General features: G+C 58.2%; 86 protein-coding genes and 1 tRNA gene (1 of these 87 cut by a window edge). 30 read left to right on the top strand and 57 right to left on the bottom strand.

Going from position 1 to position 99220, the window contains the following annotated elements; all coding sequences use genetic code 11:
• The 4 genes in view from purQ to NMA52_RS13830 are tightly spaced (at most 41 nt apart) and all read right to left on the bottom strand, a layout consistent with a single transcriptional unit that may run on beyond the window.
• Window positions 1-698: the 5' portion of a phosphoribosylformylglycinamidine synthase subunit PurQ gene (gene purQ, locus NMA52_RS13815; protein WP_254828281.1), read on the bottom strand. 10 nt of this gene lie to the left of the window's left edge; only the first 698 of its 708 coding nucleotides appear in the window; its start codon is at window positions 696-698; its stop codon lies off the left edge, out of view.
• Window positions 699-726: 28 nt separating this feature from the next.
• Window positions 727-1428, bottom strand: coding sequence for a Sir2 family NAD-dependent protein deacetylase (locus tag NMA52_RS13820; protein ID WP_371930973.1), 702 nt, complete (start codon window positions 1426-1428; stop codon window positions 727-729).
• 8 nt (window positions 1429-1436) lie between these two features.
• Window positions 1437-2195, bottom strand: a complete 759-nt coding sequence (locus NMA52_RS13825) for an enoyl-CoA hydratase/isomerase family protein (RefSeq protein WP_254828283.1) — start codon at window positions 2193-2195, stop codon at window positions 1437-1439.
• A 41-nt stretch (window positions 2196-2236) separates the two neighbouring features.
• On the bottom strand, window positions 2237-3322 hold the full coding sequence (locus tag NMA52_RS13830; protein ID WP_254828284.1) for a major royal jelly family protein: 1086 nt from the start codon (window positions 3320-3322) through the stop codon (window positions 2237-2239).
• 121 nt (window positions 3323-3443) lie between these two features.
• On the opposite strand from NMA52_RS13830, the gene dusB reads away from it, so the two are divergent.
• Complete coding sequence (gene dusB, locus NMA52_RS13835; RefSeq protein WP_254828285.1) at window positions 3444-4436, top strand: tRNA dihydrouridine synthase DusB; 993 nt, start codon at window positions 3444-3446, stop codon at window positions 4434-4436.
• Window positions 4437-4607: 171 nt separating this feature from the next.
• On the opposite strand, the gene NMA52_RS13840 is transcribed toward dusB, so the two are convergent.
• From NMA52_RS13840 to NMA52_RS13860, 5 genes are read right to left on the bottom strand one after another with little or no spacing between them, the layout of a single operon-like run.
• Window positions 4608-5501, bottom strand: coding sequence for a neutral zinc metallopeptidase (locus NMA52_RS13840; protein ID WP_254828286.1), 894 nt, complete (start codon window positions 5499-5501; stop codon window positions 4608-4610).
• A 25-nt stretch (window positions 5502-5526) separates the two neighbouring features.
• The gene (locus NMA52_RS13845) at window positions 5527-6252 is read right to left on the bottom strand and encodes a DUF4197 domain-containing protein (RefSeq protein WP_254828287.1); all 726 of its coding nucleotides are present in this window, start codon (window positions 6250-6252) and stop codon (window positions 5527-5529) included.
• A gap of 52 nt (window positions 6253-6304) precedes the next feature.
• Window positions 6305-6784 (bottom strand): dihydroneopterin aldolase, encoded by a 480-nt coding sequence (gene folB, locus NMA52_RS13850; protein ID WP_254828288.1) that lies wholly within the window; start codon window positions 6782-6784, stop codon window positions 6305-6307.
• Window positions 6781-7539: a tol-pal system YbgF family protein gene (locus tag NMA52_RS13855; RefSeq protein WP_254828289.1), complete on the bottom strand. Its 759-nt coding sequence runs from the start codon at window positions 7537-7539 to the stop codon at window positions 6781-6783. The genes folB and NMA52_RS13855 overlap by 4 nt, the downstream gene beginning before the upstream one ends.
• Window positions 7536-8138 (bottom strand): RNA polymerase sigma factor, encoded by a 603-nt coding sequence (locus NMA52_RS13860; RefSeq protein WP_254828290.1) that lies wholly within the window; start codon window positions 8136-8138, stop codon window positions 7536-7538. The genes NMA52_RS13855 and NMA52_RS13860 overlap by 4 nt, the downstream gene beginning before the upstream one ends.
• 157 nt (window positions 8139-8295) lie before the next feature.
• Between NMA52_RS13860 and NMA52_RS13865 the strand changes: the two genes are divergently transcribed.
• Entirely contained in the window at window positions 8296-9033 is a 738-nt protein-coding gene (locus tag NMA52_RS13865; RefSeq protein ID WP_254828291.1) for a septal ring lytic transglycosylase RlpA family protein, read from the top strand.
• A 12-nt stretch (window positions 9034-9045) separates the two neighbouring features.
• On the opposite strand, the gene NMA52_RS13870 is transcribed toward NMA52_RS13865, so the two are convergent.
• Complete coding sequence (locus NMA52_RS13870; RefSeq protein ID WP_254828292.1) at window positions 9046-10296, bottom strand: ABC transporter permease; 1251 nt, start codon at window positions 10294-10296, stop codon at window positions 9046-9048.
• A 224-nt stretch (window positions 10297-10520) separates the two neighbouring features.
• On the opposite strand from NMA52_RS13870, the gene queA reads away from it, so the two are divergent.
• A complete protein-coding gene (queA, locus tag NMA52_RS13875; protein ID WP_254828293.1) occupies window positions 10521-11585 on the top strand; it encodes a tRNA preQ1(34) S-adenosylmethionine ribosyltransferase-isomerase QueA in 1065 nt (354 codons plus the stop codon).
• 68 nt (window positions 11586-11653) lie between these two features.
• On the opposite strand, the gene NMA52_RS13880 is transcribed toward queA, so the two are convergent.
• From NMA52_RS13880 to NMA52_RS13890, 3 genes are all read right to left on the bottom strand, one after another.
• The gene (locus tag NMA52_RS13880; RefSeq protein WP_254828294.1) at window positions 11654-15253 is read right to left on the bottom strand and encodes a hypothetical protein; all 3600 of its coding nucleotides are present in this window, start codon (window positions 15251-15253) and stop codon (window positions 11654-11656) included.
• A 62-nt stretch (window positions 15254-15315) separates the two neighbouring features.
• The gene (locus NMA52_RS13885) at window positions 15316-15750 is read right to left on the bottom strand and encodes a hypothetical protein (protein WP_254828295.1); all 435 of its coding nucleotides are present in this window, start codon (window positions 15748-15750) and stop codon (window positions 15316-15318) included.
• Between the two features lie 52 nt (window positions 15751-15802).
• Window positions 15803-16594, bottom strand: a complete 792-nt coding sequence (locus NMA52_RS13890; protein ID WP_254828296.1) for a ParA family protein — start codon at window positions 16592-16594, stop codon at window positions 15803-15805.
• A gap of 165 nt (window positions 16595-16759) precedes the next feature.
• Here NMA52_RS13890 and NMA52_RS13895 point away from each other — a divergent pair, with 165 nt between their 5' ends.
• Together NMA52_RS13895 and NMA52_RS13900 are read left to right on the top strand one after the other, a co-directional pair.
• Entirely contained in the window at window positions 16760-19303 is a 2544-nt protein-coding gene (locus NMA52_RS13895) for a carboxypeptidase-like regulatory domain-containing protein (protein ID WP_254828297.1), read from the top strand.
• Between the two features lie 261 nt (window positions 19304-19564).
• Window positions 19565-19807: an energy transducer TonB gene (locus NMA52_RS13900; protein ID WP_254828298.1), complete on the top strand. Its 243-nt coding sequence runs from the start codon at window positions 19565-19567 to the stop codon at window positions 19805-19807.
• Between the two features lie 40 nt (window positions 19808-19847).
• Here the strand turns inward: NMA52_RS13900 and NMA52_RS13905 are convergent, their stop codons facing one another.
• Complete coding sequence (locus NMA52_RS13905) at window positions 19848-21035, bottom strand: MFS transporter (protein WP_254828299.1); 1188 nt, start codon at window positions 21033-21035, stop codon at window positions 19848-19850.
• A complete protein-coding gene (locus NMA52_RS13910) occupies window positions 21028-22713 on the bottom strand; it encodes a M3 family oligoendopeptidase (protein WP_254828300.1) in 1686 nt (561 codons plus the stop codon). The genes NMA52_RS13905 and NMA52_RS13910 overlap by 8 nt, the downstream gene beginning before the upstream one ends.
• A gap of 217 nt (window positions 22714-22930) precedes the next feature.
• On the opposite strand from NMA52_RS13910, the gene rpoN reads away from it, so the two are divergent.
• The 4 genes from rpoN to NMA52_RS13930 are packed head-to-tail and all read left to right on the top strand — an operon-like array spanning window position 22931 to window position 26417.
• Complete coding sequence (gene rpoN, locus NMA52_RS13915) at window positions 22931-24424, top strand: RNA polymerase factor sigma-54 (RefSeq protein WP_254828301.1); 1494 nt, start codon at window positions 22931-22933, stop codon at window positions 24422-24424.
• Between the two features lie 55 nt (window positions 24425-24479).
• Complete coding sequence (locus NMA52_RS13920) at window positions 24480-24773, top strand: GNAT family N-acetyltransferase (RefSeq protein WP_254828302.1); 294 nt, start codon at window positions 24480-24482, stop codon at window positions 24771-24773.
• Complete coding sequence (locus NMA52_RS13925; protein ID WP_254828303.1) at window positions 24774-25856, top strand: glycosyltransferase; 1083 nt, start codon at window positions 24774-24776, stop codon at window positions 25854-25856.
• An 18-nt stretch (window positions 25857-25874) separates the two neighbouring features.
• Complete coding sequence (locus NMA52_RS13930) at window positions 25875-26417, top strand: PepSY-associated TM helix domain-containing protein (protein WP_254828304.1); 543 nt, start codon at window positions 25875-25877, stop codon at window positions 26415-26417.
• 198 nt (window positions 26418-26615) lie between these two features.
• On the opposite strand, the gene NMA52_RS13935 is transcribed toward NMA52_RS13930, so the two are convergent.
• Window positions 26616-27173, bottom strand: a complete 558-nt coding sequence (locus NMA52_RS13935) for a thioredoxin family protein (RefSeq protein WP_254828305.1) — start codon at window positions 27171-27173, stop codon at window positions 26616-26618.
• A gap of 422 nt (window positions 27174-27595) precedes the next feature.
• On the opposite strand from NMA52_RS13935, the gene NMA52_RS13940 reads away from it, so the two are divergent.
• Together NMA52_RS13940 and NMA52_RS13945 are read left to right on the top strand one after the other, a co-directional pair.
• Complete coding sequence (locus NMA52_RS13940; RefSeq protein ID WP_254828306.1) at window positions 27596-28795, top strand: acetyl-CoA carboxylase biotin carboxylase subunit family protein; 1200 nt, start codon at window positions 27596-27598, stop codon at window positions 28793-28795.
• Window positions 28796-28869: 74 nt separating this feature from the next.
• Window positions 28870-29715 (top strand): DUF2911 domain-containing protein, encoded by an 846-nt coding sequence (locus NMA52_RS13945; RefSeq protein WP_254828307.1) that lies wholly within the window; start codon window positions 28870-28872, stop codon window positions 29713-29715.
• 77 nt (window positions 29716-29792) lie between these two features.
• Here the strand turns inward: NMA52_RS13945 and NMA52_RS13950 are convergent, their stop codons facing one another.
• Window positions 29793-30806, bottom strand: a complete 1014-nt coding sequence (locus NMA52_RS13950) for an SDR family oxidoreductase (RefSeq protein WP_254828308.1) — start codon at window positions 30804-30806, stop codon at window positions 29793-29795.
• A gap of 76 nt (window positions 30807-30882) precedes the next feature.
• Between NMA52_RS13950 and NMA52_RS13955 the strand changes: the two genes are divergently transcribed.
• Window positions 30883-31407: a GAF domain-containing protein gene (locus NMA52_RS13955; protein ID WP_254828309.1), complete on the top strand. Its 525-nt coding sequence runs from the start codon at window positions 30883-30885 to the stop codon at window positions 31405-31407.
• Window positions 31408-31440: 33 nt separating this feature from the next.
• Entirely contained in the window at window positions 31441-32208 is a 768-nt protein-coding gene (locus NMA52_RS13960) for a ScpA family protein (RefSeq protein ID WP_371930974.1), read from the top strand.
• Between the two features lie 9 nt (window positions 32209-32217).
• On the opposite strand, the gene apaG is transcribed toward NMA52_RS13960, so the two are convergent.
• The 6 genes from apaG to NMA52_RS13990 all read right to left on the bottom strand — a co-directional run bounded on the left by apaG (window position 32218) and on the right by NMA52_RS13990 (window position 37409).
• Complete coding sequence (gene apaG, locus NMA52_RS13965; protein WP_254828311.1) at window positions 32218-32613, bottom strand: Co2+/Mg2+ efflux protein ApaG; 396 nt, start codon at window positions 32611-32613, stop codon at window positions 32218-32220.
• A 12-nt stretch (window positions 32614-32625) separates the two neighbouring features.
• Window positions 32626-33003 (bottom strand): DUF3127 domain-containing protein, encoded by a 378-nt coding sequence (locus NMA52_RS13970; protein WP_254828312.1) that lies wholly within the window; start codon window positions 33001-33003, stop codon window positions 32626-32628.
• Between the two features lie 87 nt (window positions 33004-33090).
• A complete protein-coding gene (locus NMA52_RS13975; RefSeq protein WP_254828313.1) occupies window positions 33091-33552 on the bottom strand; it encodes a Fur family transcriptional regulator in 462 nt (153 codons plus the stop codon).
• A gap of 19 nt (window positions 33553-33571) precedes the next feature.
• Complete coding sequence (locus NMA52_RS13980; protein WP_254828314.1) at window positions 33572-35797, bottom strand: bifunctional (p)ppGpp synthetase/guanosine-3',5'-bis(diphosphate) 3'-pyrophosphohydrolase; 2226 nt, start codon at window positions 35795-35797, stop codon at window positions 33572-33574.
• A 37-nt stretch (window positions 35798-35834) separates the two neighbouring features.
• A complete protein-coding gene (locus tag NMA52_RS13985) occupies window positions 35835-36755 on the bottom strand; it encodes an LpxD N-terminal domain-containing protein (RefSeq protein WP_254828315.1) in 921 nt (306 codons plus the stop codon).
• A gap of 27 nt (window positions 36756-36782) precedes the next feature.
• Window positions 36783-37409: an SH3 domain-containing protein gene (locus NMA52_RS13990; protein WP_254828316.1), complete on the bottom strand. Its 627-nt coding sequence runs from the start codon at window positions 37407-37409 to the stop codon at window positions 36783-36785.
• Between the two features lie 602 nt (window positions 37410-38011).
• Between NMA52_RS13990 and NMA52_RS13995 the strand changes: the two genes are divergently transcribed.
• Both NMA52_RS13995 and NMA52_RS14000 read left to right on the top strand, forming a co-directional pair.
• Window positions 38012-38677: a hypothetical protein gene (locus tag NMA52_RS13995; protein ID WP_254828317.1), complete on the top strand. Its 666-nt coding sequence runs from the start codon at window positions 38012-38014 to the stop codon at window positions 38675-38677.
• Window positions 38678-38701: 24 nt separating this feature from the next.
• The gene (locus tag NMA52_RS14000; RefSeq protein ID WP_254828318.1) at window positions 38702-39616 is read left to right on the top strand and encodes a sugar phosphate nucleotidyltransferase; all 915 of its coding nucleotides are present in this window, start codon (window positions 38702-38704) and stop codon (window positions 39614-39616) included.
• Here NMA52_RS14000 and NMA52_RS14005 read toward each other — a convergent pair.
• Window positions 39605-40423: a sulfurtransferase gene (locus tag NMA52_RS14005; RefSeq protein ID WP_254828319.1), complete on the bottom strand. Its 819-nt coding sequence runs from the start codon at window positions 40421-40423 to the stop codon at window positions 39605-39607. The genes NMA52_RS14000 and NMA52_RS14005 overlap by 12 nt on opposite strands.
• Window positions 40424-40437: 14 nt before the next feature.
• A complete protein-coding gene (locus NMA52_RS14010; RefSeq protein ID WP_254828320.1) occupies window positions 40438-40860 on the bottom strand; it encodes a DUF2141 domain-containing protein in 423 nt (140 codons plus the stop codon).
• Window positions 40861-41007: 147 nt separating this feature from the next.
• Between NMA52_RS14010 and NMA52_RS14015 the strand changes: the two genes are divergently transcribed.
• Window positions 41008-41745: a sulfotransferase domain-containing protein gene (locus NMA52_RS14015; RefSeq protein ID WP_254828321.1), complete on the top strand. Its 738-nt coding sequence runs from the start codon at window positions 41008-41010 to the stop codon at window positions 41743-41745.
• Window positions 41746-41747: 2 nt separating this feature from the next.
• On the opposite strand, the gene NMA52_RS14020 is transcribed toward NMA52_RS14015, so the two are convergent.
• The 8 genes from NMA52_RS14020 to NMA52_RS14055 form a co-directional block, all read right to left on the bottom strand.
• Window positions 41748-42164 (bottom strand): BrxA/BrxB family bacilliredoxin, encoded by a 417-nt coding sequence (locus tag NMA52_RS14020; protein WP_254828322.1) that lies wholly within the window; start codon window positions 42162-42164, stop codon window positions 41748-41750.
• 67 nt (window positions 42165-42231) lie between these two features.
• Entirely contained in the window at window positions 42232-43650 is a 1419-nt protein-coding gene (locus tag NMA52_RS14025) for a TonB-dependent receptor (RefSeq protein ID WP_254828323.1), read from the bottom strand.
• A gap of 861 nt (window positions 43651-44511) precedes the next feature.
• Window positions 44512-45453 (bottom strand): N-acetylornithine carbamoyltransferase, encoded by a 942-nt coding sequence (locus NMA52_RS14030; protein ID WP_254828324.1) that lies wholly within the window; start codon window positions 45451-45453, stop codon window positions 44512-44514.
• A gap of 52 nt (window positions 45454-45505) precedes the next feature.
• The gene (locus NMA52_RS14035; protein ID WP_254828325.1) at window positions 45506-46654 is read right to left on the bottom strand and encodes an aspartate aminotransferase family protein; all 1149 of its coding nucleotides are present in this window, start codon (window positions 46652-46654) and stop codon (window positions 45506-45508) included.
• 32 nt (window positions 46655-46686) lie between these two features.
• Window positions 46687-47652 (bottom strand): N-acetyl-gamma-glutamyl-phosphate reductase, encoded by a 966-nt coding sequence (gene argC, locus NMA52_RS14040; RefSeq protein WP_254828326.1) that lies wholly within the window; start codon window positions 47650-47652, stop codon window positions 46687-46689.
• On the bottom strand, window positions 47649-48839 hold the full coding sequence (locus tag NMA52_RS14045; protein WP_254828327.1) for an argininosuccinate synthase: 1191 nt from the start codon (window positions 48837-48839) through the stop codon (window positions 47649-47651). The genes argC and NMA52_RS14045 overlap by 4 nt, the downstream gene beginning before the upstream one ends.
• A gap of 62 nt (window positions 48840-48901) precedes the next feature.
• On the bottom strand, window positions 48902-49480 hold the full coding sequence (locus NMA52_RS14050; protein ID WP_254828328.1) for a GNAT family N-acetyltransferase: 579 nt from the start codon (window positions 49478-49480) through the stop codon (window positions 48902-48904).
• A gap of 320 nt (window positions 49481-49800) precedes the next feature.
• Entirely contained in the window at window positions 49801-52734 is a 2934-nt protein-coding gene (locus NMA52_RS14055) for a T9SS type A sorting domain-containing protein (RefSeq protein ID WP_254828329.1), read from the bottom strand.
• A 367-nt stretch (window positions 52735-53101) separates the two neighbouring features.
• On the opposite strand from NMA52_RS14055, the gene NMA52_RS14060 reads away from it, so the two are divergent.
• The 7 genes from NMA52_RS14060 (at window position 53102) to NMA52_RS14090 (ending at window position 63717) form a co-directional block, all read left to right on the top strand.
• A complete protein-coding gene (locus tag NMA52_RS14060) occupies window positions 53102-54457 on the top strand; it encodes a phage integrase SAM-like domain-containing protein (RefSeq protein WP_254828330.1) in 1356 nt (451 codons plus the stop codon).
• Between the two features lie 207 nt (window positions 54458-54664).
• On the top strand, window positions 54665-55972 hold the full coding sequence (locus tag NMA52_RS14065) for a hypothetical protein (protein ID WP_254828331.1): 1308 nt from the start codon (window positions 54665-54667) through the stop codon (window positions 55970-55972).
• 175 nt (window positions 55973-56147) lie between these two features.
• Window positions 56148-56366 (top strand): AlpA family transcriptional regulator, encoded by a 219-nt coding sequence (locus NMA52_RS14070; protein WP_254828332.1) that lies wholly within the window; start codon window positions 56148-56150, stop codon window positions 56364-56366.
• 136 nt (window positions 56367-56502) lie between these two features.
• Window positions 56503-58203: a hypothetical protein gene (locus tag NMA52_RS14075; RefSeq protein WP_254828333.1), complete on the top strand. Its 1701-nt coding sequence runs from the start codon at window positions 56503-56505 to the stop codon at window positions 58201-58203.
• Between the two features lie 82 nt (window positions 58204-58285).
• Window positions 58286-61762 carry a DNA methyltransferase gene (locus NMA52_RS14080; RefSeq protein WP_254828334.1) on the top strand — a complete coding sequence of 1159 codons (3477 nt, stop codon included), beginning with the start codon at window positions 58286-58288 and terminating at the stop codon, window positions 61760-61762.
• A gap of 2 nt (window positions 61763-61764) precedes the next feature.
• Window positions 61765-62268: a hypothetical protein gene (locus tag NMA52_RS14085; protein WP_254828335.1), complete on the top strand. Its 504-nt coding sequence runs from the start codon at window positions 61765-61767 to the stop codon at window positions 62266-62268.
• Between the two features lie 786 nt (window positions 62269-63054).
• Entirely contained in the window at window positions 63055-63717 is a 663-nt protein-coding gene (locus NMA52_RS14090) for a hypothetical protein (protein ID WP_254828336.1), read from the top strand.
• Here NMA52_RS14090 and NMA52_RS19210 read toward each other — a convergent pair.
• The 4 genes from NMA52_RS19210 to NMA52_RS14105 all read right to left on the bottom strand — a co-directional run bounded on the left by NMA52_RS19210 (window position 63630) and on the right by NMA52_RS14105 (window position 65777).
• A complete protein-coding gene (locus NMA52_RS19210) occupies window positions 63630-64076 on the bottom strand; it encodes an HNH endonuclease (protein ID WP_371930971.1) in 447 nt (148 codons plus the stop codon). The two genes, NMA52_RS14090 and NMA52_RS19210, sit on opposite strands and share 88 nt — an antisense overlap.
• A gap of 476 nt (window positions 64077-64552) precedes the next feature.
• Window positions 64553-64624 (bottom strand) — tRNA-Gln (locus NMA52_RS14095).
• Between the two features lie 57 nt (window positions 64625-64681).
• Complete coding sequence (locus NMA52_RS14100) at window positions 64682-65440, bottom strand: metallophosphoesterase (RefSeq protein ID WP_254828337.1); 759 nt, start codon at window positions 65438-65440, stop codon at window positions 64682-64684.
• A 91-nt stretch (window positions 65441-65531) separates the two neighbouring features.
• Entirely contained in the window at window positions 65532-65777 is a 246-nt protein-coding gene (locus NMA52_RS14105) for a GlsB/YeaQ/YmgE family stress response membrane protein (protein ID WP_183495712.1), read from the bottom strand.
• A gap of 211 nt (window positions 65778-65988) precedes the next feature.
• Here NMA52_RS14105 and NMA52_RS14110 point away from each other — a divergent pair, with 211 nt between their 5' ends.
• Window positions 65989-67224, top strand: a complete 1236-nt coding sequence (locus NMA52_RS14110; protein WP_254828338.1) for a LamG-like jellyroll fold domain-containing protein — start codon at window positions 65989-65991, stop codon at window positions 67222-67224.
• A gap of 147 nt (window positions 67225-67371) precedes the next feature.
• Here NMA52_RS14110 and NMA52_RS14115 read toward each other — a convergent pair whose 3' ends face one another.
• Both NMA52_RS14115 and NMA52_RS14120 read right to left on the bottom strand, forming a co-directional pair.
• Entirely contained in the window at window positions 67372-68145 is a 774-nt protein-coding gene (locus NMA52_RS14115) for a hypothetical protein (protein WP_254828339.1), read from the bottom strand.
• Between the two features lie 17 nt (window positions 68146-68162).
• The gene (locus NMA52_RS14120; protein WP_254828340.1) at window positions 68163-69122 is read right to left on the bottom strand and encodes a hypothetical protein; all 960 of its coding nucleotides are present in this window, start codon (window positions 69120-69122) and stop codon (window positions 68163-68165) included.
• 187 nt (window positions 69123-69309) lie between these two features.
• Between NMA52_RS14120 and NMA52_RS14125 the strand changes: the two genes are divergently transcribed.
• Entirely contained in the window at window positions 69310-70671 is a 1362-nt protein-coding gene (locus tag NMA52_RS14125; protein ID WP_254828341.1) for a GntP family permease, read from the top strand.
• On the opposite strand, the gene NMA52_RS14130 is transcribed toward NMA52_RS14125, so the two are convergent.
• The 15 genes from NMA52_RS14130 to NMA52_RS14200 form a co-directional block, all read right to left on the bottom strand.
• Window positions 70668-71594: a bestrophin family protein gene (locus tag NMA52_RS14130; protein WP_254828342.1), complete on the bottom strand. Its 927-nt coding sequence runs from the start codon at window positions 71592-71594 to the stop codon at window positions 70668-70670. The genes NMA52_RS14125 and NMA52_RS14130 overlap by 4 nt on opposite strands.
• Before the next feature lie 68 nt (window positions 71595-71662).
• On the bottom strand, window positions 71663-72763 hold the full coding sequence (gcvT, locus tag NMA52_RS14135; RefSeq protein ID WP_254828343.1) for a glycine cleavage system aminomethyltransferase GcvT: 1101 nt from the start codon (window positions 72761-72763) through the stop codon (window positions 71663-71665).
• An 11-nt stretch (window positions 72764-72774) separates the two neighbouring features.
• The gene (locus NMA52_RS14140; protein ID WP_254828344.1) at window positions 72775-73767 is read right to left on the bottom strand and encodes an ATP-binding protein; all 993 of its coding nucleotides are present in this window, start codon (window positions 73765-73767) and stop codon (window positions 72775-72777) included.
• Window positions 73768-73770: 3 nt separating this feature from the next.
• Window positions 73771-74781 (bottom strand): hypothetical protein, encoded by a 1011-nt coding sequence (locus NMA52_RS14145; RefSeq protein WP_254828345.1) that lies wholly within the window; start codon window positions 74779-74781, stop codon window positions 73771-73773.
• A 228-nt stretch (window positions 74782-75009) separates the two neighbouring features.
• Window positions 75010-76407: a tol-pal system YbgF family protein gene (locus NMA52_RS14150; protein WP_254828346.1), complete on the bottom strand. Its 1398-nt coding sequence runs from the start codon at window positions 76405-76407 to the stop codon at window positions 75010-75012.
• 6 nt (window positions 76408-76413) lie between these two features.
• The gene (locus NMA52_RS14155; RefSeq protein WP_254828347.1) at window positions 76414-77799 is read right to left on the bottom strand and encodes a hypothetical protein; all 1386 of its coding nucleotides are present in this window, start codon (window positions 77797-77799) and stop codon (window positions 76414-76416) included.
• On the bottom strand, window positions 77786-78532 hold the full coding sequence (locus tag NMA52_RS14160; protein ID WP_254828348.1) for a type III pantothenate kinase: 747 nt from the start codon (window positions 78530-78532) through the stop codon (window positions 77786-77788). Before NMA52_RS14160 ends, NMA52_RS14155 begins: the two co-directional genes overlap by 14 nt.
• A gap of 80 nt (window positions 78533-78612) precedes the next feature.
• A complete protein-coding gene (gene purH, locus NMA52_RS14165) occupies window positions 78613-80139 on the bottom strand; it encodes a bifunctional phosphoribosylaminoimidazolecarboxamide formyltransferase/IMP cyclohydrolase (RefSeq protein ID WP_254828349.1) in 1527 nt (508 codons plus the stop codon).
• A 60-nt stretch (window positions 80140-80199) separates the two neighbouring features.
• Complete coding sequence (locus NMA52_RS14170) at window positions 80200-81039, bottom strand: hypothetical protein (RefSeq protein WP_254828350.1); 840 nt, start codon at window positions 81037-81039, stop codon at window positions 80200-80202.
• 755 nt (window positions 81040-81794) lie between these two features.
• Complete coding sequence (locus NMA52_RS14175; protein ID WP_254828351.1) at window positions 81795-83429, bottom strand: ABC-F family ATP-binding cassette domain-containing protein; 1635 nt, start codon at window positions 83427-83429, stop codon at window positions 81795-81797.
• Window positions 83430-83486: 57 nt separating this feature from the next.
• Window positions 83487-83969, bottom strand: a complete 483-nt coding sequence (locus NMA52_RS14180; RefSeq protein WP_254828352.1) for a GNAT family N-acetyltransferase — start codon at window positions 83967-83969, stop codon at window positions 83487-83489.
• A gap of 20 nt (window positions 83970-83989) precedes the next feature.
• Entirely contained in the window at window positions 83990-84391 is a 402-nt protein-coding gene (locus NMA52_RS14185) for an ACT domain-containing protein (RefSeq protein WP_254828353.1), read from the bottom strand.
• Window positions 84392-84465: 74 nt separating this feature from the next.
• On the bottom strand, window positions 84466-87693 hold the full coding sequence (locus NMA52_RS14190) for a VCBS repeat-containing protein (RefSeq protein ID WP_254828354.1): 3228 nt from the start codon (window positions 87691-87693) through the stop codon (window positions 84466-84468).
• Between the two features lie 86 nt (window positions 87694-87779).
• Window positions 87780-89345 carry a SusD/RagB family nutrient-binding outer membrane lipoprotein gene (locus NMA52_RS14195; protein WP_254828355.1) on the bottom strand — a complete coding sequence of 522 codons (1566 nt, stop codon included), beginning with the start codon at window positions 89343-89345 and terminating at the stop codon, window positions 87780-87782.
• A gap of 33 nt (window positions 89346-89378) precedes the next feature.
• Window positions 89379-92450: a SusC/RagA family TonB-linked outer membrane protein gene (locus tag NMA52_RS14200; RefSeq protein ID WP_254828356.1), complete on the bottom strand. Its 3072-nt coding sequence runs from the start codon at window positions 92448-92450 to the stop codon at window positions 89379-89381.
• A 201-nt stretch (window positions 92451-92651) separates the two neighbouring features.
• On the opposite strand from NMA52_RS14200, the gene NMA52_RS14205 reads away from it, so the two are divergent.
• From NMA52_RS14205 to NMA52_RS14220, 4 genes are all read left to right on the top strand, one after another.
• Window positions 92652-94229 carry a hypothetical protein gene (locus tag NMA52_RS14205; protein WP_254828357.1) on the top strand — a complete coding sequence of 526 codons (1578 nt, stop codon included), beginning with the start codon at window positions 92652-92654 and terminating at the stop codon, window positions 94227-94229.
• A gap of 217 nt (window positions 94230-94446) precedes the next feature.
• The gene (locus NMA52_RS14210; RefSeq protein ID WP_254828358.1) at window positions 94447-95397 is read left to right on the top strand and encodes an SDR family oxidoreductase; all 951 of its coding nucleotides are present in this window, start codon (window positions 94447-94449) and stop codon (window positions 95395-95397) included.
• Between the two features lie 10 nt (window positions 95398-95407).
• Complete coding sequence (locus NMA52_RS14215; RefSeq protein ID WP_254828359.1) at window positions 95408-95917, top strand: hypothetical protein; 510 nt, start codon at window positions 95408-95410, stop codon at window positions 95915-95917.
• Between the two features lie 6 nt (window positions 95918-95923).
• Window positions 95924-96835, top strand: coding sequence for an AraC family transcriptional regulator (locus tag NMA52_RS14220; protein WP_254828360.1), 912 nt, complete (start codon window positions 95924-95926; stop codon window positions 96833-96835).
• 127 nt (window positions 96836-96962) lie between these two features.
• Here the strand turns inward: NMA52_RS14220 and NMA52_RS14225 are convergent, their stop codons facing one another.
• Window positions 96963-97373, bottom strand: a complete 411-nt coding sequence (locus NMA52_RS14225) for a DoxX family protein (RefSeq protein WP_254828361.1) — start codon at window positions 97371-97373, stop codon at window positions 96963-96965.
• A gap of 98 nt (window positions 97374-97471) precedes the next feature.
• Between NMA52_RS14225 and NMA52_RS14230 the strand changes: the two genes are divergently transcribed.
• On the top strand, window positions 97472-97813 hold the full coding sequence (locus NMA52_RS14230) for a helix-turn-helix domain-containing protein (RefSeq protein ID WP_254828362.1): 342 nt from the start codon (window positions 97472-97474) through the stop codon (window positions 97811-97813).
• Window positions 97814-98034: 221 nt separating this feature from the next.
• Here the strand turns inward: NMA52_RS14230 and NMA52_RS19215 are convergent, their stop codons facing one another.
• Both NMA52_RS19215 and NMA52_RS14235 read right to left on the bottom strand, forming a co-directional pair.
• Window positions 98035-98313, bottom strand: coding sequence for a DUF3368 domain-containing protein (locus NMA52_RS19215; RefSeq protein ID WP_371930972.1), 279 nt, complete (start codon window positions 98311-98313; stop codon window positions 98035-98037).
• 161 nt (window positions 98314-98474) lie between these two features.
• Entirely contained in the window at window positions 98475-98699 is a 225-nt protein-coding gene (locus tag NMA52_RS14235; RefSeq protein WP_254828363.1) for a UPF0175 family protein, read from the bottom strand.
• Window positions 98700-99220 lie beyond the last annotated feature (521 nt).

The raw sequence follows: 99220 nt of genomic DNA on the forward strand, positions 1-99220 counted from the left end.
TCCGCTACGGCTTCCACCAGTCCGCGGAAGATCGAGTACCCGTCCTTGTTCCCCAGAATATCTTCACTGGCGCGTTCCGGGTGGGGCATCATGCCGAAAACGTTGCGGGCCTCGTTGCAGATGCCGGCGATGTTGCCGACTGATCCGTTGTGGTTGCTGGCCAGGTTCACTTCCCCGGCGCCGTCGCAGTAACGGAACAGAATCTGGTCGTTCTGATTGAGCTGAAAGATCGTTTCCTCGTCGGCGTAGTAGCGCCCCTCGGCGTGCGCCACCGGAATGCGCAGTACCTGCCCGGGCGATAGCCGGCGATTGGTGGCCGCATTGTCGGTTTCGGAGCGAATAAACACGTTCTTCGCGATGAACTTCTGGTCGCGGTTGCGCAGCAGGGCACCGGGCAGCAGGTGGGCTTCGCAGAGAATCTGGAAACCGTTACAGATGCCAAAGACGTAGCCCCCGCGATTAGCAAAGTCGATGACCGACTTCATGATCGGAGAGAAGCGGGCTACGGCACCGGCCCGCACGTAGTCTCCGTAACTGAATCCTCCGGGCACGATGATACAATCGTCGGTGGTAAACCCTTCCAGGCTCTCGTTCTTATGCCACAACTTCACGGTCTCGTGCCCCAGCACCGTACCGAGTACGTGCACCATGTCGTCGTCGCAGTTACTGCCGGGAAATACGATCACTCCGAATTTCATACGTGGGTATTTAAGCGGCAAAGATACGTTACAGCAAAGTAGATAGCAGGACACGGGCGCGCTCCATTCCCTCACTACCACCCATTTCCAGGACGTGGAGGTTCTTCCGGCCCCGCAGTTCGTAGCCGACCGCCGGGGCGGGGTCGATATACAACACGGGCGCGGACGCAGGAGCAAACGAAACCAGTCCGGCCGCCGGGTACACCTGGAGCGACGTTCCGATGATAATGACCGCATCCGCCCCCTGCACGATTTCGGCGGCCTCCCGGATCAGTGGTACGTCCTCCCCGAACCACACGATGTGGGGGCGCAGTTGCACGCCATCGTCGTCAAGATCCCCGATGGCAAGGTCTCCTTCCCAGGGTCGTTCCGGCCCATCGCCGCTCACGGGACGCACCTTGGTCAGCTCCCCGTGCAGGTGAATGACGCGGGTAGATCCTGCTCGCTCGTGTAGGTCATCGACGTTCTGAGTGACGACCGTTACCGCATACTCCGCCTCCAGGGCGGCAATCAACTTATGCCCCACGTTGGGTCGGGCCGATTTGAGTTGGGCCCGCCGCAAATTATAGAACCGCATGACCAGCTCCGGGTCCCGGGCGAAGGCTTCGGGGGTGGCTACATCCTCTACCCGATGCTCTTCCCAGAGCCCGTCGCTGTCGCGAAAGGTGCGCAGGCCCGATTCGGCACTGACGCCCGCTCCTGACAAAACAACGACGTGGGGACGATCGATCCGGTTCACTACTTTTTCTTGAACTTAGCCAGGGCATTTTTAGCTTCGTCGGTAAGGACGAGCGTTCCGGTCACGGCCGCCCGGTTGGCCAGCTCCTGGGGCCAGTGGTCGGTACCGGACCAGAGGCTTTGCTTCAGTCGGCTCGAAGCGGCGGGACTATGCTCGGCCAGGCGCTTAGCCAGTAAGCGGGCTTCCCGAAAAAGTTCTTCGGGGCCGGCATACACCCGCTGGTAGAGGCCTTTTTCCCGGGCCCAGCGGGAATCATGCCATTCGGTGTCCAGGCAGAGTTCGCTGGCGGCGGCTACTCCCATTTTCCGGATCAGGGCCGGCAGAATGACGAAGGGCCCGATCGCGATCGCGAGTTCGCTCAACTTGACCTGGGCTCCCTTGCAGCCCAGCGTGTAGTCGGCGGCGGCGGCAATGCCCACGCCCCCACCGATGGCCTTCCCCTGTACGGCCACGACGATCGGTTTCGGACAGCGCCGCATGGCCAGAATGACGTTGGCGAATCCCATAAAAAAATCCTTTCCAGTGGCTTCATCCTTGATGGCCAGTAATTCGTCGAGATTGGCGCCGGCACAGAAGGTATCGTCTCCGGCACTCCGCAGCAGCACTGCCCGGACGGCGGGATTAGCGGCAGCCTCATCAATGTGCCTCACCAAGTCGGCCAGCAGGTGCGAAGGCATGCTGTTGTGACTGGGGTGGGAAAAAACGATGCGCGCGAACCCCATACGGAGCTCGGTGGTGATGTTGCCTTGTTGAGTCATGGGGGTGAAATTAAGTAAGGAAAGGGAGAAGGGAGCGCTGATTACTCGGCAGGAAGGGTCATACGCCAGATGGGGAAGGTCATTCCGGATACCACGGAATCCGCCTCGGGCAATTTTGAATTGGTGAAGTACAGCTCTCCATCGTACTCGCTAAAGGTGTCTGCCCAACCGACCCGGGGACCCTCCACTAGGCGAATTACGGATCCGTCGTCACCGACGCTCACGACGGCCCGTGCCTCCAGATCCGCCATGATGGTGCGGCCGCCGCTGCGCCACATACCATCGGGGGCGGGCGTGGTCGCCACGGTTTGGACGGCGTCGCCCGGGTTCGGGGCATTGCGGTCCGACAGCACGGAAAGCGGGATGGCGTAGAGGGTATATCCCGAGAGCGCATGGAATAGTAGTCGGTCGTTCACCGGGTCGAGGGCAATGCCGTCGGAGGGTATCTTCCGCTTCCACGGTTTACCGTTGATGACCAAGCTGTCGAGCGTAGCCCGGACGGAGGGGTGACCATCGAGTACCCGCCAACTATTACCGGACTTCAGGTCGAGCACCATCAGAGCGCCCCGACCGGAATCGGTGAAGTAGACCTGTTGGCGAGTCCGGTCGATCCGCAGATCGTTGACGTAGGTTTGCGGCACGGTGGTACCGGCGGGTAGTTCGTAAGTACGCAGGAGCTCATTCGTTTGCAGGTTATAGAGATGTACCCTCGGTGTAGTGATCAGTCCCTGAATGAGCGGATTGCGGGTGTCGGCAACATATAGGGTATCCCCCGCCGCAACGGCACTCTGTACGTTGACCAATTTGTCGGCGGCGGGCTGCCCGATGTCCCAGGAATTTAGCTCGGCATTGGGGTAGGGGCGGACTTCGCCGTTCACGATCTCACCTAGGGTGTAGGGTACCCCCTTCCGCCACCGCGGAAAAGTGGCGAATACGCGCCCCTGGTCGGTCACCGTGATCCCGGTTACCTGCACGCCCGTTATTTCGGCGACGAGCGTCAGGCCGGTCGAATCCCGGACGGACGACGCAGCGGAAAAATTGTCGGTACTTCCCTGGTGTTGACAGGATTGACAGAGACCGGTCGTCATTAAAGATAGGACGATGGCGAAACGAATGATCGGGCGCATGGGCGGACATTTATCATGTAGGTGGGACGGGCTTCGGAATGTTCGTTGCTCCCGCGGCCCCGCCCCCTAGGCGTCGCGCAATTGAACATTGTATTTCGCAGTTTGTAAATGGTAGATCGATATGGTCAGAATAGCCGACATAGAACTCGGGGAATTTCCCCTGCTGCTCGCTCCGATGGAGGACGTCAGCGACCCCCCCTTTCGCGCACTCTGCACGGCGCAGGGCTGCGATATGATGTACACGGAATTCATCAGCGTGGAGGGCCTGATCCGCGATGCCGATAAGAGCGTCGCTAAGCTCGACATCTACGACTACGAGCGCCCGATCGGCATTCAGATCTTTGGGGCGAACCTGGATAGCATGGTACAGGCCGCAGACATCGTGACGGAAGCGAACCCCGAGGTGCTCGACATCAACTTCGGCTGTCCGGTCAAGAAGGTCGTCTGTAAGGGTGCCGGGGCCGGGATCCTGCAGGACATTCCTAAAATGGTGGAGCTGACCAAGGCCATCGTGGACCGTACCCACCTTCCCGTTACGGTCAAGACCCGATTAGGCTGGGACGATAACAGCAAGTACATCGAGGAAGTCGCCGAACGGCTACAGGACATCGGCATTAAGGCCCTGAGTATCCACGGCCGGACCCGCAAGCAGATGTACAAGGGGGAAGCCGACTGGTCGCTGATCGGCAAGATCAAGGACAATCCACGGATCCACATTCCCATTTTCGGTAACGGAGACATCGATTCCCCGGAGAAGGCCGCCGCCTACCGCGACCGTTACGGCGTCGACGGCATCATGATCGGCCGGGCATCCATCGGTTACCCGTGGATCTTCCGGGAAGTGAAGCATTATTTCGCGACGGGCGAACTGCTCGCCCCGCCGACCGTGGAGGAACGCGTCGCCGCCGCCCGGGAACACCTGCAGCGCAGCATTGACTGGAAGGGTGAAACGCTCGGCATCCTGGAAATGCGTCGCCACTATACCAATTATTTCCGCGGCCTACCCAACATCAAGCAATACCGGAAGGTGCTCGTCAGTGAGTTCGACGTGGACGCGCTCTACGGCACCCTGAGCGAGATCGAGGCGGTGTACGGGTCCGGAGTCGCGGTGTAGCGCACGAGCGGTTTACGGATTTGCGGGGGGGTTAACGGGCCGATGCCTGGGCATGGTCGGATCGCAGCTGAACCGCTAAAGCCGCCGCTACACCGGGGAGAACAGCTGAACGGCTAAAGCCGTCGCTACACGGTAACTATACGAGGGGCAGCGGGACGGCTGAAGCCGTCGCTACAGGTTGCGGGCGGAGAAGTAGCGATCCATGGCGGCCTTACTCGCATCTCCACTCCGGTAACCTTCGGTGAAGGCGCGAACGCGTTGTTCGGAGGTGCCGTGGGTAAAGCTCTCGGGGACGACGTAGCCCTGAGCCTCCATCTGTAGACGGTCGTCACCAATGGCCGTAGCGGCGGTGATGGCCTCCTGAATATCTCCCTGCTCCAGCAGTTGTCCGTCGCGGTTGGCGTAGTTGGCCCATACTCCAGCGAGGTAATCGGCCTGCAGTTCCAGACGGACGGACATTGCATTAGCCTGCTCCTTGCTGGAGCGCTGGCGGGCCTGATTGACCTGCTGGCTGTACCCGAGCAGGTTCTGGACGTGATGACCGACCTCATGAGCCACGACGTAGGCTAGCGCGAAATCGCCGGGCGAACCGAACCGCTTACGCAGCTGATCGGCGAAGGAAAGGTCGATGTACACTTTCTGATCGGCCGGACAGTAGAAGGGCCCAGTGGCCGCGCTGGCGAAACCACAGGCCGAGCGGTCCTGTCCGCTGAAGAGCACCAGGACCGGCTCCTTGTAGTTGCGGCCGTACTGCTGGGGGAAGACGTTGTTCCATACGTTCTCGGTCTCCTGCAGGGTAACGCTGACGATGTTGGCGTAGGAGCCCGTCTCGTTCAGATCCTCTCCCCGCTCGCCGGGAGTGGTCTGGGTGGCCTGATTGCCCCCACCGCCGATGCCGAGGTATTCCAGGGGGTTGCCCCCGAGAAAGAAGACGACGACCATGATTATGATGGTGCCGATTCCGAAACTGCCGGCCCGGCCGGCGCCGCCGCCAAACATACTGCCGCCGCCGCGACCACGGCGATCTTCGATATTGCTGCTACCTTTTCTTCCCTGGAGTTTCATGATGATTATACTGGTGGAGAGTGAATTAATTTACGGAATCCTGCTGGGCGAATACCCGCCGCAGCAGCTCCGTCGTACGGGCCGCTACGTTCTGGCGAATATCGATTTCCTTCAGGGCTACCTTCTTAAAGAGGCCGTTCAGGGCCTGTTCGGTAACGTAGGCACCCAGGTCGGTATTTACCTGCTGCCGGGTGAGGGGAAAGTTGTTGTAGGCCGTGGCGGCATCGAGCCAGATCTTATTGGCGTCGTACTTATCCAGACTCGTATTGATGACCGGGGCGAACTCGTTGGTCAGCGCCTGGGTGGTGGTCCGTTCCAGGTAGGCGGTGGCGGCGGTGTTGTCGCCCTTCAGTATGCCGACGGCGTCCTGAATGGTCATTTGCCGGATAGCATCCACGAATATGGGTGCCGCCTTGGTAGCCGCGTCCTCGGCCCCCTGGTTGATCTTCTTCAGAATAACTTCCTCCAGATTACTGAAGCCGGGCACCCCCTGTAGTCGGTCGGTGACCTGACGCACTTCCTCGGGCAGGAGGATGCGGTAGGCGACGTCATCGAAGTATCCTCCGGGTTTGGAAAGTTCTTCCGCGCCCTCCCGCGCGCCGATCTGCAGGGCTTCTTTCAATCCATTAGCAATATCCGTGGAGGTGAGGCCACCGTTGAGAACGGTATTCAGGGTTTGGTTGATTTGCTGGCTGGTACACCCCAGGAACAGGAGGGGCAGGAGGAGAAGTAGGAAGGCACGTACGGTCATAGCTCGGAGGTGAGTTTCTATAAGCCGATTTACCGGTCATTAGTTTGCTCGCCTAGAAGTTGAAGCCGCTGATGTCGAAGGAGCCCGGGGGCTTGAAGTCATCGGGGTAGTCCTCGTCCGGGTCCTCGAAGGTATGCTGCGCCCTGCCGGTCGGAGCGGGCATCGCCCCCCCGGCGCCCCCCAGTTCGATCTCCACGAAGGCGGCACCCACCCGACCGCCAAGCGGCGGACTGAGTTTACGCAACTTGAGGCGGACGGAGGCTACCCCGTCGAACTGGTTCATGATCCGGCTGGCCATCCGGTACGCCAGGGCTTCCAGCAGCTGCGCGGGCTTCTTCATTTCGGCCTGCAACAGGTAGTAGATGGTGGAATAATTGACCGTTCCCCCCAGATCGTCCTCCTCCGCGGCTCCGGCGACACTGGCCTCCACCTCGATGTCGATGCTGAATTCATTGCCCATCAAATGCTCTTCCTCGAAGAATCCGTGGGGAGCCTGAAAACGGACGTCTTCCAGTCCGATTTTCGCCATCATAACTTCTCCAGAAGTTGGCGAGCCTCGCGACTCATGGGATGGTCGGCGTTGTCGGCGATGCGGCGGATCTCTTCCCGGGCTTCGTCGGCCTGACCGAGCCCGAGATTCGCCAACGCGAGGTAGTAGGCGGACTCCTGGGTGAGATTGAAGTCGGTCTGCGTAGCCAGTTCCCGGTAGAGGTCACGGGCGGAAGCATACTTCTCCTGGGCCAGGAGGGTCTGGCCGAAGTAGAAGCGGTCGACCGGATCGTCGGGGCCCAGCGCGGCAAATGCTCCCTCCGCCGTCGCGTAATCGCCGGTTTCGTAGGCGGCGTAGGCGGCGGCACGGCCGTCGTCACCGTCGTTGGCACCTTTGGTGACGGTGTAGGCAATATTCGTGAAGGGCTCGAATTCGGAGAGGGCGAGTTGTTCGGGGGTCGCCGGGGCGGGCCGCAGCAGGAAGTAGCCCGCTACGAACACGACCAGAGCGGCAGCGGCGGCGTAGGCGAACCATCCTCCGCTGCGCTTGCGGCCGATAGGAATGACCTTGGCATCCGGCTGCCGGGCCGTAGTGGCCATGCCGGCTTCCAGATTGCGTAGGCGATCTTTGAGTACCTGTTCTTCCCTCAGTGTGATGGCATCCAGGGCCTGGCGGGTAGTTTCCATTTCAATTTTCAGTTGGGGATTCGCGGATAGTTCACGCTCGAATGCTTCGCGATCGGCCAGGTCGCCGCGCAGATAGTCACCGATGCGGTCCGGCTGGTCTTCAGTGTTCATGAGGTTTTTTTAACGAGCTTCTTCAACTCATTCAGACAGCGCATTTTTTTGATGCGCGTGGCGCCTTCCGACGGAAGCCCCACGGATTGCATGATGCTTTCGATCGGATAATGATGATAATAGTACAGGGTCAGGATTTCCCGGCACGGTTCGCCGAGGCTATCCATGGCATCCTTTAAACGGCTGCGGTCGTGCTCACGTTCGAAACGGTCGATCAGGCTCCAGTCGAGTTCGTCGGCCGGATTAACCCCGGCTTCGTGGTCGGTCGGCATTTCCCGCTGCCGTTGGTGGTTGCGGCGGTAGACGAGGCGTTTGCCGATGCTGAAGAGGTAGGTGCGGATGGAACAGGTGAGTACCTGTAATTTGCCACTTACCACGTTGCGGTAAAAAGCGATCACGGCGTCCTGAAAGCAGTCGGCCGCATCCTCCTCCGTCGCGTACAGTTGCCGCTTGGCGTACGTCACGAATGCGGTACGGTGGTCCAGGTAGAGCTGATCGATGAGCTCGTACCGACCGCTTTTAATGGACTCGAATAGGGTCTGATCCTCGCTCTCCGTATGCATCGCTACCGTTGCGTGAAATGATGGGTTACCAGTCAAATGTAATGTTTTAGTGCACTAATCCCCACGAACCGTGGGCTTTGTAGTTATATTCCGTCATTTTAGAAATTGTTACGCCCGACCTAAAGTATTCGCTACCGCCGAACCTTACCGTCCCGGGTCCATTCCACCGATTACACTCAACCTTACACCGATCATGACTACCTTCCTTTCATCCCGCCTACGGCCCCTGTTGCCGGTCCTTGCGCTACTCTTTTTCACCCTGCCGGCGCTGGCCCAACGCACCGAGGGCATGGCCAGCTACTACGCCGATCGCTTTCACCTGGCCTCCACCAGCACCGGAGAACAATACGACAAGCACGCGCTCACCGCCGCCAGTAAGGAGTTTGACTACGGTACGGTGCTGGAAGTCACCCACGTAGCCAGCGGCAAAAAAGTAACGGTCCGCGTAAACGACTGCGGGCCCCACCACCCCGACCGGATCATCGACCTCAGTCGGGCCGCGGCGCGCGAGATCGGTCTGTTACGGGCCGGTTCGGCGATGGTGCGCCTCCGGGTCATTGAGGCCGGCACCCAGGGGCCTACCTGCGAGCGCTCGGCCTGGGCGCAGCGGGAGGCGGCCCGGGAAGCGCAGCCTACGGCTCCGCCGCCGACGGTACAGGTCAAGGGCCCCGACGCGCCCCGCCGCCGCCGCTTCGCGCCCGACGAGATGCTCTTCGGCGTCCAGGTCGGCGCGTTCAGCAAGGAAAGCAACGCCAAAGCGCTCGTGGAAACCCTTACGGAACTCGGCTTCGGGGAAGTGTGGTCCACCAAGACGGGCCTCATCCATCGCGTGTACACGGGGAAATACTACTTTCAGGACGAAGCGCAGGAACTGCGCAATCGCGTGCGGGAGGCCGGTTACCGCGACGCTACCGTGCGCCGGGTGCAGTAGCCAGCCCGGGCCCTAGCTGCGCATGGCCTCTACCGGATCCATCCGGGCGGCAAGAAGCGCTGGAATCAGACCGGCCAGGATACCCACGACCGCAGACAGGCCCACCCCGATCAGGGCGTAGACGATACTCAGCGAGATCTGAAAGCCGGGCAGGAACTGGTTGATGACGGATGTGATGCCCACGACCATGGCCAGTCCGATGAGCCCGCCGATGATGCAGAGGATGATCGACTCGGTCAGGAATTCCAGAAGGATCACGTACTGCCGCGCCCCCAGGGCCTTCTTTACGCCGATGAGGCTGGTGCGCTCCTTCACGCTGACGAACATGATGTTCGCCACGCTGATGGCACCCACTACGATCGAAAAGCCGCCGATCAGGAAGCCGATGATGTTGAGTACTCCGAAGAACTTCCCGAGGGCGTCGGCCGTCATACTGAGTTGATTGAGGGCGAAATTATCTTCCTCGCGCGGGCGTAGCTGCCGTTCGGAGCGGACGATTCCGCGGATGTCGTCCTCCAGCCGGGCCATCTCCACGCCGGGTTTGGCCTTCACCGCTACGGTGCCGCCGTACTGGTTGCGGTTCTTCAGGTTGACGAAGCGGGCGGCGTTGTTGTAGGTTACCAGAATCGCGTCGTCGAAGTCGAGGGGATTGATCAGGTCGTCCCCCGCCGGCGCCAGCGTACCGATCACCTGGTACTTGCGCCCCTGCATCTTGACCGTCTTGTTGATGGGGTTGATGGGACCGAAAAGTTGTTCGGCCAGCTGGTTGCCGAGCAGGATCTTATCGGTTCCGTTGCGGTATTCGGAAGTAGACCAGTAGCGCCCCCGGTTTACTTCGATGTTGAACAGGCGGTCGAGCTCGTAGGTCGTCACGAAGAGATAGCCCCCCTCCACGGCCTTGCTCTCGTACTTGAGGGTCCGGTTGCCGGGGACGGTCCAGTAGCTCACGATGCTTGCGGTGGCCAGGTTTTCCTTCAGGGCCTCGTAGTCGTCGTGGTCGGGGTAGGGTCGCTGGAAGTATTCCCACCAGTCGTCGCTGTTATCCTTCCAGGGCCACTTATCGAGGTACACGACATCGTCGCCGAGTTTGGCCAGACTGCCCGAGACGTTGTCCTGGAGGGACTGAACCGCGGAGAGTACCCCGATGATACAGAAGATGCCGATCGAGATCCCCAGCAGCGATAAGAAGGTACGGAGCTTGTTGCCCAGCAATTGTTGCCCCGCCTGCCGCAAACTCTCCGCAATTACCTTGGATAAAATCATGTTCCGCCGGATTGAACGACAAAAGTAGGGGCGGCGGGCGCGCAGGAGCCATGAAATAGACGAACGGCCCGGATTTTTCCACCGGCCACCGACCCCGTGCCCACGGCATACAACTTTCTGGAAGTCCGGTGCATTACTTCACCAGTGCCGTTGCGAGCGAGTTACAAAAAACCCTTACTTTTGCCGGCTGTTTCGCATATAAGTATACAAAATATTTTCCCGGGATGAGGACGAAATTGTCGCAATTTAAATTTGAACTTAACGATAAGCTGATCGCCAGAACGCCCAGTAAGCGGCGTGACGACAGTCGGCTGATGGTCGTCAATCGTGCTACGGGAGAGATCGAGCATAAACAGTTCACCGATCTCCTCGACTACTATAGCGAAGGAGATACCCTCATCTTCAACAATACGAAGGTTTTTCCGGCCCGCCTCTACGGTCTAAAGGAGAAGACCCAGGCCCGCATCGAAGTATTCCTGCTCCGCGAACTGAACAGCCAGGCCCGGCTGTGGGACGTCCTCGTCGATCCGGCCCGTAAGATCCGCGTCGGCAACAAACTCTACTTCAACGACAAGCGCGGCAACAACCGCCTCGTAGCCGAAGTTGTCGACAACACCACGAGCCGCGGTCGTACGATCCGCTTCCTCTACGACGGCCCCAACGACGAATTCACCAAGGAACTGCACTCTCTCGGCAACACCCCGCTGCCCAAGCTGCTGGAACGCGAGGCCGACAGCCGCGATGCGGAACGCTACCAAACCGTTTTCGCCTCCGAGGTCGGAGCAGTCGCGGCCCCCACCGCCGGTCTGCACTTCAGCCGGGAAACCCTGATGCGTATGGAACTGGCCGGCGTCAAGAAGGCCGAAGTCACCCTCCACCTCGGACTGGGTACTTTCCGCGACATCGAGGTGGAAGACCTCTCCAAGCACAAAATGGATGCCGAGTACTTCCGGATCCAGCAGCCCGCCGTCGATACCGTCAACGCGACGAAGAAGGACGGCGGCCTTGTTTGCGCCGTCGGCACCACGACGCTGCGCGCCGTCGAAAACAGCGTCAGCGCCGAACGCCTGCTCGCGACCAACGAAGGATGGACCAATAAATTCATCTTCCCCCCCTACGATTTCCACATCCCCGACCACCTGCTCACCAACTTCCACCTTCCGAAGAGCAGCCTGTTCATCACCACCTGCGCCTTCGGCGGTATCGACCTTATCCTGGAAGCTTACGCCCAGGCCCAGAAGGAGAAGTACAAGTTTTTCGCCTACGGCGACGCAATGTTGGTGATATAGAAGGGTGAGTTATTGAATGAGCAGAGCGAGTGACGCTACACAACTCACCAATTCGCACTTCACCAACTCTAAAAGTCCAGACCAAGCGATACGTGCAGCTTACCCGGCTGGCGATTGCTGGTTTCCACCCCCCAACCGTAGTCGGCACGGATGAAGTACCCGAATAGGGTCGTCCGCACGCCTACGCCGTATCCGTACACGATGGGTTCGCGGAACCGGCGGACCCTCACACGGACCGGGCTGTATCCCGACGTGGTCTGATCCGGGTACTCGGTGATGTTGACCGGGTTATCCTCATCGAAAGGGCTGGAGCCCGCCCAGGCGGTGCCGATGTCGAAGAAGGAAACGACCTGGAAGTCCCGGACGAAGGCCGAGCGAATATTATTGAACAGGTAGTTGAAGACGGGCACCCGCAGTTCGGCGTTGCCCAGGGTGTAAGTGCTGCCGTTGCGGATGTTGATGTCAAAGCCCCGCAGCGGGTTCGCCAGATCCTGAAAGACGAAGTCCCCTGACTGCGGCGTGGGTATACCGTCGTTGAAGTTGTTGATCACGCTGTTATCCGCGCCGCCGAGGTAGTACAGCACTTTCTGCCGACCGAAATTGGTCGCGGCGGCCAATCGGAACGCTAGCACACTGCGCTTCAGTATCCGCTGGTAATGACGGGCATCGAAGCCTACGATGCCCAGCACGCCCGGTTCGAACTGGGAATCTACGCCCTCGTCGAACGATATATTGAAGCTCTTGAAAACGTCGCCGTAGAATTTGTAGCGGGTGCCCATCCGCAAGTTGCGGCCCAGGCCAAGGGTATTATCGAATACGTACTCCAGCCGCATACCCGCCCGCTCGGTGCTCAGGGGCTCGGTCTGCAGGGCGGCCAGTTCCGTAGGCAAGGTCTGCACCCGATCGCGGCGGATCGTGGCCGTAGCGCGCAGGCTGCGGAAGATATCGAGGGCGTAGCGGACACCGTACTGCGCCATCAGGGTATTCTCTTCGATCAGGCGGGGGCCGTTGAGGGAGGTCGAGTTGCGGAAAATTCCGTCCTGGTACCGTCGGTTGCGCCGGTATACGGAATAGATCCGATCGAGACGGCGGCGCCGGTCCGCGCCGGTAAGGAAGTATTCCGTTCCGTTGAAACTCGTAGGGATACGCACTCCGCCCTCAATGACGTAATCTTCCATGAGGTCCAGGATATTCCCCTTGAGCAGGATGCCTACCGGCTGCTGGGTATACCCGTCCGGATTAGCGGCGTAGCTGTTCAGCCCGTCGAAGAGCGGTTCGTTATCGGCCGTCGTCTTCACGTAATTCACCCGGAAGGTGGTGCGGTACGACGTTACCCGCCCGGGGCGGAAGCGATAGATCCGATTCAGTTCGGGTACGGGCCGTTCCCGACGCACGGTGGTCGCGGTCGCCTGGCCGCTGCTGCGCCGTGCCGCGTTGTTCCTGCCGTCAACTACGGTGAGGGGCGGACGGGTGCCGGTGCTGTCCGGTGCCGCTCCGGCGGGAGGCTCGCCCGTGGCGTCCCCTTGATTGTCGAGCAGCGTGTCGTCGACGGGGGCGGGATCCGTAGCGGGCACGGGAGCGGTATCCTCGAAGCGGGTCTGAAAGAGCAGCCCCTCGTCGTCGCGGCTGATGTCCGTGTTGATGCGATTCGGCTGGATGACACGATTTGCCGGTTGTCTCCCCGGATTAGTGAACTGCGGCACGACCTGGCCGGCGGCCCGGTAACTCCGGCGGCGGTAGGCGGTGGGTGACAGGTTCACGACCGCCGTCGTATCGAAGCTGAAGCGCCGGACGATCGTGGTTCCCCCGTCGATGAAACTTTCCACCCCCACGGGTAGTTTTCCGCTCGCGTCCAGAGTGAGGATATTCGTCCCGTAATTGGTAACCGGCTCCACTACGGCCCGCTCCTTAATGATGGGATAGATCACGATCGAATCGATGAGCGCCGTATCCAGCTTTTCCAGCGTAGAGTCGCCGTGAAGGGTAATCTCGGTCCCGTCGGTCAGGTGGATCGTCTGCTCGTAGTGGTGGATGAAGGTCTCCAGGTGTGCCTGGAAGCGGTTGTAGATGCCGTTGGCATCGCTGAGGTAGCTGAAGTGCTCCCCGTCGATCGGCGCCGGCTCCCGCTCGTCGGCCAGGGGGGTATCGGTGATGCGCACCAGCTCCCCGGGTTTGTTCTCCAGGTCGTAGTAGAAAAGATCGTAGTGGCCCACCGGCAGCAGGGTGTCGAGCCGCTGGGCGAGCAGGGAAGTGTCCGGCCGGTTACTGGCGAAGACCACGCCCCGCCGCCCCCGCACGTTGACGGGCACGGCATCGAGGTCGTCCCAGAAATCGTTGGTGATTTTCACGGCTTGCCGGGAGGCGGGGTAGTAGGTGTAGATGTCGCTGAACCCGTCGGCCATCGCCGAGATGAGAAAGGTATTCGGGTCGTTGTAGGCCATGGTCAGCACGCGGTCCAGGCGAATACCCAGGATATCGGTCGTCTTCTTGCCGGTGTTCAGGTCGTACAGCAACAGCTTGGGCTGGTCCCGGAATTCGTACATGATCGCGATCTCCTGATTGGTGGGGGAGAAGTCGATGATGGGATAGGAGTAGTCCGTCGCCTGTAGCAGATTGCGCTGGCCACCCTTGAGGAGCAGTTCCCGCTCGCCGGTGTTTACGTCCTGAAGGTAGACCTTGTACTTACCGATCTCGTTGAGCACGTAGGCGATCTTTTGTCCGTCGGGACTCACCTTTAGCTGCGTGATGGGCAACTGCTTCTTGTTCTTGATCGTCAGTTGATCTTCCGTCGGCGTGCCGCGTCCACGGGCATCCTCGTTGTACCGGTTACGGTAAAATTCCAGCCAGTTGAAGAGTACCGTCTCGTAATTGCTCCCCAGGACGTAGAGGAAACCGTTTTCCACCGACCGGTTGATGCGGGTCAGGTAGAGGAGGTTCGATACGGTGGGTTTTCCGAGGTTCTCGGCGATGTAGTACCAGAAAGAGTGTCCGGCCAGCCGGGGGTAGTCGGCGGCCAGGTCGTTAAAGTCCTCATACTCCCCCGTGGCCATCAGGTCGCGCAGCTGATCGTCGAGGCGGGTATTCCAGTCTTCCCCGAGGTAGGCCACGAGTCCGGGCTTGAACCAGTCCGGCAGATTGAGCAGTACGGCATTCTGCACCACTTCCTGGACCGAGGAGCCATAGAGCAACTGCTCGATGTACACGCTGGCCATGGCTTCCCGCACCTGCCGGCGTAGGTCGGTATGATCACCGGTGAAGTAGACGAACGCCTTGTTGCCCAGAAATTTGGCCTGGGTGCCGGAGACGTAGCTCGTATTGGCGCTGAGCGACTGGTTGCCGGTCAGTTCGAAGACTTCCTCGCTGCCGATGTTGCTCTGCTTCACGTCGGTGATGTCACGGTAGGTGATGAGCTGCACCTTCTCGTTCATCCGGCTCTCCAGCATCTTCTGGATGTAGGCGAAGTCGTACTCCGCGAGCTGGACCACCGCCTGCCCTACGCCCTGGTTGTTGCCGTACCAGTAGGTGATGAAGTTATCGGACTCGTACTTTTCCCACTCCTCGAAGTCGCGGTGGTACTGCACGCGGTTCTTACCGAACTCCACCCGGGAAGTCTGGGCGGCGAGCCACGTCAGCGTACAGCACGCAAGCAGGGTAAGAAAAATACGCATCGGGGGGTCCTTTTACGACGTTATCGTGGGGAAGATAACGGAAAAGGGAGGGATAGGTTAACCTACTTCTCGAGGTACTGCGCAACCATCTCCTGAACGACATCTTTCAGGTACATCTTGCGGTCCTTGGCCTGTTCCTTCAGGGTCAGCAGGTGCTCCTTGTTGAACACCAGGGTCACCCGTTTCGTATCGGGCTTGGCGGGTTCGGCGGGCTCCTGTTCGGGGTCGTCCTGTACGGTACTGCGGATGAGGTAGTCGAGGCCGGTACGGCGGCGTTTGGTGCGGGGGGCGGAGGCGGCACGGCGGGAATCGTCGCCCAGGAAGACGTCAAGGTTCTGGGTGAAATTCTTGCTGGAGATCTTCTTCTTTGCCTTCTTCGTCTTCACGGGCACGCTCACTTCCACCACTTCCTCGTTGTCGGACGCGGGGTCGTCACCGAGGAGGTAGTTGTCCTCAAAGAGTCCGGATAGGTCGTCGGTAAAGCGTTTCTTAGCCATCGTTTACGTGTAGCGCCGAAGGGGGGTCGGCAGACTGCAGATTAGTGCGGGGTTATGCAGGTACGTCTTTTTGCCGGGGACGCAGGTGCACGGGATTTTCCGTTCGGGCGATGATCTCCTTGCACACCTTGAGGTAGTCCTTGGCGCCGTGGCTCGACCGGCTGTACGTAAAGATGTCCTGCCGGTTGGCCGGGGCCTCCGCAAGGGAAACGTTATCGCGGATGTAAGTTTCGAAGAGCAGCGGTCCGAAGTATTTCTTGATCGTTTCCACCACGTCGCGGTTCAGCACCTTGCGTTGGTCGTACATGGTGGCCAGTACGCCGCTGATGTGCAGTTCCTTGTTGAGGCGCAATTTCACCTTCTGGATCACCTGCTTGATCTTAGCTAATCCCTGCATGGCGAGGAACTCGGTTTGCAGGGGAATGATCACCTGCTGGCTGCTGGTGAGCGCGTTCAGGGTCAGCAGCCCGAGGCTAGGCGGACAGTCGATGATGATGAAATCGTAGTCGTCGTCCACGCCGGCAAACAGCTCCCGCAGAATGAATTCACGGCCGGCCTCATTCACCAGTTCCATCTCCGCGCTCGACAGATCGAGGCTCGAGGTGATGACGTGGAATCCGGGCTTGACCTCGTACGGCGACAGGTCGGATTCGCCCATCATACTTTCGTAGATCGTCACCGACTGCCGGGGAATACCGAGGCTGAGGGTCAGGTTGGCCTGGGGGTCCAGATCGACGAGCAGAACGCGCTTGCCAAGTTCGACCAGCCCGGCCCCGATGTTAATGGCGCTGGTCGTTTTGCCGACGCCTCCTTTGTGGTTCAGTAAGCTTAATACAGTTGCCATGCGTGGAGCTTGGTGGAAGCGCGAAGGTAATAAAATTTTGGTGGCGGGGATTTTGCTTCACAGCGTGGCGATCGCGGTTCCCGGCCTTCACCGATCCGTCGCGGCGCCCTCCCGACGCAAGATTGCGCTTACCTTTGGCGTTGGCCCTCTGGACTCCCGGCTGACATGCGCTTACCTACCCTATTCCTTTGCTTCTTAGTCATCTTTGGCTCCCGCGTCCGCGCCCAGGTGGAAACGGCCACCATCACCGGGCGGGTCACGGACCTGGTCAGTGAGCTGCCGGTCGACTTCGTCACCATTTACGTTAAGGGAGCCACCAGCGCTACCGAGACGGGGGAGCAGGGGCGCTACGTAACTACCGTACCGGCCGGCGAATCCTTCATCCTCGTATTCAGTCGCATCGGCTACCGGGAGACGGAGGTGAACGTGCGCGAATTGCCCGCCGGCGCCCGCCAGCAGATCGACGTGGCCCTGGCACCCATCGAGAGCGACCTGGAAGTGATCGTGCGCGAGAGTAAGATCGAGGAGGGCGGCATGATCCGCGAAGACCCCGCCCAGCTGCGCCTCCTCCCCTCCGTAACCGGCAATCTGGAAAGTATCCTGCCCAGCATTGCCCTGGGCGTGAGCAGCGGATCGGGTGGAGAGCTCACGAGCCAGTACAACGTGCGCGGCGGCAACTACGACGAAAATCTCGTGTACGTCAACGACTTCGAGATCTACCGGCCGCAGCTCGTGCGCCAGGGGCAGCAGGAGGGCCTCACCTTCGCCAACCCCAACCTGATGCGGAGCCTGAGCTTCAGTTCCGGCGGGTTCGAGGCGCGCTACGGCGACAAACTTTCCTCGGTCCTCGACATCAAGTATAAACGCCCCGACAGTCTGCGCGCCTCCCTCGACGCCAGCTTCCTCGGCGGCTCGGCCCACGTGGAAGGCAGCAAACAGGTCGGTAAGACGAGTTACCAGCGCCTGCGTTTCCTCGGCGGGGCCCGCTATAAAACCACCCGCTACCTGCTGGGGTCGCTGGAAACCACGGGGGAGTACCTGCCGAATTTCTTCGATTTTCAGGCTTACGTAACCTACGATTTCAGCAAGACGTTCCAACTCGGGGTGCTCGGCAACTACAACCGCAGCATCTACAACTTCAGCCCCGTCCAGCGCTCCACCGCCTTCGGCGGCTTCTTCGAAACGCTCCAGCTGTTCACCAACTTCGAGGGCGCGGAACGCGACGACTTCCTCACCCAAATGGGCGGGGTATCGCTCACCTACATTCCGGAGCGCCGCTCCAATCCGCTCTTCTTGAAGTTTCTTACCTCCGCCTTCCGCAGCGACGAAGACGAGGGCATCTCCATCGGCGGTCGCTATACCCTGGGCACCCTCAACACCGACCTGGGTTCCGACAATTTCGGCGAGATCGGACGGGTGATCGGCGTAGGCGTGCAGCAGGACTTCGTGCGTAATTTTCTCAATATCCAGGTCTACAACGCCGAGTTGCGCGGCGGTTTGGAACTCAACGTCGGCGACGCCACCACCAACCGCTCCCACTTCCTGCAGTGGAGCGTGAAGGCCCAGCACGAACGCATCGACGACTATATCCACGAGTGGGAGCGACTGGACTCGGCCGGCTACAGTCTGCCCTTCGACGAGGATGCCGTGCGCCTCTTCAGCGTACTCAACTCCCAAAACCAGCTCGAGAGTAATCGCTTCAGCGCCTTCCTGCAGGATACCTACACCTGGCGCCGCGACGGCCGGGCCGACATCCGCCTGAGCGCCGGGGTACGGGCCGTCGCCTGGGACCTGAGCGGTGAGGTCAACGTCAGCCCCCGTGCCCAACTGCTCTATAAGCCCCTCGGCGGCAGCAAGGACATCACCTACAAACTTGCCGGCGGACTGTACCAGCAACAACCCTTCTACCGGGAGATGCGGGCCCCGGACGGCACCGTTAACACCGACCTGCGCAGCCAGAAGTCGTTCCACCTTGTCGGGGGAATTACCAGCGACTTTTACTACGGCAAGCGCAATCCGAAGAAATTCCGTCTGATCACCGAAGCCTACTACAAGTCGCTCTGGGACCTAGTCAGCTACGAGATCGAGAACGTCCGCATCCAGTATTCGGGCCTGAACGACGCCAGCGGATACGTGGCCGGACTCGACTTCCGCCTCAACGGAGAGTTCGTCCCCGGTGCCGACAGCTGGCTCAACCTCAGCCTCCTCCGTGCTCGGGAAAAACTGCGCGACGTGGAGCACCGGAAAGTGATCGGTCGCGGCCCCAACGGCGAGGTGCTCGACGAGGTCGTGGAGTACGTGCCCCGCCCCACCGACCAACTCTTTCAGCTATCCCTCTTCTTCCAGGATTACCTGCGCAACAACCCCAACTTCCGCACCCACGTCAATCTTACCGTAGGCGGCGGCCTTCCCTTCGGCATCCAGGGTAGCAACACGGTGTACCGCAATACCTTGCGCTTCGACACTTACCACCGCATCGACATCGGCTTCAGCTGGCGCCTCTACGACCGGGAGACTTCCCGCCGGCGCGACACCTCCCCCCTCCGCTTCACGCGCTCGACCTACCTCAGCCTCGAAGTCTTTAATCTCATGAACGTCGGCAACCAGGCCGGCAACACTTTTATCAAGACCATCTTTGAGCAGCAGTACGCCGTACCCAACCGCCTTACCGGCCGGCGGGTGAATCTGCGGTTGAAGACGGAATTTTAGGGTGTTTAGCAGGTAAAGGGTACTCCGGGTATGGTAAAAGCGTTTGTTGTTTCAGATATTCCCTGATCTATGCACCTTTTACTTACTGGCATTTTCACCCTGGTGCTATCCGCGGGAGCGATGGCACAAGGGGTAACCGACCATCATCCGGAAGAATATATGCCAATGTTTACGTCCGTTCGCTGCGAAGGACTTGAGGAATATGCCGAGTTGAAGCCCTGCGCCGACCAGGCAATGCTGGAATTTATCTACGCACATTTGATGTATCCCCGAAAAGCGCGTCGCCGGGAAGTGCAGGGTCTGGCAGTAGTAACCTTCGTTGTGGAGAAGGATGGTAGCCTGACGTCCGTACAACTACTGCGCGACCCGGGTGCCGGTATTGGAGAGGAGGCCCTCCGCGTCGTTAACCTCATGGTAAATGGTCCACCCTGGACCCCCGGAATACAGGAGGGTAAACCGGTACGCGTACAGTTCAATCTCCCAATTCAGTTTAGTCTCAATTAAGGTGCGGTTACTCGTTTCGTAACGAGCCCCAATCACCCATTCACAACTTCCCCTCCCGCGGAAAGGCCCACCAGAAAAACACCGCCGCCGCCACCCCCACGCAGGCCGGAACCAGCCAGATCGACCACCAATCGTGGGTGCCGTCGGCGAGTTCGTTCACGCTGACGACCTCTCCGGCGATCCAGCTGCCGAGAAAAACGCCGATGCCGAGGTCCGCGAAGGACACCAGTCCCTGGGCCGTACTGCGCAGGGAAGTGGGGACCCGGTTGTCGATGTAGATCTGGGCGGCAATGATGATCCAGGCGAAGGCCACCCCCTGCACCACGATGCCGGCGTAGAGCAGGCCCTCCCAGTCGCCCGGCCGGCCGATGCCGAAGGCGAAGTAGCGCAGGCCCCAGGCCATGAGTCCCCAGAAGATGATGTTGCGAAACCGGAACCGCCGGAAGACAAAGGGCATGGCCAGCACCACCCCGATCTCGAAAAACTGACCGATGGCCATCTTCGCCGCGGCCGCCGGCCAGCCCACTTCGTTCAGAAAGGGGTTCAGGAAGCTGTAGTAGAAGGAGGAAGGGATGCAACTCGCCAGCAGGGCTATCAGGAGCACCACCATACCCCGTTCGCTGAATATTTGGCGAAGCTCGCTCCCGCGCACCGCCGCCCAGTCAAAGCCGGACTGCGGAGGCGTGTGGGGCAAAAAGTTGGCGTACACCGCCAGCAGTAAGGAGGTAATGCCCCCCGCCAGAATGGGCAGCGCCGAGTCCTCCACCCGGAATACGCTCAGGGCCACGCCCACCAGCATGAAGGAAACCGTACCCCACACCCGCACCAGGGGGTACTGCTCCGCCGGCCGGTCGAGGTGGTGAAAACACATGGCCGCCGCCAGACTGAAGGTGGGAATGAAGCACAGGTTGAACAGCAACATCCAGGCGTAGAACCAGCCGAAGGAGGTCGTGAAGAAGCACGCGATGAGGGCCGCCCCGCCGATGGCGTTCAGCACCCCCATCAGCCGCTCCGAGGGAAAGCGCCGGTCGGCCAGGAAGCCCATAAGCGGCGGCGTGACCGTGGCGGCCAGGGCGTTGGTGCCGTAGATCATGCCCACCTGCAGGCCCGTGAAGTCAAGGCTCTGCAGCAGGTAAGTGCCCAGATTGATGAGCCAGCTCGACCACACGGCAAACTGCAGGAACAGCAGCAGCGAAAGCCGGAACGTGAGCCCCCTGCCCTCAGACATCCAGCCGCTCCCGCATCCGGTCCGCTATTTTCTTCACGACGCCGTCCTCGAAGGGGTTTTCGAGCCCGGCCAGTTCCACCAGTTCCAGGAAGGACTTCGAGCCCCCGGCCTTGCACAGGCGCACGTAAGCGGCCCAGGCGGCGTCGTGGTCCTCTTCGTCCCTGAGGAAAAACTGAAAGGCGCAGATCTGGGCCAGGCAGTAGTCGATGTAATAGAACGGCACGGAGAAGATGTGTCCCTGGCTCTGCCAGAAGGTGCCCTCGCTCAGGTGGTCGTGGTCGGAGTAGTCGAGGTGGGGCAGGTACTTCGCTTCCATCTCCTTCCAGATGGCGTTGCGGCCGGCATTGTCGAGGTCGGGATTTTCGTACACCCGGTGCTGGAATTCGTCGACCGCGCAGCCGTAGGGCAGAAAGCGGAAGCTGCCCGCTACGTGACTGAAGTAATACTTCTCGGTGTCCGGGCCGAAGAAACCCTCCATCCAGGGGTAGGTGAAAAACTCCATACTCATGGAGTGGATCTCGGCGGCGTCGTAGGTGGGCCAGTTGTACTCCAGGGGGCGCTGGTCGCGGCTGCTGTACACCTGGAAGGCGTGGCCGAATTCGTGGGTGAGCACGTCGATGTCGTGGCTCGTACCGTTGAAGTTGCTGAAAATGTAGGGCGACTGGTGGTCATTGATGAAGGTGCAGTAGCCGCCGGGGGCCTTGCCGTCCTTTGCTTCCAGGTCCATGAGTTTTTTGTCCTGGAGGTAGCGGAAAAACTCGCCGGTCTCCTGGCTCAGCTCCTGGTACATCCGGTCGGCGTGGGCCACGATCTCCGCCGGGGAGCCCTGGGGCTTGGGGTTGCCGCTCGGGAAGCGAAAGGCCAGATCGTAGTAGTGTAGCCGGTCGATGCCGAGCCGCTCGCGTTGCTTGTCGTACAGCCGCTGGGCGATGGGCACGATGTGCTCCCGGATCTGCCGGCGAAAATTGGCGACCTGCTCCGGGCCGTAGTCCGTGCGGTTCATGTTGGCGTAGCCGAGGCCGACGAAATTGTCGTAGCCCAACTTGGTGGCCATGCTGGTGCGGAGCTTTACCATTTCGGCATAGATCTCCTCGATACGGGCACGGTGATCGGCGAACCACTGCCACTTGGCGCTGCTGGCCTCCTTGCGTTTTTCCCGGTCGGCCACCTGCTCCAGGGGCGTGATGCTGGAGAGGTTGTAGGTCTGTCCGTCGACCTCGATCTCCGCGCCGCCCCGCAGCTGGGTAAACTCGCTGTTGAGCTTATTCACGGCCTGCAGTTCCTCCAGAATCTCCGGGCGGAAGGTGCGGATGCTTACCTCCGCCGAGTCAAACAGCTGGGTACCGAAGTGTTGCTGCAGGGCTTCCCGGTGGGGACTGTCGAGCAGGGCCCGGTAATAATCGACGCGCCACTGTTCGGTGCGGGGCAGGTGCTGGTCGAACCAGTCCTTTTCCTGGCGGTAGAATTCGTCCCGGGTATTGATGCTGTAGCGGATGTAGCCGATGTTGTAGGCCGTGGATACGCTGGCGCGGATGCTGTCGATCTGCTCCACGGCGGCGATGGCGTCGTGAAGGTGTTCGGCGGACCGTAATTCTTCCAGCACCGCGTTAAAGGCGGTCTCCAGTCGGTCGAGGTCCGGTCGTTCGTAGGCAAAGTCGGGAAAGGTAAGCTGAGACATAGGTGTTGGTTAGGAGTGATTCCTGAAGGAGACAAATGTAGGCACGGGGAGGTTCCGGGCGGGAACGCGGGAGCCGGCGGAATAGGAGGGAGCGGTCCTGAGAATTAAAAATTCCGGCACCCCCGGCATTCCGGGGCGGTCGGTCCTATTTTGGGTTGATGCGGATTACCCCCCACGGTGAACCTAAGGCCGCACTTGCATCGTTCCATCACCAGCCATGCTCGGACAATCACTCAAGCAATCGCAGCTCCAGAAGCTCAGCCCGCGTCAGATCCAACTGATGCAGCTCATGCAGCTGCCCCTGTACGAGCTCGAACAGCGCGTCAAGGAAGAGCTCGAACGCAACCCTACCCTCGAGGAAGCCATCCCCGAACCCGCTGACGGGCCTGCCGACCGCGACGAACAGGAGAGCGAACGCAGCGAAAGCGACCCCTTCGAAATGGAGGAACTCTTTCAGCAGTACATCGACGACGACCCTACCAACTACCAGCAGAACGGCAACGACGACGCCTACGACGCCCCCGGCAGCTACACCGCCGACGAGAACACTTTCTTCGAATACCTGGAAGGCCAGCTCGCCAACCTGGAGTTCGACACCCCCCTCGATCGCACCATCGCCCTGCAGATCATCGGCAACCTCGACGACGACGGCTACCTCCAGCGCCTGCCCAGTGCCATCGCCGACGACCTGCTGATCAATTACGACATCGAAGTCGATACCCGCCGCATCAAGGAAGTGCTCCGGGTGGTCCAGTCACTCGAGCCCCCCGGCCTGGCCGCCCGCAACCTGCGGGAATGCCTGCTGCTGCAGCTGAACGCCAAGATCGATAATGGCGACGACCTCGACGACCACACCTTCGCCGATCTGGTGCTGGCCCAGACGGTCATCCGCGATCACTTCGATCTGTTCAGCAAGAAACACTACGATAAACTCCGGGATAAACTGGAGGTCGACGAGGACGAACTCCGCGATGCCCTCGCCGAGATCCTTAAACTCAACCCCAAACCCGCCTCCGGACTCGGGGGGCGCGCCGGGGGTCGGGCGGCGCGCGTCGTAGTCCCCGATTTTTTGGTCACGGTCGTCGACGGCGAACTCCGGCTCAGCCTGACGGCCCGCAACGCCCCCGACCTCAAGATCAACGACTACTACCAGCAGCAACTCGCTGAATACCGCCGCAAACAGAAGGAATCCGGCAAGCTGACCATCGCCCAGAAACAGGCGGCCGGCTTCATCCGTCAGAATATCGATTCGGCCAGCTGGTTCATTGAAGCCATCCAGCAGCGACAGCAAACGCTCTACAGCGTCATGCATACGATCGTCCGGTACCAGGAACAGTTCTTCCGCACCGGTGATCTCAAGACCCTCCGCCCCATGATCCTGAAGGATATCGCCGGACCGACCGAACTCGACATCAGCACCGTGAGCCGGGTGGTGAATTCCAAATTCGTGCAGACCGACTTCGGTACCTTCTCCCTGCGGGAATTCTTCAGCGAGGGCATGACCAATGAGGACGGGGAGGAGGTGAGCACTACCCAGGTCAAAAAGGTGCTGGCCGAGATCATTTCCGCCGAAGACAAACGTAAACCCCTCAACGACAGTAAGCTGCAACGCGCCCTCAAGGATGCCGGCTACGACATCGCCCGCCGCACCGTAGCCAAGTACCGCGAACAACTCGGACTGCCCGTAGCCCGCCTCCGCAAGGAACTATGAGCAAACATCTTCGGTGAATGTGCGTACTATTGCCCCCGTCCAAAAGCCAACGTGAATGTCTAACTCCACCGAAACCGTCGTCCACAATCAGGAAAAGAACCGCTTCGAAGTCATCAATGGCTCCCAGGTTTCCAAACTACTGTACCAAATGAAGGGCGAGGACCAGATCGAACTGGTACACACCGAGGTGCCCGAAGATCTTGCCGGCCAGGGCATCGGCAGCGATCTGGTCACCACGGCCCTGCAGTACGCCCGCGACCACAAGCTGCAGGCCATCCCCTCCTGCCCCTTCGTGGCCTCCTACGTACAGCGTCATCCCGAATGGAACGACGTGGTAGTGGAGCTCTAAGTGCTCGCTCTGTTTTTGCTGGCCGCGGCCATTCAATTTGCCGCCTGGATCTTCGTGTTTCCCCGGGCGTTCGGGGCGGTGCACAAGTCCCCGGAATATCCCGCGCCGCCGCCGGTGTCGGTCATCGTCTGTTTTCATAACGAAGCCCCGACCCTGGAAGCCTGCCTGCGGAGCATCCTGACGCAGCGGCCCGCCCCCGCCGAAGTGATTGCCGTGGACGATCATTCGACCGATGCTTCCGCCGCTATCGTTCGTCGGCTACAGCAGGAGTTTTCCGCGCTGCGTACCGTTGACCCCGGCCCCACCCGGCCCGGAAAGAAGGACGCCCTGACGGCCGGAATCGCCGCGGCCACCCATCCTTACCTATTGTTGACCGATGCCGACTGCGTTCCCGCCACGTCCGCCTGGTTGCACCGCATGACTGCCCCCTTCACTTCGAATGCCGAGGTGGTCCTGGGTTGCTCCCCCTACCGCCGTCGCCCCGGACTGCTCAACGCCTGGCAGCGGTTCGAAACGACCTACGTCGCCCTCCAGTACCAGGGCTTTGCCGCCCACGGACTGCCGTACATGGGGGTCGGTCGCAACCTGGCGTACCAAAAAAGCTTCTTTCAACGGGCCGGTGGCCTGCGGGCGCACACCAACCTTCCGGGGGGAGATGACGATCTGTTGGTCGGCCACCACGCTACCGCCCCCGGCACCGCCCGCGTCACCGACCCGGCGGCCTGGACCTACTCCGCCCCCGCTACCCAGTGGTCGGAGTACATCCGCCAGAAAGTGCGTCATCAGTCTACCGGTCCGCGCTACCGTCCCCTGCACCGGAGTATCCTGCTCGTGCTGGCGGCTAGTCACGGATTATTTTTCTTACTCGGCCTCGGGCTCCTCTTTACCCCCTTCTGGGGCGGTGCGCTGCTGATCTATGCGGTACGGGCGGCGCTGATATTGCGGGTGTACCTGCGCGCGCCGGTGAGTGACTTTCTGGGCGGGGACGCGGGAGCGGCGTCGGTTCTGCTGGGAGATGCTCTTTTGGCTCCTTTTTCCTTGTTCCTGGCCGTGGCAACCACGCTGCCCCCGGGGCGTTGGTAAAAGCAGTAGGTTGCATCCATGGAAGAACTGACGTCGCGCCAGAAACAAGCCAGGCTTCTCCGTCGTACCCGCCGCGTCCACCGCTGGTCGGGGATTACCCTCTTCGTGTTCTTCTTCATTATCGGCGTTACGAGCGTCCTGCTCGGCTGGAAAAAGAACGTCGACTACATCATGCCTCCGACCGCCCGCGGTACCAGCACCGAACTGGCCGAGTGGCTCCCCACCGATCGCTTACTTACCCTCGCCCAATCCGCCCTCACCGACTCCCTCGGCCCCGCCTACGATCCCACCATCGATCGCATCGACTACCGCCCCGACAAGGGTTCCCTCAAGTTTCTCTTTAAAGACCACTACGGCGAAGTCCAACTCGACGGCGCTACCGGCCGCGTCCTCAGCATCGGCATCCGCCGGGCCGACTTCATCGAGCACATCCACGATGGCTCCATCATCAACGATCCCTTCAAGATCATTTATTCCACCCTCATGGGTCTCGCCACCATCCTGTTCACGGTCTCGGGCTTCTGGCTCTGGTACGGTCCCAAACGCATGCGCAACAGCTAGCCCCCCCCAGCTAAACTACTAACGACCTAACGTACTACCCGCTACCACACTACCCGACTAAACTACTAACGAACCAACGGACTACCCGCTACCACATTACCAGTCTACCACACTAAACTACTAACGTACTACCCGCTACCAGTCTACCACACTACTAAACTACCACACTACCCAACTAACAGCCTAAAAACCTCCCCCCTACTTCTTCCACTTAATCCCGCACCCCGCGCTCGGATACTGCTTTTCCGGACTGGGCCGCCCCGCCAGCAGATCGTCCATCGCGGCACGCAGATCGGCACCGGTCACCTGCTTACCCGAACCCGGACGGGCATCGTCCAGCCGACCCCGGTAGTAGAGTTTCCGGTCTCCGTCGAAGAGATAGATATCGGGCGTACAGGCCGCATCGTAGGCTTTAGCTACTTCCTGAGTGGCGTCGTACAGATAGGGAAAGGAGAACAGGTTATTGAGGGCGAAAGCCTCCATATTATCCGGACTGTCAACGGGATAGGCCTCCACGTCGTTGCTGCTGATCGCCACCGTACCGATGCCCCGGTCCTCGTAGTCGTTGGCCACGTCGATGAGTGCTTCAATCGTATGAATGACGTACGGGCAGTGATTGCAGATAAACAGTACGAGCGTCCCCTTCGGCCCCTTCACGTCGTCGTAATTCAGTTTAGCGCCCGACACGGCATCTTCCAGTTCGAAGGGAGGAGCGAGCGTGCCGATGTCGACCATGGTGGATTCCGTCAGTGCCATTGTTCAGATATTTTGCGGGTTGTTGAGTAGCTTGCTGTCAGCCCCTAGTAAAGGCCCTACCCGCCCTTCCGGTTTACCCCCGACCCAACGAACCAATAAACACCACACTAAGATCCTAACCGACTACCGACTAAAAGCCTAACCGACTAACTGACTAAATGCCTACCACACTACCACATCCCCCGACTAAAAGCCTAACCAACTAACCAACTAACCAACTAAAAGCCTACCATACTACCACACCACCCGACTAAAAGCCTAACCAACTAACCAACTAACCAACTAAAAGCCTACCATACTACCACATTACCACTCTACCACACCACCCGACTAAAAGCCTAACCGACTAACTAACTAAAAGCCTATCACACTACCACATTACCACTCTACCACACCACCCGACTAAAACACTCCCACCCCCCATGACCTTCCTCTGCATTTCCTGTTACTTCAAGGGTGTCCCCTTCCTCCGCGCGTGCAAAGCCGCCGGCAATACCGTCTATTTGCTCACCGTCAAGAAACTGGAGCACGACCCCTGGCCCCGGGAAGCCATCGATGAGTTCTTTTTCCTGGAAAGCGACAGCAACGCTCCCTCCGACCTGGCCAATATCGCCAAGGGGGTTGCCTGGATGATGCAAAGTCGCCCCATCGACCGCGTAGTGGCCCTCGACGATTTTGACGTGGAGAAAGCCGCCTACCTGCGCGAGGAATTTCGCCTGCCCGGCATGGGACAAACCACCTCCCGCTACTTCCGCGATAAACTCGCCATGCGCATCCGGGCCCGCGATCACGGCGTGCCGGTACCCGCCTTCTCCAGCCTGTTCAACGACGTGGCCCTTACCGAATTCGCTAACCGGATCGAGTATCCCTGCCTCATCAAGCCGCGGGGCGAGGCCAGCGCGACGGGCATCACCAAGGTGCATTCGGCTCAGGAACTCTGGGATACCGTGCACCAACTCGGGGAACGGCGGAAAGAGTATCTGGTGGAGCAGTTCCGCCCGGGGGATGTTTACCATGTCGACGCCATTTCGGTAGACGGAGAAGTAGCCTTCTGCCAGGTATCCCGTTATCTGAGCACACCCTTCGAAGTGGCCCACGGCGGCGGCATTTTTCGCTCGGTCAGTGTTCCTTACCACGATGAGGAAGCCGTCATTCTACGTCGCCTCACGGAAGACGTCATGCATGCGTTCGGAATGCAATTCAGCGCTTCGCACACGGAGTTCATCAAGACCCGGGAGGGCAACTTCGTCTTTCTGGAAACCGCCAGCCGGGTCGGTGGAGCTCACCTGGCCGAGATGGTCGAGGCGGCCACCGGCGTCGGCCTGTGGACGGAGTGGGCCAAACTGGAAACGGCCATGGCTACCGGACAGCCCTACACCGTACCCGAGCGCCGCTACGACCAAGCCGGCATCGTCGTCAGTCTCTGCCGCTACGAATTTCCGGATACGACCTCCTTTACCGATCCGGAGATCGTCTGGCGTATGGATAAAAAACATCACATCGGGCTTATCGTCGCGTCCGAGTCCCCCCACCGGATCCGCCAGCTGTTAGACGAATACGCCACCCGCATCGCCCAGGACTTCCACGCAGCCGCCCCGGCCCCGAAAAAGTCGACGCACTGAGTCACGGACACTGGACCTGCGCGCGCGCCCGCCGAATACGTACCTTTGGTCAGCTAACCAAACCAACTGCAATCATGCAAGCAAGAGTTCTTACCCTTCTTCTTTCCCTATTCGTCATCGGTCTGCCGGCCCAGATCGTATCCCCACCCCCTTCGCCCCTACTGAAAATGGAGACCACCGTGGGCCTCACCGACGTGTCCCTCGAATACAGCCGCCCCGGTATGCGCGACCGGAATATCTTCGGCGCCGACGGACTCGTGCCCTACGGCGAAATCTGGCGTACCGGAGCCAACCAGGCCACGAAGATCACCTTCAGCGACGCCGTCAAGGTAGCCGGCAAGGAGATACCCGCGGGCAGCTACGCCATACTCACCAAACCCATGCAGGGTCTGTGGGAGGTGATGTTCTTCCCCTACGAAAGCGGCAACTGGACCAGCTACACGGAGCAGACTCCCGACGTCACCGTCTCCGGTAAATCCGGCATGCTGAGCGAGGCCGTCGAAACTTTCACCATCAATTTCACCAATTACACTCTCGACGGAGCTGACCTGGTGATGATGTGGGACAAAACCCAGGTGACCCTGCCCGTCGAAACGAACGTGAAGGAGTCCGTCATGGCCACCATCGATCGCGTGATGGCCGGCCCCAACATGAACGACTACTTCCAGGCGGCAACCTTCCTGAATGAGTCGGGCCTCAATAACGAAAAGGCGCTCGAATACATCCGCAAGGCGCACGAAATGGCCGGCGAAAATGCCCGCTTCTGGATGGTGCGCCGGGAAGCCATTATCCTAAGCGACCTCGGCAAAAAGAAGGAAGCCATCGAGGCGGCCAAACGTTCCAAGATGCTTGCCGAAGAGGCCGGTAATATGGACTACGTACGCATGAACGAAAAGTCGATCGAAGAGTGGTCGATGTAGGCTTCCCACCGTACTAGCCGAAAAAGAAAGGCCCGGAAGAACGTGTTCTTCCGGGCCTTTTTACTTTCGCTCCCTTGCTACCGACGGGTAAGGGAACTGGTGATGAGGCTCGTCGCAGCGATCACGGTACCGAATACGATGGCGGAGGTCAGTGCCCGCACGGTCGACCCCTTGAGGACGATGCCGCTGTTCTTGGCCTTGTCGTCGAAGTCGCCGTGACTGCCGTGATCACCGGGTACGGACTCGAACAGGTAGTCCTTGTCGTGACGGGCCGGCTTATCGGTTTTCTGACCGCTTACGGCGGACTTTCCGAGGAAGAGGTCCATCAGTCCGGGAAATAATTTACTGCTGAGGATCGTCTGCACGGCCGGAAATCCGACGTAGTACTCCCGATCGTTGGTGCCGGCGGCCGCCACCACGGCCCGGGCGGCTACCTCCGGTTGGTAAATGGTGCCCATGGGTCGGGGCTGCTTGTCGAGTTTATTACGCACGAGACTGAACTGCGTGGTATTCACGCCGGGTAGTTGCACCATGGTGGTCTTCACCTGGCTTTTCTCGTGTACCAGTTCCGAGCGCAGGCTGTCGTAGAAGCCCTCGATGGCGTGCTTGGCACCGCAGTAGGCGGTCTGGAGGGGGATGCCCCGGTAAGCTAATGCGGATCCTACGAACACGATGCTCCCGCGGTTACGCGGTTGCATACGCTTAAGGGCGCATTTCGCCCCGTATACGGAGCCCAGATAGGTCACTTCCGTAACGCGCTTGAACTCGTCCATGTCCACGTCCTTGAACAGGCCGAGGACGCTGGTCATGGCATTATTGATCCACACATCGATGGGACCGAAGGTTTCTTCCACCTTGGCGGCGGCTTCGTCGAGGGCGCGAAAATCGGCTACGTCGGCCGGAAGCACGAGGGCTTCGCCGCCCAGGGCTTCGATCTCCTTACGGGCGCCTTCCAGACCCTCCTGGTTGCGGGCGATCAGTCCGATGCGGGCGTGCTCCTTGGCAAATTCGCGGGCGATGGCCCGGCCGATGCCGGCGGAAGCACCGGTGATGACGACGGTTCGGGGGCGTTCAAAATTATTGCTACTCATTGTCTTGATGTTTACTTGTTGCGGAAGTTCCGCACTCTCTACAACCCGGACCGTGGGGGACGTTGTTCGTATCACCATGTCCGCTACCGCTGAAATGCCCTACTTCGTCCGGCCCTCCGTAAATCTGAATACGGAAGAGAAAGAAGTCGCCTATTCCCTGGCCCACGCCGCCATCGCGGCCACCGTGGGTGGTGAGGATAACGAGGTGATGAAAATGGCCACCGTCAACAGTCTGCTTAAAACCTACTTACCGTACTACTACTGGGTCGGCTTCTACCTGGTACACGGGCAGCGTCAACTCATCGTCGGTCCGTACCAGGGCACGCTGGGTTGCCTGTACATCGACTTCGGGCGGGGAGTATGCGGAGCCGTGGCCGCGAGTGAGCGTACGAAGATCGTCGCCGACACTCATGTGCTGGAGGAGGGCAAGGAGCACATCGCCTGCGACCCCAACAGTCGCTCGGAGATCGTCCTGCCCGTTCACCGCGCCGACGGTAGTTTGCTGGGGGTGTTCGACGTGGACAGTACCGAGGAAGCCTCCTTCGACGCGGTGGACCAACGGTGGCTCGAACAGATTTTACGGGATACCTTTGCCGTATAAATTTTAAATGGCCAATTTTCAATTCCAAATTTTCTGAGCTACCAGATCCGACTCCCGCAGTTCGAAGGCCCCTTCGACCTCCTGCTGTTCTTCATCGAGCGGGACGAGCTGGACATCTACGATATTCCGATCGCCACGGTGACCGACGACTTCCTGGAGTACATGCGGGCGGCGGAGCGGATGGACATCGACCTGGCCAGCGAGTTCGTGCTGGTAGCGGCGACCCTCTGTCGGATTAAGGCCAAAATGCTTATCCCCCGCAAGCCGGTGGACGAGGAAGGAAACGAGATCGACCCGCGGGAGGAATTGGTGAACCGGCTCCTGGAATATAAACGCTACAAGAGCGTACTGAAGGAACTCCGGACCCTGGAAACGCAGCGGGGCATGCGCAGCTACCGCGGCAACATCACCGAAGAACTCGATCAGTTGGCGACGAAGGCCCTCGTCGACGTGGAACTGGAGAGCGTCACCCTCTTCAAATTGTTACGTGCGTACGAACGAATGCTCGGCCGCCTGGAGGAAGCTAACCGCAAGCCGGTCGTCCACGAGATCGCACAGTTTACCCACACCATCGAGGAGCAACAAATCCGGATCATGGAACTGGTGGAAGGGATCCGTTTCGGGAAGCCCCGGCCGGGGTTCGTGGACATCTTTGGGGTATGCCACACGCGCATTCACGCCATCGTGACCTTTCTGGGCCTGCTGGAACTCCTCAACCTGCGACAAGTGCGCCTTATCCCCGGCGATGCCGTCAATGAATTCTGGCTCGAAGCGGGCTCCGGTGACGGGGAAGAAGAATAGGCGGGGAAACTAGTTCAGTACGGCGGGGGCGATGTGGAGAAAACGGGGGACCTCTACTTCAAAGTAGTTTTCCACGCCGTCGCCATCGCGGCGGTACATCACGTAACTTCCCTGCATGGCACCGATCGGGGTCGCGAACTGCACCCAACTGTTGTACTCGTAGAAGTCGCCGGGCTGAATGACGGGCTGCTTGCCCACGACGCCCTCCCCCTCAACGTGGCGGCGGTCTCCCGTGGCTTCGATGACCTGCCAGACCCGGCTCAGGAGCTGTACCGGAAAATCTCCGTGGTTTTCGATCCTGATCCGGTAGGCGTGCACGTACTGCAGCTCTTCGGGTTGGGAATACCGCTCCTGGTAGAAACTTTCGGCGCTTACACGGACGCGCTGGGTGGTCTGGCTGGTCATGACGGGGGGAATTTAGAACGGCAGATCGTCGTCCGCCTCCACCATCGGTTCGTCGCTGGCGGAGGGGAAGTTGCCGGGGGTATCGCTGTTGGCGGCCGAAGGGGTAGGGGCACTACCGGCGGCCATGGCCTCTACGCGCCAGGCGTTGAGGTTGGTGAAGTACTTATCCTGCCACTGACGACCACGCAGGTCGAAGTGCACTTTAATCTCGTCGCCCTCGTTGAGGTCGTCGATGATGGAGGTACGATCCTGGGTGGTCTGAAACTTGACGAAATTGTCGTACTGTCCGCCGTCGTTGGCCTTAATAACGAAGTCGCGCACGCGGAAGCTCTCTCCCTTGGTTTCCGTTTCGTATTTCTTGACGAGCGTTCCGGTAATTTCGAATGACATAGGTTCGTGATTTATCTTATTTATCAAGCAAAAATGTGGGCGCCCCGGTTCGGGGGTCACTGATTAATTTCGTCGAAAGGGTAGTCGTTACCGCGTCCGCTCACAAGCACCGGCACACTCTCCGTAGAGGTTCAGGCTGTGGCCGGTGACCCGGAAGTTAAGGATATCCCCCATCATGTTCTTGATTTGCTGTACGCGGGGGTCGCAGAATTCCAGCACCTTGCCGCAGGTATTGCAGATCAGGTGGTCGTGCTGCTTGTAGCCGTAGCTCTTCTCGTACTGGGCCAGATTCTTCCCGAACTGGTGCTTCTTGACCAGATCGCAACTCACCAGCAGTTCCAGGGTATTGTAGACCGTAGCCCGGCTCACCCGGTAGTTGTTGGTCTTCATGTGGATGTACAGCGACTCGGCATCGAAGTGATCGTCGCGACCGTAGATCTCTTCCAGTATCGCGAACCGCTCCGGGGTCCGGCGGGCCTTGCGCTCGCGGAGGTGCTCGGAAAATATATCCTTGACCTGCTGTATGTCGGTAGTGGGGTTGGTTCGCATGAGCGGGGGGGAAAGAAGCTTATTCTACCCGGGAAACGGTTGAGACGTTCTCTAAGTTTTGCAAAGCCCTGGTAGCCAGCCGTAGCTGGTCGGTATTGCGTACCAGCAGACTAATCTGGGCGGTAAAGGTACCGCTCTGGGCCGCGATCTGAAAACTGCGGATGTCGAGGTCCATCTGGGTGATCTCGTGGCTGATGGTTTCGATCACTCCCTTCCCGCTGTCGAGACCGGTGAGCTTCAGTTCGGCCACGAAACTGTGCTGACTGGTGCTCACCCACTCCGCCTTCATGATGCGGTAGTCGTAGTTCGCCATCAGGTTTTCGGCGTTGGGACAGATGACGCGGTGGATCTTCAGGCCGGCGTTGGACGTGAGGTAGGCGAACACCTGATCCCCCTGCACCGGATTACAACAACTGGCCATGGTGTATTCCAGTTGATCGCCGGGCTCCCCGTTAATGAGCAGTTTCGTGGTGCCCTTCACTTTGGCGGGAGCCCCGCGCCGGGTCCGGCTTTCGGGATCTTTCTCCTGGATGGTCGGGGTCGCGGGAGCCACCGGTACCAACTTGCCGTGCTCTACGGTGAAGGGTTTAAGCACCTGCGCGATGCTGATCTCCTCCCGGCCGATGTCGTAGAACAGATCGACGTGACTGCCGTCGGTGTGGTGACGGGCCAGGGTCTCGATGGCGACCTTCTCGTCCTCGACGTGTAGTTTCTTGAGCTTCCGCAGCAGCGCCTCCCGGGCCAGTTCGCCCTGCTTGCGCTTTTCTTCCTTCAGCGATTGCCGGATCTTGGCCTTGGCCTTGCCGGTCTTCACCATGTCCAGCCAGTTGGGGTTGGGTTTCTGGCTGGGACTGGTATTCACCTGCAGGCGGTCCCCGTTGCGCAGCACGTACGACATGGGTACGATGCGCTCGTCGCACAGAATGCTCTGACAGTGATAGCCCACCATGCTGTGGACGCTGAAGGCAAAGTCTAGGGCGGTCGACCCCTTCGGCAGGGCCTTCATATCCCCGTCCGGCGTATACACGTACACCTCTTCGTTAAAGAAGCTGTTGGCCCGGAAATCTCCCAGGAACTGTACCGTATCGCTGTTCGGGTTTTCCAGGATATCGCGGACGCTTTCGAACCACTGCTCGTACACGTCGCGCTGGTTACTGATACCCTTGTACTTCCAGTGGGCGGCAAACCCCCGCTCGGCGATCTCGTTCATGCGCTCGCTGCGGATTTGGACCTCCACGAAGCGGGCGCCCGGACCCACGACGGTGGTGTGCAGGCTCTCGTAGCCGTTGGATTTAGGGATGGTGATCCAGTCCTTCAGGCGGCTCGGTACGGCCTGGTACTCATCGGTGATCGTGCTGTAAGTGGCCCAGGCGGCGAGTTTCTCCTTATCACGGGGTACGTCGAGAATGATGCGCACGGCGAACAGATCGTAGATCTGCTCGAAGGGTACCTGTTTTTTCTTGATCTTATTGGAGATGCTGTAGATCGACTTCGGCCGTCCGAAGATGCGGTAGGGGTAGCCCAAGCCGTCGAGTTTTTCCCGGAGGGGTCCGATGAAGCTTTCGATGTACTTCTCCCGGGCGGCCTTGGTTTCCTGCAGCTTGCGGGCGATGGCATCGTAGTCGTCGCGCTCCAGCACCTTCATGCAGAGGTCGAGAAACTCCGACCGGAAATTATACAGTCCGAGACGGTGGGCCAGCGGCGCGTAGATGTAGCTGGTCTCGGCGGCAATCTTCAGCTGCTTGTGCTCCGGCATGCTGCGGATGGTCCGCATGTTGTGCAGGCGGTCGGCCATCTTGATGAGCACGATACGCACGTCGACGATGAGCGTGCTGAGCACCTTCTTGAAGTTTTCGGCCTGCTGACTCTCCGACTGGTAGGCGCTGTCGAGTTTGGTCAGTCCGTTGACCATCTGGGCGATACGGTCGCCAAACTGCTCGTGCAGTTCCTCGATCGTGACCGGCGTATCCTCCACTACGTCGTGCAGCAGGGCGGCGCAGATGGCCGTTGCCCCTAGGCCGATCTCCTCGGCGCAGATGCGGGCTACCGCGATGGGGTGAAAGATGTAGGGTTCCTTCGATTTACGCCGCTGGTGGCGGTGGCTGTAGTTCGCGAGGCGAAACGCACGATCCATCTGTTCCCGGTCCTCCTGGGAGTAAGGGGTGCGCATGCTGCCGATCATCGCCTCGTAGGCTTCGCGTATCTGCGTTTGTTCGGCTACCGTAATGTCAAGTACTTCTGCCATACCTGTTTAATAACAATTTCGGAGCACCTTTAGGTTGCTACCGTTTAGGCTTCTCCCCCAGCTTACGCAGCTCTATCAAGTCGCGGAACGCCTTACGCGCCTCCTGTACCGGGGAGCCGAACCACGACTTTCCGGGTTCCGTATCCTGGCCCACGCCGCTCTGCGCCATGATGACCGTGCGCTCCCCCAGGTGAACGTTCTGGGCAACGCCCGCCTGCCCCTGAAGGATAGACCAGTCATCGATCGTGCAGTTGCCCGCGACCCCGACCTGGGCGGCCATTTGTACGTGAGCCCCGATCTTGCAGTCGTGTCCGATCTGTACCTGCGCGTCCAGCTTACTGCCCCGGCCGATCACCGTCGTGGACGAAACGCCGCGGGCGATAGTGCAGCAGGGTCCGACCATAACGTCGTCGTCCAGCAGAACGCTGCCCCCGCTGCGCCACGGAATCAGGCCGTCCGGTGTCCGCTTGAAGTAGAAGGCCTCTTCGCCGATCACGGCACCCGCCCCGACGGTCACCCGGTCTCCCAACGTGCATCCGTCTCCGATTACGCAGTTCGGTCCGAGGTAGCAGTCCTTACCGATGGTTACACCCCGACCGATGACCACGCCGGGAGCGACGATCGTTCCGGCACCTACCGTGTACGCTTGCTCTTGGTGGTCCCACTGCTCCCGCGGCCGCGCCTCCTGTACCAACCGATTGTACACGTCGAAGGGCTGCGGATGAATGAGCAGTGCCTTGCCCGGGGGACAGTCCGCTTCCCGGTCGATGAGGATGACGGACGCGGCCGACGCCAGGGTGGGCGCGTAGTAGCGGGGGTGATCCACGAAGCAAAGGTCGCCCGGCTCCACGTGATGAATTTCGTTGAGCCCGGTAATCCGGAGGGTGCCGTCGCCCAGAAGCCGGGCACCGGTACGCTGGGCCATTTCCGCCGCCGTAGTGGCCGTTGGGAGTCGCATGTCGAGTAGTTATTGGCGGTGGGGATCTTAGTTCACGACGCCCTCCAGCCGGTGTTTGTAGTAGCGCACGCCGGCCCCGTACACCCAGCCGAGTTTGCCGTCCTGCAACCGCACCTTTACCCACGGCTCGGTCGGCGTCACCTCCCCCAGATCGATGGTGTATAGGGAGTCCGTCACCTCGTTCATGAAGGAGACCGGTTCGTAGAGTTTCAGGCGGGCCACGATGGGTGCTCCCAGACCGGGCTGTACCCGTACGTTGAGTCCGTCGATCGTGCTGTAGAGAGTGGTTTCCTTTTTCACGACGACCGCCGCCGAATTGCCGGGCCCGTAGAACGTGCTGTCGCCGGGTAGGGGTTGGGTCCGTGCCCGCAGCAGGGCCGCCTCCCGGGCCAGTACCTCCTGTTCGGCTTCCGACAGCAAACTGGCCTCCGGACTCGCCAGCAGTGCCTGTTCCTGGAGCTTCCGGATGCTGTCGCGCAATAGGCTGTCGCGTCGTTCCAGGTAGTCCTCCCGGGTATTGCGCTCCTCGATCATGGCGTAGTCGCTGTCGTTCTCACTACACCGCCGCATCGCCCAGATCATGAAGAACAGGGTCACGACCGATACGATAATGAAGGGAACGAGCTGGGGAGTGCCGCGTTGTTGCGTAGCCATGGTGCGAAGGTAGGAGGAATTATAATTTACCATTTACCATTTGGAGACGTACCATTTGGAATTGGGCGGCCGCACGGCTCCGGCTGAGGGCTTGGTTCTCGCCGGCGGGAGAGGGGAGGTAGAATTTACCAATTACCATTTACGGATGTACCATTTGAAATTGGGCTGCCGCACGGCTTCGGCTGAGGGCTTGGTTCTCGCCGGCGGGAGGGGGGAGGTAGAATTTACCAAGTACCATTTACGGATGTCCCATTTGGAATTGGGCTGCCGCACGGCAAAATGATCCGGAACCGAATGGGTAATGTCCTGTTTCCTTAATCAGCGGACATTGATCGCGAGGAGAGTCGCAAATGATCCACGATAGATCCTTACATCAGTTTCCGAATGACTCGACCCCGGTTAGCCAGAGCTGACGAGCGCAGCGAGCAGAGCCGCAAATTGTAAATTGTAAATCTCAAATTGTAAATCCTACTCCATCCGAGCGCAGCGAGCAGAGCCGCAAACTGTAAATTGTAAATCTCAAATTGTAAATCCTACTCCAATCCGAGCGCAGCGAGCAGAGCCGCAAATTGTAAATCTCAAATTGTAAATTGTAAACCCCAATGCCCCGCCACTACTCCCAACTCTACCGCGAGCTGCGCGCCGTCGACCCGGGCGACTACCACCGCATCATCCGGATGTACGAGGAGCGGGAGCAGGCCATCGGCCGGTTGGACGTGCTGGAAAACTTCGAGCTTACCGTACGCTACGTCGATGCCCTGTTCGAAACCGGAGCGTACCGGGAGCATCAGCTGATGGTGGACCTCGTGATCCACGCCAGCATCCGTCACGATATTCGCTACGTGCCCGGCCGGGAGGAGGAGATCTTCGAATACCAGCTCTTTCGCAAGGCCGCCAGTGCATTCCGGATTGGAGAATACGCGACGGCGGAGCACGTCCTGCGCGAACTGATCCGGATGCGCCCCGCTCACCCGGTCTACTACCGCATCCTGCGGACGACGCTGTTCCGGCAACGAACCGGTATGCTACAGTTCGGGCGGGCGGCCTGTATCCTTTGCATGTTGCTGACCGCCCTGATCGTGACGTTCAATTTGCTGCTGGTGAGCAACTTTTACCCAAGTTTCGCGCCCCTGATGACCTGGTTTGCTATCGGGGTATTTCTTCTGGGAATGCTTACGTTGTTTGGTGCCTACGGCTATGGCTACTACCTTACGCACCGCGAAGCCACTCAATTTCGGGCCGCGCAAATAAACAAACGGCGTAAATAGTCGCTCTTACAGAAAAGCACTTACATGGCAGTTACCAAACCCACTCTCGTCATCCTCGCCGCCGGTATGGGCAGCCGCTACGGAGGCCTCAAGCAAATCGACGGCGTCGGCCCCAGTGAAGAAGGCATCATCGAATACTCGATCTACGATGCTATCCGTGCCGGCTTCGGTAAGGTCGTTTTCGTGATCCGCAAGGATATCGAAGCGCCCTTCCGGGAGAAGTTCGACGGCAAATTCGGCGATAAGATCGAAGTTGCCTACGCCTTCCAGGGCATGGACAGCTACGTACCCTCCGACGTGGATCACACCAAGCGCGAAAAGCCCTGGGGTACCACCCACGCCATGCTGGTCGCTAAGGAAGTGACGCACGAACCCTTTGCGGTCATTAACGCCGACGACTACTACGGCATCGAGGCCTTCCAGAAAATGGCGTCTTTCCTGGTCGCCGAGGCCGATGAAGAAACCTTCTCGATGGTGGGCTATGTACTCCACCGCACCCTCTCCGATCACGGCACCGTTAATCGCGGCGTCACCGTCGTAGCCGAAGATTACCTCCTGCAGGACGTCAACGAGCGCCTTAAGATCCAGCGCGGCGACGATAACAAAGTCCGCTACCTCGGCGAAGACGGTCACCAGTACGAACTGGCGGACGATAGCGTCGTGTCCATGAATTTCTGGGGCTTCCACCCCTCCGTCTTCGACCGTATCGAGAAAGGCTTCCAGCAGTTCGCCCGCGACAATAAGGACAACCCCCGCGCCGAATACCTCATTCCCGAACTCGTGGACGGGATGATCAAGGACGGCAGTGCCAAGGTCAAGGTGCTCGTCAGCGAAGACAAGTGGTACGGCGTCACCTACCAGGAAGACAAACCGAAGGTACAGGAAGCCTTCGCCATGCTCGTCGCCGAAAACACCTACCCCACCCCCCTATTCTCCTAGTAAGTATTCACTCCAGCTACCCGGATACAGCGCCGGGAGCTCCCCGAAGGCGTAGTAGTACGCCAAAATATTGTGACAGGCCGTCACGCCGGAGCCGCAGTAGAACACGTTCTGCTGCGGCTCTTTTTTGAGTCCGGAAAAGCGCTCGCGCAGGGCCTCCCGCGATTTAAACTTACCCCCCTCCAGATTATCCGGCCACGGCAAGTTGATCGCCCCCTCGATGTGCCCGGCCACGGGATCGATGTTTTCGTTTTCCCCACGGTAGCGATCGGCCGTACGGGAATCGACAAGCACGAAGGCGGGGTCCGTCCGGACTTCATCTACGCGGGCGCGGTCGCAGGAGCGGGGTATTTCCGGTGAAGCGATGGGGTACGGTGGAGCGGGTAATGCTTCTTCCCGCCCCGAAGCTACTTCACCACCGCCGGCTAACCAGGCCGGAAGCCCGCCGTCCAGGACGGCTACCCGCTCGTGGCCGATCCACTTCAGCAGCCACCAGGCCCGGGCGGCAATGCCGCCGCCCTTATCGTCGTAAGCCACTACGGGCCGGTCGGGAGTCAGCCCCAGGGCGGCCATGCGCTCGGCGAATGCCGTACGATCGGGCAGGGGATGCCGACCGGTCGTGCCCGGTATGACCTCTCCGGACAGGTCCTCGTTCAGGTGCAGGTAGTGCGCTCCGGGAATGTGGCCCGACAGATAATCCCGGTACCCCCGATCGGGGTCGAACAGGTCGAAGCGGCAGTCGAGGAGCAGGGGGCGTTCGGACAGTAGCTCCCCGAGCGCGGCGGTCGATATGATGGGCGTCGTCATACCTCCGAAGGTAACTAGTATTCCCGCCAGTGCCGCACCGCGATGGTTACCCGATTCGTGTCGCCGATGGTGGTGGCCACCTCACTAAACTCCGGAGCTCGCCACTTGCTCGGGGGCAACTTGCCGAATCCGTAGGGCTCGGTGGGCACCCCGAAGAAGTTACGGTCGAGGGTACCGTTTTCGTTCAGATCCTGAAATACGGCAATAACGTAGTCTCCTTCCGTGGGTAGGCGCAGGTCCACTTCGGTCCGAATGTCGGTGGCGGCGAGCGTTCGACTGGCCGTAGAAATAAATCGCTCGTTCGCGAAGCCCTCCGGACTATCGTATACGGCCACGTACACTTTACCCCCCTCTACGGAGCTTACGATCTCTACATTCAGGTGCTGGGGGGCCCCGGAGAAGTAAGCGAGCATAAGAAGGGTGAAGAGATGGTGCAAGGGAAAGAAATTAAGTACACGACAAAGATCGTAGTATCAACGCGTACCGCCTGTTTATCCCTATCGATTGCACGTTAAGGATATCGGAAGATTACGATGGCGGGGATTCCGTTCGTCTGACTCGGCGGAAGTGATAATTTTACCCTGGTGACATCCATCCGCTCGAAACTCCACCGCTTTCTTTTCGACACCTACGTTCAGGACCCTTCCCGGTTTCCCGTACCCACATCCCTGGTGCTCGGTTGGAATACCCTGAAGCGACGAGCAATCCGGAGATTTCGGGTGCGGCATACTCTCCAGGTGAGCTCTTTCGGGGGAGCGGGTACGACCTTACTGACCAATTTCCTGCAGCGGCACGGAGCGGACTTGCCGGACCAGCGCGGGGCGCGGTGGGCACCCTGGAAGCACATGAGCGCTCCACCGGAAAATCGGGTAGTCCCCTCCGGATTCCGGGCCATTTACGTCATCGGCGATCCGCGGGACGCGCTGCTGTCCGTGTTCCGGCGGGGTTACCAGCACGCCCACGTTCAGTTGATGGAAGGTCGCGTCCACGAGTGGGACTTTACCTGGAAGCTCACCGAATACCTGGCCGAAGGCCGGGAATTGTTCGGTTTCGGAGAGCACTTCGACCGTTGGGTCCGGAGCGACCGCAATTACCCGATCCTCGTCGTTAAGTACGACGCGCTCTGGGACAACCTTCCGGAGATTATCCGCTTTGCCGGCCTGCCGGAATCTGTTTTACAGGACTTCCCCGAACGAAAGCCGCGCGCAACCGATCGGCAGCATTATCCGCCCGAGATCACGGCCCGGGTCGACCGAATGCTCGGGGAGCTGGCCGAACGGATCGACCGGTATCCTGACTTTTCGATTATTGGAACCCCGTAATCCTAGGCGCAGTACTTATCGAAGGCCATCTTGAGGTTCTGGGCGATCACCTCGGCCGGGCGCCCCTCGATGTGGTGACGCTCCAGGAAGTGTACGAGCTTACCGTCCTTGAAGAGGGCAATGCTGGGGCTGCTTGGCGGGTAGGGCAGCAGGTGTTCGCGGGCCTGGGCCGTAGCCGCCTGATCGACGCCGGCGAAAACGGTGTACAGCCGGTCGGGCTTGTGCTCGTTGCGGGCGGCCATCTTTGCACCGGGTCGGGCGTTGGCGGCCGCGCAGCCACAGACGGAGTTGACGACCAGCAGGGCGGTGCCTTCCGTTTGTCCCAGGGCGGCGTCGACCGCTTCCGGGGTGGTCAGGGATTCAAAGCCGAAATTGGTCAGATCCTTGGACATGGGGATCGTAAGCTCGACGGGGTACATACAGAATTATTTTCTTGGTGATGATTACAGCTTCTGTATTTACACCTGGGTCTGTCCTTTGGTTGTTCTAGTACTCGAATTCCAGCTTCTCGCTGGGGTAGCCGAACAGGCAGTCTTTCTTTACGAGTTGGGCGACCCGGTCAGGAACCATTTTCTCCCAACCGTCCTCCCCGGCGCGAATCATCTCCAGCACCTTCCGGGAATAAATGTGGAGGTTCTCCGCCTTATAGCTCTCGATGTCGACGATCTGTCCGCTGTCCAGCAGGTGGCGGTACAGGAACTTGACGCCCTCGGGAATCGGCACGTTTTCGGCGGTCATCAGGTCGGCGCTTCCCTCCTGCTGGGCGGGGTATACATAGAGTTTCACGTTGCGCGTAAAGATCTCGCCGAAGGCGGCGAGCAGGCGCCCGTCCTGGTTAGCGTAGTACTTATCGCTGATGAGCTGCAGCAGGTCGTTCACGCCGACCACGATGCCGAGGGGCGAGACTTTGTACAGCGACAGATACTCGATCAGGTCGCCGTAGCGGTGGTAGTTGCTGATGACGACGGTTTGCCCCAAGGCGTTCAGCAGGGTGGCCCGGTGCAGGTAGTCGCGCTCGTTGAGTTCCGAGCTGCCCTGGAGGTTGTCCATCGTCAACTCCGTGAGCAGGAAGCTGGTGGAGGGGTCGATGTGTTCCTCGGCCCGAAATTGCTTGTACCCGGCTTCGAGCATGTCCGCGTTCACCAGGGTGGTGGGACGGTAGCTTCCCCGTACGACCATGACGGCCTTCTTGTAAAGAAATTCGCTGGGGTGGATACTGCGGCCCCGGGGGTCGAACATCGTAATGTCGGTCAGGGCGTGCTTCACCATCCAGAGGCTCAGCAGACGGTTATCCACCGAAAAGTCCGGGCCGCTGAGCACCATCATATCGATGGCAATGCGCCCCTTAAGGCCATCGAGCAGGCTCTCGACCAGGGTTTCCGGGTCGTCGTGCAGGTGGTAGGCCCCGTAGATCATATTTACCCCCAGGATGCCGATGGCCTGCTGCTGCAGTTGGTTGTCGTTGTCCAGCATGCGGGCGTGGAGCAGCATATCGTTGGCCCCGCCGTTGGGGGTCAGCTGGAAGCGTAGCCCCAGCCAGCCATTGCCCCGAATGGTCCGGGTATAGTTGATGGCAGCCACGGTGTCGGCGAACACGAAGAAGTTCGTCTCCGGCCGGTCATGACGCAGGCGATTGATCATCAGATCGTACTCGTGATCCACCATCTTGTGAATACGGCTCTCACAGACATAGCGTCCGCTCGGCTCCGTCCCGTAGATCTGATCGGAGTACACCTTATCGTAAGCACTCATCGTCTTGGCGATGGTTCCCGCCGCCGCGCCCACCTGAAAAAAGTGCCGCGCCACTTCCTGACCGGCGCCGATCTCCGCAAAGGTGCCGTAGATCCGGGGATCGAGGTTGATTTCCAGGGCTTTCTGTTCCGTTTCAAGTAGTTGGCGGGGCATGAGATTTACCATTTACAATTTGAAACGTACAATGTACAATTTACGGGGCAGCTCACTCCGTTCGTGAGGCCGTCAACCGAGGCTAGAGGAATTTTCAATTTAATATTTCAAATTGAAAATTTTGCTGCCGCACCCGGAGGGGACTACCGTTACCAGTCGGCTGCAAGGCACGAGCAGAGCCGTAAATTTGAAATGTCAAATTTTCAATGGTAAATTTTCCTACCACACCCGGAATTACCTATTGTTTACTATGTGACTGCTACAAAACGAGCGCAGCGAGCAGAGTCGCAAATTGCAGATGTGAAATATCCAATTGTAAATTTTCCTACCATACCCGGAAGGACCTATTGTTTACCATCCAGCTGCAACAAAACGAGCGCAGCGAGCATCCACGCAAATTTAAAATGTCAAATTTCCAATTGTAAATTTTCCCACCATACCCGGAAGGACCTATTGTTTACCATCCAGCTGCAACAAAACGAGCGCAGCGAGCATCCACGCAAATTTAAAATGTCAAATTTTCAATTGTAAATTTTCCCACCATACCCGGAATCACCTGCCATTTCCAACTCAGCTGCTACAAAATCCGAGCGCAGCGAGCAGAGCCGAAATTTAAAATGTCAAATTTTCAATTGTAAATTTTCCCACCATACCCGGAATCACCTGCCGTTTCCAACTCAGCTGCTACAAAACGAGCGCAGCGAGCAGAGCCACAAATTTAAAATGTCAAATTTTCAATTGTAAATTTTCCTACCATACTCGGAATCACCTGCCGTTTCCAACTCGGCTGCTACAAAACGAGCGCAGCGAGCAGAGCCGCAAATTTGAAATTAGATATGGTAAATTGTAAATGGTAAATTTTCACCCTCCCAAAAGCGCCGCCAGCACCGCCGTCGCCGCCCACGTGCGGTTATCAGCCTGCTGCAGGACCAGGGAACGGTCGCCGTCGAGTACGCCGTCGGTAACGATCACGTTGCGGCGTACCGGCAGGCAGTGCATAAAGTAGGCATCGTTCGTCAGGGCCATTTTTTGCTCGCTCACCGTCCAGTTTGGCAAATCGGCGGTGGCTCCGTAGTCCGCGTAGCTCGACCAGTTTTTGGCGTATACGAAGTCGGCGCCGTGCAGGGCTGCTTCCTGATCGTGCAGCACCCGCGCGCCCGCCGTAAACTCCGGCGCCAGGTCAAAACCCTCCGGATTGGCGATGGTAAGGTCCACCTCTCCCCACTTCACCATCCACTCGGCAAAGCTGTTGGCTACCGCCTGGGGAAGCCGACGCGGGTGGGGCGCCCAGGTCAGCACCACCTTCGGGCGCTCGCTGCGGCGGTGTTCGGCGATGGTCACGCAATCGGCCAGGCTCTGCAGCGGGTGACGGATCGCCGATTCCAGACTGACGACCGGCACTGTAGCGTACTTCACGAATGCATTGATGATCCGGTCCTCATAATCCGCTTGCCGGTCCTCCAGTCCCGGAAAGGAGCGCACGGCGAGTATGTCGCAGTACTGGCTGAGCACCCCGGCGGCCTCCTTCACGTGCTCGGCGCTGTCCAGATTCATTACCGCCCCTTCCTCGAATTCCAGTTTCCAGCCCCCGGCAGCGTCCATCGTAATCACCTGAAAGCCCAGTTCGTAACCGGCACGCTCGGTACTGATGCGGGTGCGCAGGCTGGGATTGAAGAACAGGTTGATGAGGGTCTTTCCGTCGGCCAATTCCCGGTTGTGGTTCTTCGTCTGCTTGTACTGCCGGGCCTGATTGACGAGGTCCGGAACGGTAGTGGCGTCGTGGGCGGATAAAAAATTCTTCATGGGGCGGGTGCGCGGGTGCGGTATTTTTTGGGTGGAAGCGGTCGGTTCCGGCTTAGTGCGAGCTGACCTCTTCGGGATTCAGGGCCTGTTGCAGGGCTTCGAGTATGCGTTCGCACTCCTCCCGCTTGACGTTGAGTGGGGGAAGTAAGCGGATCGTGTTCGGGTCCTTAGCCGATCCCGTAAATACGTGGTAGTCAAACAACAAGCGCTTACGTAACTCTCCAATGGGTTGCTCCATCTGCAATCCGATCATCAGACCTTCCCCGCGTACTTCCGTGAAGAGGCCCGACTCCCGGAGGGCCTGCAGCAAATAGTCGCCCTGCGTCTTGGTGTTCTCGAGCAGACCCTCCGCTTCGATCACGTCGAGGACCGCGATGCCGGCGGCACAGGCCAGGTGGCTGCCGCCGAAGGTTGTGCCGAGCATTCCGCTCTTGGGTTCCAGCTCCGGAGCGATGAGCACCCCGCCGATCGGGAATCCATTCCCCATGCCCTTAGCGACCGTTACGATGTCGGGCCGCACCTTGCTGTGCTGGAAGGCGAAGAATTTGCCGCTGCGGCCGTACCCCGACTGCACCTCGTCCAGGATGAGCAGCGCGCCGTGTTCGTGACACAAGTCCGGGAGTGCTTCCAGAAAGGCCGCGTCCGGAATATGGATGCCACCGATGCCCTGGATTCCCTCGATGATTACGGCGGCAACGTCGCCCTTCGCCAGCTCCCGGCGCACGCCCTCTAGGTCGTCCAGTTCGAGGAAAGTGATTGGGTAGTTACGGTTAATGGGAGCCTTGATCGCCTCGTTATCGGTGGCGTTGACCGCCGCGGAGGTCCGGCCGTGAAAGGCTCCCCGGAAGGCGATGACTCGGTTGCGGTTGGTACGGAAACTCGCCAGTTTGAGGGCGTTTTCGTTGGCTTCGGCACCGCTGCTGACGAGAAACAGCTGGTAGTCGTCCAGCCCCGATAGGCGCCCGAGCTTATCGGCTAATTCCTGCTGCAGGGGATTTTGGACGCTATTACTGTAGAAACCGATCTTGCCGACCTGCTCCGATATCTTCCGGACGTAATGCGGGTGAGCGTGACCGATGCTGATCACGGCGTGCCCCCCGTAAAAGTCGAGGTAGCGCTCGCCGGTAGCCGTGTACACGTAGCTGCCCTGGCCGCGTACCGGTTCGATCGGATAAAGGGAGTAAACGTCGAAGAGGGTCATCGGAAAATGTTTCGGAGTTTGGTCAACGCGGGTTAAAACATCGAGGCCTTGAGCTGAAGCCCCATCGTTTCGGGCAGGCCGAGGGCAAGATTCATATTCTGGACGGCATGGCCGCTTGCTCCCTTCAAGAGATTGTCGATGGCCGTCGTGACCAGCACCTGGTCGCCGTGCTTCTCCACGTGTACGAGCCCCTTGTTCGTATTGACCACCTGTTTGAGGTTGATCGGCTCATCCGTTACGTGGGTGAAGGCGGCATCGGCGTAGAAGTCCCCGAATAAGCGCTTCAGTTCTACCTCCGGCGCCGTGGTTTTGAGATAGGTCGTCGTGAAGATGCCCCGGGCAAAGGGACCGCGCACGGGCAGAAAGTGCAGGCCTTCGGTGGCGACCCGGCCGACCTGCGCCGCGCTCCGGCCGATCTCCGCCAGGTGCTGGTGACTGAAGGCCTTGTATACGCTCACGTTCGCGTTGCGCCAGCTGAAGTGGGTCGTGGGCGACGGACTCTGCCCCGCTCCCGTGCTGCCGGTGATGCCGTTGATGTGCACGTCACCCTCCGCCAGCCCGGCCTGCGCCAGGGGAAGGAGCGCCAGCTGTATGGCCGTCGCGAAGCAGCCGGGATTGGCGATGCGGGTGGCGCTGCGGATACGGTCGCGGTTGATCTCCGGCAGTCCGTAGACCCAGTGATCGTCCTTGCGGTAGTCCGTACTCAGGTCGACGACCAGCAGGTCTTTCTTGGGTCGGCGGGCTTCCACCCAGCCCCGGGAAACTCCGTGGCCCATGCACAGAAACACGGCATCCAGTTGGTCCAGCATGGCTCCTGCGGTCCCGACAAACGAAAGGTCCGTCTCCCCCACCAGATCGTCGTGAACTTCGCTGATCCGTTTACCGGCCTGGCTACCGCTCTCTACTACCGCGATCTCCACTTCGGGGTGGTGTACGAGTAAGCGCAGGAGTTCGCCCGCCGTGTATCCGCCGCCGCCGATGATGCCTACACGCTTCATACCTGACCGTTTTGCACGGCGTTACGGATACGGCCGGGTACGCTCAGAATCTTCGTGAACCCACGGACATCCTCACCGGTCCACCCCTTATTCATTTCCCCGTAGCTGCCGAAGCCGGCACCGAGCAAATCGTTGGGGGAGGTGATCCCGTCGAGGGTATACCGGTGAGGGTGCAGCGTCAGGTGAACGGTTCCGTTGACGGTGTCCTGGGAGCTCTCCAGAAAGGCTTCGACATCGCGCATGACCGGATCGAGAAACTGCCCCTCGTGGAGCATCATCCCGTACCAGTTGCTCAGTTGCTCCTTCCAGAAGAGCTGCCACTTGCCGAGAGTGTGTTTCTCCAGTAGGTGATGGGCCTTGATGATGAGCACGGCGGCGGCGGCGGCAAAGCCCACCCGGCCCTTGATGCCGATGATGGTATCCCCGACGTGTACGTCCCGACCGACGCCGAAGGGTGCCGCGAGCGCTTCCAGGGCCCGGATGGCCGCGACGGGATCGTCGAAGGTTTCCTCGTCGAAGCCCGTAAACTGCCCCTCCGTGAAGTGCAGTTCCAGCTTGCGGGCCTCCGTCTCGGTGACGGGCACCGGCCAGGCATCCTCGGGCAGGGGCTGGTCGCTGGTCAGGGTTTCGGCGCCGCCTACCGACGTGCCCCACAGACCGGCGTTGATGCTGTAGGTCCCTTTCTTTTCCGGCCACTGCAGGCCGTGCTTGGCCAGGTAATCCACTTCCTCCTGGCGGGAGAGCTTGAGATCGCGGATCGGGGTGATAATTTCCAGTTCGCGCCGGCTTAATTCGAAGGCCAGGTCGAAGCGTACCTGGTCGTTCCCGGCCCCGGTGCTGCCGTGCGCTACGCCGTCCGCGCCGATCTCTACGGCATAGCGGGCGGTGGTCAGGGCCTGAAACATGCGTTCCGCGCTGACTGACATGGGGTAGGTCTGGTACCGCAGGCAGTTGCCGTACACCAGGTAGCGGATACACTGCTCGTAGTAGTCGCGGGTAACGTCGATGCTGCGGTAAGATGCCGCTCCCAGTTGCAGAGCGCGTTGCTCCATTTCGGCCAGTTCCGCCGGGGAGAAGCCGCCGGTATCTACGGTGAGGGCGTGTACTTCGTGTCCCAGTTCTTCGGTGAGATACTTTACGCAATAGCTGGTGTCGAGGCCGCCGGAGTAGGCGAGTACAATCTTCAAATCAGGGCGTTTTTAATAGTGGTTGGGGATCGTAAGTGGGAGGAGATTCGGTTAGGCGGAGGTCAGCCCTCCACGATCATGTCGGACAGATCGACCGCCATCTTTTTTTCTTCTACGGCACTGGGAGCCATCATGGCCGTACACAGGCACATGCGGCGCTGGTTGCGCTCGAGGATGTCGTGATTCGGGCAGGTTTTGCAGCCGGCCCAGAAGGCGTCATCCTGCGTCAACTCGGAGAAAGTGACGGGGCGGTAACCCAGGTCGCTGTTGATTTTCATGACGGGCAGACTCGTCGTGATCCCGAACACCCGTGCTTCGGGGTACTTGGTCCGCGACAGGTTGAAGATAGCCTCCTTGATCCGGCGGGCGAGTCCGTGGCGGCGGTAGGCCGGATTCACGATGAGTCCCGAGTTGGCGACGTACTTGCCGTGTTCCCACGTCTCGATGTAGCTGAATCCACCGATCTCTCCGTCGACCAGCGCGATGACGGCCTTTCCCGTCAGCATCTTTTCGACCACGTACTCCGGCTTCCGTTTGGCAATACCCGTGCCGCGGGCCTTGGCCGATTCTTCAATGAGGTCGCATATGGCCTGCGCGAAAACGGCGTGTTCCGGTTGGGCCACCAGTATCTTGATCTGCATAACTAAGGAAAAAGACGACCTACTGCGTATGGGGGAAGGTCGGAATGGGAGAATGGGGAGGGTATCGCGGGGGAGTATCGGTACACAATGACCGATCACTTCCGGGCCGAAGCGGGAAGTGTATTAAATCCTTCGCCTGAGTAGGCGGATGCGGGAGGATACCGTTAGCATACCGCAAAGTTAGGGCTATTTTATTAAACCTTTTCAAATTCGGGCGGGGACGCGGGAGCGGTGAATTTCCGTTGGAGGCCGTAAAACACGGAAGCCGGCCCGCCGTGAGGCGACCCGGCTTCCGGAGCATTGAGTGAGTATGCGGCAGCCTATTGCTTTACGATCTGCTTACTGTAAACCTTGCCGTTGATGAGCAGGGACAGGTTGTAAGCCCCCTGCGGGAGCGCGCTTACGTTGAGCACATTTCGCACGCTTCCGAACTGACGGCCGCCCACGTACCGACCTTGCATATCGGAAACCAAGACCGTAAAGGTTTGGATGGCGGGGTCGTTGTTGATGATGTGCACCACGTCGACCGCCGGGTTGGGGAAGAACTCCAGCGACAGTCCGCTGTTGGCGATGGGCTCCGTCACGGCGACGGGACGGTCGGCGCCGAATTCAATGGCACCGATATCGGGCATATTGTCCCGTTCGGCCCGGAAGAAATCGAGTGCGGGGACCAATTCACCGGTCGTACCGTTGTCGATGAGGGGATTGTTGCCGTCGTCGAAGATCAGGTCAACTTCCGGGAAGTCGGAGAAGTCACCGAAGGGGTCGGTGAAGATGTCCTCTACGTCCACGGTGACGTCCACGACGTCAGTGCCGCTTACGGCCTCGATCGTCAACTGGGGGGTCTGATTGCTGCTGAAGAAGTTGCCGCCGAGCGAGCGCACCGTGAGGGCACCGAAACCGACCGGGTCGTTAGCGTCGCCGGTATTGAACTCGAGGCCCAGGCTTTCCTCGTCTACGCCGGACTGGAAAAAGGCGTTGTTCTGAATCGTCAGGCGCAGCGAGTTGGTTTCGGCATCGGTGTTGCCCGGCTGGTATACGGCGACGGCATTGCCCGTGGAACTCGGAATGGTATCCTTGGCGGGTCGGCCGCCGTCCGAGTTATTGAAGAAGGTGTTGTTGATCAGGTAGTTGTCCAGTTCCGCTCCGAGGACCGAACTGCCGTTGATGATGATGGCTCCACCACTGCCGCCGGTTTCGGCACTGAGGGCATTGCCGATGAAGATGGAGTTTTTGGCGGTGATGCTGGCCGAGTTGAGGTTGATGGCCCCTCCCTGATTGGCGGCACTGTTGTTGATGAACAGGCTTCGTTCCACGAGCAAGGTCGGTTCGCGGGTCACGTCGTAGGAGAACGGTTCGACCAGTTCGCCGTCGTCATCGCGGAGCAGGGTACGGGTGACGTTGATTGCCCCGCCCGATTCCTCGGTGGAGTTACTGCTGAAGTCGCTGTCCAGTATTTCGACGGTGATACCATCGACGATCTCGATCGTTCCGGCGGCGTCGTCGTTGGCTGCATTCCCCAGAAAGGAGGAATTACGGACACGGAAGGTGGGCAGGGTCGGTGTCCCGCCGGATACGTAGATCGCCGAACCACCGCTGATGAAGTCATCGTTGGTGACAACGTTGCTCTGAAACGTGCAACTATCTACGTTCAGCATGGTCGGCGAGTCTCCTCCCCCCAGAAAGGCCGCGATGCCGCCACCGCGTGCCATGATGATGTTATTATTAATGCCGTTCCCAACGAAGGTGTTGTTGACGAAATCGAACCGTTTGCCCGTTCCGGCCACGAAAGCGGTGCCGGTATTCGCCGCGTTGTTGCGGAAAGTATTGTTGCGGACTTCGGTGTCCAGGGACGTAACGCGTAGTGCGGCACCCAATTCATCGCCACCCGTGTTCCCGGTGAACTCATTGTCCATGATCACGGCCGTTTCGTCGTTGCTGGCTACCCCCTGGATGTAGAGGCCGCCTCCACCGAAATCGCCGCTGTTGTCGTTATTGATGAACTTGTTGCCGATGACGCGGTAGCTGACCTGATCCGTAACGTACAGCGCGGCGCCGCCGCCATCCAGGGCGTTGTTGGCGTTGAATTCGTTGTTCAGCAGTTCGTGTTCGTAGGAGAGTTCGTCGGCGGACGTGGTTAGCATATAAATCCCGCCCCCGTTCGGGGAAGCGGCCCGGATCACTTCGGAGTTCGCGATGCGGCTACTCGTGTTCTGTAGCCAGATTGCACCGGCCGCGGCTCCGGACGAAACGTCCGTGAAGGAGCAATTGTCGATAACGCAATCTTCGGGATCCACCTCACGGTTCGCGTCAAATTGATTACCGTTCGAGAGTCCGACCGCGCCGCCGGCAATATCGGCGTAGGAGTTGCTGAAACTGGAATTCAGTAAGCGGATCCCCTTGACGTTGAAAGTGGCTATGCAGGCACCGAAGGTGTTATCCGCCACCAGGTAGTTATCGAAGGTGCAGTCATCGACGGTGAAGCCGGTGCCGAACACGAACTCGATCGCTCCGGTGGCGGTGGTGTCATCTCCACCGACGAAGGTGCTGCTCAGATAGGACAGGGAGTCTACGTTATTACTGTAGTGCGCGCCCCCCCGGTCGAGGTAGTTTTCGGTGCTGTTGATCTCGCTCAGGGTCGATCCATCGGCGGTGGGGAAGTAGAAGGCCGTACCCGACCCGTAATTCGCTCGGTTGGCATGGAAGCGGACGCGGGAGATCATGGTCTTACCGGCGGCGAGCACGCCGCCCCCGGAGAAGGGAAAGATCGAGCCGCTTCCCGGATGATCGGCGGCAACTACACCGTCCCGAATGGTCAATCCGTCGATTGTCACCGTGAACTGACTGGTCTCGGCGGTATCGATAACGACGAGCACCCGGTTGTTATCCGCCATGAGGGTACTGTCGAAGCGGCCGACGGGATCGTTACCCAGTACGTCGCCACTCAGGATGGTTTCGTTGGCCGTGGGATCGGCCGCGTCGAGACTCGTTTCCCCACCAGCGAAGCCGCCGTACAGGGACAGGGCCCGGTCGATGAAAAATGAGCTGGAGTCAGGGGTTACGTAGCGGCCCGCGGCGATCCAGAGCGCGCTGCCGGCATCGGCGCTGTCGATGGCCGTACTCAGGTTCGTGTAGGCGTTTTCCCAGGAAGTTCCGTCGGCCGAACCGGTCGCCGCGGCATTGACGTAGACCACTTGCGCGTGAGTGGAAACGGCCACAGCGAGTAGGCTGAAGAGAAGTAAAAAATGCTTCATGAACGTGTAGTTAGCTAGTGTCGTAGGAGAGTGCGTCATAAGTTGGGCCGGGCCCAATTTTTGACCGCGAATATTTTGTTACAACGCTACGCACTAATACTTAATGCGCCCGTAACAAAGCGGACAAATATAGCCATTTGGCAAAACTAAAAAAGCCAGCCTCTCCGGGGAGAGGCTGGCTTTTGGTAGACCCACAAGGACTCGAACCTATTCAAACACATTACTTCCCAATCAACTCCAACCCCGCATAAACAAAGGAGTTTAACTCTTATCTTTCAATCCCGAGAAGTAAATTGTTTGAATAAGAAGTAATAAAACGTCCCCTAAAACGTCCCCTAGTCTATCTTTGGGGGACAAATTAGGCTCTATGACGAAAAGATCACGCAACGACGCCGCTCGCGTCCGTTTCATTCTCAAAGACAGGTCTGAGCGGGAAACCCTCATCTACCTTACCGTACGTGTTGACAAAAGCCGGGTAAAGTGGAGCACCGGTGAAAAGATTAATCCGAAAGACTGGAGTACAAAAACTCGCCGCTCCATAGTCCGATTTCGGTCCCTCGAAAATCAGCAGCTCAACGAGCGCCTGGACCATTACGCCCGCGAAGCTATGGCCCTCTACAACGATTGGCAGCTTGATACTCCGTCCGGCTTGCAGGGCTTCAGTGTCGATGGATTCAAGCAGGAATTAGAGTATCGGCTTGGCCGAAAAGCCCGCCCGGAGGCAAAGACCACTGCCAAGCTCGATACCTCCGACTTCATCCGCTTTGCCGAAAGTGTACGTGACCAGCGTAAAGGCAGCACGGAAGTAGTGCACCGTACTTGGCAGAAGCTCAACAACCACGTCAACTTATTGCGGGAATTTGCCGACCTATGGCATGGTGGCACGGTGGCCTTTACGGAAGTGGATGACCTTTTCATTGACAACCTCAAAAGGTGGTTGTTCCGCAGTAAGGGTCACAGCCGACAAACAGTGCACAAAGTCATGATTACCCTTCGCAGCATTGCCAGCCGCGCCGCTGACCGGGGATTGATGACATACGGCAAGCAATTCCGAAAGTGGGCTAAACAGGAATTCCGCAAGCTGCCACAACCCGCCCTGACGCGTGAAGAGCTGGACACGATTATCAATTTAGACCTGACCTCTAAACCGCGCCTAGAGCGTGTACGGGACTTGTTCCTCATTGGTGTAGCTACCGCGCAACGCTGGAGCGACTACAGTACATTAACCCGTAAGAACTTCCACGCCTTACCCGGCGGGGGTTACCGCTACCACATCGCAAGCCAGCGGAAGACCGCAAGCGGCGCGGGCGGGCCGGTTATGGGCTGGGCGCTTCCAACGCTCCGAAAGTATGGGTACATCGGTTCCAAACGGTTTGACAACCCCAAGATCAGCCCACAGAAGTTTAATGACTACATCAAGGAAGTAGTAAAAATCTCGTTACCCGATGCAACAGCAACGGTTTACCTTGACGGTGAAAATATCGACCACACGGGCACTGAGGTTCCTAAATGGTCCGTTGTGGGCTCACATACCGCCCGCCGTACTGCTGTCAGCCTACTGCGTTCTATGAATGCTCCTGATGAGCAGATCATGAAGATGACAGGCCATAGAAACATCGCTGAACTCACTACATATGATGTACGGGACGCAGAAGCGATTGCAATGGAGATGGGCCGTGATTTAGACGCCGCATGGAGCAGATCAAAGTTAAAGGCGATTTAGGGACGTGCTACGCCTACCTACCTGAGACGCCTCTACGCTCGACCCCGTAGACAAAGCTCTGCCCCCTATGCCTTCTTAGTAATAGGGGGGGTGGGGGGTAAGTATCCTTAGTCCCTATCTTGCCGCGATCCCGCCCCTGACTCTGCGTAAACGAACCCGCTTTTTTAAGTAAAAAAAATTAAGACCCCTCCCTAGCAAGATGAGAGCATGGAACTGACAGAAAGCGTAACTGAAATCCGAAAGCATGTACAGCACATTGACAACGTACGCACCAAGGGTGAATCAAGGCCATTAACGGAGGCTGAAATTGACAAATTAGTCACGCGTTGTCTAGAAATCGTTCTGAAAATTAGGAAAGAGCCCTCCGAGCGCTACCAACGTCTACGGTTTTACTCGGAGATCGACCAACTTATCATTACTGCTCATTACCCTACTGACCGCGCAATGGAATGGAATGGGCGAATCACGGAGGAAGATGTTCTAGAGGAGCGCTTCCAGCACACAATTCTAGGATTTCTGCAAGATCATGATCCTAACTATGGAGGTCAGGTGTGGAACCACATTGAGAATCTACAAGAACTGGAATTATTCTCCCCAGATGTTTTTTCCAGCATGCACCTGGACACTCAAACCTATGAAGATTGGGAGCTCGGCAAGTTTAAAGTTGACCCCAGCTTCATTCGTACACGTGGAAAAGTTTGGGGACTACTTGTTAAGCTAAACAGCTTTAAACGCTCGAAAGAGATCGGCAAGAAGTATTCCGTGACCTTCCTCCCCGAATCGGAATTTCAGAAAATTGAGGGGAAGCAGCAGGAACTTAGTGAGCAGTACGTGCAAGCAGTGCTGTCAGCTTATCGGGAACGGCACGCACAAAATACCGGGCACTTACCACCCGACCACCCCGAACGAAAACGACTTCTTGAGCTTTACGATCGTGTTTTCAAGGATCGGGATTTTGCTGGTTTAATGACCTTTACGCGTGGTGGTTATGCAACAACTCCCAATGAAGCAAAGGACACGTCAGGTCCTCGAAAGTGGCAAAATGAGACCTACGATTGGTGGGATTACATAGCTTCCTCTAACGGCCTAAAATTTTACCACTACGCCCCGGCGGAGCTACTTCGGACAATGAAAGTAAAGTTTGAGCCTGGAGATGCGGAAGCACTCTACCGGTTTACTAAAGAGCTAGTGCCACAAGCAACTCATGTTCATTCTAATAGCCAAAACCCAGGCGACCGATCCGCAGAATACCGATTCGTTTTAAAGTCCTTTATCAACAACGAACCCGGCACGGGATTTACAACTAAGCAGTACGAGGCTGTTGCAAAAGCTGTTGCAGCTAGATGGGGACGAAAAAAAGCAGTGAGTTCATACAGGTCCGACAGAACGAGATATACCCGAGGCAGACCCTGGATCACCAGCCCACTGATAGATGGGATTATCAAGGAGTTAGAGGACAACAACGACCATATAGATTGGGAGTTTATACGTCAGATTAGGCCTCGTAAAGTCTAGAATTGCAAAACAATTGCAAGTTGCATTGATGCAGCAAGGGTGCACGCTCCAAAATTTGGGGAACAAATAAACCCTAATGCACCACCAGACTCCCCCACTATCTACTCTCCCTGACCTAGTAGTAGTCCCCGCCGACCACCTAAGGCAGATCGTTGCTGACGCTCTCACTAGCGCTTTGCGTAACATAGAGAGGTCCACCACAATATCCGAGAAGGAAGAGGCCAGTGAGCTCCCTGCTCTTATCACCCGCCAACAGGCCGCCGACCTTCTCAGCGTCAGCCTCAGCACCGTTGACAACTACATCAAAGACGGTCTGCTTCAGAAAAAGCGGGTCGGCATGCGCAACGTTCGCCTACTACGCGTGGAAGTAGAAAAGCTCGCCCGCACCGTGTAATCATAAACAGGCCCCGCCATTCCGGACGGGGCCTTTTCTCATTTCATCGGGCCACGCAAACAGCGGGGGTCGGTCCGAGTCGCCAAACTAACAGACCAACCCCCAACAGTGCTACAGCCTAATAAACCGTAACCGTATGGCAAAGATACTGCCTGACGGTCTAGCTGACCTATGCCCCTCTGGCACAAGCTACCCCCTCCTCGCCAACTCCAACTTTGAATTAGAGGGCTTCCCCAGCTCCGTCGGTCCGTTCCACGCCTTCCTTGCTGAGCGAGACGCTTCAGAGGTTCCCGCTCTGTGTTATCCCACCCCCGCAGGAAGCGTTTCCGGGGCGATTGTCCCCCTCTACTGTAAGGAGGTTCAATCACCCCCTACCGGCACCCTTCAGCCCGCTGAACACGTCCCCGGCACCAAAAGCAATAACAGAGAAAGTAGGGGGAACATCGGGAGTAAGGAACCGTCTGGAGAGGAGCAGGACCAAAACCGCGACAGCCGTAGAATAAAGGCGCACCCAGCATTAAAAACCCTTCCTCCTTTTCCTCTCTTGGACCGGCTAAGCCTTACGGATGATCGGTTGGATGGATACGCTTGCTTGTCTACCGCCTCTGTACCTGAACAAGCTCCGAGCCTCCTCTTCACGGAAGAAGATGAGATTCTCACTTATGGCGCTTACACCCTGCAACCGCAACCGTGGGGGCGGGGAGGCTACCGACGGGTGTACCACGTTTACCACACTGACCATCTAGATACGGCGCTCACCATATATACCCACCCATTTAGAGGCAAACAGTACATCTTCAAGTTTCACGTAGAGAACCACCTTCACTATACCGGCGAAGGGTTGACGCTACTTATTGGCTTTCTGGATGCGGTTGGAGCTACCGGGGAAACCCTGACTCACTGGGAGATTCAAACTACCCACCCCGCTTACCTTGCTATTCCCGAGTACATTCTTACTCACAGTTTGAAACGGAAGGGCGGCCGGCAATGGGGGCTGACAATTGGCGACGGGGATAAAATGGAGGGGATGCGTGTGGGTCAATACGACTCTCCCCGATCCTTCAATATGTACCGCAACGGAAAAGACCTGGAACGCCGCAATCGACAGTACATAGCAGACCGTGCCGTGGCTGACGGCGTAGCAGTGCCTGGACAGTCAAAACAACTCGTTCGGCTTGAGCTTCATATAAGGGGGAAGGAATTTAAGCGGCTGGAAGTGACAGACAGCACTGGCACCCTCCGCCCCGTTACGGTTCGGGCGCTGCTTGATCCGGCAGTGAGGCTTGCCGTTTTCCGTACCCAGATAGAAGCAGCTTTCACCTTCCGGAAAAAAGTCGGGAAAGACGATTACGCCACGGCTACTTTCTTCAACTGGGATGCTATAGAGCGGCACTACCTGGACCTTCATAGTCACACCAACAGGGATAGCCAAAAAAGCCCCATAATAGCCTGTAGGCGGCCCGTAAAGACTCGAATGGCATCCTCCACCTTCGCGGCGAAGCAAACTGTGAAGTTACTGAAGCAAGATGGTGGCGCGAACTCTTATCTACGCGTTCACTTGATGACGGAACTAAGGCGGGAAATCCTATACGGATTGACTAGCCCTGAACGCCTCTCTCGATTTTCCGAAACCCTCTCCGCCAATGGATGCGATGTTGATGCGAAAGTTGTCAGTGCGCTTGTAACCGATGCGTTGACTGATGCTGGCGATAAATTAGCAACCGATCTTGGCAACCTATTACCCAAAACGCTGATGCAACTGATAGCGGAAGAGTACAATCTTCAAGAGTACGCTACTAGAGTTCAGAATACCAACACTGCACTCTATACGCCCTAGCACATCAATACGTGGCAGAACACAAGTATCAAACTACACCTGAGTTCGTAACGGATGCAGGGTTTTTATATACCTTTCCTGGATGCTTACCGTCCCCGAGTTTGTAAAAAAGTGGTCCGTTTCTGGTGCCGCAGAGTCTAGTAATGCCCAAAGCTTTACCAATGACCTTTGTGAGGTGCTGAAAGTTCAAAAGCCTGACCCAACCGTACCAGATGAAAGTCAAAACACCTACGTATTTGAAAAGTCCGTCCCAACGGCTAAGGGTAATGTCAAGAAGATCGACTGCTACAAGCGCGGTCACTTCATCCTGGAGAACAAGCAGGGTGCAACCCTAGAAAGCCAGGAGGCAATCAGTGCGGAAAGAACCCGGCACCTACGTTCTCGCAAAAAGGGTCACGGAAAGCGGGGTACGCACGGCTGGGACGTAGCAATGGAGAAGGCCAAAAAACAGGCAGAGAATTACGCCCGTCTGTTGAACGTCTCGGAGATCAAAGGTGGCCGACCACCCTTTATTATGGTGGCCGACGTGGGTCACAGCATCGCTTTGTACGCGGACTGGAGCCGCGCCGGGGGCATCTACCAACCCTTCCCCGACCCGAATAATTACCGTATTCCGATAACGGAACTTCACCGCGAGGAACTCCGCGAACGACTGCGGTTGGTCTGGGCCGATCCCCTTGCCCTAGACCCCGCCCGCCGCAGTGCGCGGGTTACTAAGCTTATTGCAGACCGGCTGGCTAAACTGGCGAAAAGCCTGGAGAACGAACACGCAACGGAAGTAGTAGCTGGTTTCCTTATGCGGTGCCTATTTACCATGTTCGCGGAGGATGCCGGACTACTACCGGAAAAAGCCTTTACGGAGCTCCTAGAGCGCACCAAAGATCAACCAGCGGGCTTCGCGCCTAACCTTGCGTCCCTGTGGCTAACGATGGACAAGGGCGGCTGGAGCGTAGCCCTCAACGCACAGGTAAAACACTTCAACGGCGGACTCTTTGCGGACCAAACCGCCCTCCCCCTCAATGAGGATGAAATTCAACTCCTAGTGGAAGCGGCGCGGGCCGATTGGCGGGAAGTAGAACCGGCCATTTTCGGCACACTGCTGGAACGCGCTCTAGACCCCCGCGAACGTCACAGCCTGGGGGCACACTACACCCCCCGCGCTTACGTGGAGCGATTGGTACAACCTACAATTTTAGAGCCGCTTCGCCACGAATGGGAAAGCGTACAAACGGCCGCCCTTGCCCTAGCCGACGACGGCAATACCGACAAGGCGATAAAGAGCGTGGAAGGCTTCTTGCAGCGCCTAGCCGATCTCCGCGTACTTGACCCCGCCTGTGGTAGTGGAAACTTCCTTTACGTTACCCTGGAGCTGCTAAAACGCCTGGAGGGAGAGGTTCGCAACACCCTCCGGGACCTGGGGCAGGGACAAATAAGCATAGGCCTCACTGGGGCCACCATTACTCCAGCAAACATGCTGGGCATCGAGATCAACCCGCGCGCCGCCGCCATTGCGGAACTGGTGCTGTGGATTGGTTACTTACAGTGGCACCTACGCAGTACAGGCGGCGTGAACGACCTGGGGGAGCCGATCATCCGCGACTACCATAACATCGAAAACCGGGACGCTGTGCTCGCTTGGGAGCGCACCGAGCCGCTACTTGACGAGCAGGGCCAGCCCGTTACTCGCTGGGACGGCATCACCTTCAAGACCCACCCCGTCACCGGCAAATCCGTACCAAATGAGGCGGCGCGGACGCAGGTGCAACGGTACATTGGGGCGAGCAAGGCAGACTGGCCTCATGCGGATTTTATCGTGGGGAACCCGCCGTTTATTGGTACGAGCCGCATGCGGGAAAGCCTGGGGGACGGGTACACCGAAGCGCTGCGCAACGCCTATAAGAACGTCCCGGATTCGGCGGACTTCGTCATGTTTTGGTGGGATACGGCGGCGGAAGCGGTGCGGACCAGCGAGACGGAACGCTTCGGCTTCATCACCACCAACAGTATCCGGCAGACCTTCAACCGGCGGGTCATTCAGCACCATATGGGGCAGAAGAAGCCACTATCACTCGTGTTTGCCGTGCCGGATCACCCCTGGGTGGATAGCGCGGATGGTGCGGCGGTGCGGATTGCTATGACGGTGGGGGTGCCAGGAGAGGAAGTCGGGAAACTACAGCGTGTAGTAGCCGAGATCGACCAAAGTGGTGATCTGGCCGCCGAGGTGACGACGACTCAAAAGAACGGAAAAATTCAGGCTGATTTAGCTGCTGGTGCCGACGTAGCAAGCGCCATACAGCTAGAAGCAAATACTGGCGTAAGCTCTCCAGGTGTCAAACTTCATGGTTCGGGGTTCATCGTAGATATAGAGAAAGCCCGAGGTCTCGGTTACCCAAATGATGTGATAAAGGAATACCGTAATGGCAGAGACCTAACAAGTACTCCGAGAGGGGTTCTTGTAATTGATTTATTTGGATTCAGTGATCGAGAAGTGCTTGAAAAATACCCGTCGGTGTATCAGCATCTTTACGAGCACGTCAAACCAGAGCGAGACCAAAATAGACGGGCTACCTATCGTGACAACTGGTGGCTATTTGGCGAAGCCCGTAGGACGTTCAGACCCTTGCTATCAGGACTTAACCGTTACATCGCAACGGTTGAGACCTCCAAGCATCGCTTTTTTGTTTTTCTCAACAAAGAAATTTTGCCAGATAATATGCTCGTTAACGTAGCTCTTGAGGATGCGTACTATCTGGGAGTGTTGTCTAGCTCTTTGCATGTGAACTGGGCATTAATGGCGGGGGGAACATTAGAAGATCGTCCACGCTACAACAAAACTCGCTGCTTCGAAACCTTCCCCTTCCCTGATTCCACCGAAGCCCAAAAGCAAACCATCCGCGACCTGGCCGAACGCCTAGACGGCCACCGCAAGCGCCAGCAGGCCCAGCAACCTAAGCTCACCATGACCGGCATGTACAACGTGCTGGTAAAGCTCCGCTCCGGCGAGCCGTTGGACGACAAGGAACGTAAGATCCACGAACAGGGGCTAGTTGGCATTCTCAAACAGCTACACGATGAGCTGGACGTAGCTGTAGCGAAGGCCTACGGCTGGGAAGACTTGATTGAGGGCAACCCAAACTCCAGCGACGCCCGGCTCCAGGACGACGTGACGCAGGAAATCCTACAACGGCTAGTTGACCTGAACGCGGAACGGGCAGCAGAGGAAGCGCGTGGGCTGGTCCGTTGGCTCCGCCCTGAGTACCAGGCCCCAAAAGAAAGCAATGGCGTTCAGTCTGAGCTGGAGTTGGATAATGACGAATTAACCCCAGTTGCCGTAGTGGCCGAAAAGCGGAAGTGGCCTGCGAAAGACCTTACCGCTCAAGTGACTACTCTCCGCGACCTGCTACGAGAGGTCGGGGACGCCCCGTTAAGCCTTGGAGCTATCGCTGACGCCTTCAAGCCTAGACTAACTAAGAAGCGCCAAGGAGTGGCAGAGAAGCTGCTGGAGATGATGGAGAGCCTCGGACAAGTGGAAAAAATTGAAAAATATTGGAAAAGCTAATTATGAATTCTACCAACATACCCGAAATTCGAAAAATCACCGGAGAAGTTTTCTCTATACTTTCCCAAGAATACAAGGAAGTAGGTACTATAAACTTTATGCACTTCAACCTTTCTAAGTCGCTTGATTTGGAGTTTGACTCCTCTGATATAGGAATAGCAGTCAAAACGCTTATTGATGAAGGTTATATTTATTTTGAAGGGGAGGGTAAAGATTGGCTTCAACTTACTACAAAAGGCCGTGAGGCTATAGAGGATGGATATTTAGCTAGCTACTTGCGCGACAAAGCCCAACATGAAGAAAAAAGGAAACTTGAAGGGCTCCAACTTGAAAAAATAGAGAAAGAAATTGAGGATCTTACCGAAAGGTTTGAGTTGAAGCTGAATACAATACAAGCTAAACATTTAAGGTATTCTGTACTAGAAAAGCCTATTTCACTGATTTTATCTGGTCTATCATTTCTCATAAGCCTGGTAGCTCTGTTAAAGGCACTAAACTACCTCTGAAAAGATCAATATTTAAGTATTTTAGGTAGATCCTTAACTATCTAGGTTATAAATGGGAAGACCCAGCCCCGGCACCCCGGTACTAGACGACATGTTAACCCTTCGCCTTCGTTTCTTGATTGACCGGGGCTACCTGGTCAGCGAAGAGCTTATTGAAGGCACTTTACACTGGAGTAAGAAAGGACGCCCCGTAGCAAGTATGAGGCTAGAGGTAACGACGTAGGGCCAGCACGGACAGTTAACCGTCAGATACATTAATGGGGCTAACGAGCGAATACAGCAGTCGATACGCCTTGGCGCGCAACCTAGCAACTTAGGCGCGGGGCGGGGTCGGGTGCGGTACTTCCTTTGCCCCAGTACGGGCAAGCGGTGCCGAACGTTTTACTTCGCCGACGGCTATTTCTACAGCCGCCGCGCTTTTAAGAACACCATGAACCACAGCCAAACTGAAAGTAAAATTATGCGATTGGCAAAGCCCGCCCCCCCGCCCTGGCCAAAGGAGAAGCCGAAAATGTACCGGGGGCTTTACAAAACTTATGTGAGGTACAAGGTGGCGCTCTGGAAGCATGAAGATGCGTTCTTTAAGCTTGCTCGATTTAAAAGCTGGACATAGATGAAGGGTCACAGAAGAAACGCATTTTGGACGGTCTGCTTCTGCTCAACCACTTCGTAGGTCAAACCGACGAGTAGCTGCGAAAAGGAGACAAAACCCCCGTATTATCTTCGGCAGTGTCCCACTGAATAAAACTATTCAACTACATAAGCATTAATACTCAAAAAAAGATTATGCCCCGAATTTCTTTAAACAAGCTAGGTGAATACGTTGAAGCCAGTTTAGCAAGGCGCAAGGCGATTGTGAAAGACGCTAAGTACCCACCCGTAATAAAAGTTGCAAGATACAGCGAAGTTAGAACGGACATCACGGCGTATTTCACGTCCGGTTATGACGACAATGTACTGAAAGCTGCAATCAAAAAGTTTGAAGAAAAGAAGCCTGAGTCACCTTGGCATGAACAGAATCAACGGGGTTCCATTGACTTCCTAGAGCTTCTACCAGTTCTAGAACTCCCCGATCTGCATGGTTTTGATGTTTTGGCCTACAAGGGAGACAACCCAAAGATGAATATTGCTGGAGTGGATATTAGTGTCAACCCAGATGCGATCATTAAAGGCCACATAAAAGACAAGCCTGTAGTCGGCGCTATCAAATACTACACTAGCAAAGGCGTGAGGATAGGAGAAGAAGGAAGCAAAACCATAGCCACACTCCTTAGTAAGTTTGTAGAGGAAAACCTCTTACAAGGGGAAGAAAAGGTTTGTCACGATTTTTGTTTGTCAGTAGACTTTCATGGGGAGCAAGTTTATTCTGCTCCCAAGGCCTTTAAGCGGCGTTTGCAAAACGTAGAAACTGCATGTGAGGAGATTCGGCTACGGTGGGACTCGTTGTGAGCTCTAGTCTTTTCTAGGTGACAGCTTTTACATAAAGTCTGAAAATTTTCGATTGACGTTGCACCTCCACCTTGGTAGACAGGCAAGATATGATCAGCTTCCCATTGTGGGTCATGAATGCCACACCACCTACAAAATCCTTTGTCAAGATGGAACAATTCGTTTCGAATTGTTCCAGTGTCTCCCTTAACAATCAGAAAATTTTTCAGCGCATGCATTTGACATTCCTTGGTGGCCCATCTCCTCCGGTTTCGCGAAAGATGTGCGTTACAGCCACAGGCACACTTTGACTTGTCTGGTTGAGGAAACAATCTTGTAAGGGTTAGCCCTGTCTGATAGCGCTTGAATTTATCAACCATGTTGTAAAATTTGAGGTGTAAGAAAGAATGAAACGTGCTTGACTTTTCAAAATTTTCAAGGCTCTATCACTTTTTCGTACAACTAAGGTTTCTGCAAGCAACCCAACAAAGCAAGATCACTCACTAACCAAGTGGCAAAATAACCTCCCCAACTTATAAATTAAGTAGGAGACTCCCAGTGCATTTAGCGGCAGAGCAGCAAAATGAGCCTTGTAACAGACGGTGCTGCAAAAAAATTCTACTTAGAACTCATAAAGGGGAAGGGATAGCGGAGGTTGTGACATGGAAACGGACTTAACCACTTTGTAACCACCTCCGTGAGTTAGCGGAGAACGAACAGCTGTCAGCAGTCGAAAGAGGCTCCAGCCTCAGCCAGCTTCACCTGAAAGAAGCTAAAACGTCCCCTAAAACGTCCCCTCCAGAAGGAAGAAAGCCCCTAACTAATTGATAGTCAGAGGCTTTCTAAGTTGCTAGTGTAGACCCACAAGGACTCGAACCTTGAACGACAGAACCAAAATCTGTTGTGTTGCCAATTACACCATGGGTCTGAGTGCCGTTAGCGGCCGCAAATATACAGCGGGACGGAATATCTCACAAGCGCGCCGCTATTTTTGTAACTCCTCGCGTACGGTGGAAGTTGCATAGGCGGTATAGCGAAAGTCTCCCCCATAAGTCCATTCGAGGAGTTGGCAGCCGGGGGCGCGTTCGACCATGGAGAATTCATCGGCGGCGGGGTCGATGAAAAAGCTGGTCGGAGGGCAGAGGTAGACATCGAGATTGCCGTGACTTACCGTGCGCACCGAATGGTAGTGTCCGCAGAAGACCCGGCGCCGTACCCCATCTTCCGTGATGAGTCGGAGGAGTCGCTCCGTTTTGCGGAGGGGATACTTAGCGTCCATAAATTTCACCCCGAGCGCGATGGGCGGGTGGTGGATCACGATATCGGAAACCGGGTGTTCCACCAGGGCCTCGGTGAGCCAGTCCAGCTGCTGATCGTCCACGAATCCCGGGCTGGAATCCAGGAAGAGAAAACTTTGATCGTGTACGGCTACCCGTCCGCAAATTCCCTCCTGCCCGCGCCCCGGCAGATCGAAGGCCCGGCGCATCATCTCCCGGTCGTCATGGTTGCCCGCCGTGAGGTAGTAAGGGGCCGGCAGGCGGTCGAGCCGCTCCCGTAAGCGGTGGTACACCTCCTGCACGGGCTCGTGGGCGCAGAAGTCGCCCGTGAAGAAGTACGCGTCAGGGTCGAGTTCCTCGGCCAGCTGCAGCACGTCTTCCAGACGTCCGGTCACGTCAAGTCCCATCAGGGTTTCGCCCGGAGCAAGCAGGTGGGGGTCCGTGATTTGAACGATGCGTGACGACACGATCGGAGTTTTGGATTCTGGTTGGTAAAATAACAAAAGCGACCTCCCCGCTAGTGCGGAAAGGTCGCTTTAATTACGTCAGTTTGCTCGTTTAGGCCAGTTTTCGGTACAAAAACAGAAGAACGATGGCACCAAGTACGGCAATGAGGATGGAGCCGATGTTGAAACCGTCAACTCCACCGAAGCCCAGTGCGCCGCCGATGAAGCCACCGATCACCGCACCGACGATGCCGATGAGGATGGTTACGATCCACCCGCCGGGGTCCGGTCCGGGCATGATCCATTTGGCAAGAGCGCCGGCCACGAGGCCAAGTAGTATCCAGGCAAGTATACCCATAAGGCGTGTATTTTTTGTTTTGATGAATGATTACAGCTTAGAGCCAAAAAATAGGGTATTTGTTCGCTACGTGTCAAATTAACCATTTATTTCCTACCGTCCGTAGCCCGTTTCTTGCGGCTTCCCGTCTTGCCGGCCCTGGCATCGCTCCGCCGGCGCACCGTACCTTTGGGCGCCTGTCGGAAGGGCTTCCGATCAGTTAATTTGTCTCATGCGCCGTCTTCTGTTCTTATCCTTGCTGTTTCCGGTGGCCGTGGCCGCGCAGTCCACCCTCGGGCTTTCCGCTTACTACCCCTTCGAAAGCAACCTCGGCGACGCCGGCGGGGAGGCCTCCAATCTCGGGGTGCCGGTCGGGGCGGTGGATTTCGACTGCGGCGTGGTCGATCAGGCCCTGCTGCTGGGCGGCAATGAGGACTTCGTGCGTATTCCCGGGGGAGCCTCCAACAACGTCAACCGGGAGTTCGACGATGAGGACTTTACGCTCAGCCTTTACTTCAAGTCCACGGCTACCGACGGCAATCGCTACCTGATCTCCAAACGTGATACGAGCTGTGCCGACGAGCAGTACTTCCACGTGCGCTACGCACCCGCCAGCCGTACGGTGGAAGCCACCCTGCGCCAGGGTAACGAGTCCGCGACGCTGACTCACGTGATCACCAACGCATCCTGCTGGCAGCATCTGGCCCTGGTGCGGGAGAACAACCGACTACGGCTATTCCTGAATGGTACGGAAGTGGCCGACGTGCTGACCAGCAACCGGATCAACATCGACAACACCGGCGATCTGCTCATCGGAGCTTCCGCTTGTTCGGCGCCGGACGGTCAACCCTTCGCCGGGCTGATCGACGAAGTACGCATCTACGGGCGGGCGCTGCCCCCTTCCGAAGTGCAGGAATTGTACTTCGCGCCCGACCGCATCCTGACGCCCTCCACGCTCCTGTTCCTCAGCGAAAGCATCGACATCACGCTTAACAGTAACTGTGGAACTTCCTTCAGCTGGTCACCAACGGCGGGCGTAGAGACTCCTACCGAAGCGGAGCCGACCATCACCCCGGTAGTGGCGGGAAGGCAGGTCTACCGGGTCCGGATCGCGGACGAGATCAGTAGCTGCGTTGCCAGGGACAGCATCGTACTACAAGTGATCGACCCGGACTCCCTGGACTGTACCCAACTGTTTCTCCCGAAGGCCTTCACCCCCAACGGCATCGGCCCCGCGGCCAATGAGGACTTTGGCATTTCTAATCCCTTCGCCGTGCCGGAACTGGTGTCCTTCGAAATATACGACCGGTACGGAGGACAAGTGTTCCGCACTAACGATCCCTTCGCCCGCTGGGACGGCAGTTTTAAGGGTCAGCCCGTTAACCCCGGCGTAATGGTCTGGCGGGTCGTCTACCGTTGTGAAGACCAGGAAGTGGTCCGGAGCGGAAGCGTAACGATACTGCGGTAGGAAGATTCGGGTCACGGCCACGCCACGTGGCTTTCCCTGGTTTCCACCGCACCCGCGTCCCCGCCCGACGAAAAAGTATTGCCGCCCGGCGTAGCCGTAGTCTGGTTGCACGACGGAGACTAAACCGCTCTCCTGAAGTAAGTCGCTTCATTCCATTGCCCCGGCGCGGAGCAACCGCCGTCCCCAGAGCAGGACCTGGAACCCGTAAGTCGTCAGCCAGAGGAGCAGTACGGTGTAGGAGAGTGACTGCATTCCCGCGTACCACTCCCGGTTCCGGAGATCCACGAAGAAGTAGTTGTAACTGATGAAGTCGCTGAGGGCCAGGATCGCGTATGCGATGACGAAGAGCATACTGCCCTTGAGCAATTTACGCAGGTACCACAGTAAGCGAGGAAGGCTGCGCCGCCGGAGTTGGGCCCGCCTGCGGCGCAGATACTGGTAGGCGAAAATGATGTACGACGGCCAGATGATGAGGTAAAGGGCCTGCTCCAGCCCGCCGTAAAAGGGGCTGTAGAAGTAACGGCCCTCCGGGCGCCGGAAGCTGGGTACGATCCAGATCGACACGAAAAAGAGTAACTGTGCCAGTGGAAAGATGAAGTGTTTCAGATCCGTCCACCGCAGCCGATAGTGGGGGTACAGGCTGAGTTTGACGTGCAGAAAGAGCAGTACGGGCAACCAGAGCGTAAAGTAGATCGGCAGAAACTCCAGTTCCGGATGGCGGAGGGTGAGTCCCGAGAAGAGGAGCAGAAAGTGAAGTTGGGTGAGCCCTCCGGCGATAAGCAGTCCGCCGTATAACCGGTTAGCACGTACCTCGCCGCTGCGCTTAAGAAAGAACAGGCCGCCAATGCCGATGGCCGCCAGCAGGCTGGCGGCCATCAGGGCGGCGGGCAGGTAAAAACTGATGAGGCGGGCGGCGTCCATGCCGTGAAGGTAGGACGTTACGCGCCGATCTTGCCGGCCCGCAGATCGCGGAAAAAAGATTTGAGGTACTTGGTGATCTCCCGTTTGCTTTCGCCGGAGAGCAGTTCGTTGTCGGAGACCTGGGCCAGTAGCTCCTCCTTGAGCAGGAGAAATTCCGCGGTGGCGCTGTCGAGATCAGGAATGGATTCGAAATCCCAGACAAACTGCCGTTCGGTGAGGGACATCTTGGTGTACTGGGGGTTGACCAGGCCACAGAAATCAAAGTCGTAGGGTACGGCGGTAAACCGACCGTTCTCGGTGCGCATCATCTTCAGGTTGCGGATCTGCCGGGTGCTGAAGTCGGCATTGCCGATCATGTACTGGAAGAGGGTAACGCGCTCGATGTTGTCGTACGCCGCGTGGGGCGTGGCGTAGCAGTCCGAGCAATTTTCGGCGGCCAGGCGGTCCTTCAGTTCGTCGGTATCCTCGATCAGGACGGCGTATCCGGTGGAGGTGCTGCCGTCGGCGGTATTGACGTAGATGATGGTCAGCAACTGGGTGCGGAAGCTGGCGGTGGGATCCACGGTACGGTAGAGTTCGTAGGCGAGCTGCTCACGCACGATGGCGTCCTGCCCGTCCTCGTCGTCGGTACAGTGAGTGACTAATTTGTAGTCATTGTGGGTGTTCAGTCCCACGCTGCGGAGGAGGTCCTTGTCGAACTGCAGCTTGATGGGGGGCATCGAGCATGTCCGCCGGCGGTAGCGACCGCGTACGGAGATGTCTACGGCCAGGGGAATACCGTTATCGATGACGGTGCCGCGGATTTCGTTGGCGTTGAAGCGGTTGGCCTCGAGACTGTCGAAATCGAGGTGCAGTTCGATGGTTTTGTTTGCCGTGTGACTCCAGCGATCGAAGATGCTTTCGCCCTTCTTTGCCGCGAGCGGTGCCGCGGCGAAGACGACGATGAGGACGGCAAGGAGAGGAAGGAAGCGTTTCATGGTGATAATTGCTGAGCGGTTGGTGATTAAAGGACGGGGGAAATTACCGAGGGTTGCAACCCTACTATTAGGGGTATTAATCCTTTTTCCGGGTTGATGGATCTAATATCTGCCCGTTGGACCTGCCGCGCAAATTCCTTCGAGCACTCCTAGGATTGTATCGACGAATGCTTGTAGTCTGCCACGAATGGTCCGTACATTCGGCAAAACCAAGCTTTCCCCCTTGCTCACCGGTATTTCCCTGCTGTTCGCCATTTTGCTGGCCATCGTTTTCATCATCGTTGCCAGCGCACGGTGGGGATGGCATCCTTTCTTCTGTTTGCTGCTGGCCACCCTCGGGCTGGGCCTCGGTATAGGACTGCCGCCGACCGGCGTTCTCGACCGCATCCGCGAGGGATTCGGCGGGCTGCTGGCCTCCGTAGGACTGCTCATCGTACTCGGGAGCATCATCGGCGTGGCGCTTGAGCGATCGGGGGCGGCTCACCGCATTGCTGATCTATTGCTGGGTTCCGGGAGCCGGCCGGGATTACGGCTTGCTACCCTCGGTGCCGTGGTGTCGGTGCCCGTGTTCTGCGACAGCGGCTACATCATTCTGGCCGGCCTGCTGCCGGCCCTCGCCGCGCGATCCGGCAAACCGGTGGCGGTACTGGCACTGAGCCTGGCCGGTGGACTTTACCTGACGCATACCCTCATGCCGCCCACGCCGGGTCCGCTAGCGGCGGCCGCCAATCTCGGAGCGGACGGCGCGCTGGGCACCATTATGCTGTTGGCGGCGATCGTCTGCCTACCCACCCTACTCGTCATCTGGCAAGGGGCCGCCCGCCTCGGGGCTACCGTCGAGGCCGTGCCGCCCGTCTCGGAGCGGGAAGCACCGTCGGACCGCCTCCCCTCCGCGTCCGCGAGCCTGCTGCCCCTGTTACTGCCCGTTCTGCTCATCGCCCTGGGCTCCCTGTTGCGGATGGTGACGGACGGGGACTACCCCCTACTCTTCTTTCTCTTCGACCCCACCGTAGCCCTGCTGCTGGGGTGCGGCCTGGCTCTGCGCCTGCCCCACACCGATCGCCGGCTCGACTGGATCGCCGACGCCCTTAGTCTGGCGGGACCGATTCTGATCATTACGGGACTCGGCGGTGCGTTCGGCGCCGTACTGAAGGCCTCAACCTTAGCTACGGATATTGCAAGCTGGATGGAGGGGGAAGCGGTTTCGGGCTCCGCCCTGCTCCTGTTGGGCTTCGGAATCGCGGCACTCCTGAAGACCGCTCAGGGCAGCAGTACCGGAGCCCTGGTCATCGCCTCCTCCGTACTGTTTCCCCTGCTCCCCCTGGCCGGCTTCGCGAACGATCTGGAGCTGGCGCTTATGACGCTGGCCATCGGCGCGGGAGCCATGACCGTCAGCCACGCCAACGACAGCTACTTCTGGGTGGTGACCCGCTTTGCCGGTATTGAAGTAGGGGATGCCTACCGTTCCTATACCGTACTGACGGGCGTGATGGGTGTAACCAGTTTTCTAACGGTGCTGGTGGTGTACTGGGTGAGCACGCTGCTCTAGAACACCTTTTCGTACAGTTCCTGCTCCAGTTCCGCGGCGGGGGCACGGTCCTCCAGGATTTCAAACACGTTGCGCTGGATGGTGCGGGCGATATCGCCGGTCGGAAGATCGTTGCAGTCCAGGCCGAAGGGATCCTCGATCTCCTCTCCCATCAGTTCGACCCCGATAAGCGCGAAGCCGATCAGCATGGCCAGGGGAATGGTCCCCCATCCGAACTGTTGGGAAAGGCCGAAGGGCAGCAGGATGGCGTATGCCGTTACGAAAACCTTGAGGTAGACGGCGTAGCTGAAGGGGATCGGTGTTTTTTTGATCCGCTCGCAGGCGCCGAGGATGTCCAGTAGGCTCTGGTGCTGGGCTTTGATGTTGATGTAGTCCCCTTCATTGATGTCTCCGTTCCGATGGGCCTCCGCGATACGCTGAAAGATGCGCAGGGCGATGAAATTGGGAACGTGGTCCTTGGTTTCGTAGTAGGCCCGTTCTTCCGGGTGGAGGTAGACGAGTCTGTCGATTTTCGTACCCTGACGGAGGTGTTCGGGCAGAGCCAGGCAGAAGTTGGCAATGTGCTTCGCCATGAAGCGGCGGATAGCCGTATTGGACTCCGGCCACATACTATCGACGTAGACGGCCAGGTTGCGGCTGTTGTTGACCAGCGCCCCCCATTGCTTGCGGGCTTCCCACCACCGGTCGTAGGCGGTATTGGTACGGAACCCGAGAAATATGGACAGGATAACCGCGAGTAGGGAGAAGATCGTGCTGTCCACCTGCAGGTAACGGTGCAGGTCGAGCAGTTTTATCGCGCCGATGACCAGGGCGGAGTACGTGCCCAGTATCCCCACCGCCGTCAGGATACGGCGCATGGTATAGCTCGTGGTGAGGTGACTTACGTGACCGAACCAGCTGCCGTTGGACTTGTAAATGATCATAACTCTGGGGGATTGGATTTGGAAATCCGCGCTGGATGTATTACAACCGTCCAACGGCTAAGGACGTCCTACAGTTTCACCACTTCCGCCGCCATGGTCTTCCGGCCCAGGTCGATTTGCAGTTTGGTGCCCACCGCGTGGTAGCCCGTTTTGACGTAGCCCATCCCGAGGGGATAGTCGAGGCTCGGGGCGTGGGTGCCGCTGGTAACCTCGCCGATCACCTCGCCGGATTCGCTGAGGATGGGGTAGCCCTGTCGCGCCGAGCGACGATCGTGGACGCGAAAAGCTACCAACCGGCGCGCAACGCCCTCCTGCTTCTGGCGCAACAAAAATTCCTTGCCGACGAAGTCGTCGCCGTTCAGTTTAGTGATCCAGCCCAGCCCGGCCTCCAGGGGGGAAGTGGTGTCGTTGATGTCGTTGCCGTAGAGGCAGTAGCCCTTCTCTAGGCGGAGGGTATCGCGGGCCCCGAGACCGGCCGGCAGCAAACCGTGGGGTTTTCCAACCCGCAGTACTTCGTCCCATACGGTGGTGGCGTGATCGGCGTCGAGGTAAAGCTCGAAGCCCCCGGAGCCGGTGTAGCCCGTGGCGGAAATGATCACGTTGTCCACGCCGGCCAGCGAGCCCCGCACGAAATGGTAGTACGGGATATCCGCCAATTTCACGTCGGTCAGCGGCTGCAGGATCTCGGCGGCCTTCGGTCCCTGTACGGCCAGCAGGGCGGTGCGGTCGCTGATGTCGATCATTTCCGCGCCGAAGGAGTTGTGGCTGGCAATCCATTCCCAGTCCTTGCGGATATTGCTGGCGTTTACGACCAGCATGTAGCTGGGATGATCGCCGCTCATGCCCATTTTCGGGTTGGCCGGCAGGCGGTACACCAGAAGGTCGTCCACGATGCCGCCCCCGGGCCGCGGTAAACAGCTGTACTGGGCCTGGCCCTCGGCAAGTTTCCGCACGTCGTTGCTCGTTACGTACTGCACCAGCTCCTGCGCGCCCGCCCCACGTACGATGAACTCTCCCATGTGGGAAACATCGAAGATGCCGGCCGCCTCCCGGACCGCATGGTGTTCTTCCTTAAGGGAAGTGTAGGTCAGGGGCATTTCGAAGCCGGCGAAATTGACGAGCTTGGCTTCCAGGCGGCGGTGGGTTTCGGTCAGGGGCGTGGTCTGCATACGGGGGTGGATTAGCTGAGCGGCAAATATACCCGGAACACCGTGCCCCGCGGTTGGTTATCGCTCACTTCGATCTGGCCGCCGTGTTTGTCGATGATCTGTTTGACAATGAACAGCCCCAGCCCCGTTCCCTTGGTGCTGCGGGTATCCTCGTTCCCCACCCGGTAAAACTTGGCCCACACCCGCCGTTTTTCGTGGTCGGGGATGCCGACGCCGTTGTCCTTTACGGTCCAGACGATCTCGCTCTCGCCGCCGCGCTGCAGGCTGGTGTGAATGACGGGCTCCGGCTGACTGTACTTCGCGGCGTTCTCCAGCAGATTGACGACTACGCTGGTCAGTCCCGGACGGTCGCCGGCGATGGGGGGAATGTCGGGCTCGATGTCCACGTTCACCTTTGCGCCGCGGTACTTCAGCACGACCCGGTCGGCGGCGTCCTGTACCAGTTCACCGAAGTTGATGGGCTCGCGGTTGAGCTGGTACATGCTTTCCAGTTTGGCGCTAAGTAGCAGGTCGTTGACCAGGGCCGTGAGGCGATCGGTTTCGGCCAGGGCATTGGTGCTGAGTTTCTGCTGAATTTCGGGTTTGAGTTCCCGACGCTTCTGGAAGGTTTCCAGTACGAGGCGGATGCCGGCCAGCGGCGATTTCAGTTCGTGGGTAATGCTCAGGAGGAAGTTACGCTGCTGTTCGGCGGCGCTGATCTCCTTGCGGAGGTTGCGGAACAGCAGGTAGATCCCCCCGACCAGGCTCAGGACAAGCAGTAGGGCCTCCCCGATGATCATGCGTTGCTGTCGCTCGAAGCGGTCGGTCAGCAGGACGTAGTTCTCCGTTTGCTGGAATTCGCTCGCCCGCTCGATCTTTTTCTGGACCGCCAGCTCGATCGCGAGTTTTTCCACCCGGGCGACGTGGGCTTCCTCGTTCTTACGGAGCAAAAGGATGCACCACCAACCGAAGGCCAGCAGCATGTAAGCGAGAATGGCGTAACTGATCGGGGGGAGTCGCCGCATCCGCTAGTTGAAGAAGGAATCGTACTGGTTAGAGCTGCCCGACTGCCGCTGCCGTTCGGCGATGGGGGCGTCGAGGTCCAGTACGTCGCTGTCGTTGTTGGCCTGCATCAGCAGGTTGGACTTCTCCTCCCCGAGCAGGAGGCTGTTGGATTCCTTTTCCCACTCTTCCAGCATATTGAGGCCCTCTTCCTCGAAGACGCCATTCTGCAGGTCCACCGAGTCCATGAAGTTGGCCGACACTTCCATGAAGCGTTCCATTTCGCCGACCTTATTGGCCACGTCCTCGGTGATGCTCTCCATCGCCATATCGAACATGGCCCGCTGATCGGGATCGCCCTGGATGACGCTCATCGCGGAGGTCATGGCCCCGTGGCTGGCGTGAATGGCCTTGCGCTCCTGTTCCTTTACGGCTACCTGGTCCTTGATGTCCTCGGCCAGGATCGAGCTGTTCTCGTACATCTTGGTGAGCACCCGGTAGAGGACCTCCATCTTCTTGTAGAGCTCCTCGAGTTTGATGTTGCTGTCCTTGAGGCGGCCGGCGCGGCGGCTCTTCAGGATCATCACGTTGCGCTTATTGGTCTCCTTGGCCTTACCGGCGATCTTGAGGTTGCTGCTGATCTCGCGCTCGTTGTTCACGATGACTTCCTTGAGCTTGTGCATCTGGGCGCGGAGCTGGCTGATCTGCTTGTTCATCTTACGCAGGTTGCCCTGCAGCTCGTCGACGTAGGTTTTCAGGATCCCGATGGGGTCGATCTGGACGAACATTCCCGTTATGGCCCGCATCACGCTCTTGTACATGTAGAAGACCAGATTGCGGGTTTTGGGATCGGCGATCATGTAGATCAGTCCGAGCACGATGAGGCCGGCCACTACCAGTCCGATCGTGGTGCTGATGAAGCTCAGGATCGCGGCACCGAAGGTGACGGCCACGAAGCCCAGCACGCCGACAAGGGCCACCAGGAAGAGCAAGCCGGTTACGCCTTCGGGGCGCTGCCAGAAGGACTTAGGTTTCATCTGTGGTGCATCCATTGTTTATCGTTTTTAGGGCCGTCGTCAAAGATAACGGTCAGCCTCGCGATTACAAAGGCCGTTACCGGTCCGCAAGTTTGCGTCCCTCGACCAGTGTCCCCAATTTATCGACTATTTGCGGGGCGGCGGCGCGCGGGAGCCGGCTAAGTACCAAAAAAGCCCGTCCGTTTGGGTACGGACGGGCTTTCTGAGCGGTGAAGACCGGCGCGGGTACTAGAACCGCAGGGTGACGGTTTCTCCGATGCCACACTCCACGCGGAGCTTCTGGCCTTCCTCGAATCCACGCTGAAACGCTTCGGAGCGGATCGGCATCGAGCTGCGGTAGTTACCGATGCGGCGGTTGGCGTCGCCGGCTACCTCGGAGTCGATGCTCTTGGCGTAGTTGTACTTGTCGATGGCGGCAAGTACGGCCAGGCGCTGGTCCCAGGCGTCGCCGCAGTTGCGGCTGAGGCGACCGTAGATGTCGCCGATCAGGATGTAGGGTTTGCCCCAGTCGCCCTTAAGCTGAGCGGCCCGGTTGGCGTTCTGGCGGGCGGCACCGTACTGCCCCAGTTCCGCGTTCTGGATCTGGGCCATGTAGTAGTAAGCCTGTGCCTTCTTCTCATCGTCGTCGGTGGCCTCGATGCCGCGCTGGAATGCTTCCACGGCTTCGGCGTACTTGCCCTCCTTCATCAGTTCGCTGCCTTCGTAGATGGGGTTGAGACGGCGACGCTCGGCCTCGTACTCATCCTTCTTGACGGCGTAGAGCTGGTCGTAGAGCTGCTGCACGTGCTGCACGTCGGCATCGGTCGAGTCACAGCCCTGCACCTTCAGCTTGGTGATGATGTACTTGAGGATATCCAGGCTGTCCTTGTTCTCTTCCACCTTCGGCATCAGCAGTCCTTTGAAGTAGTCGCAGTCGAAGATCTCATCCGCGAACTCCAGTACGTCGGCCTCCAGGTTATCCTTACCGGCCTGGTAGTAGGGGGCGTAGGTTTCGTTGTTTTCGATGTTGTAGTCGGCCATCTTGGCGGCCTTGTCGTACAACTCCCGAACCCGCACGTTGTCGATGGCCTTCTCCTTGAAGTAGTAGTTCAGGAGCTTACCCAGGGGGGCGAGTACGACGTACTCCGTGTCGTTGCCACCGGCGTCGATGGCCTGCTCGATAATCTCGATGGCATCTTCGCTGTAGCCGGCGAGGTAGAACATATCGGATCCCTTACGGCCGAGCAGATAGGCTTCGTACTTAGGGTAGCACTCGAGTTCCTGATCGTATAGCTTAAAGATCATGTCGGTGTACTCCTGCTTCTTAGCGTCGTCGGTCGCCTTCTGGGCCATGGCCTTGTAGAACATCCGGCCGTCGCGGTAGTGGAAGGGACGGTTGCCGTCCGCCGCGGGGGCGATGTCGTAGGCTTTTTTCCAGTTGTTGAAGGCATCGTTGAACTCGGCCTCGGGTAGGGCGGCGAGATCTTCGGCTGTTTTACCCTTAACGAAGTTGCGGTACGCTACGTGAGCGTTCTCAGCCTGTTCCTTCTGCGGCGAATCTACCCAGGTCACGCACTGAGCGTTCGCTAGGGAAACGGAGCCGCAAAAGACCAGCGAAAGCGCGAGGGTGCGGAGGATGGTTTGCATATTGGTTTAGTTGAGTTTGCGTTTAAAGAACCAGGAGTTGTCATTCAGACTAAATCCTAGCGTAAATTGTACATAGGTCTCGTCAAGAATATCGGGGACCCCAAATTTACCATATTCGACGGCAAGATCGACGAAGGATACTTGCTGCCGGGGTAAACGGATGGGTAATCCCACCCCTAAGGTAACGGCATTTCGGCGAGCCTGCACGCCGTTCACGACCCGGGGGTCATCTTCCATGCGGGCACCCAGGCGGTACCGGACCCGCTTCCAGTAGCTGTTGTAGGAGTCGTAGTTGGGTATATACTGGATGCCCACGGCGGCCCGTTTGGTGTCCGCCAGATCTTCCGGCTGCGCGTCGTTGGTGTAGCTTCCGTAGCCGGTGCCGCCGTACTCCGCGCCGACGAACAGCCGGTTAGCGTCCTCGAAGGCCAGTCCGACGGAATAGCTCGCCGGAAGGTTCACTTTTCCGCCGATGCCCTCCTCGAAGCGGACCGTATCGCGAATGGATACGTTACCGGTGGGGCTGAACTTACGGAACAGCAGGCTCGATTCGGTATCGATGTTCCCGCCCAGCGTTCCGTTGGCGCCCACGATGATCCGCTTGCCATTAGGCATCCGGAGGCCCTCCTCGTTGAGATCGGTAAAGTTGAAGGCGTACTGTACGCCGTATCCGAGACTGAAGCCGCTGACGCTGAACTCTTCCAGAAATTCCGTTGCCAGGGCTTCGGGAATACTGTCGAAGGCCAGAATGCGGCTGTTGGTGATCTTGCCGAAATTGTAGTTGACGTTGAGCCCGCCGGAGAGGCCCCGGTAGCGCAGGGCGGTAGACCAGGTAAAGCGATACGCACCCCCCGTCCCCCGGAGTTGATTGGAGGTGGGTCCCGTCTGCTCGTTATCGCTGCGGAGCTCGAGGTCGTATCCGACCAGCGTGGTCGGGGCCAGGGAAAAGGCCATGCCGCCGTTCCAGGAGTTGAGCATACGGTCGAGGCTCAGGTTGATGGGGTTGCGCAGGGGGAAGCCCAGGGCGATGTAGCGCAGGTTTCCCTGCCAGGCGTTGGCACTTCCGCTGGCGTCGGTCAGTTCGGAGTTCCGGGCGTAGATGCCGACCTCGAAGCTGGTCGCCTGCAGGCTGGCCAGACTGGCGGGGTTCAGCAGGTTCAGGTGAAAGGCGTCCTGATAGGTAGACTGCAGCGCGCCCATGCCGGCCGCGGCCGCGTGCACCTGATCCATGGGATCGCCGAGGCCGAAGCGGCTCAGGGGGCTGTTTTGTTTGGGCCGAATGTCAACAAAGTCAAGTCCCGGACTCGTTTGTGCGGCCACCCCGCCGCCGGTTACCAGGACCAGCAGCAGCGCGAAGGGGAGCAGACTTGTTCTAAAATTATTTGTTGACATAAGTTGACAGTATTTGATTGAGCCCACGCAGGACCAGATTGGGGTAACTTAGAACATCAATGGAGAAGTAAGGAAGCAGCAAGGACGCGTCGCCGCCGGTGAGCACTAGCTGCAGGTCGCGGTGAACGTTCACCAGGCGGCCGAACAGGCCCTCGATCTCGTAAACCACGCCGACCTGTCCACCGTGCAGGAGTGCCTGTTCGGTCGACCGGCCAACCGTATCTACGGCCGCGCCCGTCTCTACCAGCGGGAGTCGGGCGGTGAACTCGTGCATCGAGCGCAACCGCATACTCACCCCCGGACTGATGTTGCCGCCGAGGTAACGGTCGCGGCGATCCACCAGATCGCTGGTCACGCAGCTGCCCGCATCCACGATAAGACGTGCCGTATGCAGCCGCCCTACCGTACCGGCCACGGCCGCGATGCGGTCCTGGCCGAGGGTGTCCATGGTCCGGTAGTCGGATTGGAACGGAAGCGGCTTGCTGCGGTCCAGGGTATATACCCCGATCCCGGCTTTTTCCCAGGTATCCGTCCACCGTTCGGATGGCACGTTTGCCACGGTGGAATAGATGATGTTACGTACCCCAAGGTTGGTTACCATCCCGTCGATCGCTGACCAGTCGCCGGTACGGAACCGGGAGACCGGAAGCATCAAGTCATCGTCGCTGAAGACCGCGGCCTTTATGCCGGAGTTACCGACGTCGACGACAAGATTGCGGGAAGGTGAGCTCATCTCAAAGTCGGCTATAAGACGCGGAAACCGGGCGGGGGGGTTCTTAAGCGGAAGTTAAAGTCGGGCAAGTATTATTCGGTCTAGTGCTTGAAGTGCCGAACACCCGTCATGACCATCGCGATATTTGCCGCATTTGCTGCTTTGACGGAATCCTGGTCCTTGATCGAGCCTCCGGGCTGTACCACGGCGGTGATGCCGGCATCCCCGGCGATCTCCACGCAATCGGAGAAGGGAAAGAAGGCATCCGATGCCATGACCGCATCGTCGAGCTTGAAGCCGAAGTTCCTGGCCTTCGTAATGGCCTGCTTAAGGGCGTCGACCCGGCTGGTCTGTCCGCAACCCATCCCGATGAGCTGATTGTCGCGGGCCAGGGCGATGGTGTTCGACTTGAGGTGCTTGGCGCACTTGTTGGCGAAGACGAGGTCGGCCGTCTCCCGGCCCGTGGGCTGGCGCTCGGTCACGATCTCGAACTGGTCGGCGCTCTCGGTCTGCAGATCCGTATCCTGCACGATGACGCCGTTGAGCAGGCTCTTGAAGCTGGCCGATTGCTGCTGCAAGTGGTGGTACTGCAACAGCACGCGGTTCTTCTTCTTACTCAGAAGCTCCAGGGCGGAATCGGTAAAGTCCGGGGCGATGAGCACTTCGTAGAACAGCTTGTCGATCTCCTGGGCCACCGACAGTTCGAGGGGCTGGTTGGTGATGAGAATGCCTCCGAAGGCCGATACGGGGTCTCCGGCAAGTGCGGCTTTCCAGGCTTCGAGTTGGGTAGGCCGCACGGCCACGCCGCAGGCATTCGTATGCTTCAGAATCACGAAGGTCGGATCGGCGTCCTCGAATTCCTTTATCAGGGCGACGGCCGCGTCGATGTCCACCAGATTGTTGTAGCTCAGTTCCTTACCGTTCAGCTTGGTGAACATCTCGTTCAGCCGGCCGAAGAAGGTGGCCTCCTGGTGGGGGTTCTCCCCGTACCGCAGCTCGTTGGCCTTCATCTCGCTGCGCTTGAATACGGGCAGCGCGCCGTCCTCGTTGAAGTAAGTGAATATGGCCGTATCGTAGTGACTGCTCACCGCGAACCCGCGGCGGGCCAGTTGACGGCGTTCCTCCAGTTCGGAGACGCCCTCGCGCTTGTCGATGATCTGTTGCAGGGTAGCGTAGTCCTCCCGACTGGGGACGATGACCACGTCGCGGTAATTCTTGGCGGCGGCGCGGATCAGGGCGATACCGCCGATGTCGATCTTTTCGATGATGAGGTCCTCCTCCTCCGTATTGGCGACCGTCTCCTCGAAGGGATACAGATCGACGATGACCAGATCGATCTCCGGGATCTCGAGCTGCGCCAACTGCAGCAGGTGGTCTTCCTCGCGCTTAGCCAGGATACCGCCGTGTACCTTGGGGTGCAGGGTCTTGACGCGTCCGTCGAGGATGGAAGGATAGCCCGTAAGCTCCTCTACCGGAACGACCTCGATACCGCGGTCACGGATGAAGGTCTCGGTACCTCCGGTGCTGTAGATCGTTACTCCGAGTTTGTTCAGGCCATCGACGATGGGTCCCAGGCCTTCCTTATGGTAAACGGAAATCAGTGCGGAGCGAATCTTGCGTGATGTCATGGGCACTTGTTGGTTTAAAGGGCGCAAAGATACGCTTTTTACGTCCGCCGCGGGCATCCGTCAGTCATCCGCCCGCAGTCCCAACACCCAACCTTCGTGATCGACCACCCGCCGGTGCCGCTTCCCGCCGCCGCCCCAGGGACGGTCCAGCAGCACGGAAAGTTCCCCGCTCCCCTGACGGCTCCGCAGCCAACGCACGTAGCTTTCCACCTGTTGCCGGTCCCGAATGGCACCAGAGGGCGGAAGGGTGAGCAGACTGGGGTAGATTTCCGCGTGCAGGATCATGGCACCCGCGTTCCCCGCCCAGTCCGGTTCGAACGGCCAGACCCGGGAAGCGGATAGTGCGGGATGATCGCGCAGGTACCGCAGCCGCGGAATACCGAGTAAGGATTGGCTACCCACGCTGCCCGTATACGCCAGCTTCCAGGCGGGCTGCAGGCGAGGATGCATCCGCTCGACCAACCGCCGTTCGGGCAGAACGGCCCGGCGGGTGGGGACGGGGTAGTCGAAATCGCGGCGCGAACCCAAAAAGATGCCGCTTTCCCCCGCCGGCACGCCCCAGAAGGGTCCGCCCGGCGCCCCGGTTCGCTGGTTGAGCATGGCCCCCACGCAGAAGCGGTTATTGCGATTGTCCGGTGCGTCGGTGACCAACTCGTCGATGCAGTCCCACACCGCCCGCCAGGCCGGTTTATCCCTAAGCCGGAGTGCCTTGGCAAAACCCTTGGGGTAACCGAAAGAAAAGTCCCAGCCGACCAGCACCCGCTCGTCGCGCAGCTCCAGTAAACGGGCTTCCAGGTAATCGCTGCACGCCTGTCGGGTACGGAAATAGCGAGTCGTTGGTTCCTGCTCCGGTGCGGCGCCCCCTTCCGCCAGCCAGATAGCATCGTTACTCGGTTTCACGGGACTGGGCCGGTTGCGCGCGCTCCAGTCGATGGCAATGAAGTAGGTAAACAGAAGGTGAGGAATTAGACGGGTTAGGGCTTCAAATGTAAAATTTAAACGAGAAGCGGGCCAGGCGTCGCTTTGCCGGTGGAAATTTTAAAGGTGAAATCTTCACCGGAAGATCGACCGCCGCTGCTGCCCTCGTCCCACTAAGCCCGGAAATCCCTCGGGTCAGGACATACCTAACTGATAAACTTCACCTACCACGCACCCGAGCCCCGCAAGGCGAGCATCCCCAAAAATTGAAAATTATGCATTGAAAATTGCAAATAGAAACCCCACACCTGCCACCTAGACGAGCTCCCGCAGGGCGAGCATCCCCGCAAATTTAAAATTACATATTGTAAATTGTAATTTGTAAATCCCTACACTTACCGCCTAGACGAGCTCCCGCAGGGCGAGCATTCCCGCAAATTGAAAATTACATATTGTAAATTGTAATTTGTAAATCCCTACACCTGCCACCTAGACGAGCTCCCACAGGGCGAGTATCCCCGCAAATTGAAAATCAGCTATGGTAAACCTTAAATGGCAAATCCCTACACTTACCGCCTAGACGAGCTTCCACAGGGCGAGCATCCCCGCAAATTGAAAATCAGCTATGGTAAACCGTAAATGGCAAATTCCCACACTTGCCACCTAGACGAGCTCCCGCAGGGCGAGCATCCCCGCAAATTGAAAATTAGATATTGTAAATTGTAATTTGTAAATCCTTAAGCCACCATCTCATAAATCCCTTCTCGCTTCTTCTCGATTTCCTCCGACTCCACGTAGTCGCTGTACGGCATGAGGCTATCGACCATGCCGCCGGGGCCGATCTCGATGATGCGGTTGGCGACCGTTTGGACCAGCTCGTGGTCGTGACTGCTCATGATGAGATTGCCCTTGAAGTCCTTGAGCGCATTGTTGAGGGCCGTAATGCTTTCCAGGTCGAGGTGGTTGGTGGGCTCGTCGAGGAGCAGGAAGTTGGGGTGATTGAGCATGGCTTTTGACATCATGCAGCGCACCTTCTCGCCCCCGCTGAGGACCTTCACCTGCTTGTGCACTTCCTCACCGCCGAAGAGCATGCGCCCGAGGAAGCCGCGGATGAACTGCTCATCCTTGTTCTGACTGTACTGCCGGAGCCACTCGACCAGATCGAGGCGGCCGACCTCTTCGGTGAAGAAGTCGTTGTTCTCGTTGGGCAGGTACTGGGGCGTAATGGTCTGTCCCCACTCGATGGTGCCGCTGTCGGCCGTGGTCAGACCGGCCAGTACTTCGTAGAAGGCGGTAATGGCGGCGGAGTCCATACTCACCAGGGCGATCTTGTCGGGACCGTTCATCGTGAAGCTGACGCCGGAGAACAGCGTGGTGCCGTCGGGCGATTTCTTGCTCAGATTGGAAACCTTCAGGATCTGGTCGCCGGGCTCCCGCTCGGGCTGGAAGGCGATGAAGGGGTACTTGCGGCTGCTGGGCTTGATTTCCTCCAGGTTCAGCTTATCGAGCGCCTTCTTGCGGCTGGTGGCCTGCTTCGACTTCGAGGCGTTGGCCGAGAACCGCTGGATGAACTCCATCATCTCGGCGCGCTTCTGCTCCATTTTCTTGTTCTTGTTCTGCATCTGCTGCATGGCCAGCTGACTCGACTGGTACCAGAAGCTGTAGTTGCCGGTATAGATGGTGGCCTGCTGGCGGTCGATGTCGACGATGTGGGTGCAGACCATGTCGAGGAAGTAGCGGTCGTGGCTCACGACGATCACCGTATTGGGGAAGTCGGCCAGGAAGTCGGCCAGCCAGTGCACCGTATGGGCGTCGAGGTCGTTGGTCGGCTCGTCGAGCAGCAGGATATCGGGGTTGCCGAAGAGGGCCTGCGCCAGGAGCACCTTCACCTTTTCGGGGCCGGTGAGCTCCTCCATCAGCTTATAGTGCAGGTCTTCCTTGATGCCCATGTTGGAGAGCAGCTCGGCGGCGTCGGAGTCGGCCGTCCAGCCCCCCATTTCCCCGTAGGTATTCTCGAGTTCGGCGGCCCGCATACCGTCGGCGTCGGTGGCGTCCGGGTTCATGTAGATGGCGTTCTTCTCCTGCTCGATGGCGAAGAGTTCCTCGTGTCCCATCTTCACGACCTCGAGCACCTGCTTGTCCTCGTACCCGAAGTGGTTCTGGCTCAGCACGGCCATCCGGTTGCCCGGCTCCAGGCTGGCGCTGCCCCGGTTGGGGGTCAACTCGCCGGAGAGAACCTTCAGAAAGGTCGACTTCCCGGCGCCGTTCGCCCCGATGATTCCGTAACAGTTGCCCCGTACAAAGTTCAGGTTCACCTCATTGAATAACACGCGTTTACCAAACTGGACGGTCAGGTCCTGCACTGAAAGCATAACGATAAAATTTTAGCGTGCGAAGATAACGCTTTTAGGCGGCGGTGGTTGGGACCGTTACGGCCTGCGCAAGACGTAGACGGCACTGTGGTCCGCTCCGAACATCCGGTGCTCCAGGAAGCGGAAGCCGAGTTTTTCGTAAAACTTCCGCGCCCGGTGATTGGAAGTGAGCGGCTCGACCAATACTTCCATCACTCCGGGGTCGGCAAAGCAGCGCTCGAGTGCCCGCTCCATCATCTGCGTGCCGTAACCCCGTCCCAGATCCTGGCGATCGCCGATCCAGATGTCAATCGCTCGCTTGTGGGGACCGATCTCTCCCCAGTAATGCGTTTCCTCCGCGGCCGGGTCGATGATCTGCACGAAGCCGAGCGGCCGCCCGTCAACCTCCGCGATGAGTTGTTCCCTCCATGCGGGACGTCGCGTGAGCTCGACCTTCCAGTTCCAATCATCGCCCGCGCCGGCTTCTATGACGTGGGACTGTTTTTCCCAGCTTTCCAGCAAACCGGCATCCGCGGGGGTTGCCGTTCGTAAACTGACCATAGGACGGTTGATTTGGAGACCTAAATACCCTCGCGGGCGAGGTTCGTCAGTGCCCGCAGCGCACTATCCCGGTCTATCCAATTAACGAAAATATGGTCATGGTAGTACCCGGCCACCACGTTACAACTGATGCTATGTTCGGCCAGTTTTCCCGCAACGGCCGCCGTCAGGCCCACCGCGGCGAGGGCGGAGTGAACCTCCAGAGTGATCCACGCCGCTACGTAATCGTAGGGAAGACCGAGTCGGTCGGCCACGGACCGTTCTACGATCACCGTCGTCCCCTCCCGCTCCCTGAACTCACCGATCGTCAACGTCCGATCGATCGTGGAGCGATCACTTACGGAAGCAAATACGTACTGCCCCTCGTGCAGCACCGGGGAGAGCCCTCTGAGGAGGGTGGTAAGGTCCTTTTCTCCGGCCATAGGTGATTAGCTGTGGGTGCGGTTACCGCTTAAATTGCTGGTGAAGAAACGCCTGTTGTCTTTCCGGACCGAAATCATTCGGCTTCCGCCGGGGCACCAATGGTGATGTCCAGGGCTGCGGCGTCGTTGCGCGCCACCACCAGCCGGTAATTCCGGGGCAAGTACGCCAGTCCGGACACTTCGCCCCTTACGCCCAGGTCCCGAATATAGCGCAAACCTCCCCGCCCATCGTTCAGGTACAGTTGCAGGTGGTTGGCATCCATTTGCCCGATCCGGACGCGGGTGCGCAAGAGATTACCTCCGGCGATGAGGTCCGGGAAGCCGTCGCCGTTGAGGTCGGGGCAGGACAGGGCACGCAGGGGCGAACGTTGGAGTTCGGGCGGCAGCGCGCGGGAGCCGGCGGAGTCGGAACCGAGCGATACGATCCGGCTACTCAGATCGGCGGCACTCAGGACCTCCATACTTCCCAGCTCCGGACCGAATACCTCCTCCATCGTGGCCGTGGCGTAGCTCGTGTAGTCCGGGTAGCGCTTTTTCAGGCCGGGCAGCACGGCAAAGAGTTCGTCGCGGGCCGCGAAAGGATACTCCTTCCCGCCCTGCCGGTAAGCCAGCAACGGGATCCGCTGATCGGCTCCGAAGGGCTTGCCGTGGTAGAGCTTCAGCCCTTCCTCCGTCACCGCGGCCAGTTGGTTGTTCTCTCCTAGGTTTCCGGCAATGATCTCCGGGTTTCCGTCGCGGTCGAGATCCGCTAATGCAAGGGATTGCCAGACACCCGTGGGCGTAAGGTCGCGCAGGTGCTCCGGGCTCAGCGCGCCGTCCACGTTGGTCAGCAGGGCGACGGTACCAAATTCCCGCGCTACGACGAGGTCGGGTCGGCCGTCTCCGTTCGCATCGGTCTTCAGGGCGGCGGTTACCATGCCGAGGTCCAGGGGAAGTACGGTCGGGAACCGACCGCTTCCGTCGTTAAGGCATACGTAGGAAGGTCCCGCTTCCGGGTAACTTCCCGGTAGTACGCGTGCTCCCAGGAACAGATCGAGATCGCTGTCCCCGTCCACGTCGAGGGTGACGACCGCACCACAGTGGATTTTCAGCTGATCGGGGAAAGCGGAGGGGGATAGGGTGAACTGCCCCCGGTCGTTGCGGTAGACTCGGGGGGACAACGCGGGATCGTTTATTGCTCCCGCGTACCCGCCCGAACCTACGATAAGGTCCGGATCACCGTCGCCGTCCAGGTCGGCGAAGGCGGCGGCCGTGTCCTCGTAGTCCGCCGTGGCCGACAGGGCGGGTTGCGGAAGGGATTGCGGGGTGGCGGTACTCAAATCCAGTATTGCGCCGGATTGCCCCCGGGCACCCCCCAGAAAAATCAGGTCCTGACCGGCGTAGGTTGCGGAGGCCAGGGCCGGGCCGCCGTAGCTCAGCATGAAGGGCAGGAGGGCCTGGCGGTCGAAATCGTTCATGAGGTCTTCCCGGTGCGTAAACGGCAGGGGGCGGATTGCCGCGTCCGGGGGCCGGGGGAAGGAAGGGGCCGCGGTACGCTGGTCCGCCGGGATAAGCGTTATGGACCGATCAGCCACTACGCTCGTTAAGGATTGGGTGGTACCGTCGGCCCAGTCCACGACGAGGGAGTCGATGGGCCCGCGCCGTTCGCCCCGCCCGAAAAGGAGGGGGACGTAGGCACTTGACTGAAAGCCCCGCACCGGAAAAAAGTGACGGGTCTGTACCGTGTCTCCTTCCACCAGCCGTACCCGCGCACCGATGGCCAGGGCGGGGGGTGCCGACGTAAGATCGACCGACAGGAAGGAAGAAGTGGGACTTGCGTTGCGGTAGATACTTGCCGGCGCGTTGACGTTGCTGACCACGATATCCGGGCTTCCGTTGCCGTCGAGATCGGCCAGGACGGCACCGTTGGACAGGGAGGGCGCGTCCAGGCCCCACGCTCCGGATACGTTCGTGAATCCCTCCCCCGCCCGGTTGCGGTAGGCGTAGTTTCCGACTTCGATGCTGGGCATATTGGCGATCACCTCCATGGGGTCGACGGCATCCCCGCCACGAGTCTGTACGTCGACGGTGTAGGTCAGGAATTCCATATTGGTGTAATCCCGGGCGTAGCCATTAGTGATGTACAGATCCTGGTAACCGTCTAAATCGAGGTCGCCGGCGAGCACCGACCACGACCAGTCCGTATTCGAAATACCGAATTGCTGGCCGACCTCCACGAACCTGCCGTCGCCGCAGTTGAGCTGCAGCATATTGCGCATGTACTGGTGATAAAAACCATTATCGACCAGCGCCCGGAATTTCTGGTAGTTATCGGCTCCGGAGGTCATCTTGATCCGCTGGTTGGAGCGGGGAAGCATGTCGAGGGTGACCAGATCGGTGTGGCCGTCGTTGTTGAGGTCCGCCGCCTCGGAGCCCATGGAGAAAAGGGAGGTATGGTCGAAGGATTCGCGCAGTCGGGGCGTGAAGGTGCCGTCGCCGCGGTTGCGGTAGTAGTAGTCCTCCTCATTGAAGTCGTTGGAGATGTAGAGGTCCGTCCAGCCGTCGTTGTCGAAGTCGGCCAGGGCTACGCCGAGTCCGAAGTTGAGTACGTTGCCCCGCAGGCCGGCTTCGGTGGATACGTCGGTGAACGTGCCGCCATCGTTGCGCATCAACTTGGAGGCGTACCGCCCGTCGTAGGTCGTCTTTAATTCGGAGCGGGCGGCGGAGAAGCCGGCGTAGTCCTGAACGGAGTGATTGAGGAGGTAGCAGTCCAGATCGCCGTCGCGGTCGTAATCGAAGAAGGCCGCCTGGGTGGAGTAGGCGGATTCGTCGAGGCCGTAGGCGGCGGCGCTTTCGGTGAAAGTTTCGTCGCCGTTGTTGATGAACAGCAGGTTGCGGCGCAGGCGGGGACTGGCGGCGGCCGAGCGGCACTGGTAGATGTCGAGCCAGCCGTCGCCGTTAATGTCTACGATACTGACGCCCGTGTTCCAACCGTCGGCCGCGGAGATACCCGCGCTTGCGGGGGCCCGGCGGTAGCGGATCGTGCCCGCTTCCTCTCCGAAGTAGAGTTGGTTGGCGACGAGGTTACCGCTGAAGTAGAGGTCCGGGATGCCGTCCCGGTTAAAGTCCCCGACCCCGACGCCGCCACCGTTGTAGAAGTAGCCGTACTTGAGAACGTTGAAGTCCGGTGATTCCGTGAGTCGGTTCTCGAACGTAACTCCGGATTCAGCGGGGCTCACGTGGGTGAACCGCGTGTCCCTATTCTCCCGGCAACCGCTGAGGAAAAGGAAAAGAAGACCCGTCAGGCAGGCGAAGTGATGCAAAGACCGGTGGTTATGGATCGGGGTAAAATACGAATGGACCCCGGGGTGGCGGAGTCCATTCGTCGGGCGGCGTGGGGGGCGGTCGGTTAATTGACGTCCCACCACAGACGGGTCGAAGCCACGTCGGGCCCCTTGAGCAGACTGACGGCGGCCGCCACGGCTTCTCCGTTGGTGTTCTTTTCGTAGTCGATGAAGGGAATACGGTTGGGACGCTCTCCATCCGGGATGTCGCTGTTTTCGGAATTTGCCACCGGGTAGAGATCGGGCAGGTCGGTCCGCCGCAGGTTGGCCCAGGCTTCGATACCGTCGGGATAGAGGGCCAGCCACTTCTGGGTCGCGATCTGTAGCCGCTGCATGGCTTCCGAATCTCCGAAGTCAATGGGGGCGTCGAATACGGGCGGAGAATTCAGAAAATCGCCGGGGGCGACGGGCGTCGATTCCGACTCCTGGTAAGCGGCGATGGCGGCTTCGTCCGTAATGCCCCACTGCTTCATGGAGGCTTCGATGCCGGCGTTGTAGAGTTCCTCGGCGCTACCCCCCATGTCCCAGTTGTTCAGGGCTCCTTCGGCCCGGTTGAAGTAGGCTTCGGCGGCGTGCATGATGTTCTGCGGCGTGGTACCCTCCCGCGCCCAGGCCGATCCGCCTCCCGTAACCCAGCGGCTGCCGACGTTGGAATTGGCCTGGGCCAGGTTCTGGGGATCGCCCAACTGGGCGGGGGTAAGTCCGTTGCGCAAGCCGTTGTATTCGCCGCTATCGTCTACGGGTTGGAAGAATACGCCGATCCGGGGATCCTCGTAGCCCTTCAGGGCGGATTCCATGGACGCGCTCATGCGGAATTCGTTCCAGACGCTAATGCCGGCCAGACCGTTCACGTCGGTGCCGGCTTCCGTTTTAGACATATAGGCATCGTCGGCCGGATCCTCCAGAACACCACTGGCCACGGCGGCTTCGGCTTCGGTTTGTGCCCGGATGGGGTCGACGTCCGAGATCCGCAGGGCCAGCCGTAGCCGCAGGCTGTTGGTGAACCTAAGCCACTTATCAATGTCACCGCCGTAGATGAGGTCGAAACTTCCGAAGGCGTTACCACCGGCATTGGCCCGGAAGACGGCCTGTGCCGCGTCGAGGCGCTTGAAGAAGTCGTCGTAGATCTGCTCCTGCGGATCGTAAGGCACGCTCTCCAGGGGTTCGCCGGCCTGGAAGTAGGGGACCGGTCCGTAGTAATCGGTGAGCCGGTGAAAGGCGTACACCCAGGTGACGCTGGCCATGGCGTACTCGGGGGAGCTGGGGTCGAGCTCGGTCAGCAGCACCTTGAGTTGGGGTACCGCGTCGGTGTAGATGGGCCGCCAGTGCCACTGCATCCAGTCCATCCGGATCACGTTGCGGTCGGAGGGGAAGTAAGTAGCGGTAGTGGCGTAGTACTGGGCGTAGAGATCCGCAAAGAGATTCTGAGCGACCTGGTACCGCCAGAACGCATAGGACGAGGCCGACTGGGCCTTGCTAAAGAGGAAAGGGTATTCTTCCGCTCCCAGGCTGGCCAGCTTGGCCTGGTCTACGTTGAGCTCCTCGAAGTCTTCGGTGCAGCCCAGGAATAAGCCGAAACTGAGTACACCCAGTAGCAGGTACCTGACTAAGCCGCGCGATTGATGTAGCATGCGTAGGGTAATTTGAATTTAGGGGAGGGGATTCTAGAAGCCGAGTTGAAGGTTCACGCCGATGGTACGGGTGGAGGGGAGGCTGCCGTACTCTACGCCCTGGTAGTTGCCCGCCCCCAGTTGAATGTCGGGGTCGAAGTTCATGGTCCGCTCCGGGATGCCGGGAATGTCGAGCAGGGCCTTGCCCCGGTAGAGGAACAGCAGGTTGCGGCCGGTAAGGCTGACCCGGGCGGTACGGATGCGCAAGTTTTCGGGCAGGGGTATGCTGTAACCTACGGACACTTCGCGGACACGCACGTTGGTGGCGTCGTAGGCAAAGAACTCCCCGAAGGAGTACCGGCCGCCGGAAACGCGGGTCCATAGTTGTTCGGCCGTGATGGCTACATTGTTCGGTGTGCCGTCCTCCGTTACGCCCGGCAGTACCAGCCCGCCCTCCCGGAAGGCGGCGGTGTAGTCCGCCGTCCCGTCGAAGGCCAGGTTGGCGTCCGTACCCGAAACCATGACGCCGCCGAAACGGCCATCGATCAGGAATGAAACGTTGAAACCAAGAAAGTCGAAATTATTGTTCCACCCGATGGTGTAGTCCGGGTTGAAGTTACCGATCAGTGTTTCTCCGCCCCCGGAACCGACGGGCAGCCCCATATCGTCCACGATGAAGCGGCCCTGGTCATCGCGGGCCCAGCCCTCGCCGTACAGATCACCGTAGCGACCGCCCTCCTCGACGAGAGGGCCGGCCGTCCGGCCGAAGCCCCCCCCCAGGAACACCCGTTTGGTGCGTTCGGACAGTTCGACGATGGTGTTGACGTTGCGGGCGAAGTTTACCGTCGACCGGTAGCCGAAGTTTTCCTGCTCGATCACCCGGGCCTGGATCGTTAGTTCCACGCCCTTGTTTTGCACGTCTCCGGCGTTGATGTACTGGTCGGAGAAACCCGTGGGCGCGGGAAGCGGAACGAGGAAGAGCTGGTTGAAGGAGTTCGTTTTGTACCAGGTAAAGTCTACCCCCAGCCGGCCGCGCAGCACCCGGACGTCGGCCCCGAATTCGAGGGAACGGGTGATTTCCGGTTTCAGGTCGGGAATGTTGCGGGTAGCATCCTGGGCGATAAAGCCGTTGGTACCGCCCTGCTGCACGCTGTAGGTATTCAGCAGCCGGTAGGGATCGGCGTCGTTTCCGACTTCGGAGAGCGTTCCCCGCAGTTTGGCGAAGGAGAAGAACTCCGGCAGCCGCAGCATGTCGGTTACGATCAGCGAGAGGCCCACGGAGGGATAAAAGAAGGAGTGGGGCGCCGGCAGGGTCGAGGACCAGTCGTTCCGCGCCGAGGCGTCGAGCACCAGGTAGTTGCGGAAGGTCATGGAGGCCGTACCGAAGACGGACTGATATTCCCGCTGGGAAACGGTGCTGTTCGTGGACACGTTGATGCCGAAGTCGGTCGAGAACTTATTGGGCACTAACAGGCCATTGGCATTCACGAAGGTGTACTTCGACTCCCGCTGGTTGAGGGCGGTACCGACCAGAAAGTCGACCCGAAAATCCTCATTAATGTCCTGGTAGCCATTCAGGAACAGGTCGAAGTTGTTCTCCTGAAAGTATCCGGACCCCTCCTGGTAGGTTCCACCGGGGCCGGCGAAGAGGAGGGTGCGGTCGTAGAAGCGGAAGGTCAGCAGGTCGTTGGAGCGATCGAGGCTGGCGCGGCCGGTCAGCTTGATCTTGTCCGTCACGTCGTAGGTCAGGCTGCCGAGGAACATCCGGCGGTCGCGGTTGTCGTCGTTGAGCGTCCGGTTGAGGGTCCAGTAGGGGTTGGTATAGATGGAAGAGGTGGTCCAGTAGCGTGGGTTTCCGTCTTCGTCCTGGAAGTCCTCGTAGTTGGCCAGGTCCACCGAGCGGGGAATCTTGTAGAGGTTCTGCACGATGCCGCTTTCCTCCCCGACCTTCACCTTATTGTCGATGGATTGGTCTACGATCGTGGCCTTGAAATCGCCGTGGATCTTGTTGCCGATCTTCTGCTGGAGGCGAAGATTGAAGGTGTTCCGGTTCAGTTCGTTGTTGGAGATGATGCCCTGGTTCCGGTTGTTGGTGTAGGAGAAGTAGGCCTGCGTCTGCTCCGTTCCACCGGAAAGGCTGATGCTGTTGTCCAGACTGACGCCCGTGCGAAAGAAGTCTTCCACGTTGTCGGGGTAGGTCGTGGTGGCCCCGCCCCAGCTTCCGGAGGCGGTTTCGTTGGAGACACCGCCGTTGCCCTGGCCGTAAGTATTCTGAAATTCGGGTAATAGGCTGGGGCTTTCGAAGGACACGCCGGAATTGACGTCCACCCGGATGCGCCCCTCGCTTCCCGATTTGGTCGTGATCAGCATGACGCCGTTCGCCCCCCGGCTGCCGTAGAGGGCCGCCGCGGCGCCTCCCTTCAGGAAGGACACGCTTTCGATGTCGTAGGGATTGATGTTGGACACTCCATCGATGTTATTGTAGCCGCCGAAGTCATTACCGACCTGTCCGCGCGTAGAGTTGTCGATGGGTACGCCATCCACGACTACCAGGGCATTGTTAGATCCGGAAATGGAGCGGTTGCCGCGGAGTACGATGCGCGCGGCGCCGCCGGGTCCACCCGCACCGGTAGTCACGACGAGGCCGGCCACCTTACCGTTGAGGGTATTAGCGAAATTGGGGTCACGAGTCGTGCGCACCTGATCGCCGTCGAGTTCCTGCACGGCGTAGGTGATGTTCTTGGTACTCCGTTCGATGCCAAGGGCGGTGACGACCACTTCGTCGAGGTTTGCTCCCTCGCTGAGGCGAAACAATAAGTCGGACTGGTCGCCGTCGACCCGCACTTCCCGGCTGGCGTAGCCGATGTAGGTTACCATGATGGTAGCGGGTACCTGGGTGAGGGTTAGTGAAAAATTACCGTCGATATCGGTAACGGTACCGTTAGCCGTGCCCTGCTCGGCAACGGTAGCTCCGATGAGGGGTAGACCGTCCTCATTGTCCAGGACCCGTCCGGATACGGTCTGAGCGGTCAGACCGACGGTCAGCAGCAAACACCAAAGCAGGAGAAGGAGTGCCGGTGGGCGATGAGTTGAGGCCCGGACGGCCCGTTGATCAGTTCGCAGCATACCGATGTGTTAGAAGGTGTGAGTGTAGAAAAATATACGGTTCAAATATATAAAAAACGAGGGGGTGAAGTGAGTTTTTCGTCCCTGCCGGCAAATATTTTATCAATCCGCCCCCTCAATTCCGCCCCTTGGCCCCGATTTTATGTCACCCCGTACTAAGGCTGCGTTTACTAGCTTCGGACTTCACAAATCCCGTCACCAATGAAGCGCCCCGCCGCCCTATGTCTATTGCTATTCTATAATATTGCGCTGTTCGGGCAAACGATTGGTGCTCCGGGAACTACCTCCTTTCGCGACACCCTAGAGCTTATTGCCGCCGAGCACGTCCGTTACGAAGACTTCGGTGCCCGGGGCGACGGACAAGCTAATGATCTCGCTGCCGTTGTCGCCGCTCATGCCTTCGCGAACGCACACGACTTGCCCGTCAGGTGTCCGGACCGGGCAACCTACTACCTGGGCGGAGGCGAGCAAACGGCCGTTATCCAGACCGATACCGACTTCGGTACGGCGACCTTCCTCATCGACGATACGGAGGTAGCGGACCGCACGGCTGCCGTATTCGAGGTACGATCGGCGCACCAGCCGACCGAACTGCCGCCCGTCACCCGTTTGCGCCGCGGACAGGAGACCGTCGCTATTTCGGTGTCCGGACCTCACCTGATTGCGGTAAGCGATTCGACCGTCCGCCACTACATCCGCTACGGGCTGAACCAGGACAATGGATCCCCCCAAACCGATATTTTCGTTGTCGACGAGCACGGGCGGGTGGACGCCGACGCGCCGATCGTCTGGGACTTCGACCGGATTACCGGTATGACCGCCCTTCCCATTGATACCAGTGTTCTTCGGGTCACCGGGGGGCGCTTCGTTACCATCGCCAATCGGGAAGAATCAGCGTACAACTATTACCGCCGCAATCTGGCCGTGCGGCGCTCGAACGTAGTCATCGACGGACTCGAGCATCGCATCCAGGGGGAAGGGGAGACCGGGGCCCCCTACGGCGGATTTCTTGACATCCGGGACTGCGCTTACGTCACTGTTCGCAACACCGTGCTCACCGGACACAAAACCTACCAAACCATCGGTTCCGCGGGTAAGCCCGTCTCCATGGGCTCCTATGACATACTGGTCAGCCGTGCCCTCAACGTTTCGTTCATCAACTGTCGACAAACCAACGACATCGACGATCGTAGCTACTGGGGCATCATGGGCTCGAACTACGGCAAGAACTTACTCTTCGACAGTTGCACCCTCTCCCGCTTCGACGCCCATAAGGGAGTAGCCAACGCCACGATTCGCAACTCCACCCTCGGACACATGGGCATTAACGCTATCGGCAGTGGTACGCTCCTGGTAGAGAACTCTACCGTACGGAGCCGGAGTTTCGTCAATTTGCGATCCGACTACGGAAGTACCTGGCGTGGGGAGATCGTCATTCGCAATTGCACGTATGCTCCCACGGCCGACCCGGGTAGCGTCGTCCTCATCGGTGGCGCAAATACGGGCGGGCACGATTTTGGTTATACCTGCTACATGCCGGAACAAATCATCATCGAAGGACTGCACATTGACGATTTCGATTATCCGGCTGATTACCCCGGGCCGGCGATTTTTGCGGACTTTAATTCCGGGTGGACATCGCCGGACTTCACCCCCGAGTTTCCATATATCGTAACGGAGCGCGTTATCCTGGAGGAGGTGACAATGGCCAGCAACAAAAAATTGCGGGTAAGCAGCAATCCGGTCATGTTTGGAGAGGTGGAGATTATCGTGCGGTAAAACGACAACCTAGGTTTTGCCTCCGGCACCATTGCTTGCGGCCGTGCCGCCCTGCCTGGTTTAACCCGTAGCAGGTTCAACGCCCAGGATAATTATTCCACCCCAAACTGCAAATGAACCAAAAAGTATACACGATTCGAAATTCAGTATAAAATCCCCAGGGGATTACCGCTCTACCTTTGTATCGTTCTAATAATTACCTAGAAACGAATTAAAGATGAATACAAATCAATTTGGCAAGGAAGGGTGGACACCCGAACGGATAGGTAACCTAAAGGGTAAAACCTTTGTCATTACCGGCACGACAAGTGGTACGGGCTACGAAGCGGCACGGATCCTATTATCAAAGGGCGCTAGAGTGGTAATGCTGAACCGCAATGCTAAAAAATCAGCGGATGTTATCACGACCTTAAAGCAAGGACTCGGTAATGATATAGACGTATCGTCGATAGTAATGGACCTCGCGGAACAAGCTTCGGTACGAAAAGCAGCGCGGGAAGTACTGGAGAAGGTCTCACGCATCGATGCACTGATCTGCAACGCGGCTATCGCTCAGGTCCCTACCCAAAAACTCACCGTCGACGGCTTTGAGAGTCAACTGGGGGTAAACCACTACGGTCATTTCACCCTGCAGGGGATGCTTTTCCCGCTCATCGAAAAATCCGGCGGTCGTATCGTTACGGTAGGCAGTATGGGGTACGATATGGGCATAAAGACCATTAAATTCGATGATATGAACTGGGATAAAGGTTACACGCCCAACGACGCCTACAGTCAGAGCAAACTAGCCCAGATCATGACCGTCTATGAACTGCAGGACAGACTGGATAAAGCAGGCAAAACCAGTGTTAAGGCGTATGCCTGTCACCCGGGGGCCTCCAGGACGTCACTGATCGATACCAGTGGTAGTTTAATGATGAGGCTTACTTTCGGTCTGATGAAGTTATCGCCGTTGACGCAATCCGCCGAAAAGGGGGCTTACCCGCAATTGATGTGCGCTACGGAGGAAGACTTGGACCAGAAGGCTTTCTACGGGCCCACGGGAAGGAGTAACTGGACGGGTCCCGTAGGAGCGCACCAGATAGAACCACACGCTAAGGATAAGGAGGTATCCAGCCAGTTGTGGGAAGTATCGGAAAAGGCAACGGGTTTTAAGTGGAGTATTTAAAAGAGCGATTATGGACATTCTAAAAGCATCAACCGACTGGGCGAAAGCGGAACTTGTCTCGACCCCCTTCTTCATTCTCTTCGGAGTTCTCTTCGTAGCGGCAAGCATCGGATTTTGGCAACTAGGGAAAACCGAAGTGGCGAGAGCATACATTATTCCTATGTTAGTGGCAGGCGTCTTGCTGACGATCATTGGATTCGGTTTATTCTTCACGAATAAATCAAGGCTTGCTGCCTTTCCCGGGGCCTACGACCGTGATGCGTCAGCCTTTATCGAGTCAGAACTGGCCCGTGCGGAAGGGACCCTGAAAGAATACAACACGGTGGTGTTCACGGCGATTCCGGTAATTATCGCTGCCTGTGCCGTAGGCATTATGCTGCTTAACGCTCCTGTCTGGCGGGCAAGTCTGATCACGGCCATTGCCATGCTGGTGGTTATATTGTTGATTGACGGTACCGCGTACGCCAGAATGGATGCGTACCATCAAGAATTGTCAGCGAAAAAAGGGCTGGAAGAATAGGACAATATGCAACACTTCAAGACACTATCGGCTTATTTTGATTACCTCCAACTGCCCCGCCCGGAGCATCCGATGCTGAGTGTGTTGTTCGAAAAGGGTGAAGCATTCCTTCCCTGTCCGAGGGCAAGTTCACCTCCGATAACTAATGATTGTTACTCCATCAGCTTAAAGAAGATGGTCAAAGGACATCTAAACTATGGGCGGACGAAGTATGACTTTACCGATGGCGTCCTCATCTTCATTGGTCCGAGGCAAGTTATGCAGTGGGATAGTAGCGCGGTCTTTGAGCAGAGGGGCTTTTCCATAAATTTCCACGAAGATTTTATTAAGGGTACCGAGCTAGCACGGGAAATCAAGAAGTACGGGTTTTTCTCTTATTCCGCCAACGAGGCCTTGCACCTATCGCCCAGAGAAGAAAGACAGATGGAAGCCATAGTAGGCAGCATCGAAACGGAATATTACAATAATCCGGATGAATTCAGCAAGGATATAATTGTTTCCCAACTAGGTACTTTGCTTAAGTATGCCAATCGCTTTTACGAAAGACAATTCCTCGATCGCCGGGATTTGTCCAATGATTTGCTGGAGCAATTCACCGAGAACTTAGACGCCTACTTTGAATCAGGACAACTACTGGATAAGGGCATCCCGAGCATTCAACAAATAGCCCAAAAAATAGGGGTCTCACAGCGATACCTGAGCGACACGCTTAAGAAAGAGACGGGTAAGACCACGACGGAGCATCTGCAATTTTATCTGATCAATAAAGCTAAGAGCGCTTTACTGAATCCGGACAAAAGCATTTCGGAAGTAGCTTACGAACTGGGGTTTGAGTACCCGCAGTATTTTTCAAGATTGTTTAGAAAGAAGGAAGGGTTAAGTCCATCGGAGTATATCGAAAAGTTTAAGATGAACTGATGCCGGCGAATCAAGCATCACCGTCAACCGATCGGGGCCGGCTAGGCGGGCACGCCCTCGGTAGGTAGTCCCTGCGGTATTCAATCTTTACGGGCTAAGTAAAACCCTGCGCGCCCTGATTCCTCCCCTACGATCTGGGATGAATGGGTACTTTCTTCAACCTTCCCCACGCGATGAAGCCGGCGAGCAGTCCGGTGACCACATTCACGCCGAGCGATGAGTACTCTCCCCGACTGAGATGAAATACGAAAGCGAAGAGCATTACGAGCACCAGGCCCAGGGCGGCATAACCGGTCAGTTGAGATCTGATCCGCAGAATGGACGGAAGAAGCAAGCCAATACCTCCCAGCAACTCACTGATACCGATGAAACGGACCACTATACTTGGCGTATTTGCCACCCAGGGCAAAGACTCTTCCAGGGTAGCGATGGGTTGAAAAGACTTCATCGCCCCCGCCAGGATAAACATCCCGGCTAACAGTATCTGGGCTGCCCATAATGCAATATTGAGCAGATTGTTTTTCTTCTTTTCTGACATAGAGTTTTTAGTTGAGACACGCAAAATTATGTAATTTTGCTTACCAAATGTTAGTGGTTACCTAAAAGTAAGTGGTTATGCCGGGTTCGACCAACTGTATGAACGACATGCTCCCCGTCCGCGACGCCTTATTTGTTGTTGGCGGAAAATGGAAATTAATGATCCTGATCTCTCTATCCCACGGAAATACCCGTTTCACTCAAATCGAAAAAAGCATCCCGAAAATATCCTCGAAAGTATTATCCAAAGAGCTGAAAGACCTAGAAGAAAATGAGTTGATCAAAAGGACTGTCGTGGAAGACTATCCGGTATCCATAAGATATAGCCTCACCGATTACGCCCAGACATTAGGGAAAGTGATTCTGGAATTACACACCTGGGGAATTAACCACCGGAAAAGAATTATTGGAAAGAATGCCGTGACTGCCGACCATGTTTAGCAGTCACTACAGCCCGGCTCGACAGTATGATTGTAAGAGGGTCAGAACGCCGCCCTACCGTCGAGCGGGGCGGCGCGGCGGCATGGACCGAAACCGACCAGCGGAAGCTTTCGGGCTATTGACGGCGGGACGCCACCGCGGATCAAATAGAAGCCAATCCACACTTCCCTCCTTGGCCCCGGTAGACGCTGGGCGCGGTGCTGGGCACATTTACTTTTCTTTCATTTCGTTTCCCTTAGCGCCAGTTGGTAGATCTTGTCCGATAAATGGAATCCCTGCTTTCGCAAGCTGTCCAGTTTGTCTTTGCCCGACGAGATCAGGCCACGCTGCTTAGCCCGGATCAGAATTCCAATCAATCCAGTAATCACTATACCCAATGACTTAGCTCTACTTCTCCCTTTTCGTTCGTCGATGATTAGTAGAGCTTTCATGTGCAAGAGCCAAGGCGATTGAACTAGCCTCCCCGGCGTCCAAACTAGGCAAAAGCGATCGGTAGACATCCCTATTGTAGTTATCGTCAACTCGGATCCAATCCGGCAGATCTATTGCTGCCTCTTCTATGACTATTGTGGTCACAACGTGTCCATACAGCTCGTGCAATAATTCCAGGCACTTATTATGTAGACCGATGAGCGTGCTTGCGTCGGCAATAACGATCCGATCAGGCCTTAGCGATGTCTTCTAGAAGATCATCTTCCTCCGTCTGAAACGCGGCCACTCCGTACTGTCCCAGCAACTCGATGAACGAGCGTCTGCTGATCCCTACGATCTGAGCTCCCTGTCCGGAAGTGATGATGCCTTCCGCAAATAACTTACTGGCAAACATCATCTTCAGATCAAAATCTGTAGCAGTTAAGTCGGCCGGTAATTCAACGTGGAAGCCCATAGGGGGTCTGTTTTATGGTCAAACAACCATCAAGAAAGGGAAGTTGCCAAGATTCGGGCTGAATCAGCCAGTGCTGTCGATCAGCATACTTGTGAAGTACCCTCCTCATGCTGTAGTGTTATAATAGGGTAAACTGCCGTTGAAATTAGTTTTCTTAGCTGCCCTGATCGTTTAATTTTCTGTGGACCCGCGGCTGAATTTATCTGTTGGGCCAAACCCGCACCTAGCCAGCTATAGCGATGTGGTTATGGCTATGGATGCGGTTGCACCGAGCGGGGGCGCCAGCGCAGGCCGGCTTCACCAATAGACAATCGGATATTGACCATCTTTTGGTTAGAGTATAAAGGCTTCATCGACACCCAAAAGCTCAACCGCTGGCTTGACGATGGCGCAGTGTTCACGGCCATTAAGCTAAGCATTTGATGGTATTACCGTGCTCCCGAACTTGGGAGAATGACCAACGCCCTGACCCGCTTTCTGACCCTCCTGCGCAGCTTCCCCGACCTCACTGAAGAGCAACG

It is taken from the genome of Lewinella sp. JB7 (assembly GCF_024297185.1).
GTDB lineage: Bacteria > Bacteroidota > Bacteroidia > Chitinophagales > Saprospiraceae > Neolewinella.

What these genes read in the sequence shown, in the direction of transcription:
- NMA52_RS13825 (WP_254828283.1), bottom strand. Translation starts at nt 2,195, where the DNA reads ATGACTCAACAAGGCAACATCACCACCGAGCTCCGTATGGGGTTCGCG.
- NMA52_RS13830 (WP_254828284.1), bottom strand. Translation starts at nt 3,322, where the DNA reads ATGCGCCCGATCATTCGTTTCGCCATCGTCCTATCTTTAATGACGACC.
- dusB (WP_254828285.1), top strand. Translation starts at nt 3,444, where the DNA reads ATGGTCAGAATAGCCGACATAGAACTCGGGGAATTTCCCCTGCTGCTC.
- NMA52_RS13840 (WP_254828286.1), bottom strand. Translation starts at nt 5,501, where the DNA reads ATGAAACTCCAGGGAAGAAAAGGTAGCAGCAATATCGAAGATCGCCGT.
- NMA52_RS13845 (WP_254828287.1), bottom strand. Translation starts at nt 6,252, where the DNA reads ATGACCGTACGTGCCTTCCTACTTCTCCTCCTGCCCCTCCTGTTCCTG.
- folB (WP_254828288.1), bottom strand. Translation starts at nt 6,784, where the DNA reads ATGATGGCGAAAATCGGACTGGAAGACGTCCGTTTTCAGGCTCCCCAC.
- NMA52_RS13855 (WP_254828289.1), bottom strand. Translation starts at nt 7,539, where the DNA reads ATGAACACTGAAGACCAGCCGGACCGCATCGGTGACTATCTGCGCGGC.
- NMA52_RS13865 (WP_254828291.1), top strand. Translation starts at nt 8,296, where the DNA reads ATGACTACCTTCCTTTCATCCCGCCTACGGCCCCTGTTGCCGGTCCTT.
- NMA52_RS13870 (WP_254828292.1), bottom strand. Translation starts at nt 10,296, where the DNA reads ATGATTTTATCCAAGGTAATTGCGGAGAGTTTGCGGCAGGCGGGGCAA.
- queA (WP_254828293.1), top strand. Translation starts at nt 10,521, where the DNA reads ATGAGGACGAAATTGTCGCAATTTAAATTTGAACTTAACGATAAGCTG.
- NMA52_RS13880 (WP_254828294.1), bottom strand. Translation starts at nt 15,253, where the DNA reads ATGCGTATTTTTCTTACCCTGCTTGCGTGCTGTACGCTGACGTGGCTC.
- NMA52_RS13885 (WP_254828295.1), bottom strand. Translation starts at nt 15,750, where the DNA reads ATGGCTAAGAAACGCTTTACCGACGACCTATCCGGACTCTTTGAGGAC.
- NMA52_RS13890 (WP_254828296.1), bottom strand. Translation starts at nt 16,594, where the DNA reads ATGGCAACTGTATTAAGCTTACTGAACCACAAAGGAGGCGTCGGCAAA.
- NMA52_RS13895 (WP_254828297.1), top strand. Translation starts at nt 16,760, where the DNA reads ATGCGCTTACCTACCCTATTCCTTTGCTTCTTAGTCATCTTTGGCTCC.
- NMA52_RS13900 (WP_254828298.1), top strand. Translation starts at nt 19,565, where the DNA reads ATGTATCCCCGAAAAGCGCGTCGCCGGGAAGTGCAGGGTCTGGCAGTA.
- NMA52_RS13905 (WP_254828299.1), bottom strand. Translation starts at nt 21,035, where the DNA reads ATGTCTGAGGGCAGGGGGCTCACGTTCCGGCTTTCGCTGCTGCTGTTC.
- NMA52_RS13910 (WP_254828300.1), bottom strand. Translation starts at nt 22,713, where the DNA reads ATGTCTCAGCTTACCTTTCCCGACTTTGCCTACGAACGACCGGACCTC.
- rpoN (WP_254828301.1), top strand. Translation starts at nt 22,931, where the DNA reads ATGCTCGGACAATCACTCAAGCAATCGCAGCTCCAGAAGCTCAGCCCG.
- NMA52_RS13920 (WP_254828302.1), top strand. Translation starts at nt 24,480, where the DNA reads ATGTCTAACTCCACCGAAACCGTCGTCCACAATCAGGAAAAGAACCGC.
- NMA52_RS13930 (WP_254828304.1), top strand. Translation starts at nt 25,875, where the DNA reads ATGGAAGAACTGACGTCGCGCCAGAAACAAGCCAGGCTTCTCCGTCGT.
- NMA52_RS13935 (WP_254828305.1), bottom strand. Translation starts at nt 27,173, where the DNA reads ATGGCACTGACGGAATCCACCATGGTCGACATCGGCACGCTCGCTCCT.
- NMA52_RS13940 (WP_254828306.1), top strand. Translation starts at nt 27,596, where the DNA reads ATGACCTTCCTCTGCATTTCCTGTTACTTCAAGGGTGTCCCCTTCCTC.
- NMA52_RS13945 (WP_254828307.1), top strand. Translation starts at nt 28,870, where the DNA reads ATGCAAGCAAGAGTTCTTACCCTTCTTCTTTCCCTATTCGTCATCGGT.
- NMA52_RS13950 (WP_254828308.1), bottom strand. Translation starts at nt 30,806, where the DNA reads ATGAGTAGCAATAATTTTGAACGCCCCCGAACCGTCGTCATCACCGGT.
- NMA52_RS13955 (WP_254828309.1), top strand. Translation starts at nt 30,883, where the DNA reads ATGTCCGCTACCGCTGAAATGCCCTACTTCGTCCGGCCCTCCGTAAAT.
- apaG (WP_254828311.1), bottom strand. Translation starts at nt 32,613, where the DNA reads ATGACCAGCCAGACCACCCAGCGCGTCCGTGTAAGCGCCGAAAGTTTC.
- NMA52_RS13970 (WP_254828312.1), bottom strand. Translation starts at nt 33,003, where the DNA reads ATGTCATTCGAAATTACCGGAACGCTCGTCAAGAAATACGAAACGGAA.
- NMA52_RS13975 (WP_254828313.1), bottom strand. Translation starts at nt 33,552, where the DNA reads ATGCGAACCAACCCCACTACCGACATACAGCAGGTCAAGGATATATTT.
- NMA52_RS13980 (WP_254828314.1), bottom strand. Translation starts at nt 35,797, where the DNA reads ATGGCAGAAGTACTTGACATTACGGTAGCCGAACAAACGCAGATACGC.
- NMA52_RS13985 (WP_254828315.1), bottom strand. Translation starts at nt 36,755, where the DNA reads ATGCGACTCCCAACGGCCACTACGGCGGCGGAAATGGCCCAGCGTACC.
- NMA52_RS13990 (WP_254828316.1), bottom strand. Translation starts at nt 37,409, where the DNA reads ATGGCTACGCAACAACGCGGCACTCCCCAGCTCGTTCCCTTCATTATC.
- NMA52_RS13995 (WP_254828317.1), top strand. Translation starts at nt 38,012, where the DNA reads ATGCCCCGCCACTACTCCCAACTCTACCGCGAGCTGCGCGCCGTCGAC.
- NMA52_RS14000 (WP_254828318.1), top strand. Translation starts at nt 38,702, where the DNA reads ATGGCAGTTACCAAACCCACTCTCGTCATCCTCGCCGCCGGTATGGGC.
- NMA52_RS14005 (WP_254828319.1), bottom strand. Translation starts at nt 40,423, where the DNA reads ATGACGACGCCCATCATATCGACCGCCGCGCTCGGGGAGCTACTGTCC.
- NMA52_RS14020 (WP_254828322.1), bottom strand. Translation starts at nt 42,164, where the DNA reads ATGTACCCCGTCGAGCTTACGATCCCCATGTCCAAGGATCTGACCAAT.
- NMA52_RS14025 (WP_254828323.1), bottom strand. Translation starts at nt 43,650, where the DNA reads ATGCCCCGCCAACTACTTGAAACGGAACAGAAAGCCCTGGAAATCAAC.
- NMA52_RS14030 (WP_254828324.1), bottom strand. Translation starts at nt 45,453, where the DNA reads ATGAAGAATTTTTTATCCGCCCACGACGCCACTACCGTTCCGGACCTC.
- NMA52_RS14035 (WP_254828325.1), bottom strand. Translation starts at nt 46,654, where the DNA reads ATGACCCTCTTCGACGTTTACTCCCTTTATCCGATCGAACCGGTACGC.
- argC (WP_254828326.1), bottom strand. Translation starts at nt 47,652, where the DNA reads ATGAAGCGTGTAGGCATCATCGGCGGCGGCGGATACACGGCGGGCGAA.
- NMA52_RS14050 (WP_254828328.1), bottom strand. Translation starts at nt 49,480, where the DNA reads ATGCAGATCAAGATACTGGTGGCCCAACCGGAACACGCCGTTTTCGCG.
- NMA52_RS14055 (WP_254828329.1), bottom strand. Translation starts at nt 52,734, where the DNA reads ATGAAGCATTTTTTACTTCTCTTCAGCCTACTCGCTGTGGCCGTTTCC.
- NMA52_RS14060 (WP_254828330.1), top strand. Translation starts at nt 53,102, where the DNA reads ATGACGAAAAGATCACGCAACGACGCCGCTCGCGTCCGTTTCATTCTC.
- NMA52_RS14065 (WP_254828331.1), top strand. Translation starts at nt 54,665, where the DNA reads ATGGAACTGACAGAAAGCGTAACTGAAATCCGAAAGCATGTACAGCAC.
- NMA52_RS14075 (WP_254828333.1), top strand. Translation starts at nt 56,503, where the DNA reads ATGGCAAAGATACTGCCTGACGGTCTAGCTGACCTATGCCCCTCTGGC.
- NMA52_RS14080 (WP_254828334.1), top strand. Translation starts at nt 58,286, where the DNA reads ATGCTTACCGTCCCCGAGTTTGTAAAAAAGTGGTCCGTTTCTGGTGCC.
- NMA52_RS14085 (WP_254828335.1), top strand. Translation starts at nt 61,765, where the DNA reads ATGAATTCTACCAACATACCCGAAATTCGAAAAATCACCGGAGAAGTT.
- NMA52_RS14090 (WP_254828336.1), top strand. Translation starts at nt 63,055, where the DNA reads ATGCCCCGAATTTCTTTAAACAAGCTAGGTGAATACGTTGAAGCCAGT.
- NMA52_RS19210 (WP_371930971.1), bottom strand. Translation starts at nt 64,076, where the DNA reads ATGGTTGATAAATTCAAGCGCTATCAGACAGGGCTAACCCTTACAAGA.
- NMA52_RS14105 (WP_183495712.1), bottom strand. Translation starts at nt 65,777, where the DNA reads ATGGGTATACTTGCCTGGATACTACTTGGCCTCGTGGCCGGCGCTCTT.
- NMA52_RS14110 (WP_254828338.1), top strand. Translation starts at nt 65,989, where the DNA reads ATGCGCCGTCTTCTGTTCTTATCCTTGCTGTTTCCGGTGGCCGTGGCC.
- NMA52_RS14115 (WP_254828339.1), bottom strand. Translation starts at nt 68,145, where the DNA reads ATGGACGCCGCCCGCCTCATCAGTTTTTACCTGCCCGCCGCCCTGATG.
- NMA52_RS14120 (WP_254828340.1), bottom strand. Translation starts at nt 69,122, where the DNA reads ATGAAACGCTTCCTTCCTCTCCTTGCCGTCCTCATCGTCGTCTTCGCC.
- NMA52_RS14125 (WP_254828341.1), top strand. Translation starts at nt 69,310, where the DNA reads ATGGTCCGTACATTCGGCAAAACCAAGCTTTCCCCCTTGCTCACCGGT.
- NMA52_RS14130 (WP_254828342.1), bottom strand. Translation starts at nt 71,594, where the DNA reads ATGATCATTTACAAGTCCAACGGCAGCTGGTTCGGTCACGTAAGTCAC.
- gcvT (WP_254828343.1), bottom strand. Translation starts at nt 72,763, where the DNA reads ATGCAGACCACGCCCCTGACCGAAACCCACCGCCGCCTGGAAGCCAAG.
- NMA52_RS14140 (WP_254828344.1), bottom strand. Translation starts at nt 73,767, where the DNA reads ATGCGGCGACTCCCCCCGATCAGTTACGCCATTCTCGCTTACATGCTG.
- NMA52_RS14145 (WP_254828345.1), bottom strand. Translation starts at nt 74,781, where the DNA reads ATGAAACCTAAGTCCTTCTGGCAGCGCCCCGAAGGCGTAACCGGCTTG.
- NMA52_RS14150 (WP_254828346.1), bottom strand. Translation starts at nt 76,407, where the DNA reads ATGCAAACCATCCTCCGCACCCTCGCGCTTTCGCTGGTCTTTTGCGGC.
- NMA52_RS14155 (WP_254828347.1), bottom strand. Translation starts at nt 77,799, where the DNA reads ATGTCAACAAATAATTTTAGAACAAGTCTGCTCCCCTTCGCGCTGCTG.
- NMA52_RS14160 (WP_254828348.1), bottom strand. Translation starts at nt 78,532, where the DNA reads ATGAGCTCACCTTCCCGCAATCTTGTCGTCGACGTCGGTAACTCCGGC.
- purH (WP_254828349.1), bottom strand. Translation starts at nt 80,139, where the DNA reads ATGACATCACGCAAGATTCGCTCCGCACTGATTTCCGTTTACCATAAG.
- NMA52_RS14175 (WP_254828351.1), bottom strand. Translation starts at nt 83,429, where the DNA reads ATGCTTTCAGTGCAGGACCTGACCGTCCAGTTTGGTAAACGCGTGTTA.
- NMA52_RS14180 (WP_254828352.1), bottom strand. Translation starts at nt 83,969, where the DNA reads ATGGTCAGTTTACGAACGGCAACCCCCGCGGATGCCGGTTTGCTGGAA.
- NMA52_RS14185 (WP_254828353.1), bottom strand. Translation starts at nt 84,391, where the DNA reads ATGGCCGGAGAAAAGGACCTTACCACCCTCCTCAGAGGGCTCTCCCCG.
- NMA52_RS14195 (WP_254828355.1), bottom strand. Translation starts at nt 89,345, where the DNA reads ATGCTACATCAATCGCGCGGCTTAGTCAGGTACCTGCTACTGGGTGTA.
- NMA52_RS14200 (WP_254828356.1), bottom strand. Translation starts at nt 92,450, where the DNA reads ATGCTGCGAACTGATCAACGGGCCGTCCGGGCCTCAACTCATCGCCCA.
- NMA52_RS14205 (WP_254828357.1), top strand. Translation starts at nt 92,652, where the DNA reads ATGAAGCGCCCCGCCGCCCTATGTCTATTGCTATTCTATAATATTGCG.
- NMA52_RS14210 (WP_254828358.1), top strand. Translation starts at nt 94,447, where the DNA reads ATGAATACAAATCAATTTGGCAAGGAAGGGTGGACACCCGAACGGATA.
- NMA52_RS14215 (WP_254828359.1), top strand. Translation starts at nt 95,408, where the DNA reads ATGGACATTCTAAAAGCATCAACCGACTGGGCGAAAGCGGAACTTGTC.
- NMA52_RS14220 (WP_254828360.1), top strand. Translation starts at nt 95,924, where the DNA reads ATGCAACACTTCAAGACACTATCGGCTTATTTTGATTACCTCCAACTG.
- NMA52_RS14225 (WP_254828361.1), bottom strand. Translation starts at nt 97,373, where the DNA reads ATGTCAGAAAAGAAGAAAAACAATCTGCTCAATATTGCATTATGGGCA.
- NMA52_RS14230 (WP_254828362.1), top strand. Translation starts at nt 97,472, where the DNA reads ATGAACGACATGCTCCCCGTCCGCGACGCCTTATTTGTTGTTGGCGGA.
- NMA52_RS19215 (WP_371930972.1), bottom strand. Translation starts at nt 98,313, where the DNA reads ATGTCTACCGATCGCTTTTGCCTAGTTTGGACGCCGGGGAGGCTAGTT.
- NMA52_RS14235 (WP_254828363.1), bottom strand. Translation starts at nt 98,699, where the DNA reads ATGGGCTTCCACGTTGAATTACCGGCCGACTTAACTGCTACAGATTTT.